This window comes from Thiothrix sp. (assembly GCF_028714775.1).
In the GTDB taxonomy this organism is placed as follows: Bacteria; Pseudomonadota; Gammaproteobacteria; order Thiotrichales; family Thiotrichaceae; genus Thiothrix.
On the sequence record NZ_JAQTLS010000013.1, the window covers coordinates 1 to 103,597 of the forward strand.

Genomic DNA, 103,597 nt, shown 5'->3' on the forward strand with positions numbered 1-103,597 from the left:
CCCTTGCCATCCGGGCTGTACGCCAGTGCATACACAGCATCCGTGTGACCGCTGAGCGCTTTCATTGCCGTCCCCGTCGCCGCATCCCACAGCCGCACGGTCTTATCTCCTGAGCCGGAGGCGATCACCTTGCCATCCGGGCTGTAAGCCAGTGCCGACACTTCATCTGTGTGACCGCTGAGCGCTTTCATTGCCTTCCCCGTCGCCGCATCCCACAGCCGCACGGTCTTATCCCCTGAGCCGGAGACGATCACCTTGCCATCCGGGCTGTACACCAGTGCCGACACATCAGCCGTGTGACCGCTGAGCGCTTTCATTGCCTTCCCCGTCGCCGCATCCCACAGCCGCACGGTCTTATCCCCTGAGCCGGAGGCGATCACCTTGTCATCCGGGCTGTACGCCAGTGCATACACTTCAGCCGTGTGACCGCTGAGCGTTTTCAGCGCCTGACCCGTCGCCGCATCCCACAGCCGCACGGTATTATCCCCTGAACCGCTGGCAATCACCTTGCCATCCGGGCTGTACGCCAGTGCTGACACATAAGCGCTGTGACCGCTGAGCGTTTTCAGCTCTATTCCCGTCGCCGCATCCCACAGCCGCACGGTCTTATCCCTTCCTCCGCTGGCGATCACCTTGCCATCCGGGCTGTACGCCAGTGCATACACTTCAGCCGTGTGACCGCTGAGCGTTTTCAGTTCCTGACCCGTCGCTGCATCCCACAGCCGCACGGTATTATCCCAAGAGCCGGAGGCGATCACCTTGCCATCGGGGCTGTACGCCAGTGCCCACACATAAGCCGTGTGACCGCTGAGCGTTTTCATTTCCTGACCCGTCGCTGCATCCCACAGCCGCACGGTATTATCCCAAGAGCCGGAGGCGATCACCTTGCCATCCGGGCTGTACGCCAGTGCCGACACATAAGCCGTGTGACCGCTGAGCGTTTTCAGCTCTGTTCCCGTCGCTGCATCCCACAGCCGCACGGTATTATCCCCTGAGCCGGAGGCGATCACCTTGCCATCCGGGCTGTACGCCAGTGCATACACAGAAGCCGTGTGACCGCTGAGCGTCTTCAACTCTGTTCCCGTCGCTGCATCCCACAACCGCACGGTCTTATCCTCTGAGCCGGAGGCGATCACCTTGCCATCCGGGCTGTACGCCAGTGCTGACACATCAGCCGTGTGACCGCTGAGCATTTTCAGTTCCTGACCCGTCGCCGCATCCCACAGCCGCACGGTATTATCCCCTGAACCGCTGGCAATCACCTTGCCATCCGGACTGTACGCCAGTGCTGACACATAAGCGCTGTGACCGCTGAGCGTCTTCAGCTCCTTGCCCGTCGCTGCCTCCCACAGCCGCACGGTCTTATCCCCTGAGCCGCTGGCGATCACCTTGCCATCCGGGCTGTACGCCAGTGCTGACACAGGAGCGCTGTGACCGCTGAGCGTCTTCAGCGCCTTGCCCGTCGCCGCCTCCCACAGCCGCACGGTCTCATCCCCTGAACCGCTGGCGATCACCTTGCCATCCGGGCTGTACGCCAGTGCTGACACATAAGCGCTGTGACCGCTGAGCGTTTTCAGTTCCTGACCCGTCGCCGCATCCCACAGCCGCACGGTATTATCCCCCCCTGAGCCGGAGGCGATGACCTTGCCATCCGGGCTGTACGCCAGTGCCGACACGAAAGACGTGTGACCGCTGAGCGTTTTCAGTGCCTGACCTGTCGCCGCATCCCACAGCCGCACGGTATCATCCCCTGAGCCGGAGGCGATCACCTTGCCATCCGGGCTGTACGCCAGTGCTGACACAGAATCCGTGTGACCGCTGAGCGTTTTCAGCGCCTGACCCGTCGCCGCATCCCACAGCCGCACGGTATTATCCCCTGAGCCGGAGGCGATCACCTTGCCATCCGGGCTGTACGCCAGTGCCGACACATCAGCCGTGTGACCGCTGAGCGTTTTCAGTTCCTGACCCGTCGCCGCATCCCACAGCCGCACGGTCTTATCCCCTGAGCCGGAGGCGATCACCTTGCCATCCGGGCTGTACGCCAGTGCGCTGATAGTGCCGATATTGAGTGAGGGGGTTTGCTTGCGTTCCGTTGATAAATCCTGTTCACGTATAGTGCTCAAACGCCCCAAGGTGGCGGGGAGCACAGCCTGTTTACCCTCTGGCACTGCCTGTACGGCAGCATCCAGACCATACAACCATGCAGCACGCACCTCTAGTGGATCAGCCAGCTTTTCACCCTTGACCACTTCGACTGGGATGCGTTGAGACACTTTTTCTTCAAACACCTTGGCGAGGTTATAGTTGGCCTGCAACTCACGCTGTCTGGATTCTTCCGCCGCCGCTTGTGCCTGCGACGTTGCAACTTGGGATTGGTTAGCGTAATGCCAAGCAAAGCCTGCCGCTATAAGCATGATAACCGCGATGATTGCCATCACTCCTGACAACCAGCGGGTTTTCTTCAACGACTTCCGCTGCTCTTCAGCTTTCTGCTCCGCCAGCACGCGCTTTTCTTCCTGCAAGGCCAGTTCACGTTGACGTTGTTGTTCTTTTTCCTCCTTCAGCCGATCCCGCTCCTGAATGCTGGCTTCGATGAATTCCGCCTCCAGTTCCGATGCCTGCGCTGCATTCCCCTTCAACCACTCCTGCGCCACCGCCAACCGCGAGCCTGTCAACAACCACGCAGCATCACGCCCACCATCCGCCCAATCTTTCGCGCCCTTGCTGATCTGGTGCTGGGTGCGCAGCGCATCGCGGTTGTCGGCGATCCACTCGCGCAGTTTGCCCCAGTGGCGGATCAGGGCTTCGTGCGAGACTTCGGCGAAGGCGGCTTCGTTGCCGTCGGTTTGCTGGGTGGTGATCAGGCGGGCGTCTGCCAGTGCCTGGATGATGTGGCGGGCGGCGGGGTCGTCGCCGAATTCGCGCAAATCGGCACGGCGGCGGGTGTCTTCGCTGCCGTCGCCGGGTTGGATCAGACGCAGGAAGATGTGCTTGGCCTGTTCCTGCTCGGTGGTGGAGAAGCCGTCAAGGATGCTGTTGGCACGGATTTCGAGTGCCTTTTCCAGCCCGCCGAACTGGTTGTAGGCATCCAGCCGCAGGCCGTCGCCGTCGCGTTGTTCCCACAGCAGGCTGAGGGCGTATTGCAGCAGTGGCAGGCTGCCGGGCTGGTTTTCGACATCATCCAGCAGCGCGGCGGTGAGGGCTGGCTCGACCGTGACGCGCTGTTTGCGGGCGGGCTGTTCGATGGCGGCACGCAGTTCGGCCTGCCCCATCGGTGGCAGCAGTTTGGCGGGGGATTTGTCCAGCAACTTGGCGAAGGCTTCATTTGCCAGCGCTGCGGCAAGGAAGTCAGCACGCATCACCAGCAGCAGGGTGCAACCCTTGAGGTCGGCTTCCACCAGCCGGATCAGTTGCGCCTCATACGCCCGTGCGGTGGCAGGGTCGGACTGGGTGAAGAGTTCCTCGAACTGGTCGATGCACAACAGCAGGTGCTGGCTACCGCTGGTTTGCAGCAGGTCAGCCACTTTGTCAGGCCAATGCAGGGTGGCATTTTTCAGTTGCCCAACCAGCCCTTCGGTTTCCTGATCGCGGTTGGCGCGGATGGTGGGGTGGAACACCAGCGCGATTTCAGCCGCCAGCAACCGGAACGGGTCATTGCCGGGGCGGGTCTTGAGGATCAGCCAGCCGCCCACTTCACGCAGCCGGGGGATTACGCCCGCACTGACCAGCGAGGATTTGCCGCTGCCACTTGCCCCCCACAGTGCATACAGGCGCGTGGCGGGGATTTTGTCGCACAGTTCGCCGCTCAGTGCCTCACGCCCGAAGAAATACGCGCGGTCTTCCTCGCGGAAGGCTTCCAGCCCCCGGTAGGGGTTGAGCAATTCGCCGTTGGCATCGAAACGTGGGCGTTCGTGGGTCAGCAGTCCGTGCAACGTCCACTCCAGCGCCTGCGGGTCACGCGGGAACAGGCTCCAGTCCCACGTTTGCGCGTCATCCTGCTTGAGGGTGTCGATGTCCAACGAACGTGCCTGCCGCGCCTCGGACAGCAGCACCTTGGAACCCGCCCGCGTGAATGCCGCTTGCAACGCCACCTGCCCACCATCCGCCAGCAGCGAGGCGTAGAATTCGCGGGCAAACCCTGCCGCTTGCGCATCGTTGATGGCGCGGTGGGTGGCGATCACCACGGGCACACCCGCCGCATGGAAAGCTTCCACCTGCGCGGCATTGTGGCAGCCGTTGAGGAAGATCAAGTCTGGCGGGCGCGACCACGTGCTGATGTGGGTGGCAATATGTTCGGCGTACACTGCCTTGTCATCGCTCAGCAGCACCCCAGCATCGCTATGCCCGGCGAAGTGCAGGATGGCGACCCGCCCAGCAAGTTGGTCGAGGGTGGTTTTGAGCTGGTCTTGGGTGAAGTAGGGTTCGTATTGGAGGTCGAAGGGGGTAATGTCTGCCCGCTGGGACTCGAACAGGGCTTTGAGAGTGCTGAGTTCGGCGGGGATGGAGGCAAGCGGGTTTGCGGTGCTTTTTGCACCCAGCAACAGCACGACTGGAAGATACCCTGACGGCATGGCAAGCCCTTCCTCACTTGGGGATATGCGTAAATTATAGTGGTAATAACTTTCGCTTGATGGGATTTAAATCAAAAAATACGGCATGAGTTATTCCTATTTTTACTGCGGAATAATCCTGATTTCACGCTATACTATTCCTGATCTTATGACGCAGGTATCCATCATGGAAAACGCCACTCGCCACCCCCGATTGCTGGTTCCGCGCTTGCAGGAGGCACTGCAAGCCCCCTGTGGTGCTAGTGATCGGCTCCAGACTTGCTTAAGAGGGAACTCTATATGATCTATAGGGACTTAACACAACACTACTAAAATTATCGTTTTTTATTTAAAATCACCCTGACAATAAAATATATAGCAATCAGAATTATAAATCCGCCAAAATAATAAACATAGTGAGATGACATAATTGAATCCCTCGGAGGTTCGTTATAAGCATCCATATAAGCACGCATCTCGCCTGAGCCAATCTGATAAACATCCCCAGACTCAGCACCATCCTCCTCACTATTACCCAGACTTGCTATAACATATTGATTATTGATCATATAAGCACACCTCTATTAACAGAATTTCACAAAATAATCTCAGCATTAATTATGACAAGCCGAAAACCGATAGCATCGCTTCTTTCAGTAGGTTGTTGACTAATACGAACAGCAGAACGCGTGTACTTGCCATCACTATACCATGAACCACCTCGTACAACTCTTAGAATACTTCCCACATGGAAATAACCTACATTACTTTCAGGATTTGTAACAACATTACACGACAATTTTTTTTGCCATACATCTTGACACCATTCCCAGACATTCCCATGCATCCCATACAATCCCCAAGAATTAGCTAGCATTGATTTAACTGGAACTGTTTTTTTTCGATACACTCCTTTATCACCATCAGCATAGGGGTTCTTGCCATTGTAATTTACTTGCTCAGTAGAAATATTGTTTCCAAATGAAAAAGGCCCTGTTGTTCCTGCTCTACAAGCATACTCCCATTCCGCTTCGGTAGGCAGACGAATATTCAAGTCAGAATTAATGCTTTTTAGCGTTTGAATAAACTCATAAACATCATTCCAGCTCACTCGCTCAACTGGATTGCTCTCATCATCCTTAAAAGAAGCAGGATTGTTCCCCAATACGGTCTTCCAAAATAACTGGGTAACAGTCGTATCTGCCAACCAGAAACCCTGTGACAATATCACTTGATGTCGTACTTCCTTACCCATTAAGAAAGCCTCACGATCAACCTCTGTTCCGGGCGAACCCATCCAAAATGTCCCCGCGTCAATCCAGCGGAAACGTTGGATAATACCTTTTATATCAAGATCAGCATAACGTCCATATTCATCGATACCAGATTCTCGCGCCCATCGAGGCGTACTCAAATCACCAATCTCAGTTTTTTCAGCTACAGTTAAATTTTTGGCATCAAATAATTTAACTGCCTTAGCAGTAACTATGGCATCAGATAACTTAGCCTTCTTATCTATAGCTGCCGCATCAGATAACTCCTCCTTATCTATAGCCGTAGCATCAGACAACTCTCCCTTATCTGTAGTCGTAGCATCAGATAACTTAGCCTCCTTATCTACAATAACAGCATCAAATGATTTATTTTCCTCTTGAGTTTCTGGTTTTTTTTGATCCCCCCTTATTTCTTTGGCTGTAGATTCAATATCTTTATTGGGGGGTTTCGTCTTTTCAAAAAAACCAGAAAACAAATTTTTTACATAATTATTCGACGTATTAATACCTGCTTCCAATACTGATAGAGGTGTACTCTCTTGGCTTAATTCCGCCGCCCCTCTGATGACCAATCTTTCACCAAATCCCCTCAGCATATCAACATAATCATTCTTTTTCTGCTGGCTCAATCTCTTTTGCGCTTGCTCTTTATAAAGCCGAATGTCCTCGGGGGTTGGCTTTTCCAAAAGAGTTCCACTCTCAAGACTAGTATAAAGAACAGGTGTTGCCCACTCAAGCTGATTAGCTTCGGCATAGATCATTTTACGGGCTTCAGCGACAGCCGCGTCAATCGGGTAGCCATCCGCCAATGCAGCATAAAACTCATGTGAAAAGGTGATAGCAGCTTCATCTGTAATCTCGAACTGCATGGCAATGACCGCCGGGATACCTTTTTGCAGTAGACTTTGCCCTACACCAGCGAATGGGTCGGTGACAGAAGTTCGCCCACCACTACAGGAATTAAGTAATACCAACTGGAGCGTGGTTTCATCATGCAGCAGTGCTCCTAAATATTGCCCACTGACCAAATGCCCCTTTTTTTCTTTATCTTCTAATACCAGTACACCATCATTATCTTGGTTACTAAACCCACCATGACCGATGTAATGAAAAACGTGATATTCGTTGCGCCTCAATGCCCGTTGTAGGGCTGACAAGGATGGCTCCACTCGCTCTAAAATGAGCCTACCATCAGCCTGCAAACTTTGTGTAGCCGTATTGATTCGATCCCACTCCTGTTCCACTTTCAGAGGATAATGATTTGCTGGACTGGAAATCATTACCAATACCCGCAACACACCCGTTGTTTGACGAATGGATGGCTGCTTCGCCAAATCTAACTTACGAATGACAGGAGTATTTACTGATAATCCAACATAATCCTTGTTTGTTGTATCATATAACAATTCCCATGGAATATTGATCAGAGATGGAGCTCCAGATAAGAACAAGCGAATACGTAATCCCTTACCTTCCCGTTCTGTAACTGCCAAACTGGTACGAAAACGCTCCGCAACATCACCAGAAAAGAGGCAATCGTACAATGCACCACCTAACTTTTTGACCGAGGAAATATCAATATTTTCAAGATTGAGACTGCGAATACTGCCACGATTCTGCCCAATTTTGAGGATGAACACCTCTAGCTCAGGGGTAGAAAATGGCAGAGAAAACGTGTGACTGGCCTGACCAGCAGGTGAATCAACGACACGCACTTCATAACCGCCATCCGTTTCAGTCAACAGCAAGTCAAAATTGGAATACGACTTGGAATACGATTTAGCAGGCATCAGGCTAACTCCCCTCAACTCGCGAGTAACATCCGACTCGGGATGACATCTTCATTCTATACACAAATACCTATTCAGAAAGCCAGATTTATCAAGTTTTATGAAAAGCGCTATTACTGCCAGCCCTGTTCATATTCTTTACCCCTGCAAGTGTTGCGCAATCCTTCGCACGGTTTCCTTATCCGCAAAATATGACAAATGGTCACAGCGCACCGCTTCCACCACGACAGTTTCCTGCCACGCCGGATTGAACTGCGCCATACTGCCGCAACCCACCGCCATGTCGTTGGCCTCCTTGAACAGCTTCTTGGTCAGTAGCTCATACGCTTCCACCTTGAGCCGTTTGCCGAGGTACTCCAACAGTTTGGAAAGCCGTTGGGTGTAATTGTCGGGGAGGATCATTAGGCCAGTGGTATCACCCGCAACCACCGCATAACGGACATTTTGCGGGGCAGAGGAATTCGCCAGTTCGTGGATGAAATCAGAATTCGGAGCCATTTGGTCAAGGCTATTATCAACCGCATCCAGCAGTTTCATCAGGGCAGCGACCGCCACACCACCGACATAAGCGGTGGTAAGTCCATTCAGGACTGCGACCAGATTACCGTAAGCCCACGTTTTGACCACGGCATAACCGTGTTCCTTGAGGCTGGCAATAGGTGAGCCGCCATTCGGTGTGCCAGCCATTACCAAAGTATTGACGACCTGATCCCCACCTTCGCGCTCAATGAACCAACGCGCCACCAGCCCGCCCATCGAATGCGCAAGGATGTCGATACGCTTGCCATTTGCAGCCGTCACCCCCACTTTTTCAAGCAAGGCTTTAAGGGCTTTGGCGTTATCTTGGATGCGGGTATTCAGGTTTTCATAATCAAACGTCAGGATCAAGTCGTATTGGCTGGCTAAAGGTGCTTGCCCGTCGGTGTGCAGCATATTGGCACAACCTGCAATCGTGCGGGTTTGCCCAATAATACCGTGCGTCACTAACAGGATGCGTTTAGCCTTTGCAACTTCTGCGGCAATAATCGTATGGTCAGTGATATACCCGGAAACTTCCAACGGATTGTCGGCAGAAAATTCTGGAATACCCAGCGTTTGGATTTCCTCATCAATGCGCAGCAAATCGCGGTAAACCAGTTTGCGGAAAAAGATTTTCAGCGCACTGCCCAGCGACTTGGTGCTGTCATCTGGCGTACTCGATGCCGCTTCGGGCAAATCTTCGATGTAAATGTGGGTACGTCCGTCTTTCCCTTGTCTGGCACGCCCCAAGGGCAGGAACAGGTTGTTTTCCCGGTCATATGCATACGGGATGATTTGCTCCCCGGTAAGCAACGGTTCGCTGAGCGACAGCTTCAATGGATTTTGCGGTGAAACAGCATTGGCATCATCGCCTAGGAAGACCTCCAAAGCATCTAACCCCAAGTCAACGCCACGCCCTTGTGTAAAGGTAAAAGCGTTGGCTGTATCGGCAAACAGGGCTGGCTCTGGGATAGCAATTTTTTCCACACTACGGGTAGCCGGATGGGAGCTAACCAGCCGCACCTGACCACGAAAACCTGAATGCGGTTCAATCCGCACATCGTCCTGCCCCAGTAATGTTGCAGGTTGTTGCGCAGATACCGAGCGGGTTTCCTGCGGGCGGATCACGGCAATATTGATCACGTTACTTGTCCAGTCGGGTGCTGCACTGGGTTCATCATCAATATCGAGTGAGCGGTTATGCGCATCACTGGCAAACTGTTCCAGACTGTTTTTCAAACCACGTTTGGCGTTTTTGGTATCCCCCAATTGCAGGGCTTGCTGGTTCAGCAAACTGGAATCAAATTCCTCTTCGCAGACAATTAGCTTGAGCGAATCTTGAATGCGGGTAATGCCTTGGGCGAGCAACTCATCCTTGATCTTGAGCGGAATGGCTTTCCCCTCAAACGCTTTCACAACAGGTTGTGCATCGCTTATCCAGCCGCCGCTGGCAAGCACATTGGAAATTTCTCCCGTGCTGCCATCGAAATAGAGCAAAGCGTAATACAAACGTGGCTGACCTAGTTTAAGGCGCAATTCTAAGTTGAAACGCGGCTTTTCCCACTTCGTACCGTCGAAACGGTAGCTTAACGTGACATCCTGATTGATGTACTTTTCCCCATCATAAGTCACGACGATTTCAACGGGGTTATCCAAATGGGTTGCCGCGTTGTTTAAGTGCAGCTTTTGATGCCAACGAGCCATAACGGCGGCTTGCTCCAATGCCTCACTTGCACTTTGCGTCACCTTAAATAAGGGGCGGCTATCAGCGGCCTGTGTCACCGCATAAGTGCCATTATCGGCATGGAGGGCATAGCGCGGGTCTTGCCCCGATTCCTGCAAGAAACGACCGGGATCAGCAGGTAATTCATCCCGTTGCAAGATAGCGCGTAAGGCTTGGATGCCATTCTCATCCCCCACCAAATTTACCGACATCTTAGGGAAGTGCTGGCGGGTAATGATGGCAGTGTATTCGTTCCCCGCCAATTTACTGGTATCAGCAATGCTCAGGGTGCTGTTAAAACTCTCGGCCTGTTGGATGAGGGCTTTGGTGAGGCTGGTTTGCCATTGGCTGGTATCGGCATCATTACCAAACAAGGCAACTTCATCCCCCGTATTCAGGCCATGCATGACACCCGCGTTGAGTTTCCACTGCCCATCCTTGTCCTTGAAAGCCAGCATCCGTAAGGGTTGTAGCTCAGTGCCGAAGACGGTTTTAGTGACATCTGCACCAGCAATGGCTTCAATTTGTGGGCTTTGGCTAGTTGCTTGGCTTTGCACCCGCTGATAGACGCGGTTACGCAACTCCTGATAACTGACGGGGTACTGCAAAGCAGACAGGGTTTCGCATAGCGCATAGGTGAACAAGCCGTGCCGCCGGAACGCCGGGCCTTGCGCCTTTTCTATGGAAAGCTGGAAGTCTTGGCAACCGGACAGCAAGATGTGTTTACCCGAATCCGGTATCAGGTTTTTAAGTTGGGCTTGGTCAACACTCTTACCGGCCTGTTGCCCAAAGACAAAACAGTCCAGCGGGTATTGGGTCATGTCAACGGAAGCAAGGCGTACATCTTCCGGTGTTTCCCCCACAAAGCGCGTGCCGTGCCCACCGTGGCAACAATCCAGAAAGATGGCGATATGCCCACATTTCGCGGCAAGTTGCGCAATCAGGTAGCGCAGTTCCTTGTCCAACAAATCAGGGACGCCGGGGGTACGACTGTCATGGCAGACCAACGATTCATTCAATTGGTCGGGTTCGATGTCCCAAAATATTTCGGGCGCAGCCGTTTGCGCACCGTGACCGGAGAAATAGAACACCGCTGTATCGTCTACTTCCCATGTGCGTTCAATCAGGTGCTGCTGAAAACCACTGACAATACCAGCGTGGGTTGCCTGCTTGTTGGTCAGGACTTCGAGATTCCCATGCGGGACATTGAAACGCTCATGCAGGGTTTGTGCAAACAACTCGACATCGTTTTCACAGCCCCGCAGCGGATTAATCGTGGAATTTTGGTAAGCATTAACACCGACCAGCAAGCCATAGACAGCCATATATCCCCCCCCTCATTTACACCCTAAGCATCAACTTTGCCGAACTCACGGAAGATTTCCCGCAACTCGAAATCAACTGGCTCATCCCCTGCATCGTCTGAACTGATGTCACGCGGTTGTTGGAATGAGCGCGGTACTTGGCGGGTAGCATCACAATCAGCGCTTAGCAGTGCAAACCAGAATGCGCGGGCATAATCTGCAATTTGGGTGGCTTTATCCATGCCATTGATAATGCGTCTGGCGTTATACCAGTCGCTATCGGTATGGAAATAATCTTGTAACGCTTTTCCTGTAAACGTCCCGCGTTGCATCCCTTCAAACATGACTTTAGTGGCAATTTCCATATCCAAGGCAAGATCAGGATTACTGACCAAATCAGCCCCCACGATGGTACTCATGGAACGGTAATTGTAGTCCCACGTTAATTGCACGAAACCGCGCCCATAATAGGTTGTCCCGTATTTCTTGCCTTGCCCCCGACCAATTTCACGCACAGGCTGCATTTCCCTACCCGTTTCGTGGAATGCGGTAGCGAGCATGTAAGCAAGCCAACGGGAGTCTTTCAGCCCACGTTTGCCCCACTCATCAAGGATTACGTCCATCCCTGCAACTTGCCGCTCGGTAAGGACACCATTAAACGGTGCGCTCCTGACATTATTAAAAAAGGTCGCCTTATCCATGATGCCATCTCCTAATCAGTTACTTTAAGTTCTGTAATCGCTTGTTGCCGTAGGGCTTCGTGCTTGGATTTGTACAGGAAATCATTAGTCACTTGCGGCCTGCTGGGGTCTTGCTTGAGCCATCCCATTAAGAGGGGAATATTTTTACCGGCATTCTTATCCAGCCATGTTTGCAACACTAATGATGTCCCTTTTACATTGCTTGGAATATGTCTTGCCGAGGTAGGCGGAGTAACAAAAGACCCCCCTCCCTCAGTAGTCCCCGCTGTCACTCCATCAGGAGTAACTGCAACAGCCTCTTCCCCCATACTATCAGGAGAACCCGCAAAGTAATCTGACGGTACATCCTCAGCGCTCATCGGAGGTGTTGGTGGAGTGGCAAGTACCGAGTTAAGCTCCAGCGACTCAGGCCCCCTTATGGCATCACCTATATGCTCTGCCCTTGCCCGCTTGCTGCTTGCTGCCGAATTCAACGCTGAAATAGCACCCGGCAACGTACCTGCGAGGTAATAGTCATTCAGGTCAGACCAAGCCGCATAAATATCGTAACTATTAACAGGCTGGTTCAGCTTTTTAAGTATATCCGCCCGCTGCCATGCCCTGCTGGCACGCATCTCGGAAACCAATGCTGGCATGGTGGCCTGCATCAGCACTTTATTATCATACGTGGTTTTGCTGGTAGTAAGGACAGTCGACAGGCCGGACAAGACATTTTTACTGTGCGTGCTACCTGTGGCAGGGATTGCCGCCGTGAGCGCGGTACTCGCCCAATCTGTATACACGGAACCACGCACGTTTTCAGCATGAAGGTTCTGCTCGAATTGCTGGTAAGAAAAATCAATCTCGACCATCCGCTGACGGGTCAGGCTATTACGGATTTCCTGCCGGATAAAAGGATCGGATTCCTGGGAATAGCGCTGAAGCGCCTCGTATAACAGTCCATCTATTTCTTTAAGGCTCTTAGCGCCACCGACTGGTGGATCAGGATAGCCCTCAAACGTGGAACACGCCCCTAGCGAAAGGGATAGGCCAAAAACAAAACACAACGACACTCTGCCCATAACAAAAGTCCTCTATGCCATAATTTTCCCTCTGTCTTAGCTTAGATCAGCCCGCAAAAAAAACAGTAATCTTTATCAAGAAAATTATGATGAGTGGACTACTTTTTACGAAATATGGACATCCATTAATTCCCGCCATTCACCGGGCTGTAAATCAGCATCCAACACCCAATCCCCCACCCGTTCCCGATGCAAACCTTCCACCCGATTTCCCACCGCTGCAAACATACGTTTCACCTGATGGTATTTACCCTCACGGATGGTAATGCGTGCTTGCTGCGCGGGCAGGATTTCCACTTCTGCTGGGCGGGTCAAGCCCTTTTCACCATGCAATTGCACACCCGCGCGTAGCTGTTGCGCCGCTGCTTGTGTCAATGGTTCCGCCAAGGTAGCGAGGTAAGTTTTCGGCACATGATGTTTGGGGGACATCAGCCGGTGTGACCATTCGCCATCGTTGGTGATGAGCAATAAGCCGGTGGTGTCTTTATCCAAGCGCCCAACCACATGCAGCGTATGTCGGTGCGGATGGTCGATCAGGTCAAGCACCGTGCGGTGCGCGGGGTCTTCGGTGGCACTCACTACCCCCGCCGGTTTGTGCAACATCAGGTAAATGTTACCCGGCAAGGTAATCGGCGCATCATCCAGCAACACCACGGCTGCGGGGTCAATGTGGGTCGATGTTTTGGTGATGATGTTTCCATCCACTAACACCTGCCCCCGACGGATCACTTTCTGGGCTTCGGAACGCGGCATTCCGGTGGCTTGGCTAACAAATTGATCAATACGCATGTTATGGCTTCACCAAGGCGTTGCCGTCAATCCACTTTTCGAGCACTTTGTGTCCCTTGTAACGCACCAAAAAACGCCCGTCACCGAAGGTATCATCGCCCAGTGGTTTCCAGTCCAGCAGCGTGACTTTATCGCCTTTAATAATGTACATCTTGGTTGGCGCAGGTGAGTCCGCCGCTTCATACAAGTGCGTCTTCTCCACTTCGATGGTGGCGGTCGCATCGGGTAAATCGGCATCCGCACGGGCATCTTCTTCACCGCTGACAACGATCTTATGCCCGGTGACTTTGCCTTGCGGGTTTTTGAATGTCAGGTATTCCCACGCGCCTTCATTGGCGGAAAGCATTTCCCACTCAACCGCAGGGTATAACGCCCCCTTTGCATTGATCTGGTACTTGGTGGTGTACCACTTGGGGCCGCTACGCTGCGAGGAAGTCAGCACCTTTTTACCACTATCCAAGGCCGGATTGCTGATAGGCTCGGGGTATTGTTGGAATTTCCCAGTTGCCTTGTCCCACAAATGCAAAGTGTAGAAAATATTCACACCGCCGTAACCAATGGCGTCTTGGATAGCTACATCCTGCGCCCCATCAAAATTAAAATCGCCGACTTGCGCCACTGGGAAGCGGGTCGCTTCTTCACCTTCCAACGGCTCAATTTCACCCAAATCTTGCACCTTGCCAGCCAACAAGGTAGCACTCAGTTTATTTTCGTTTACATTAATGGTCGTTTGTTGGACGTTTACAATGGTAAAGCTAAACGGAAAAGCCGTTTGCTCTTGCATATCGTCTGCCCAAGCCATATTCACTGCCAGCAACCCTGCACTAGCCAATAGTGTTAGGTGTTTCATCTTACGCTCCTCTCTTTGTTGGTTTTCACAAGCATAGCACCATCCCACTCACGGGATTTTATTGTTACAATGCCCGCAACTAATTCATAACAATAAAGGCAACGCATCATGCAACTAAAAGATTACCTGCGCATCCTCGCCGCCCGTGATGGCTCTGACTTATACCTGACGGCTGACGCTCCCCCTGCCGGTAAGTTCCAAGGCAGTTTGAAAGCCCTCGACAAGATCAAAATGACCCCAGAAATGCTCCACGAGATGGCTTACGCGCTCATGGATAAGGAACAGCAACAGCAATTCGCGCAAAAGCCGGAAATGAACCTTGCCATCAGCGAAGAAGGCATCGGCCGTTTCCGCGTCAATATTTTCAAACAACGCCACAAGATTGCGATGGTAATCCGCAACATCAAAACCGAAATCCCCGATGCCGACAAGCTCGGCCTGCCGGAAGTGCTGAAAAAGGTGATCATGGAAAAGCGCGGGCTGATTTTGTTCGTGGGTGGTACGGGTTCGGGCAAATCCACCTCGCTGGCGGCACTGATTGACCACCGCAACCGCAATGCCGATGGGCATATCATTACGATTGAGGATCCGATCGAATACGTGCATCCGCATAAGAAATCCATCGTCAACCAACGCGAAGTCGGTGTGGATACCGACAGCTACGAAGATGCGCTGAAAAACACCCTGCGCCAAGCCCCCGACGTAATCCTGATTGGTGAAATCCGTGCCCAAGAGACGATGGAACACGCGCTGGCCTTTGCTGAAACCGGGCATTTATGCCTTTCCACCCTGCACGCCAACAGCGCCAACCAAGCGCTTGACCGCATCATCAACTTTTTCCCCGAAGAACGCCGCCACCAATTGCTGATGGATTTATCGCTCAATATCAAAGCCTTCGTCTCGCAACGCCTGATCCCCACCGTCGACGGTAAGCGCGTTGCCGCCATCGAAATCCTGCTCGGCACGCCGATGATCCGCGACCTCATTTTAAAAGGTGACATCCACGCCATCAAAGAAATCATGGAAAAATCGGAAGAACAAGGGATGCAAACTTTCGACAGCCACCTTTACAAACTCTATACCGCAGGGCGCATATCGCTGGAAGAAGCCTTACGCAACGCCGATTCCGCCAGCAACCTCAAACTCAAGATTAACCTATCGGCAGGAATGCAAAAACCGCAAGCCAATACTACTTCCGGCAGTAACCCCGCCCACGATTTCATGGCATCACTATCGCTCGAACCCAAACCAGAAGAAAAAACGGAGGAAGCCCTGTGAGAATACTCACCTTGCTCATGTCTTTTGTGTTGATGGTAAGTTGCCAAGCGGATGAACCCAGCGCCCCGCCAACACCGCCCGCCCCTGCACAAGCAGCCACGCAGGGTATCTACAAATGTACCTTACCCAATGGGACGACCCTCTATTCAGACACACATTGCAACCCGCAGGAACAAGTCATTCCCCTGAACCAATTACGCCCAATGAGCGCAGCACCAACGACCGCCCCCCCGGAGAAAGCACCGCCCCCGGCCCGCCCCCAAAACCGATGAGCACCACCGTCCGCCAGACAGCCACGCAATCAATACCCGTTACGATAACCTCAGCAGGGAAATCAACAGCCTGTTTGAGTACAGCGAAAAAGCCCAACTTAGTCGCGAATTGTTGATCTTGGAAAAAGACCGCAGCAATGCCTTATCCATGACGGAGGAGGTCAAGCAATCCCACGACATCAATACCCGTTTTGACAACATGGCACGGGAAATCCGCGCCCATAACAAAAGCAAGGCACTTGCCCATCAATTACTCGAACTGGAAAGGATGCGAAACCAAGCACTTTACACTTATTGACCACGAACACACCATTCATCCAAATAATAGCCCGTTTGCGCCATGCCACTATCAGGCTCTCCTATACTCAAGACACGATTGATTATGCGAGGGAAAACGACATGCATTCACGTAAAGAAGTGGCTGAGCTATTCAAAGTCATCATCGAAAACAAGGACATGAATATCTTCCAGAAGAAAATCCTGTTGAATGAAGTGCGCAAGCTCAAGTCGCCAGACGAAGACCGCTGGGTTTACCGCACGGTAGTTTGGGTATTGGGCGCAGTGGCACTGGGGACAGTGGCTTACCCATTTTTCAGCGCAGGTGCTGAAATCCCATCCGGCTTACTGGCTATCGGTTCCGCCGCAATGGGCGCACTGGCAGGGTATTTGACCCCCAATAATACGAAAGCACGTGCAGAACCGGAAATGCCACCACCGCCGCCAAGCCATAACCAAGAGCCACCTGCGCCACCCGCAGAATAGGTTGTTACGGAAAAAGAGGGCATGGTTGCCCACACCCTCTTTTGGTTTTTAGGCGAAGGTATCTGACATCAGGTTGCTGAACCACTTGAGCATTTCTTCATGGTTCTTGGCGTTGATACCGCTGGATTCCGTCACGCCGTTGCCAGTTGGCAGCATTGTGCCGGATGCTGAGTCGTAACGGTAAACCACCGACAGCCAAGAAGCAGTCTTGTTGGTAATCGGCGTGTAACAAGCTGAGTTGGTCATTGGCGACGGGTTAACCGCCTCACCGCGCAACAAATGCACAATGGCATCCGCACACACTTTGGCTTCGGCATTGGCAACATGCCCAGCTTTTGGCTGGGTGGTCGCGGCAGCATCGCCGATGATGTGGATGTTAGGTACGGTGTTAGACTCGTAGCTCAGCACGTTCACCCCAGCCCAACGCCCACCAGCACTCGCCAGCAAGGGGTTATCCGTAATGATCTTGCCTGCCTTGTGGGGTGGGATGGCGTTGATGACCTTACCCTTGAAACTGCCCGCACTGGTATTCACCATCCCTGTATTGGCATCAATGCTGGTGATCGCAGCACTCGGGACGTAAGTGATGTTCTTGTGAATATTCTTAAAGGCATTGGTGAAGTTTTCCACTTCCGCTTGGATACCGGGGTTGGCATCCAATACCACCACTTTCGCACCCTTGGTTTTTGCCGTGCGCGTCAGATAATCCGCCACCACGCAAGCACGCTCATACGGCCCCGGCGGGCAACGATAAGGCTTTGCCGGAATCGTCAGGATGAAAGTATCCGTCTTGGTCATCGCCTTGATCTGGGTTTGCAGGGAAGTGGTTTGCGCCCCCGCTTGCCAAGCATGTACCACTTTCGCCTGTGCTGCTGCCGTACCGGACATCGGCAGGGCATCAAACGCAATCCCCGGCGCAATCACCAAACGGTCGTAAGGCAACTTGCTGCCATCATTCAGCAGCACTTGCTGCCCGGTCGGGTCAATCGCTACCACGGATTTGGTGATGAGTTTAACGCCGTACTTGCTGGTCAGTGTGCCGTACTTGTACGTCAACTGGGTTAAAGTACGCTCACCCGTCAGGACTTTGTTGCTGAAGATGTTGGAAATATAGCTTGGGTTGGGTTCAACCAAAGTGACTTGCACACCTGTCCCGCCCCACAAACGCAAGTATTTGGCGACAGTCGTACCCGCCATGCCACCACCAATTACCACAACCCGACCGTTCGCACCCGTATTACCCGGCATAGTCACGCTGCCTGCGGCAAGGACATTACCGAACGGAGCCATCATACCCACAGCAGCACCAGCGCTCAGGTAGTGTAAAAAATCTCTGCGTTGCATGTTGTGCCCCTTATTTTGGTTGTTTGGCGAAGTAGTCGGCGATCAAGTCGATCTCCGCAGGTGTGTAAGCTAGCGCGTGAACATTCATGATGTCGCCGCGTGGATTACTTTTGAGGCTCATTTCCAGCAATTCCCCGGAAATTTCACGGGCGCTCTGCCCCGCCAGATGCTCCAGACCGTAACCGTCCGTGCCGTGGCACTGGAAGCAGTTGGCAGCAAGTGTACGTCCGGGGTGGTTCAATGTTGCGGGGCCAGCCATTACCACAGCAGGCAGGGATATTGCCAACAGTAACAATCCCCCAGCCAATTTTGTTTCAGTTTTCATCACCATCATCTCCCTAGCTATCAAACGGCTCACCCATGCCGGGTAAGTTGTTGCTTTATCACTTAATGATAGTATGGGAATTTATTCCCAAATAATCACTTTGTCAAAGCAAGGATAGCGCTATAGGAGGAATGTCCTATTACTGCCTATTCATCGCTGGCATCCTCCAGCTTAACCCGCAGTGCCAACAATCTGCCGTTACTGCGTTTAGCTTTCAACTCAACTTTCACACCATAAAGCTGCGAGATGTCTAGCGCAAAGGAACCCGATGCTTCCCTTTCATCCAACCACAAGGTAGCACTGTTGATCGCCACTGTTTCGTTCTGGTCTCCCGCCAACACAAAAGTGTTTGCCCCCACGTCAACGCTGCTGACCGTACCTTCACGTTCGATAATTGGCTGACTGGCTGACTGCTTGATCGACACTTCATCCGCCACTAAAACACCTTGCGCATTGACCGTGCCATCCACTTCAACCAGCGCATCAACCGACAAATCGTTGACAGTGCCATCTTCAAACTGCGTTTGGACATTGGTGGTGATCGACTGTCCATTGACTGTGAAGTTGGTGGCTGAGTTGAAGTACGTGATCATGCCTTCAATCTCAACTTCCGTACCTTCGCTGAAGTGCTGGTATTGCTCTTGCAACGTTACTTCCGAAGCCATCAAAACACCCGCTTGCAGTGCTTGTGTGCTTTTCACTTCCAGATATTGTCCATTGCTAGGTACGCCAGCACTTAACAACGCACCTGTGTAATTCACTGTCAGGTTGCCGATCTTGAAAGTCTGGTTGGATATGTTCACATTGAGTGCCGTGCCGTAAATTTCCAAGTTGGGGTTGGTGGTGGACGTCAAGCTGGAAGCGGTAATATCACCGTTCGCGCCTCTAACACCGGATACTTCAACAATTTTACCTGCCGTCAAATCCGTCAGTATTGTGAAACCGTGGAATACAGTCAGCGCATTGGTACGGACAGTTTGTCCCATGATTTCAAGGCTTACCCCATCGGCGGAAACGGTTGTTACCGGGCCTTCCAACACATTGTTGAATACCAATTCGGTTGCCGTACCCGTAACGCCATCGGGGTTAACCTTACCTTTGACGGTGACGTATTCGCCAACGTGGTATTCCGTCCGATCACGGTAAACAGGCATACCATCACGGGTGAAAGTTGCCGTTCCCGTGTCGTATTCCACCCCATTCACAAACACGCTACCGAAGGCGGTGATGACGCCAGTCGATATGCCCGTTCCGCCAATGCCGCCTTCTGCCAACATTAAAGCCGCTTGGAAACAAGCGCTCAGCAACGGGGCAGCCAACAACATCAACAAGAAGTTTTTAAGCCTCATCGGGCAATTCCTCGGTATTCGGATTGTTCAGTACGGCAGGCACAGGCTCTTCAAAGTAGTAGATACCCACACCTGCCCGCATCCGCCCACTTCCGTCGATAGCGGTATTGCTGTCGCGGTCACGTTGGGAAAGCCATTCGTTAAATTTAATGAGCAAATCCAGCCCATCCTTGTTCACCATTGACTTGAATTCCGGCAGCACCTCAAGTGGCAGGTTGTCATAGCTGACCTTGCGTTGGAAACGCAGTTCCGGGCGGGGTGCGCTAAGGTTATGGTCAATGGTGGAAATCAGTAGGGAAACATCGGTTCCCAGAATAGCGAGCTTTTCAGCTTCATTTTCGTGCGGGATGTAAGCGGCAGTCAGTAACTGCACCGTGCCATCCTCATTGTGCAACACAGCATCCACCCGCTCCATTTCATGCAACATAGCGCGGTAAGGCATATCGCCGCTGTAACGGTTGACGAGTTGCTCGAAGCTGCCCTGTTCACCGCGTAAGGGCAAGCGGGCTGGTTGTCCATCGGCATCCAGAAATTCACGGTCATGCATCCATCCACCCAATACCCGCACTGAACGGTTATAACGCCCGGTCGGGGTATATTCCTCGGTTTTGGATAAACGCAGTTGGGCTACATCTTTGCGGGTCAAGCCCGTAGCAATGGCAATGCGTGAAGTGGTAGCACGTTCGCCCGCCGCTTCCAAAACCTCTTCCGACACTTCCACGTAGATTTGTTTCGCCACTTGGCTTAATTCGCCCACGGACACGCCTTTGCGGTGCAGGATGCGCACCAACGGCTTAAGAATTCGGCAAAGGGCAGTGTGAAGGCTGGTTTTCATACTGGGAATGTTTTCCCAAAAGCGGGAGCAAGTCAAATTAATTCTGAAAATCCCTTACCCTTTTGCAGGTAAGGGGTTATAAAATCACCGTTTATTTCGCCAAACCCTTTTGTGCTTCTGCCAATGCCTGCTTAATTTCCTGCTTACGGCCTGCATCCGCCACCTGACGCCCCGCACGCGCTGGTGCATTTAAGGCAGTATTCAAATACGTGACTGCCTCATCGTAACGTTTGGCTTGCAGCAGAAAATCACCGTAGAAATAGTTGGCATCAATCCCATTCGGGTTGATTTTCAACGCGGCTTTCAAGTGTTCTTCGGCTTTGGCATCATCACCAAATGCCACAGGCCAACCGGGCACTTGGTAATACAAGGAACCCAGCGATGCTTGGGCAGAACCCTCCAGCGCGGTCGGGTCAAGTTGCAGGGATTTTTCAAACAGGGCTTTGGCTTGCTTGACCGTACCCAAAGCAGACATGCCTTTCACAATCCCCGCATCCGTTGCCAGAATAATGCCTTGCCAAATCATTGGCTCGGCGCTGTTGGGGTTCGCGGCAACCGTTTGTGCTGCCGTTTCTTCCAGCGCATGGATGGCTTGCAGTTGGGCATCTTTGCCGGAAACTTGGTATTTGATCCGCGCCCATTCTTGTTGCAAACCCGTCACATCAGCACTAGCGGCTTGGGCAAAAGTCGGGATGGTTGCGGCTGCCATCAGGCACAGGCTCAGCAGGGTTTTGGTAAATGTCATAGTCATCGCTCCGTAATAATTACATTTTGTAAGATTCAATAATTTCATCAGCAATATCACGCTTTCCCACCAATGCACGGTCAATTAAGCCCGGCAACAAGGCATTTAGGCGCATGAAAAAGCTTTCTGGCTGACCAATCGCCACGTTCTTGCGCTTGTGCACGATGGCATCGACGATGATCTTGGCAACCGCTTCCGGTTCGTCATTCACGACCTTGGTACGGCGGTGCAATTCCTCAATCGCGGCGTTGTTCAGCGGGGTTTTGACAGCACGCGGGGAAACGTGGGTAACGCTAATGCCTTTGCCCGCATATTCGCGCCGCAGGGCTTCGGAAAAACCTTTCAAACCGGCTTTGGTGGCGGAATACGTGACGAAATGCGGGAATGCCAGCGAGCCGAACACCGAACCGATGTTTACAATCTGCCCTTCCCCGCGTTCTAACATGCCGGGGATGACCGCTTGCGCCAAACGTATCGGCACTTCAAGGTTGACGATCAGCATGGTGCTGAGGTGCGCGGCCTTTTGTTCGGGAAAATGCCCGAAGTACATCAACCCTGCCAAATTGATCAGGATGTCGACGCGGTGCAAACGCAAGGTTTCGCACAAGGCATCCAATTCATCGGTATCCGCCAGATTGGTGACGCGGGTATTTTCGCCCGCCGTGCGGTCGATGATGGTCACTTGCGCACCCTGCATCCGTAACATGGAGGCCAGTAACGTGCCGATACCGCCATTGCCGCCGGTAAGCACGACCTGTTTCCCTTTAAGCGGCATGGTGTACCTCCCCTTCCATCGGGATGCTGCGCAGCACATTGGCAAACAGGTGGAACGTATTGCGGGCAACCTCAATGATCGCCGCTTGGTCTACCGTATCATCCACTTGGTTAACCAGCTTGCGGAAAAATTCCATGTGGCTGATGTCCAGCGTGCCGTGCGACTGTAAATAGGTGAAAGCACTCGCGGGCAAACCTAAGGCAAGCTGGATGGTATTCGCCCCCTGGGTCGCCAACTGGATGGAAGTGCTTTCCAGCATGAACACCATGCCCAGAAACCCCACCGGATTGTGGCGGTTGAGGTAGTCGTAGTTGTAAGCCACCAGCACTTGCGTTTCGAGATGGGGGATGGAATGGCGGGCAGCTTCCTTGTCGCCACCTGCGGCCTCGATGTCATTCAGAATCCATTCCTCGTGGCCTTTTTCTTCGTCGATGTATTCGGCAATCACGTTGTGCAGCCATTTCTTTTCTTCTGGCACACGCAAGCCCATTGCCATCAGGAAACGGATAGTGTGCTTGACGTGGTGGTAGGCTTGCGTCAGATAAGCGATATAGGTTTCCACACTGATTTCGCCGCGCATGGCGCTGATCAATTGCGGCACGGTGTGCAGCGCCTGACGTTCATTTTCAGTGGCTTGGACGAGTTGCTCGTAAAAATTCATGCTTGTATTCCTTCACAAATTAAGTGGTGATATTGCTTGGCGATGGCCTCCCGACGCGGGCGACCAGTGCCAGTTAACATACCTGCCGCTACCGTAAAAGGGGCAATGGCGTGGAACACCCCCACGCGGGCATAGGCGGGTAAACCTTCATTGACACGCCGCACGGCAGCATCCAAATCAGCTTGCACAGTCAGCGGGACAAGTAAGGCAGTCAAATACGGTTGCGCATCCCCGAACACCACCGCTTGGGCGATTTCGGGTTGGCTGAGTAAGGCGCTTTCCACCCATTCCGGCGAGACATTGCGTCCGAACGAAGTGATCAGCAGGTTTTTCTTGCGGCCTGAAATGTGTAGAAATCCGTCGGTATCCACATAGCCAAGGTCGCCCGTGGCAAACGTGCCGTGCTGGGGTGCACCCAAATAGCCGAGGAAGGCGGGGTTGTGGATGAGGATTTCCCCATCCTCACAGGACAGTTCGATGTGCGGCAGCACTTTGCCCACCGCACCAATCAAAGCACTGGCGGGCGTATTCAAAGCAACCACGGACGCGCATTCGCTCAAGCCATAGCCCTCGTAGACCGGCAAGCCCAGCGCTTGCGCTTGCAACAGCAGTTCCGGCGCAACTTTGGAACCACCCACCGCAAAAAACTTCAGGTCTGGCAACCTGACCCCAACTTGCATCAGCGTGTAGGCCAAACCCCGCAGCAGTTCTGGCACGAGAATCGCCGAGCTGATCTTATGCAGCACCATCTTCAAGGCCAGTTGCTGGAAGTCCGGCTGGAAGGGGTTGCCCATCCCAATCTGCGCAAGGCCATACAGGTGGCAAGTCGCGCCTGCCAGTAAAGCCGAATACACACCCGCCACGTTTTCCAGCAAGATCGCCAATGGCAGGATCGAAAGGTGATCTGCCGCATGGTCAGCACCAATCACCGCGACCAGACTTTGTGCGACCTGTTCCAAACCTTGCTGTGACAGGCACACACCTTTGGGCGTACCTGTTGTCCCGGAAGTAAAGGTGATTTTGCTTGTGCCTTGCGGCAAATCCACCGTGTCTGCCAATCCGGTGGCAACCAAACCTTGCGCAGTCACGAGGTGGTCAATGCCAGCACTACGGATAACGTGTTCCGTTTGCTGTTGGGTAAAAAAAGCAGGCAACGGCACACAGACAATGCCTGCGGCTACCGTCGCCAAATCCCACAGAACCCAGTCCGCACTGTTATCTAATTGAATACCAATAACACGGCACTGGCTGCCTTTAAGCTCCGCTGTTTTTTGTGTAATACGGGGGAGTAAGTCAGCGTAGGTGATTTGCTGATCACCATCGAGCAAGGCAATACGTTCTGACAGGTTATGCGCATGTTGCCCCAGCATTTCCAGCAACATACTCATGAAAGTTTCCCCGTGTGGTAGCGCAAGGGCATTTGGTTTTCGTACACCGAACCCAAGGTACGTTGCAGGCTTTCCACACCGTGCTGTACCGAACCAGTCAGGACACAGGGGTGCGTGGCGTAATAGCTGCCCCAATCATCACTATCCGCTTGTAACTGTGTTTGGGCAGCGTCGCACACTTTCTGCGGCTGCAAACCCAGCACTTTCAGGTGACGGTACAAATCGTGCGTCCCTGTTACCACGGTGTACTGGATTTGCTTGAAAGCCAAATAGGAGGCTAATGCGGCATACAAAAACACCGACGCACCACTGCCCATTGATGCCAAGCTACCGATTTCCACAATGTCGCGGCGCGTCACTGGCTTGCCATACAGCGCGGAAAGTTCCTGCTCAATCGGTGTCGCGGTGTATTGCTCCAGAAACAACGGATTTTCAGCGGCATAACGGAAACCTGCTGCCGCCAAGATTTCCCCGGCTTCGTTGCTGACACTGATCAGGTAGGGGTAATGGATGCTGATGTCCGCGTGATAGGCATCGCAGAACACACCTTTAATGAAGGTTTCCACCTTCTGCCGGTCAGGGCCGATGCTGCCGGTTATATCAATGACCTTAGGGCTGATATGGCTGATTTTTGCAACCCGACGACTTTGGAAGCTCAGCTTGGCAGTCGCCCGGTCGTTCTCGCGTAGGTATAAAGACAACATCAGGTTTGTTCCTTTCAAACGGTGACGAATTTCATTTTTGGGAATTTATTCCCAAATTTTGCAAACAGCAAGTGAACAAACGTTAACGGAAGTCCCTATCAGGCAGATGTCATAGGAAATGGCAGACGAACAGGCGCGGCAAAGCCGGGAGGCAAAGCAATATCGGAGGAATCACTAACGGGGGGGCAAACGGTGGGGATAGCGGGCAAGAAAACGGGGGCATGACGCTCACACCCCCGTGTTAGTTGGTTAAGCGAAGGTGTCTGACATCAGGTTACTGAACCACTTGAGCATTTCCTCATGGTTCTTGGCATTGATGCCGCTGGATTCCGTCACGCCATTGCCGGTTGGCAGCATTGTGCCAGTCACAGGGTCGTAGCGGTAAACCACCGACAACCAAGAAGCGGTTTTATTGGTAATTGGCGTATAACAAGCTGAGTTGGTCATTGGCGACGGGTTAACCGCTTCACCACGCAACAAATGCACAATAGCATCTGCACACACTTTGGCTTCGGCATTGGCAACGTGCCCTGCTTTTGGCTGGGTGGTCGCGGCAGCGTCGCCGATAATGTGGATTTTAGGTACGGTGTTAGACTCGTAACTCAGCACATTCACCCCAGCCCAACGTCCACCTGCACTTGCCAGCAAAGGGTTGTCGGTAATAATCTTGCCTGCCTTGTGCGGTGGGATGGCATTAACCACCTTACCCTTGAACGCGCCCGCGCTGGTATTGACCGTGCCAGTATCGGCATCAATGTTGGTGATCGCAGCACTCGGGACGTAAGTGATGTTCTTGTGAATGTTATTGAAGGCATTGGTGAAGTTTTCCACTTCTGCTTGGATACCGGGATTAGCATCCAACACTACCACTTTCGCACCCTTGGTTTTTGCCGTGCGCGTCAGGTAATCCGCCACCACGCAAGCACGCTCATACGGCCCCGGCGGGCAGCGGTAAGGTTTCGCCGGAATCGTCAGGATGAAAGTATCAGCCTTGGTCATGGCCTTGATCTGGGATTGCAAGGACGTGGTTTGCGCCCCTGCTTGCCAAGCATGTACGACTTTCGCTTGATTAGCGGCAGTACCGGATAAGGGCAAAGCATCAAAGGCAATCCCCGGTGCAATCACCAAACGGTCGTAAGGCAGTTTGCTGCCATCGTTGAGCATCACTTGCTGCCCCGTTGGGTCAATCGCCACCACGGATTTAGTGACAAGCTTGACGCCGTACTTGCTGGTCAGTGTGCCGTACTTGTACGTCAACTGGGTTAAAGTACGCTCACCCGTCAGGACTTTGTTGCTGAAAATGTTGGAAATATAGCTTGGGTTTGGCTCAACCAGCGTGACTTGCACACCTGTCCCACCCCACAAGCGCAAGTATTTGGCGACAGTCGTACCCGCCATGCCACCACCAATTACCACAACCCTGCCGTTCGCACCCGTATTACCCGGCATAGTCACGCTGCCTGCGGCAAGGACATTACCGAACGGAGCCATCATACCCACAGCAGCACCAGCGCTCAGGTAGTGTAAAAAATCTCTGCGTTGCATGTTGTGCCCCTTATTTTGGTTGTTTGGCGAAGTAGTCGGCGATCAAGTCGATCTCCGCAGGCGTGTAGGCTAGCGCGTGAACATTCATGATGTCGCCGCGTGGATTACTTTTGAGGCTCATTTCCAGCAGTTCGCCGGAAATTTCACGGGCACTCTGTCCCGCCAGATGCTCCAGACCGTAACCGTCCGTGCCGTGGCACTGAAAGCAGTTGGCAGCAAGCGTGCGTCCGGGGTGGTTGAGGGTAGCTGGGCCTGCGTAGGCCGAGGCAGGCAACAGCAATGCAGCCGCTGCGATAACTAACAATCGTTTCATTGGTTTGATCTCCCTTGCGTAGATAGAAGCTGCAAGCTTATTGGGGACATTACTTGCTTGCATCGGGCATATCATACAATGAATTAATTTTGCGAATAGTCAAACCATATAAGACGTTTGCCCCATGTGGTTGTTTTTCAATCAAACCACCTCACATGCCACGTTCAAAGCTTGCCAGATGCTCATAAAGTGGCTTCAAGGAAATTTCTGTCCCAATTTGAATGCCATCCGAATAATCAAAGGGATTATCCAAGTCCTTGATCAACAAAATCATGTAGAACACTAAAAACGTAATAAGCAAGGTGAAAAAGAGCGACATATAGAATGGTGTGATTTTAATGCTTATCAGCCCACAAGCAATCATAAACCCCATTGTTTCCACAATCGCATAAGCGGAGCCAACAAAATTTGTATTCCTGATGGTATCAATCCTCAAGACCATCCGCCGCAGGTTGTTTTGCTCGTTCTTCAGCTTGATGATGTAGTTAGCTTGGATACCCTCTTGATCAAACAAAACGAAAAAATCATTCATGTTACTAATTTTCTTAAGGATTTCCTGCGTTTCTTCTTTTTTATGAAACCAGTCCAGCAACACTGACGAAAATGACTGTTGGTATTCCATAAATTGGCTTGCCGCAGCCAATGGCTTGATTTTACAGATGGTATAAGTATCATCAAGCAGTGTTTTCATGGATGCCGACAACTCGCTGGGTATCTTTTCACTTTCCTTATAGTCCGACAAAACCCCTGCGATAAGGAAACCTATCAGGAAAATCGTGCCCGCAACCAAACTGGTGAATAGCGCATTCAAGTCCATCACTTCCAGCTCAAACTGATGGGCAAGGAATTTTGCTATCGTGACCAAAATAATAATAGGCATTACTTTGAAAGTGATTAACCATTTTTTCAGAAACCTTTTTATGGGCTTTTTCGCCATCATCTGCTCTGCCACCATGCTCCAGCATACCTCGCATTTTCACCAAACAATTACGCCATCACCAATATCATTTTCGATTAACTCATCAACAACAACGTTCCGTAGCGACCTATTGTAGCCAAAAAACCATTAATTGCTGGAAATCAGCGCAATAGAAATGTAACCGTAACACCCAAGCCCTGCCCGTCGCTGCCCGCCCCGACCTGCACAGTAGCCTGATGAATCTCGGCAATGCGTTGCACGATGGAAAGCCCCAAACCGCTGCCACTGGCGGACGTACCCAAGGGGCGGTAAAAGCGTTGGGTAATTTTCGCCAATTCTTCAGCAGGCAAACCAGCACCGTTGTCACTGATACGGATGCAAGGTTTTCCCTGTATGCGGGTAATGTCGACCTGCACCAGCGTCCCCGCCGGGGTGTAACGCACCGCATTATCCAGCAGGTTACGCAGCATCACCTGCAACAAGGCGGGCAAACCTTGTACCGTAATTTCCTCACCATCCAGCAATTCCAAGCGGATACCAGCTTCCAGTGCCTGCGGGACAATCTCGGCGATAACACCAGCCGCCAACGTGCGTAAGGGGCACGGTTGTAAGTTGGCGGTATCGGCACTTTCCAGCCGTGCCAGCGTCAGCAATTGCCCGATCAGGTGGGTAGCGCGGTTGCAGCCTTGGATGGCATTGTCCAGCGCGTGATTGCGCCCCGCCGCATCGCTTGCACCTTGCGCCACTTGGACTTGCGCTTTGATCCCCGCAATCGGGGTGCGTAACTCATGGGCAGCATCGGCGGTGAAACGGCGTTCGTTTTCGATCAGCTTGCCAGTGCGGGCGAACAGGTGGTTGAGGCGTTCAATCAGAGGCATGACTTCACGCGGGGCAGTAACGTTCAGCGGGGCAAGGTTATCCGGTTGGCGGCTGGCGACCGCTTGTGTCAGGCTGACCAGTGGGCGCAGGCTGGCAGCAACTACCCACCACAACAATACCGCCAGTAACGGCAAGGCCAGCAGGAGCGGCAGCAATAGGTTACTGGTAATTTCACGCGCCAATTCCCCGCGCATATCGGTTAACTCTGCGACATGGATCAGTAATTCACCGGAACGATCCCACGTGCTGAATACCCGCCACTGCTGCCCCTCAATCACCGTATCGCTAAACCCCTGCTCTTTTCCACCCAGAGGCACAGAAGGGGCATTGGCAGAATGCAGCTTGAGCTCATCCCCACCTTCCCAGATTTGGAAGGCTACCCGCCGCGAATATTTATGTAACAACGGCGCGTGTTCGCCCTCGTCGTCATCCAGTTCGTGTGCCGACTGCGCCACCAGCAAAGTAGATGCCTGCGCCAAATGCGCATCCAGCACTTCGTTGAGTTCGTGTTGGGCATCGTAATAAGTGAAAGCCGCCGCGCCGCCCCATACCAAAACGACTACTCCCAAGACCAACAGCAGCAAGCGTTGTTTGAGTGACATCTCAGACCACCTTGTCGCGGGGGATCAGGTAACCCACGCCACGGATGGTTTCAATCAGGCTGGGGTAAAGTTTGCGCCGCAGGTGGTGGATGTGGACTTCCACGGTGTTGCTTTCGACTTCCTGCCCCCACGCATAGAGCTTGTCTTCCAATTGGGCGCGGGAAAGTACCCTGCCAACATTTAGCATCAATGCCTGCAACACGGTGAATTCACGGCTGGAAAGGTCAACGGGTGCGCCTTGGTAGTTGACGCAATGCCCAGCGGGGTCAAGTTCCACCGCGCCCACTTGCAATACCGGGGCAGCAAAACCACTGGCACGGCGGATCAATGCCCGCAAACGCGCAGACAATTCGCCCATATCAAACGGCTTGACCAGATAATCATCCGCCCCGGTATCCAAGCCCTGAATGCGGTCTTCCACAGTATCGCGGGCGGTGAGGATGAGTACGGGTAAGGTGGATTGACGTTGGCGCAAGCGCTGCAACACTTCCAAACCGGACAAACGCGGCAAGCCCAAATCCAGCACCACGGCGGCGTAAGGTTCCGCGAGCAGTGCATGATCGGCTTGCACACCGTCACGCACCCAATCCACCGCATGACCGGACTGTTTCAAACCCGCTTGGATCGCATCGCCCAGCAGGGCATCGTCTTCCACCACCAATATGCGCATAACGCCCCTAGCTTCCTAGCAATTGGATGCTCCAGAACACCAAAAACCCACCGAACAATACCAGTGTGGCAACCGGCTTTTCTTCCACTTCATGCGCTTCGATCAGCAACTCTTCCGTCACCAAATACAGTAAAGCCGCCGCACTGAATGCCAACGCTCCTGCAATCACGGTATTGGATGCACCCGACAACAAGAGGTTGCCCAACACCGCGCACACCAGCACGGTAACACCCAATGCACCGGAAATTGCCACGATGCGCCAGCCCTTGGTGCTTTCCGAAGTTAATGCTAGCCCCAAGAACAGCAGTTCCACCGACAAGCCCAACGCCAAAATCATGCCGGTTTCACCACCAGCGGCGAAGCCTGCACCGATGATAAAACCATCCACCGCGATGTCGATGAAGGTGGCAATCAGCAAGCCCCAATCCAAGCCGCCCACACTGACAGGCTGACTTTCTTCCAAATGCATTGTCCACAGCTTCATGCCGTACATGAACAGGCTACCCAAGGCAAACGCACCGATCAGGACTGGGCCGTAGGCATGTTCACGCCCGATTTCCGGCAACAATTCCACTGCCAGCGCCGCCAACACCACGCCCGCCGCAAAATGCTGGATCAGGCTGCGGGTCTGGTGACTGGGATGCCAGAACATTGCCAAAACGCCGCCGCCCAGCGCCACCAACGCCGGGATCAGCATGATCGAAAATTCCGTCAGGCTCATAGAATTCCTAAGTAAATGATCAAGAAGGCAACGCTCAGCAATGCCATCACGACACCCAACCAAGCGTAAGCACGCGGGATACTAACCGCATTTGCCGCCTGCTTATATCCGGTAAACATCGCACGCACCAGATTCTCCTTGTGCAACACGCTGCTGACCAGCACCCCGGCGACGTGCACGACCACCACCGCCAACATCAGGTTAGCTGAAATTTCGTGCAATTCCTCAAACAAGTCTTCGTCGCCGAGTTCCCAGTATAGCAATACCCCGCTCGTACCAAGCAGCAAACCCAGCGCCAGCAGCAGGAAAATTGCCACCCCACCCGCCGGGTTATGCCCGACATGATGTTCCGGTTGCGGGCTGAACAAGGAGCGCACGTAGCCCACCACCGCCGATGGTTTATACAGGAATGAACCGAAACGGGCGTAAGCCGTACCCGCAAAGCCCCACACCAAGCGGAAGCCAATCATCCCCAGCATCAGGTAGCCAAGCGCTACGTGGATGTCGCGGTAACGCTCAGATTCCGCCGTCAGGTACGCGCCCGCAAACGACAGCGCTAGCGTCCAGTGGAACACCCGCGTGGGAACATCCCACACCAATACACGTTGCAACATGGCTATACCTCCTTACTTTGGAATGCGAACGCTGTCTTCGTCAAAATTACCTTTGTCCGCACCTGTGTGGCACGCCATGCAATTGGAGGCACTTTTAACCGACTCCCGTTTCCAGGTAGCGGCGGATATTTCATCGTGTTCACCCTTGAACCAGCCCGTTTCAGTGATGCGTAACACAGGCTTTGCGCCGCTATCCGCTTTACGTGCCGGAGCAGCATTCTGCTCAAGGAATGGCAGGATTTCCGCAACCGTTTTTTCATCCAAACTGGCATCGGTATCGAAATGCTTGTCCAATGTACCCATCATTTCCTTCCACGAAGCCGCAGGTAACAAACCGGGCGGGTATGCCATGTGGCAAGCACTGCATTCGGCCTGAAACGTCGTATTGGTAGCCGTCATGAGCATACGGCCTTCGCCCTGTTCATTGCGCTCGCCGCGTTCACCACGTTCGTGTTCGTCATCATCACCGAATGCCTGCATAGCACCGAAACCGGACAGCAGCAACACCGCCAAACCAAACGCAACGGTGGATTTTTTTGCCTTAAACAACATGCTCATTTCCTCACTTAACTGCCATCAGGTAGGTCAATACATCGCCTTTTTCCAGCGAAGTGCAGGTGCGGTCAAGCACATCACCGCAGTTACGCTTGAACCACTTTTCCACCTTTTTCGGGTCGGTGAAACGCTCGGCATTGGCAGAAGTCGCCATCGGGTCAATCGGCTTGTCAGTTTTGGCGTGTTTGCCCGCATTCGCAGGGTTCTCTGTATGGCAAGAAGCACAACTCCAGTCATTACCATGCGTATTTTTGAAAAACAGCTCGCCGCGTGCTGCATCAAAGGTTTGGAAAGCGGGGTCTTCGGTCTTTGCTTGCGTGGCAAAACCGTCGAGGATTTCCTGCGGGGTTTCAGCAAAAGCGGAAACGCTGGCAAAGACGGCGCTGAGGGCTAATGCCAGCACTAAACGTTGGGTGGTTAACATGGATAATCTCCTTAGTATGTTGTGACAGGTGCAGCTTGCGCTACCAACCTTAAAAGCTGCTTAAGCAAGCACACTTTCTCACCTACCACATTGGGCATGGCTAAGCAGGCGGAAATTGCCTAGAATCGCAGGTCGGTTAATCACGTAAAGAATGCAGACTATGCCCCGCGCTAAAGAAACGTACCTCATCGTCATCCTGATCATTGTCGCCCTGTTGAACGTCTATGACTTCTACTACGACATGCAGGAAGAAGACCACAACAAGCTGCATCTGGCACTGGAAGCACTGATCATTGTGGTTTCAATGGCGGGGGTCAGCTTCCTGATCCGCGAAATCCGGCAGCGCATCCGTGAAATTGACCTGTTGGGCGTGCAACTGAAAATTACCCGTGCCGACCTTTCCACCACCCGCGATACCCTCGACCAAACCCTTGGCACGCTCGACAAAACCCGCGCCAACCTTTCTGAATTGGATGAAAAATTACGCCACGCCAGCCAGAAATACGGCGAAGTGATTCAAGAGCAATTGAGCGCGTGGGATTTCACCGCCAGCGAAAAAGACGTGGCCTTGCTGTTACTGAAAGGCTTGAGCTTTGAAGAAATCGCCGGAGTACGTGACACCAAAGAAAAGACCGTGCGCCAGCAAGCCACCGCCATCTACCGCAAGTCCGGCTTGAATGGGCGGCATGAGCTTGCCGCGTGGTTCTTTGAAGATTTTCTGACCTAACGCAAACGCGCTTACGCCAGCCCGCTAAATTCGCGCCGTACCGGGTAATGTTTGCGTAGCTGGTCAAAGTAAATGCGAGTTTCCAGCGCTTTATCCGCCAACAGCACTTTCAGCCGTGCATCATCGGCACAGATGTCGTAAGCATTGAGGACATCCCGGCGCTTATCCTGCGAGTTGGACAAGGGGGTTGGCGGGTCAAGCGGGGAATGCCACGTTGCTTGCGTGTGCAAGAATTGGCAACACGCCTGATACACCATCTCGGTTCCCCGGATTTTTCCATCCAAACTGTAACCGGCAATGTGCGGCGTCCCAAGTAAAGTATGCTGGAGCATTTCCCGATTGATGTCCGGTTCGTTTTCCCACGTATCCAACACCACATCCAAATCAGCATGGGCTTGCAAGCGTGCCAGCAACGCGCTTTCCTCCACAACCCCGCCACGGGCCGTGTTGAGCAACAGCGTTCCGGGGCGCAAGCGGGCAAGTTGCCGCGCATCCAGCAAGCGGTAGGTATGGTGCTCACCAGTGCGGGTAAACGGTACGTGCAAGGTGACAATATCACACGCGAGTGCGGCCTCCAGCGGGAATAAGCCCGTGCCGCCCTGCGCCTGCAACGGCGGGTCATTAACAACACACTGCATCCCCATGCTTTCACACAAACGCCTAACCCGAGAGCCGACATTGCCGTGTCCGATGATGCCGATGCTGCATTCCTGCAAGGGTTTGTTGCGCAACAATGACCAATAGCAAAGCGCGGTAAGCACATATTCGGCAGCCGACACCGCATTGCAACCCGGCGCACGCGCAAAGCCAATGCCCTGTTCGCGCAGGTAATCAAGGTCAACGTGGTCGAAACCGATAGTCGCGGAAGCGACGAAACGCACTGGCGTACCAGCCAACAATTGCGAGTTCACTTTGGTGACAGAACGCACCACCAGAATGTCGGTATCCTGCAAATCCGCATTGCTCATACCGCGCCCCGCCAGCAATTGGGTTTGCCCCAAGGTGCTGAACGCCTGTGCTGCGTAGGGGATGTTTTCATCAAGCGTAATCATCGGCATGGTTTGCGTTCCCAACAAGGTTTATGGGGGAAGTGTAGCCTGTTTCGGGTAGGAATGGACGGAACCATAAGCCGCTAGCGTGGCAGCGAAACCACCACTCTGACCCCGCCCAATGCTTCCGAACGCCCGAATTCCAACGTACCACCGTAGAGCTTGGCGATGTCCTTGCAGATCGAAAGCCCCAAACCGTGGCCTTCCACCGACTCATCCAAACGGATGCCGCGCCGCGCCATTTGCTGCAATTCGGTTTCTTTCCTGCCGCGTCCGTCGTCTTCCACGCGGATATGGATGTGGCTGGCATCGGCGTAAATGTGACAAAACACCTGTTCCGTTGCCCACTTGCAGGCATTGTCCAGCAGGTTGCCGAGCAGTTCCAGCATGTCTTCGCGGTCGCCGAAACGGGTAATCTCCGGGAGGATATTGAGGGTGATGCAACGCGGGGATTTGTGGTGGATGCGTGCCAACACGTCCACCAGCACCGGGAGTTCTTGGCGCGGGTCGAAACGCTGGGTGGTGTTGCCTTGCCCTGCCATGCGGGCGCGTTTCAGTTCGCGTTCGGTAAGCTGGCGGATGCGTTCGGCTTGTAATTGCGCTTGCCGATTGCCGTCACTGTCGGGCGTTTGATCAAGGTGTTGCACCAGCAAATTCAGCGGCCCTTTAAGCGCGTGGGCAAGGTTGCCAAGGGCATTGCGTGAACGTTCCAGCCGTTCCTGCATCAACCCCAACAGGTGGTTCAATTCCTTGATGATGGGGTAAATCTCGGTGGGGACAGTTTCATCCAGCTTGTGGATAGTACCCGCTTCAAGCTGCTGGAGTTCATTGCGGATGCGGTCAAGGCGGCGGAAAGTACGGCGGATTACCATGCCTTGTATGCCCAAAATCAGTACAATCCCACCCGTTGCCAAAATCGGGAACAGCCACTTGAAACGCTGCGGGCGTTCAGAAACATCAGGGAGCAAGAGGGAGGATGGGGAGCAGGCATGAGCTGGCACGGGTCGCGGCAATTGGCTACCAATCAACCAAATCAAAGCCATGACCGCAATCAAAGTAACCGCAAGGTTGACCTGCAACTGGCGTTCGAGGGATTTCATAGGGGGGGCTCCGGCTTGTCAGGGTCAACGAAGATGTAACCTTGCCCCCGGCGAGTGAGGATGCGCCCTTCCCCCAACTTACGCCGCAAATGGCGCACGTAGACTTCGATCACATTGCTGTCGCGGTCGGAATCTTGTTCATAAACGTGTTCGGTCAGGCGGGTTTTAGTCAGGATTCTGCCGGGGTGCAGCATGAAATAGCGTAGCAAGCGGAATTCCGTCCCGGTCAGGTCAAAGCTTGTGCCAGCAGCAGTGCGGACTTGCTGGTGCGCCTCATCCAACAGTAACCCGCAACATTGTAAGGTCGAATCCTGTCCACTCACTTGGTGGTTACGGCGGATCAGGGCAAGAATCCGTACCAGCAGTTCTTCAACGTGGAACGGTTTGCCCAAGTAATCGTCAGCCCCAGCCTTAAAACCGTCCACCCGCTCGTGCCACGCATCGCGGGCAGTCAGGATCAATACCGGGACAAGGTTGCCACGTTGCCGCCAATGGCGCAGGACTTCCAAACCATTGCGTTGCGGCAAACCAAGGTCGAGGATCACCGCATCGTAAGGTTCTTCATCCCCCATAAACTCAGCATCCACACCGTTGCTGGCAATGTCCACGGCAAAACCTTCGCGTTTCAGCCGTGCGTGCAGGCTGGTGCTGAGTTCGGTGTCATCTTCTGCCAGTAACAGGCGCATGGAAAATCCTAGGATGAACGGTTTGCCATTATAGCGGTGCTGACCCATGATGTTTCAGTTGGTGGGCAGCAAACTCTGCTGGGTCAATTTTTCCATCCTTGCTGGTATCAATGTCGGCAAAAGGTTCAGCATTCGCTGCATTTTTCAGAAGCCGCCCATCTGCCGCCTGTGCTGCCATGCGTTGGGCGCGGCCTGTATTCAATTCCACTTCGCTGAGATAGCCGTCTTTGTCCGTGTCGAAATCAGCGAATGCGGGCATATTGCCACCACCACCATTTCCGGCACGGCGGTTGCCCATGCCTGCGGTGAATTCTGCGGCGTTGATGCAACCGTCGCCATTGGTGTCAACGCTGGCAAAATCAGGGGGAGACATACCAGCGCCCATACCTGCACCTCTGCCAGCCCCCATACCGGGGCGGTTCTGCGCTTGGGATTGTTGTCCTGCCGCCAATTCAGCCGGAGTCAGTTTTCCGTCTTTGTCGGTGTCGAAATCGGCAAAAGCTGGCGCATTAGCTTGACCGCGCATTGGCCTACCAGCCGCAGCCTGTGTTTCTACCCGCTTGGCACGGGTGGCATTGAATTCGGTTTCGCTGATACTGCCATTGGCATCGGCATCATAGCTGGCGAAAGGGATCGGGCCTCGCGCCGGAATGTCTTCTGCCCACACAGATGTAACCGCCACCGAGAAAGTGACTGCCAGCATAGCAACCAACATTTGGGGATTGGATAAGGTATTCATATCTATACGCTCCTTGTTTAAAGAAAAGCAAATTAACGCCAGCCGCGCCCCATGCCTGCGCCTCCCCCCTGACCACGACCACCATTGGCATTGCCCCGTTCACGCGGGCTGTTGACAATGGCATCCACCTCAGCTTGCGGCAGGGCTTGCGCGGTATAAGCAATACCTTGGTTTTCGATCAGCCCGACGAAAGCCCGTAAATGGTTGCGTGAACCTTTCATCAAGTTTTCGTAAACCGCCGCAATGTCGGGACGGGTTGTGCCAGCAATGGCTTTTTGCAGGTCGGCAATGTCAGTTTCTTCAATCAGTGCCCCGGCTTGCAAGGCATCCAGCGCGGAAATTCGCCCTTTTGCCAACAACTGCGCATACAAAGAGGCCAGTTGCCCATTAGCGAATGCGCCTACTGCATCATTCACCACCGGGTCAACCAACCCATAAGTTTGTATCAACTGTCTGATGCGGTCGGTGTGTTGTTGCTCAGAAGCGGAAATGTTGTTGAAAGCGGGGAGCTTCCACTGTTGGTACAAGGTGATATAAACATCCCGCGCCAGCTTTTCTTCTTCACGCATGAATAGCAGCGCTTCGCCTTCCGCAATGCCCAAGCCTTGATAGTTGGCAACGCGGTTACTACCAGCATTGGAGTTACCCTTGGCGAAAGCTGTTGGCGCTGTTGCCAGTGTGGTGCAAGCGATGGCGATCATACCTGCGATAAGTGTTTTCTTCATTTCAATCTCCCGATAATCTGTGAACATGCATCCACAGTACCGGGGCAATCTGAAATGAAGCTGAAAATAGCGCAGGCGGCAAAGATGCCGCCCGGTCAGAGGAGGGGTATCAATAAAATGTGGTCTTAGGAACGGGCGGGCAACATCCGCAGCAGGGTGTTATCGCGCTGGATGTAATGGTGGAACAGCCCCATCACAGCGTGCAGACCAATCAGGAAATAACCCGCTGTCCCCAACGTGCCATGCACTTCTTCCAGCAATTCTGCCAATTCCTTATCGGGGGCGATCAGTGCAGGTAATTCCAAGCCAAACCAGATAACCGCTTTGCCTTCCCCACTCAAGGTTGCCCAGCCTAACAGCGGCATTGCCAGCAACAAAGCATATAAGGCAATGTGCATTAAACCTGCCATCAGTTGTTGTGAGGGTTTGATGGACGCTTCCATTGGTGGTGTCGGGTTCATAAAGCGTGCTAGCAAGCGCAGCCCAGTCATCCCGAATACCGTCAAACCCAACATGAAATGCCAGCTTTTCAAGGCATTGCGTGGGTCACTGCCTTTAGGGAAAAACTCCCGCAATTCAATGCAGGCATAAGCCGCCACCAACAACAGTAAGGTCAGCCAGTGAAAAGCGATGGGAAATGCGCCGTAGCGTGATGCCGTGTTAGACATAGTGATTCTCCGTATTTCAATCTGAGGTGTCATTTATGGGACATAGCTTGACGTGAAACTCCGCTGCCGCCAATGGACAAACCTCACAAACACCCCAGAGAAAACTAGCATAGGCTATTTGCCTGACTTACATCCTTCCCAGCAACCCCGCATCCGGGTAGCCATCCGCAGGCAATTTCAATTCCTGCTGAATCTGGCGCACGGCATTACGGGTTTCCTCGCCGATGATGCCATCAACCTTAGTGACGGGGAAACCGCGCCCTTTGAGCGTGGCTTGCAGTTGTTTGGTTTGCCCCATCGTCAGGCTGGCAACGGGTGCATTCCCGGCACGTAGTGGTTTCGCGCCTGCCAGACGGGTGGCGAAATAAGCGGCGGTGGCGGAATACACGGTTGATTCATTCCACGCCAAAAATACGTCAAAGTTGGGGAATGCCAGAAACGCCGGGCCATTACGCCCCATCGGTAACAGCAAGGCCGCCATGCCTGTACCGCCGATTTTCGCCCCTTCCACCGTGGTGACACCCCGACTGCCCCATTCGGAAACCGATAGTTTGTTGTCCAGCCGCGCTTGCGACCAATCCATTTCATGCGGCACTTTGACTTCTTTCAGCCACGGTTCGCCTGCCCTCCACCCGGCGTTTTTCAGCATGGAAGCCGCTGATGCCAACGCATCCGCCGAGGAATGGATCAAATCACGCCGCCCATCGCCATCAAAATCCACCGCGTATTGGTCGTAGCGCGAAGCCAACAATTGCAACTGCCCCAACTCGCCCGCCCACGCGCCGCGCATTTTCGCTGGGGTCAGATCGCCTTTTTGCACCAACTGCAAAGCCGCCAACAATTCAGTACGGAACATTTCCGGGCGACGGCAATCCCACGCCAGCGTTGCCAAAGAACGCAAGGTCGGCATATCCCCGGTGTTACCCCCGAAATCGGTTTCTAACCCCCAGAAAGACGCCAGCACTTCCCCCGGCACGCCAAATTCGCGTTCGATGCGTTTGAAAAGGGATGTATTTTTACCCAGCAATTCGCGCCCTTTATTCAAGCGGTAAGACACAACTTTCTTGGCGGAAAAACTCAGGAAATCCAGCGCAAAGGTCTGTTGCGAACGGTCACGTTGGATCACCGACTTGTCCGGTGTCATGCCATCCAAGGTGGCAGATAACACTTCCGGCCTCAAGCCAGCCGCGAGTGCTTCCGACTTAAAACCCTGCAACCAATCAGCAAACGGTTGGGAAGGGCTGCAATCTGCCCACACCGGGGCAGACACCAAACAAGCCAGAAGCGGCAGGGAATTTAAATAACGCATAACACTGTCCTTGATGCAAAATCCATAATGGCTAACGCTTGGAGTATAGCAAGCAGACAGATTTTAATTTCATTCGCTGCGCTGCACGCCCAAGGCCAACAGCAACCAACCGGCAATGAAAGCTGTCCCGCCAAACGGGGTGATAATGGCAATTTTGCTGATGCCGGTCAGCACGTACAGGTACAAACTCCCGGAAAACAGCAGCACACCGATGATGAACGCAAACCCGGCGTAATTCAGGAAACGGTGCGAAAACTGCATTTGCAACAGCCCCACCAACAGCAACGCTAGTGCATGGTAGAACTGGTATTCAACCCCAGTGTGGAAACGCTGCAACATCGGTGCATCCACCAGCCGTTCCAGCCCATGCGCACCGAATGCCCCCAACATCACCGCCAGCATTCCCAGCACCGCACCGATGGATAAAAAAACGCTTTTTTGCATACCGATTACCTTTCATTGCATCCGTTATTGCCACGGCTATGGCATAAAAAAGGGTAGCACGACCGCTACCCTTTTTCGCAGGAAAAGGAAGGCAGCGTTGCCCTCCTCCTACCGTCTATCAAGATTCCATGTTTTTCTTGCCAGTCACCATCGCGCGTGCCAGATTTTCATTGTGCAAGCGGCTGCTGACGATCACGCCCAAGATGTGAAGAATGACAAGGAACAAGGTCAGGTTCGCAGCAAGTTCATGCATTTCTTCCCAATACATTTCGCCCTCGCTTTCTGCACCTTCGTGTTCCTCATCTTCATCTGCTTCAGCCACCACGGGTTGCAGCGCTTGTGGAGCAACTGCGGGAGCAGCCATTTGTTGTGGCATTTGCTGCGGCGGTGCTGCGGCTGGAGCCATTTGCGGAGCGGTTGGCGCTGCCATCTGCGGCGGCATTGGCAGGTCTTGCGGCGTCTGCCCACCTTGCACTACAGGCACGCCCATTGCTTCGCGCCCAGCGCGCTCGCCACGCTCAGCACGTTCCCGCGCTTCTTCACGCTCGCTTTCGGCACGTGCAACACTGATCAGCGCCGGAGCCTGCATATTCGCCAGTATACCTTCGCCTTCTTTCTCTGCCAGCAGTTCAAGACCCGTGAAACCTGTCGCCAGTACGCCCACCATCAGCAGCAGGATCATCCAACCGCCTGCCGGGTTATGACCCAGATAATGCTTCGGATGGGTCGTCAGCAGCGATTTCAGGTATTCAATAACCGCTTTCGGGGAATAGATAAAATCGCTGAAACGCGCATATTTCGAGCCAACAAAGCCCCAAATGATACGGAAAGAGATCAAACCGAGTGCGGCGTAACCACCGATTTCGTGGACTTCTTCCCAGTTATCCCACTCTTCGCCCGTCAGGTAGGCAGCGGCAAACGCCAATACCAGCGACCAGTGAAGAATGCGTACCAGCGGGTCCCAGACGGTGACTTGTTTGGTTTCCATAGAGCGTGATCCTGTAGTGAATAATTCTCACAGGAAGTATAGGTATTTAAAGCGAAAAAAGGTATCAGGCAAACCGCTTATTTAGGGGATAGCAGCGGCAGGTGTTGTATACTCGGACATTGAATGACACAATATAACCATAATGACACAAAGGAGATATTTATGTCATCCATAGCCATACAAGTCTCACATGGTGGAAGAATTGTCATTCCTGCTGACATCCGCCAAAAAATGGGCATTGGGATCGGGGATGAAATCCTGCTGACGTGGCGCGAAGACAGCCACGAGTTAAACATCGCCACCCGTAAACAACGCCTGCAACGCGCTCGCCATCTCGTGCAACAGCATATCAAGGCCAAGCATTCCGTTGTCGATGAACTCATCCAAGAACGGAAAGAGGCAGCTACCCATGAGTAAAATAGTGCTCGATGCTTCCGCCATTTTGGCTTATTTACTGGATGAAACGGGCGCGGAAGCCGTCGCTCCTATCCTTGAAGCGGGGGAAGGTATCGTTTCCAGCGTCAATTATGCGGAAGTTGTCAGTAAACTGACCGATTACCAGATGCCATTGGCAGCGATTCAAATGGCCTTGGATGACTTGGATTTGGACATTATCACCTTTGACGTGCAGCAGGCCGTGGTGACGGGTGAATTGCGGGCAGTCAGCAAACCTTTCGGTTTGTCACTCGGTGACAGGGCGTGTTTGGCGCTCAGCTATGTATTGCAATTGCCTGTCTTGACGGCAGACCACAACTGGACGCTTGTGCCCGGTAGCGGGGATGTGCGGGTTATTCGGTAAGGAGCCGACACCGTGACAAAACTCACTCCATTTGATGCAACAGAGTATCTGGATAATAATGCCCCACTATCAATTCTTTGAAGCTATGGGGCATTGGATGAATCCACGAAACTATTGGGCTTTGTTGGTGTTGCTTGCTGTAAGTGCCTGTCAAAACCCATCCGAAGTCAGGCCAGATGATGAGGCAAATCCAAAAACATTCACGCTGGTCAGTCGTGGTTGCGAAGCAGCCGAAACGCAGCAATCCAGTAGTTCTGGCTTGGCATTGAAAGCTTCGGTTGACCGCAGCTCTTACCGGATAGGCGAAAGCCTAATCCTTTCCGTCAAGCCAGATCAGGATACCTATATTTCGGTGATTGATCAGGGTTCCATTGCCGGGCAGAAAGCAGGGGTAGTGTTATTTACTGACGAACGGGTTGACGCTGGTACAACGCTGGTATTTCCACCAACAGGCAAGACTATGAATATAGAAGGGCCAGCCGGTTCCAATGTTTTACAGATAGTCGCTTCAAGCAACAAAGGCGCTGTCAATCAGGGCGCGAATGGCAAAGGTGTGGTGGTGAAAACGGCGGAATCTGTACCCAATGACGATACCGTAAGCTGCAATATCCGGTTTGTGATTACCGATTAGACTGATACACGGCAACGGTCACTTCCTGCTTTTTTACCCCGTCCGCTTCCAGTTTTTTCAACGCAGCAGTGAAAGCAGCTTCATTGTCGAACTGGCTATACCCGAGATGGTCAGGTTTGCCTTCGGGTGTCCACAGCAGGATAAATTTATCAGTGCCGTTGCCGGATTTGGCTTGTAACCCAATAGTTTCTCCGTTGTATTGCGGAGTGAAATGCAGGGAGGCAGAACCTTTTTCCGGGAGTATTTTGGTGACAGCACCGCTGGCATCTTGATTCCAGAGAGTAGCGTAACCCTTGTGGGAGCCGCTGAAAGTCAGGTAGATAGTGTCGCCTGCGTGAATATTCTCTTTGGGTTCGTAGTCAAGCAGCAGGGTTGGGCTGGTAAATTCCTGCCAGACTTGTTTGAGGTCGTTGTAGCCTCCGGCAAGTGCGAAGATTGTCAGGGTGGCGGCACTTAACCATTTCCAATGGGGTGTAACTCGTCTCAACGTTGTGCGAAGAATCCCATCTCCAACCCTTTCCTTATCAGGGAAGGGAGCAATAACATCCGCTGTAGGTGTAGGAGCCAGCCTTGCTGGCGATTCTTCCGTTGCATCGTGTTCAGTTTCAACAGGTTTCGGGCAATACTGCGCAATCGCTTTCAGCAACTGCTGGAATCGTAGGTCATTAACTTCACCCTGCCAGCCTTGCAGGTCAGCGGTATGTATACGTCCGAACGGCATAGGCACAACGGCAGGCTGATACAGTATCGGGATGAGGACATGGCGTTGTAGGGCATAGCTGCTTTCTTCCCTGACCCACAGAGAACCAACGGAAGCAGTTGACCAGACGGTGACAACACAGCGGGCATTATCCAACACTTGCTTGATGGCGTTCTCGAAGTTTTGACCGGGCAGGAGTTCGGCATCCCACCAAACGGCATAGCCTTGTGCGGTGAGTACGGTGGCGAGAGTATCTACCCACGTTTTATCCTGACGGCTGTAACTGATGAAGATGTCGTGCATGGCGGCTGTGCATCTTGGTGATGTTAGCTCCAGTTCTGCAACGTCTTCCACCCGGTCGTTCATGAAAGCACGCAGGACGGCTACTGATATACCCAGCAGCAAACCCAGTAGAGAACCAAAGGCTAAATTGGTTAACAGGCCGGGCTTTGGTTTCCTGAGAGGAACCTGAGCCTTGTCGATGATGATAATGTTATTGGCTGCACCACTGATTGCCTTCAAGCGTTGCAGCAGGCTTTGGTAGAGTTCTTGATTGGTTTCAACTTCACGCTGGAGGGTATTGTAAGCGATGAGTTTGTCCTGTTCCTGCATGGCGACAACTTTGGCCTTAGCGATGTTCTCGTGTATCGGGGATTCTTCTTTCTTGATGGCTTCCAGTTCATTGTTGATGCTGGTGAGTTTGCTGGCAATTTCTGCTTCCATCTCGTTTTCTAGGCTGCGGACTTGCTGGCTCAATTCTGCGGTAGATGATTTTTTGGTCTTTAACTGGTCAAGGTGCTGAGCCAGCGTTTGCAGGTGAGCAGAATTATCCTTGAGGACACCAATGCGCTCAGAAGCCGGGCGGGTCTTATCAGACAATACATCGCGCTTGCTTTCTTTATCAAAACGTTTCTGCTGAATTTGCACAAGTTCTTTGGAGAGTTTTTGCAAGGCTAGGGAATATGAGGTGACAACCTTACCATCAAGTTGGAAGAAACCATGTTCTTGGGCGTATTGCGTCAGGTTTTTTTCCGCGTCTTCTAGTTTGCGTTTAACTTCTTGTGCACTCCCGGACAGGTAAGTTTGCACATCAGTAGTGGCGGAGGAATGGCGTTCCATGTTCATCGCATAGAAGGTTTCGGCAACCGTATTGACAATCTGGGTGGCTTGTTCCGGGTTGGAAGATTCGTAATGGATGTGCACCATCCGTGAGTTTCTGATTGGCTCGACACTCAGATTCTCAATCAGCCGTTCTTCAAGAGCGGTTTGTTTGGCACGGGGATCGTCCGTGCCAAACCATTGTCTGATTTCCCCCGGCAGGGAACTGGATTGCATGTTCTCATGCAGCTTCAGTTTTTGAATAACCTTGGCTACTAGGGCACGGCTGCGAATCAATTCAAATTGTGACGGGTAGAAATTACGGGCATCGCGGATGTCGCCACTATTATTGAAGTCAGATTCACCAAGTTCGACTGTGGTTCCCTCCCTCTCAATCTGTATTGTTGTGGTGGCTCGGTAAACATTGGTGCTGAACAGTGTGTAAAGCAATGCCAGCAGCACGGCTGTACCAGCAATCAGCACTATCAAGTGCTGTGACCTGACCAGTGTCTTCCAGAAATCACGCAAGTCAAGCGTATCCCGTGGTTTGGTATCGGGGTACTGCTGCTTGTTACGGTTGTCTTGTTGCATGGTCAGGTTACATTGCTAAAGTAAAATCAATCACGGCAATAATAAACCAATTTATGCTGTAATTTGTCGGTTTATCAGTACAATATGCGGTAGATTTTATCGGCGATGCAAAACAGGAGTTATCAGCATGACGGGGCTACGGCTGGTTTTCGGAATCATTCTGGTGTTGTTGACGGGTAGCCTATCCGCTGACGAGACGACGGCTGATGAAAAGAACGTGCGGGTTGGTGAAGCCCAGCAGTTTGCACAGGGCAACAAAGTCGCGGTGATTGTCGGCGTAAATACCTATGATCAGGAAAGTGGTTTGCGTCCGTTGAAATATGCGGCTGCCGATGCGGATGCGCTGACAGCGGTGTTGCAAAAGCATGGTTACGCAGCCAGAACACTGACCAATCAGAAAGCCACCAAATCCTACATCCTCAATGCGATCAAGCGGGCGGGCGAAACGCTGAACCCGCAACAGGGTACGCTGGTCTTCGCTTTCTCCGGGCATGGTTTCGCCCAAGGCGGCAACAACTATCTGGCTTCTTACGGCACGGTTGGCGACAACTTGTCAGAGTCGGCTTTGTCCATGCAGGAACTGGAGCAGGCAGTCCGCGCCACCAAAGCCCGCCGTGCGGTGCTGTTCATTGATGCCTGCCGCGACAATCCGGGGCTGGAAGGCAGCAAGAGTATCGGGCAACCCAGCTTCATCCAGCAGCAAAGCGAAGGCATACAGGTGTTGTACGCCACCAAGTTTGGGGAAATCAGTTGGGAACATGACAGCCTCAAACACGGCGTATTCAGCTACTTCCTGCAAAAAGCCCTGAATGGCGAAGCCGCCGACACTCAAGGGGCAATCAGCTTCGATAACCTGAAAAGCTATGTCCAGCAACAGGTTGCCAACTGGACATTTACCAATCTGGCACGAACCCAAAAGCCCTTCAGCATGGGCGAAAACTACGGCATCTTCATGCTGGCAAGTAGTGGCAATTTGCCAACTGTACCGACTTCTGTACCAAAACCTGAGCCTGTGGCTGCACCCCCACAGCCAGTCACACGTCCAGAATCTGTACCAGAACAAACGGCAGCAACTAACCTTATTGCAGGTCGTTACATTGACCACGGCGACGGCACAATCACCGATACCCAAACCAAACTAATATGGAAAAAATGTGCTGAGGGACAAAGCGGAAACAATTGTAGTGGTACGCCTACACGCTATGCATGGGATGATGCAATGGCAAAATTCGGCAAGGGTGAATGGCGGCTGCCAACTAAGGATGAATTGAAAAGTTTGGTGTATTGCAGCAATGGTACGCAGACTCCACTAGCAGATCATAAATTCTGTGGTGAGATAAGTCCCTATCAATCACCGACTATTAGCTTACAAGCTTTTCCAAATGTATCAGTAGGTGCTACATACTGGTCGTCATCCTACACTACCGACATGACGGAAAAAGGAGCTTCGTATGTAGGCTTCAATAGTGGCTATAGTGGCTGGGGTTCTAAACATTTCGATTTCGAGGTACGCTTAGTGCGTAATGGATCCTAGTTTTATTTCAACATTGATCAGCGGAATAAGCTGAAAATATACCAAAATTAGGTTGTTCAAATGAGGGGCTATGGTCAAACCAATTCGACCAGAAATGCTCCAGCATCCAGTTCCTGTTTGATCGCCGCCCAATGTTTGCTGAAAACATCCAGCAGCTTTTGTTTGGAGCAGTTGCCAACCCGTAAAGAAATTGAAGGCGTATCCCAATCAATTTATTCCAATTACTGATACCGTTATCGCTTGTGCTGCGGTCATGATTTGTATATCGCCAATCTGTTTCAGCACCAGCAAGTCAGCATCGCCTGTTATCAGGCAGTCTGCTTTGCCCGCTAACGCCACATCCAGAAATGGGTTGTCTTTTTTGTCACGGCACAGTTCCACGGTTTCCCCAATTTCATAGAACAATCCCACCCTGCGCATGTTGTTGAGGAAATTCTGACGTTTTTCGGCTGAAAAATAGCGGTCAAACTTTTCCCGCCAGATGACCTCTTCCAGTTCGGCAAAGGTGGTTGACGAAAACAGGAAAAAGCCGTTCAGGGTGATATGGTCAACAATTTTCGCAGGTGGGCTGGAGCGGGAAATCAGGCTGCTGATCAAGACATTGGTGTCGCAGACACAGCGTTCAAGGCTTGTCATTCAGGATGTCTTCCAACACTGATTCCGTCAGACCGCTTTGTTCCGCTTCGCTACGCAGCGCATCCAGTGAGGCCAACAACTGCTGGCGTTCCTGCTGCATGGCTTCTGCCCGCCTGCGCAGCAAAAATACTTCGCCGCCGAGCATTTCAAAATCCCGCATGGAAAGGATAACGGCAGTGTCGCGTTTATTGCGGGTGATTTTGAACGGTTCACCCTGCCAGACCTTATCAAGCACCGAACCAAACTGGTTGCTGGCCTGACGTGCGCCGATGGATTGCATGGCTATTCCTCACTGAGTTGCCTTGATAGTAGTGATTGTAGCTACAATAGCTCTTTTATAGCAACTTTAACAAACCAACTGCCCCTGCGTCTCCGCCACGCCAATCGACACCACCGCCCCCGAATTAAACCCCAGATAATCCGCCTCAATCCCATCCGAGAATATCACACCATTTTCCGGCATTTGCGATTCCAGCCGCAGCGGGGATTGTTGGGTAATCGCGCCGAATACCAGCTCTACCCCCGTGGTGCGGCTAGGAAAGGGTTCGCGCACGCTGAATTGCAGGCGTTTTTCATCCCAACCGAAACCGCCGCCCAGCGCGTGATGCTGCGCTTGTGTAACGCCCATCGCGCCCGCCAGCACTGATTGGAACCAGCCCGTGGAGCCGAACCCGGTGGAGACAATGATGCCGGAGGAGGACTGCATTTCGCGCTTACCCTGCCAATTCAAGGTGTAACGCGCCGAAGTGTGGCTTGACGGGCCGATGAACAAATCGTTGACCGCCCGCATCACCTGCCCGTCATTGGTGCGGGCTTCGGCAAAGGTGATGCTTTTGCTGTCGGCCTTGCCCGCCATTGTGCAAGTCACCACATCGCGTAAGTCGTTGACGACGAAGGGCAGCAGCTTGCCATCCCAGCGTTGCGGGTCGGGATTGATGGCAATCACTGGCTGGCCTTGCAAATATTTCAAGGTGTTGGCGACCAAGCCATCCTGCCCGATCACCACCACAATGTCGCTGGCGCTGAACTGGTAATTCGGCAGCAGGCGGCGTTCCAATTGCTGGAAACGCCCCAGTGGTCGCAACACCCGCTCCGCTTCCTGCAAACGCTGTTGGTACACATCATGTTCGCTCAGGTAATCCTGCACGTCGGCGTGATTGTGCTCCAGATAAAAACGCGCTTGAGGCCACGTGTTGAAACGTTCCACCAACTCCTGCAAACGGGTTTTGCGCGTGACCAGCACGAAACGGTATTGGGTGTTGCCTGTTTTCATCAGCGTGCTGCCTTTCTCAATGCCTGCCCGAACAGGTCAGGGGTGATGTTCAACTCGCCGATTTTGCCTGCGTTTTGCGCCAGCGATTCAAACGCCATCGCCATCAGTTGTTCCGGCTGCATGTTTGCCAATGCCATTGCTTTGAGGTTCTCGACCGGCAATTGCTTGAAAGCATTCATACGGGCAGCGATGGCGTAGGCTTCGGCATCCGATTGTTGGCGGCTGTTTGCCACTTCCAATTCCACCAAGGAGGTGCGCTGGGTTTCGGCGGCGATGCTGGCTTGCAAACGCTCGCGCTCGGTTTCGGTGGTGGCGCGGAGCAAAGTGCGTTCGTTGGCAATGCGCGATTCGGCGATTTCCTGCTCTTTTTGCTGCACGGAAAGCTCGGTCTGCAACTCGGCTTCGCGGATGGTGCGCTCCTGTTCGACGGCGGATTTGCGGCGCACGTACATGGCGTCATCCGCCTCCTGAAGGATGGCTTCGCGGGCTTCCGCCTCCAACGCCCTTGCGGTTTCCGGGGTCGGCTTGATGGCGCTGATAGTGATGTCGAGCAAGGCAATGCCAAGGGCGGCGAACGCACTGTCAGCGCGGAAACGTTCGCTCAGGTTGTCTGCCAGTGCTTCACTGAGGCGCAGCGCATCACGCAGTGCAGTATTTTCCACCCGGTTCTGGATCACCGCACCCACGGCACGGATCACGCGGTCGCCCAGCTTAAGCGGGTCTTCCGACACCCAACCGCTGTTGTCTTTTTTCAGGGTGAAATTGAGCATCTCCGCCGTTTTCACCGGGTCAGCCACCTGAAAGCTCAACTGCCCTTGCACGGTAATGCTCTGGAAATCAGCGGTTTGCAGGTTGAAAATGAAAGGTGCTTCCTGCACGTTCACTGGCACGGCGGCGATGGAGGTATTCATGCCGTTGTAGAAAAAGCTCAAGCCTTTACCCTGCTTGCGGGCTTTGCCGTTGACGGTCTTAATGACGTAGGTGGAAGCGTCTGCTTTGTAGTAATTGATGCCAAACATGGCGTTCTCCTTTTTATGTCTTTAAGTCACTTATTCATAATAATGTCTAAACGCCACTAAATCGTCAAGCATAAAAGTGTCTTTAGGACAAAAATAAGTTAGAATGCCAGAAACTCACCGACGGGGATGCACGATGACCAACGACGAACAGGATTATCTGGAACACTACGACAAGCAAGCTTACGACGCACCCATCGTCACGGTTGACCCGGTGCTGTTCACTTACCACGAAGAACAATTGAAAGTATTGCTGGTGCAACGTTCCCGCCCCCCTGACCAACAGATGTGGGGCTTGCCCGGCGGTTTCGTTGACCTGAAAAATGACGCGACGCTGGAAGACACTGCCCTGCGCAAGCTGCGCGAAAAGACTGGAGTCGTGCCGCCCTACCTCGAACAGTTACAGACTTTCGGCAATGCTTGGCGCGACAAACGCAGTTGGTCGGTGACTGTGTGTTACACCGCGCTGATTGCCCATCAGGAATGCGCCGCGCATATCGCCACGGTTGCGGATGTGCGTTGGGTAACGCTGCCGGAATTGGCAAGCCTGCCGTTAGCTTTCGACCACGGTACGATCATCCAGCAAGCACGGGAACGGCTGCGGCAAAAGGCACTGTATTCCATCGTGCCTGCTTACGCCCTGCCGGAAAAATTCACCCTGCCGGAATTGCAGCAACTGCACGAAGTCTTGCTGGAAATGCCCTTACAGAAAAAATCCTTCCGCCGTCGCATCGAGCAGGCCGAATTGCTGGAAGATACCGGGGAAAAGCGGGCGGAAAGCAGCGGTCGCCCCGCCACGCTTTACCGCATGAAAGCGGAATCTGGGGCGTATACGTTCCTGCGTAACCTGAGCGGCGCAGGTGATGCGGAAGCATAAAGAGATCACGACGGTAACTTCATCCGCGCCAACCGATTCGCATTCGTCACTACCGTCACCGACGACATTGCCATTGCCGCCCCCGCAATCATCGGGTTCAGCAGCAACCCGGTGAACGGGTACAGCACCCCTGCCGCAATCGGAATCCCCAGCGAGTTGTAGACGAATGCGCCGAACAGGTTCTGCCAGATATTGCGCGTGGTAGCTTTGGAAATGGCAATGGCGCGGGCAATTCCCCCCAGCGACGCACCGATCAGGGTGACATCGGCGGCGGCAATCGCCACATCCGTACCCGCACCAATGGCAAAACCAACGTCCGCCAGTGCCAGCGCGGGCGCATCATTGATGCCGTCACCGACCATCGCCACCTTACGCCCTTGCCGCTGCAAATCACGGATGACATTGAGCTTGTCAGCGGGCAACACTTCCGCATGTACCTGCGTAATGCCAATTTGGGCGGCAATGTGTTGTGCCACTTCGCGGCGGTCGCCGGTCAGCATCACCACTTCCAGCCCTTGCTGTTGCAAAGCGCGGATACTTTCAGCCGCATCCGGTTTAATGGCGTCGGCAATGCCGAACAGCGCAATGATTTGCTCACCATCGGCAAGGAAGACTGGGGTTTGGCCTTGCGCATCCAGTGCTTGCAAGCCGTCCTGCCAAGCGTCCAAGACGCGGTGTTGTTGCTGCATCAGACGGGTATTGCCGAGCAAATAGGTCGTGCCATTGATGACTGCTTGCACGCCATGCCCTGCGATGTTTTCAAAGGCAGTGGCTTTCAGGTCGGGCAAACTTTTATCTTTAGCAGCAGCACGGATGGCAGCAGCCAACGGGTGTTCCGAACCTTTTTCAAGGCTGGCAGCCAGTTGCAGCACACTTTCTGCGGAATGCATCGGTGCGGGGTGGATGGCATTCAGGGTTGGTTTGCCGAGGGTAATCGTGCCGGTTTTATCCAACACAATGGTATCGAGCTTGGCGGCCTGTTGCAGCGCTTCACCGTTACGGATCAGGATGCCGGATTGCGCCGCCTTGCCTACCCCGGCGATAACAGCAATCGGTGTCGCCAGCCCCAAAGCACAAGGGCAAGCAATCACCAGCACGGTCATGGAAGTCACCACCGCGTAACTCAGCGACGGTTGCGGCCCCAGCCAATACCACAGGCAGAAAGTCAGGATGGCGATAGAAACCACCACTGGCACAAAGATAGATGCCACCTTATCGGCAAGCCGCGCAATCGCAGGCTTAGCACTTTGCGCTTGACGAATCAGGTTAACAATATTCGCCAGCACGGTATCAGCACCAATGTGACTGACGCTCATCAGGAATGAACCAGAGCCATTCATTGTGCCGCCCGTTACGCTGTCGCCCGACTTTTTGGCGACTGGCACAGACTCTCCGGTAAGCATGGATTCATCCACGTGCGATTGGCCTTCCAGCAGCTTGCCATCCAGCGGCACGGTTTCCCCGGCACGCACCCGTAAGGTTTCCTGCAAACCGATTTCTTCCAAGGGCAAATCCAGTTCCTGCCCGTTACGGATGGCGTGGGCAATCGGTGGTTGCAAGTTCATTAGTTGCTTGATGGCAGCGGAAGTGCGCCCCCGCGCCCGCATTTCCAGCGCATTACCGAAACTGACCAGCGCGATAATCACCAGTGCTGCCTCGAAATAGGTATGGTGCAGGTCATGGCTGTGATGGGCGATGGAATGCACCATACTGGGAAACAGCACCACCAGCATGGAATACAGCCACGCTGCACCCGTGCCCAGCGCGATCAGCGTATCCATATTGCTGCTGCGGTGCTTGAGCTGCTGCCATGCGCCTTTGTAGAAATGCCCGCCGGAATAAGCCATCACTGCCAATGTCACCAAGCCAGTAGCCAGCCAGAACCAACGCCCCGCACCTTCCATCCCCGGCAGGATGCCCAACAGCATGTCACCGACCATCAGGAATGCGCCCGGAATCCCCGCCACCCACACCCGCCGCCACAGACGTTGGTATTGCACCTGTTCGTGCGCTTCCTTTTCCGCCTCCGCCGCTTTGCCTTGCATAATGGCAGCATCAAATCCGGCTTTTTTCACCGCTTGCAGCAGCACTGCCGGGTCAGGGTTGCCTTGAACCAGCGCGGTGCGTTCTGCCAAATTGACGTTCGCCTCCGTCACACCGGGGACGCTTTGCAAAGCAGTTTCCACGGCACTGACGCAGCCCGCGCACATCATGCCAGCGATAGAAAGGCGGATGGGGGTGGTCATGGCTTATTCCGCCAGTGTGGTGGGGTAGCCTGCGGCAGTCAGGGTGTCGATCACGGTTTGTGCATCCACGCCGTCCACTTCGGCACTGGCGGTTTCCAAATCAACATGGATGTTACTGCTGCCCTCAAGAGCTTCCAGTTTGGCAGTGACCGTTTTGACGCAGCCACCGCAGCGTATGTTTTCAACGTTGAATTTCATGGTGTGTTCCTGTGTAAGTTTAAATAGGGATCAGCAACAGGCTTTGCACCTGCCCTGCTTGGGTTTCACGGTGGATTGCGAGGCCGAAACGGGCAAAATCCGTTGCCGCCCCTGCTTCCTGCTCCAAATATACCATGCCTTCTGGCTTGAGCAATTGCTTGGCAAGCAGCGTTTCCAACACAGGTTCCAACATGCCCTTACGGAACGGCGGATCAAGGAAAATCAGGTCGAAGGCTTGCGTTTCGCGTTGCAAATAGCGGAAAGCGTCATCATTTACCAGCAGCGCATTCTGCGCCCCCAGCAAAGCAATGTTATCGCGCAAGGCTTTGGCAGCAGCCGGATGCTTTTCCACCATTACCACTTCCCGCGCCCCGCGTGACAGGGCTTCCAAACCCAATGCACCGCTGCCCGAAAACAGGTCGAGGCAACGCGCTCCCGGCACTTGCATTTGTAGCCAGTTGAACAGCGTTTCGCGTACCCGGTCGGGCGTAGGGCGCAAACCGGGGACATCGGCGAATTTCAGTTTGCGGCTACGCCATTCGCCACCGATGATGCGCAGCAGGTTATTTTTCATCCCCACCCACAATCACTGTCACCATTTTGTCCGGCTGTACCCGGCGGGTAAAAGCATCCGCAATTTGCTCGCGGCTCAGTGCATTGATCTTGCCTGTGAAGGTATCCAAGTAATCCAGCGGCAGTTTGTAGAAACCAATAATCCCGACGTATTCCACAATCTGGCTGTTGTTGGCAGTACGCAGCGGGAAGCCGCCGGTAATGTCTTTCTTCGCAGCCTCCAACTCTTCGCCCGTCGGGCCTGCTTTTTGGAACTTAGCCAGCACCTCGCGCACCACTTTCAACGCCTCATCCGTCTGCGCCAACTTGGTTTGCAGGTTGACTTCAAACACCCCAAGTTGTGCGAATGGGGCAAAATAGCTGCCCACGCTGTAACTCAAGCCGCGTGCATCGCGCACTTCTTTCATCAAGCGCGAGGTGAAACCACTGCCGCCCAACACCTGATTGCCCATATAAAGGGTGAAATAGTCGGCATCGCCGCGCTTGTCACCAATCTGCCCCACCAAGATATGCGCCTGTGTTGCGGGGTAAGGGATTTTCACCAGCTTCGCTTCCGTCAACGGTTTGACTTCGGGGATGGGCGCTGCTGCCTCACCCGTTGGCAGCACGCCTGCCACTTGTTCCCCCAACGCTTCCGCCTGCTTGCGGTCAACCGCGCCAACAATCGCCAGCAGGCCATTTTTCGCCACGTAATACTGCTGGTAGAAGGCTTTCAGGTCGGCAATTTTCAGCGCAGGGATGCTTTCTTCCGTGCCGTTTTCCGACTGCCCGTAAGGATGGTCGCCGTACAAGGCTTTGTAGAATGCCTTACTGCCCAAACTCGCGGGGTCTTGCTTCTCGGCTTGCAAACCGACCAACGTGAGCTTTTGCACACGCTCGAAATCTTTCTGCGGGAAATCGGGTTTGGAAAGCACTTTCAACCACGTATCCAGCGCCGCCTTTTGCTCCTTTTCCAGCGTCAGGGTGCGCAAACTGACGGAAGCCATGTCCATTGACGTACCCGACCCAAAACCCGCGCCGATGGATTCAAACTGTTCGGCAAGTTGGTCTTCGCTCAGACCCGCCGCACCCTTGTCCAACATGTTGTTGGTGAGCATCGCAAGACCGGGTTTCGCACCATCACGGGCGCTGCCTGCATCAAATGCCAAACGCATATCCAGCATCGGCAGCTCAGGAGCATGGACATAATAGACGCGCAAGCCGTTAGTGGTCGTCCAATTTTCGATTTTGGGGCCAGCATGGGCGAAAGGCGCGAATACCAGCAACAACAGCGCCAGTTGCGCCTGCAAAAGTTTTTTTAGCATGGTTCTTATCTCACAAATCTCGGCTCATTCTTCGGCTTGTTTGGGTCAATTGGCAGCGGGTCAAGCTCGGCAACGGTCAGGTGGTCTTCGATCAAGTATTTTTTCGCCACTGCCTGCACCTGCTCCGGGGTCACTGCCAAAATGTTATCCACGTACTCATCCGCCAGCTTGTAACCCAGCCCGACCGATTCCAAGGAACCGATAATCGTGGCCTGCTCCTGTTGGGAATCACGCTGATAAATTTCGCCGGAAATAACTTGCGCCCGCGCCCGTTCCAATTCGTCGGCACTGATCGGGGCAGCTTTGAGCTTTTCGACCTGTTCCAGTAACGCCGCTTTGACGGTTTCGAGTTTCACATCCTTGGCGGGCATCCCACTCAAGGTGAACAAGTCGGGCAAGCGCCCGTAGCCGTCATACCCGGCACTGGCTTGCGAGGCAATTTCCTTGCCCCGGATCAACTCCTTGGAAAAGCGTGAACTGTTGCCGCCGTCAAGGATGCTGGCGAGCATTTCCAACGCATACGGCTCCCACTTGTCTTTAGCGTCGAGCATACCCGGCACTTTGTAACCCATCATCACGTAAGGCAGTTCGGCAGGCGCTTTGACACGGATAGAACGTATCCCTTTTTGCTCCACTTCGGTCTGCGGCTTAGGCGGGAGAATATCGGCAGTCGGTTTGAGCGGGCCGTAGTATTTCTTCGCCAGCTCGTGCACCTTATCGGGATCAACATCGCCCACCACCACCAGCGTGGCATTATTGGGCGCGTACCAGCGCTCATACCATGCCCGCAAATCTTCCACCTTCATGGCATCCAAGTCGGTCATCCAACCAATGGTGGGGTTGTGGTAGGGGCTGTTGAGGAATGCGGTGGCAGCAAACTGTTCGTAAGTCAGCGCGGTAGGTTTGTCTTCGGTGCGCCAACGGCGTTCTTCCTTGACCACTTCCACTTCTTTCTTGAATTCGGCAGGTGGCAAGGTCAGCCCGCGCACCCGGTCGGATTCCAATTCAAACGCCACTTCCAGCCGGTCAGCCGCAATGATCTGGTAATACGCCGTGTAATCTTGCGATGTAAAAGCGTTATCTTCCGCACCGTTTTCCGCGATAATACGGTTAAATTCGCCGGTCGGGTGTTTTTGCGTACCCTTAAACATCATGTGTTCGACCACGTGGGAAAGCCCGGTTAGGCCATTGTGTTCATAGCTGGAACCGACCTTGTACCACAATTGCACCACGGCAATCGGCGCACGTTTGTCTTGCTTCACCAAGACCTTCAAACCGTTGTCCAGCTTGTATTCGTGGACGGGAACCGTGACCTTGACCCGCTCAATTGCGTGGACAGGCGAGATAAAAAAACCTGCAAACAGGCAGGAAACCGCTAAAATTGTTCTAGTGTTACGGATTTTGCCGCTAAATGTTAGTATTCTTCGCATCTTTCACCTGTATAGCAACTAAATAAGCCTGGGCGGTTCATTGTACGATGTTTGGATTCGGAAATAAAAAAGAAGGGCTGTTTGCCCGCTTAAAACAAGGCTTGTCAAAAACGGGGAATACCCTCACCGAAGGCATGAGTGCCTTGGTGCTCGGCAAGAAAAAGGTTGATGATGAGGTTTTGGAGGAACTCGAAACCCGCCTGTTAACCGCCGATGTCGGGGTAGATGCCACACGCGCCATCATGAGTGACCTTTCCCAGCGCGTCAGCCGCAACGAATTAGCGGACATGGATGCGCTGATGCAAGCACTCTACAACAAGATGCACCGCATCCTGCGTCCTGCCGCGCAGCCACTGGAAATTGATACCTCGCACCAACCGTTTGTGATCCTCATGGTGGGTATCAACGGCGCGGGCAAAACCACCACCATTGGCAAGTTGGCGAAAAAATTCCAGCAAGACGGCAAATCGGTGATGCTCGCAGCGGGCGATACGTTCCGTGCCGCAGCGGTGGAACAGCTTACGATCTGGGGCGAACGCAATAATATCCCGGTTATCGCCCAAGGTAGCGGCGCAGACTCCGCTTCGGTAATCTTCGATGCCGTACAAGCTGCGAAAGCGCGTAAGATTGACATCCTGCTGGCGGATACCGCCGGTCGTTTACATACCCAAACCAATCTGATGGATGAGCTAAAAAAGGTCAAACGTGTGATACAAAAGTTTGATCTCAAAGCCCCACATGAAATTATGCTGATTGTGGACGCCAGCATCGGGCAAAACGCGCTGGTACAAGCCAGACAATTTAACGAGGCATTAGGGCTGACCGGCATTACCGTCACCAAACTGGACGGCACTGCCAAAGGCGGCATCCTGTTTGCCATCGCCGAACAACTGAAAATTCCGGTACGCTTCATCGGCGTAGGTGAAAGCATCGACGACTTACAAGAATTTGATGCTTACGAGTTCACCAGCGCCTTGCTTGCCGGAGGTGATTAAGATCAAAGCACCATGATTGAATTCAAGCAGGTCAGCAAGAAATACCCCACCGGGCAACTTGCGCTCTACAACGTCAACTTGACGCTGGAAGCAGGCGAAATGGTGTTCATCACCGGGCATTCCGGCGCGGGCAAAAGCACCTTGCTCAAGCTGGTAGCGATGTTGGAACGCCCCAGCAAAGGTGAAGTGCTGATCGGCGGACGCTCCTTGAGCAAATTGGGCAAGAGCCAAATCCCCAATTACCGCCGCCGCATCGGTTTCATTTTCCAAGACCCGCACTTGCTGTATGACCGTAGCGTGTTCGATAACATCGCCCTGCCCTTGCTGATTTCCGGGATGGGGCAAGCGGACATCCGCCGCCGCGTCCACGCCGCCTTGGATAAAGTGGGTATGGTCGACAAAGAAAAGACCTTTCCACTGATGCTCTCGGCTGGGGAAAAACAGCGCGTCGGTATTGCCCGTGCGATGGTCAACAAACCCACCATCATTCTGGCGGACGAACCCACCGGCAACCTTGACCCCGAGCTTTCACAGGACATCATGTTCACCTTCGCCCAATTCAACGAGTTGGGAGCGACTGTCATGATTGCCAGCCACGACCACGCGCTGGTAGACCGGATGAAAAAACGCACTATCGTGTTACAGAAGGTGGAATCATGAGCACTCCTACCCCCACTAAAGTTTCCCCCAAACGTAACCGCTCATCCGGCGCAAACCCACTGGGCGCATGGTTTAACCAGCAAACCAATGCCGTCAAATTCAGCATGGAACGGTTATGGTTTAACCCGCTATCCACGTGGATCACACTGGCAGCGATTGCGATTGCGCTTTCCTTGCCCACCAGCCTGCATTTGTTGCTGAAAAACTTGCAAACGCTGACTGCCGATAAGCGCGAAGTTCCCACCATCAGCTTGTTCCTGAAACAAAATGTCGCGGAACAACATGCCAAAGATTTGGCAGAGCTGGTCTCTGGCTTGCCGGAAGTGGAGAACGTGAATGTTGTCACCAAGGATGAAGCCTTAGCCAAATTCAGCAAGATCACGGGCTTTGCCAAAACACTGGAAACCCTGACGGATAATCCCTTACCGAATGTCTTGGTCATCACCCCGCGCCTGAACTTGCTGGGTGACATGAATCTAGATGCGGAGGGTTTTTCCGCCAAACTCAAGAAATACCCCGAAGTCGATGACGTGCAGATTGATGTGGAATGGATACAGCGCCTCCGCGCCATCCTCAGCATTGCCGAACGCATCGTGGTGGTAGTGGGGGTCTTGCTGGGCCTCACGGTATTGCTAGTTGTTGGCAACACCATCCGCCTCGACATTGAAAACCGTAAGGATGAAATCCGCGTCACGCGCCTGATCGGGGCAACCAATTCCTACATCCGCCGCCCGTTTATCTACGGTGGCATCTGGTTTGGGTTGTTTGGCGGCATCCTCAGCCTAGTAATTGTCCACTTGGCCTTGCTGTTTCTGGTCAAGCCTGTAGGCGAACTCGCTGACCTTTACGGCAGCACATTCACCCTCAGCGGTGTAGATGTGCTGATGACGCTGGAAATCTTAGCCGCCAGCAGCCTGCTAGGGATTATTGGCGCGTGGCTAGCGGTAGGACGCTATCTGTGGCAGGACGAACAGGCTGCGTAGCCATTCGCAGCCGTGGCACGGCTGACAGCAGTTTTTGCGTGTAAGCATCTTGCGGGTCGCCGCACACTTGCGCGGTTGCCCCACGTTCCACGATTTTGCCCTTGTACATCACCACCGTCTGGTCGCTCAGGTATTCCACTACCCCAATATTGTGGGTAATGAACAGCAACGTCAGGTTACGGTCAGCGCGGATTTGCAGCAGCAGTTGCAGGATTTCAGCCTGCACCGACACATCCAAAGCACTGGTAATTTCATCGCAAACGATAAATTCAGGGTTCAACACCAATGCCCGCGCCAAACCGATGCGCTGGCGTTGCCCACCGGAAAATTCATGCGGGTAACGCCACAAAAACTCGCGTTTGAGCTGCACGCTTTCCAGAATCTGCGCGGCACGTTCAATGCGGTCTTCACGGTCAACGCCGATGCCATGCACTTTCATCGGCTCAGTCAAGGTGGTTTCAACCAACAAACGCGGGTTCAAGGAAGATTGCGGGTCTTGGAAAGCAATCTGCATTTTCGGGCGCAACGGGCGTAATTCCCCCGCCGACAGCCCCGTCAGTTCCTGCCCGTGCAACTGGATGCTGCCAGACGTTGGCTTTTCCAACTGCAATACTGCCCGCCCCAAGGTAGTTTTGCCGCAGCCGGATTCCCCCACCAATGCCATAATCTGACCTTGCGGAATATCCAACGACACGCCATCGACTGCCCGCACATAATCAACCGTGTGGCGGAATACCCCTTTCTTGATCGGAAACCAAACATTGAGGTCACGGATTTGGAGTAAAGCCCCCCTCACCCCCTGCCCCTCTCCCTCAAGGGGAGAGGGGAGCAAGATAGCTTCTGCACCATTCTTAGCCCCTCTCCCCTTGAGGGAGAGGGGTTGGGGTGAGGGGTTTCTCTTCAGATTCTCCGGCACTGCCGCCAACAACTGCTGCGTATACGGATGCTGCGGACTGCGCAACACCTGTGCGGTACTGCCCACTTCCACCAGCTTGCCCTGCTGCATCACCCCGACCTGTTGCGCCATTTGCGCCACCACCCCGAAATCGTGGGTAATGAACAGCGTGCTCATGCCAGTATCATCTTGCAGTTTGCGTAACAAGCGCAGGATTTCCGCCTGCACCGTCACATCCAGCGCGGTGGTCGGTTCGTCGGCAATCAGCAATTCCGGCTCGCACGCCAGTGCCATTGCAATCATCACCCGCTGGCGTTGCCCGCCGGAAAGCTGGTGTGGGTAATCGCGGAAACGTTCCCGCGCTTTGGGGATTTGCACTTGTTCCAGCGCCAGCATCACCCGTTCTTCGGCTTCCGCATCACCCATGTCGGGATGGTGCAGTTGCAGCGCCTCCATGATCTGTTCCCCGACCGTAAACACCGGGTTCAGCGAAGTCATGGGTTCTTGGAAAATCATCGCAATTTGCGCACCGCGAATACTGCGCAAGGCGTCTTCCTTCACCTGCAATAAATCCTGCCCACGAAACAAAATTTCGCCAGCCGGATGCGTGGCTATGCCCTGCGGCAATAAGCGGATCACCGACAGCGCCGTGATCGACTTGCCACTGCCCGATTCGCCGACCAAGCAAAAGGTTTCGCCTTTGGGAATGCTGAAACTCACGTCATCGACGGCTTTTACCACCCGCCCGCCGCTGTTCAGGTAGGTATGCAGGTTCCTGACTTCCAGTAAGGTTTGGCTCATGCTTTCACCCCCGCATTGCGTGACAGTTGCGGGTCAATCGCATCGCGGAACGCCTCCCCGATGAGGTTGTAGGCAAACACCGTAAAGAAAATCGCCCCACCGGGAAACGCCGCCATCCACCAGTTGAACATCGACGATTTCACCGCCTGATCCAACATTTGCCCCCACGACGGCTCACCAACCAGACCTAGCCCAAGGAAACTGAGTGTGGCTTCTGCCAAAATTGCTGACGCCACCCCGAAACTGACCCCCACCAACAGCGGCGCAACCCCATTCGGCAACATGTGGCGGAACAGGATCGACGATAGCGGCAAACCGCTGGCAATCGCCGCCTGCACGTATTCTTGCCTGCGCAACTTAAGGAATTCCGCACGGATGTAGCGTGCATAGCCCGACCAACTGGTCACACCGATAATCACCATCATCATGTACAGACTGCGCCCGAAAAACGCCACGAACGTCAGCAGCAGGAACAAGGTCGGGATCGACTCGAAAATTTCCACCAGCCGCATCCCCAACATATCCACCACGCCGGACAAATAGCCCATCAGCCCGCCCAAAATCACCCCAATGACCAGCGCAATCCCGGTGGCAATCAGGCCAATGCTCAAGGCAATCCGCGATGCATGGATCATGCGGCTGAACACATCTGCGCCATTTTCCTCTGTACCCATCAGGTGGAAACGCCCATCCGTTGCCGCCAAAGGCTGTTCCAAACCGTGTTCCTGATAATCACGCAGGTAATCCTGCGGCGCATACGGGACTGGCGGCATAATGCGCCAATCCACATCCGCGTAAGCCGGGGTGCGGAATTCATCGTAAATCATCACCGCTGGCGCTTTCACCCACAGGTTTGCCAGCAGCGCCGCAATGAGCGTTCCCAGCACAAACAGCAACACCCGCTTACCCGCACTCAAGGAAACTAAGGCCAACACGACTGCCAGCGCAAACATTGCCAGCACCACCACATCTTCTATGTTCAGGTAGTGCAAAACAGGTGCGGAAATTTCGCCACCTTTGCTCATTAGCAGCGGCATGGAATTCGCCAGAAACGGCGCGAACACCCCCATCAATACCAGCAAGGCAACCCACGCAAAGCCGAGTTTTACCCCCACGCCCTGCCATGTCTTGCGCCAGATGCGGCGGGAAAAGGTTTCGTGGCTGATAACAGCTTCAGTCATACGTCACCCTCGGATCAGCCAGCGTGTAACAAAAATCCGCGATCAAATAGCCCACCAAAGTCAGGAAGCCGCTGATCCACGTCACCGACAGCACCAGTTCGCGGTCACGGCCCTTCACCGCTTCCACCATCAATTGTCCCATGCCATTGATACTGAAAATGTTCTCGACGATCACCGAGCCTGCCAACAAACTGGGCAGCAACCCGGCGGAGGTGGTAATCAGCGGTAATAAGCCATTGCGGAACACATGCCGCCACAACACATCAGTTTCTGCCAAACCCTTGGCGCGGGCAGTGCGGGCGTAATCAGCATTAAGGTTTTCCAACACCGAAGCGCGGGTCAGTTTCGCCAACATCGCCGACCCACCGTAAGACAGGCAAAGCACCGGCAACACCAAATGCCAAAAACGGTCGAGCAAGAAACCCGGCACAAACACGCCCGCGATGGTATGCGGCAAAAACGGCATGTCCTGCGCTTCACGGCTGGAAATACCGGCAGTCGGGAACCACTGAAAATGCTGCACATTGGCGAAAAAGCCCAGCAGCAAGACCCCCGCCAACATGGTCGGCACTGACCACAACGCCAGCATCGACACATTGGAAGCCACGTCGAAACGCCCGCCCCGGTTCGTGCCCGCTTTCATCCCCGTCCAAATGGCAATCACGTAAATGAATGGCAAAGTCACAAGGTTCAGCAATAAGGTGATTGGGATGCGCTCGGCAAGGATGTCAGACACAGGCCGCCCGTACATAAAGCTCGTGCCTAAATCCATGCCTTTGGTGAAAGAAAACTGCGTGTACTTACCTGCCTCGTCCTGCTCAAAACCCACGGGCGATACATTATTTAACCAACGCAAATACTGGAGCGGCGCAGGTTGGTCGAGGCCGTAACGCTTATTGTAATACGCCATCAACGCCTGCTTTTCCTGCGGCTTCATGTTCAGCCCTCCCACCAGCGTTTGGGAACTGATGCCACCGGGCGACATGACCATGACGGAAAACACCACGATGGTAATCCCCAACAAGGTGGGGATCATCAGCAATAAACGGCGCAGCAGGTAAGTCAGCATGAACGTCCCTCCCGCTTATTGCGTGTATTTTTGCATCGCGGCAGGCACATACGTTTCCACAGGCGTTGAACCGAAGTTCAGGCCCAACTTGGTCATTTGCAGGTTATGGACGCGCTTGTCGATGAACGCCAAGGTCTTGCGGCGCATCAGGAAGGTGTACGGCTGGTCGTCCACCATCGTGCGTTCGGCCTGCTGCCAGATCGGCATCCGCGTAGCATCATCCACCGTGGCACGCGCCTTGTCGATCAGCTTATCCAATTCCGGGTTCTTGTAGCTGATGAAGTTATCGCCATTGGCTTTAGCCTGCGAACTGTGGAACATCTGGTAAATGTCAGTTTCAATCCCGCTCGTCCAACCCATTGTGATGGCGTCGAAATCCTTTTTATCCAGATTTTCCAGCATCACCGGCCACTCTTGCGGGAACGGCTCCATCTTCACCCCGGCCTTGGCATACAAGTCTTTCAGCAACAGCACCATGCGCTTGGTATCTTCATTACTTTCGAGGTAAGTCAGCTTGAATTCAAACGGCTTGCCATCCTTGTCTTCCATCACCCCGTCGCCATTACGGTCTTCGTAACCGGCTTCTTTCAGCAGCGTCTGCGCTTTTTCCAGATTGGCGGCATAAGGCTGCAAAGCGGTATCGTGTTGCTTGCTGGTATTGCTGAAAGGGCTGATTGCCGGTTCCGCGTAATTCAGGAACACATCCTTGATAATCCGTTGCACATCCGTCAAATAGCTCATCGCTTGGCGCACACGTTTGTCGGCGAAACGGGTCGGCTTGCCGTTGCGCTGCTGGTTCCAACCAATGTAGCTGTAACCCGCCACGGGTGGCATGTACTCGAAATTCTGGCTCTTGCCCATGATCTGCTGGTCTTTTTTCAGGTCAGCGTATTCATTCGGGCGCGAGTCGTAGGAATCAATTTCGCCATTGCGGTAAGTCGTCAAGCGGGCGCTGTCGTTCTGGATAATTTTCCACAAGATGCGGTTATAAGAGGGTTGCACGTCGCCCCAGTAACGCTCGTTACGCACCAGTTCCACGTTACCCTTATCCGGCGTCCAAGTTTTCGGGTCAGACAGACGGTAAGGCCCGCTGCCCAATAGCAACCCCTTCGACTCATTGAATTTTTGCGGCGTTTTTAAGTAAGGCTCATAAAAATGCTTGGGGAAAATCGACATCCCTCCCGCCAAAGACAGCGCCTCGAAATACGGCTCTTTGAACACGAACACCACTTCGTATTTGCCTTTGGCTGTCACCGATTTGAGCTTTTCGTAATATGCCCGTTCCCTCGGCGCTTGGATCGCATCGGTCATGATGAAATTGAAGGTAAACACCACATCATCAGCCGTCAGCGGCGCACCGTCCGAGAACGTCACGTCATCCCGCATCTGGAAACTGATGGTCAAGCCATCGGGGCTAATCTGCCAGTTTTTGGCAATCAAACCTTCCCATTCCAAGGTATCGGGGTTGCGCGAAATCAGGCTTTCCAGCACATAGCTTTGCACGCTGGAAGCGTAGGCATCGGAGGAAACCAACGGGGTAATGGTCTTCAGGTTCATCCCAAAAGAATCCACGTTCCAGTCGCCTTGCGCATAACCTTCTTGTTGGGTCATGGCTTGGGCGCGGCGGAATGCAACAGAAACCCCCGCATCACCTGCCGTAGCCGTAGCACTTGCCCCCGCCGTTTGGGGACGCACCGCCCCGGAAGTCACGGCAGCTTTCAACTCGCGCATGGCCTTACCCTGCTCCGACATCGCGGTTTGCATCTCGGACAGGCGCAACCATTGCCGGTCAATCTGGTACATAACCAGCAACAGCAGCAGGATCAATACTGTGATGAGGGAATAGAGAACCCAGTCTCTAGCGGTCAGTCGTTTTTGCATATTGTTCGTGTATACTGATGAATTTGGTAAAAGCATAACACCAACATCAAGGAGTTCACATGGGTTTTCTCGCTGGCAAACGCGCTCTGATCACAGGTATCGCAAGTGACCGTTCCATCGCTTATGGCATTGCCCAAGCCATGCACCGCGAAGGCGCGGAATTGGCGTTCACCTACCAAAATGACAAACTCAAAGGCCGGGTGGAAAAGTTCGCGGCTGAATTCGGCTCCAGCATCGTCATCCACTGCGAAGTGGCGGAAGATACCAGCATTGAAGCCGCTTTCAAGCAACTCGGCGAACACTGGGATGGCTTGGACATCGTGGTGCATTCCATCGCCTTTGCCCCCAAAGAACAGCTTTCTGGCAGCATCGTGGACAACACCACCCGCGAAGGCTCAATGATTGCGCACGACATCAGCGCCTACAGCTTCCTCGCGCTGGCACGTTACGCCAAACCGCTGATGGCAGGGCGCAAGGGTTCATTGCTGGCACTGAGCTATTTGGGCGCGGTCGCGGCAATCCCTAACTACAACGTGATGGGCATGGCAAAAGCCAGTTTGGAAGCCGCCGTGCGTTTCATGGCAGCCGATCTTGGCCCGCAAGGCATCCGCGTGAATGCGGTTTCCGCAGGCCCGATCCGCACCTTGGCAGCAGCAGGCATCGCCGGTTTCCGCAAAATGCTCGACCATTTCGAGAAATACGCACCGATGCGCCGCAACGTGACCATTGAAGAAGTGGGCAACGCTGCTGCATTCCTGTGCTCTGACCTCGCCTCCGGCATCACCGGGGAAATCACTTATGTGGATGGCGGCTGGAATATTCTTGGCATGTCAGGTTTGACGGAAGAATAAAAGCATTTATCTTAGGAGGGAACTGGGGCATAATGCCCGGTTTCCTCCATATCTTGTGCGCCCAATGTCCCCAGAAATAAATACACCCTCTGCATTCGCTGAATTCGGCCTTGCCGCCCCTGTCCTGCAAGCCGTTCAGGATTTAGGTTACGAAACACCTTCCGCCATTCAGGCCGAAACCATTCCCTATCTCTTGGAAGGGCGCGATGTCTTAGGCCAAGCGCAAACCGGCACAGGTAAAACTGCCGCGTTCGCCCTGCCCTTGCTGTCACGCATTGACTTAAGCAAAAGTGGGCCACAAATTTTGGTGCTTGCACCAACCCGTGAACTGGCGATCCAAGTCGCGGAAGCCTTCCAAAAATACGCTGGAAAATTACCCGGTTTCCACGTCATGCCGATTTACGGCGGGCAAGATTACGGCACGCAGTTCCGCCAATTGCAACGCGGCGTCCACGTCGTGGTCGGTACACCGGGGCGCATCATGGATCACCTGCGCCGTGGCACGCTCAAGCTGGACGGATTGCAAGCACTGGTATTGGACGAAGCTGATGAAATGCTGCGCATGGGTTTCATCGAAGACATCGAATGGATCATGGAGCAAACCCCGCCAACGCGCCAAATCGCGCTGTTCTCGGCAACCATGCCACCGGCTATCCACCGCATTGCCCAGAGCTACCTGAACAATCCAGCGGAAGTCTTCATCAAGGTCAAGACCACCACTGCTGACACCATCCGCCAGCGTTACTGGTTGGTCAGCGGCTTGCACAAGTTGGACGCGCTCACCCGTATCCTCGAAGCCGAGCCGTTTGATGCCATCATTATTTTCGTGCGCACCAAAACCGAAACGGTGGAACTGGCTGAAAAGCTGCAAGCACGCGGCTACAGCGCCGTCGCCCTCAACGGTGACATTGCCCAGAACTTGCGTGAACGCACCATCCAACAGTTGAAAAACGGCAAGATCGACATCCTGATCGCCACCGACGTAGCGGCTCGCGGCTTGGACGTAGAGCGCATCAGCCACGTCATCAACTACGACATTCCGACCGACACCGAATCCTATGTCCACCGTATCGGGCGTACCGGACGTGCTGGACGCAGTGGTGAAGCCATCCTGTTCGTTTCCCCGCGTGAACGCCACTTGCTGCGTGCTATCGAACGCGCCACCCGCAAGCCGATTGATTTGATGGAACTGCCTTCCACCGAAGTCATCAACGACCTGCGCATTTCACAATTCAAACAGCGCATCACCGACACGCTGGCGGAAGAAGGCTTAGACCTGTTCTCGCAATTGCTGGAAGCCTACGAGCGCGAGCACAACGTCCCGGCGATTGAAATTGCCGCCGCCCTCGCCAAACTGGTGCAAGGAAACGAACCGCTGTTGTTGGAAGAAAAGAAAAACCACCCAGCGTACAACCCTGCCCCGCGTGAACGTGAGCAGGAACAACGCAAACCGGGTAAGCGCAAAGCCAACGCCGCCAATTCAGCGTTCAGCAGCGACGATGACACCATCGAAATGCTGCGTTTCCGCATTGACGTTGGTCGCAGCCACGGGGTCAAACCGGGCAATATTGTCGGCGCAATTGCCAATGAAGCCGGGCTGGATAGCCGTTTCATCGGACACATCGACATTCAGGACACTTTCAGCCTCGTCGACCTGCCAGCAGGGATGCCGCAAGACATCCTGCACGATTTGAAACGGGCGCGTGTTGCTGGGCAAATGCTCAATATCGAACCTGCGGGTGAGGCCGCTGCCGATTACTCCCCGAACCGGGGTGGTGGCGGTGGTGGTCAGCGCCGTGACCGTGATGACCGTCGCCCACGCAGTGGTGATGGTGCGCCACGCCGCCGCGAAGGCCCCAGACCAGAAGGTGCGGCACGTCCCGACCGTCGCCCACGGAGTGAAAAGGACTCAGCCCCACGCACTGACCGCCCGCTAGGTGGCAGCAAACCACCATCACGGAAAGCACCGGACAAGGACAAAGGCAAGCCGAAACGCTTCCAGTAAGCTCATAGCAGAAAGCCGGGAATTTCCCGGCTTTTTCGTCAGCGGGCGTAGGCTTAACGCCCAGTCAGCAAGGCATACAACTGCGGTAACTTCTGCGGTAATTCTTCCGCCTTTTTCACCAGCACCCAGCCATTTTGCCCAAACAAGCGCGGCAAATAATCTTCCGCCTTGTCATCAATGGTGACGCAAAACGGTTTCAGCCCCTTACGCCGCGCTTCCTGCAACGCCATGCGGGTATCTTCCAACCCGTAACGCCCCTCGTAAATGTCGAGGTCGTTAGGCTTGCCGTCGGTCAGCAGCAACAGCAGTTTTTGTTGCGAAGGCTCTTTTTCCAGCAATTGTGTGGCGTAACGGATCGCTGCGCCCATGCGGGTGTAATAACCCGGCTGGGTTGCCATAATGCGCCCGCGAGCCAACCCATCGTAGCGTTCTGCAAAACTTTTCAAGCGGTAAAAGCGCACTTGCTGGCGGTTAAGCGAGGAAAACCCGTACAGGGCGAAACGGTCACTGGTAGCACCCAAACTTTCGGCAAACAGCAGCAGCGCATCACGCACCACATCCACCACCCGTGCATGGTTGCTCACCCAACTGTCGGTGGACATGGAAAAATCCGCCAGCAACAGGCAGGACAAATCGCGCCCTTGCTCACGGCAATCACGGTACACCGCCGGAATATCTGCCTTGCCACGCTTACGCTCCGCTAGGTGCAGGATGTAACTGTCGGTATCGAGTTCCACCCCTTCTTGTTGGTGGTTGAGCCATTCGCGGCGCGGTTGCAAGGCTTCAAAGCGGCGGCGCAACTTGCGGGCAGCGGTTTGCAAACGCGCGGGAAGTACCATTTCCTGCGCATCCCGTGGCAGCATGACTTGCAAGCGGCAGTGGTCGGGCTTGAGGGTTTGCTGGCGGTAATCCCATTCAGGTAGCGGGATGCCTTCGCCTTGCGGGATGTCGTCGTATGCGGCGCTGGGCAAATCCAAGTTGAGTTTGATCTTGTGGGAACTGGCTTTACGGTCACGGGCAACGGTGATTACGTCCATGTCTTCCGCAGCACGGGCGGCATCGTCATTGGGGTCATCTTCCGTCGTGCGGTCAACGGGGATGTATTCTGTCCACGAAAACAGGCTTTCGAGGCGAAACATCAGCAGACCACTTTTGCCGTCGGGCATCTCGGTGCGTTCGGCGCGTTGGCGTTTCGTGCTTTCAGCAGATGCTTGGCTGTTGGGGGAGGTTTCCGGCGGGGCGGGTTCTGCCAAACTGGGCGCAGCGGGCAACGGATTAGTGGTGGGTGGGTGAATCAGGCTCAGGGGTAATTCGGTCGCGTCAGGGTGCAGGGTTTGCCAAGCAGTTAGCAGGCGTTGGTAGCGGGATTGTAAAAACGGCGTATGCAACACGCCCCCACTGCCCACTACCGCCAGCCACAAATACAGTTCGCGGTTCAATTCGCGCTGCGGAAAAATGGCAATGCTGTCGGGTAGGTTCAAGCTGTCAGCATCACGCCACGCCGCGCTGGTTTTCAGCCCTGTTCCAGCAAGGCGTTGCATCAGGCTGCGCCGCGCACCGTTAGCAATTTCACTGCTCTGGCGAACTTGCAAACCAGCATCACCGCTCAAAGCGCGTAACACGATGCCGAGGGTTTTACGCATTTCCTCCAGATTTACCCGTGCTTGTGGGTATTCGCGATTGGCGCTGCGCGTAATCAGCTTATGCCAGGCTTTACCGACCCATTCTTCCATCGTTACACTTCACCGCATGAAATTTGATAATTACACCCTGACCTTATTGCACCGCTCACCGCTGTTCCGGGCGCTCGAACCTGACCAGTTCAATGCCTTGGTGGATACCGCGCACTTGTACACCCTGAATGAAGGCGAACTGTTGTTCCGGCAGGGCGACCCGCTGACCGAAGTGTTCGTCAACATCAAAGGCTTTGTGAAACTGTTCCGCCTGACCCCCAATGGTGATGAAAAAGTGGTGGACATCATTGCCCCCGGCAGCAGCTTTGCCGAAGCGGTGCTGTTCATGGGCGGACGGCAATTTCCGGTACATGCGGTAGCGCTCAAACCCGCAACCGTGGTCGGTATCAACGCGGCGCAATACGAACAGATGCTGCGTTCCTCGGTAGACCTGTGTTTCAGCATGATGGGGCTAATCAGCCGCCGGATGCACTGGCTGCTCAACGAAGTCGACCGTCTAACCCTGCACAATGCCACCTTCCGGCTGGTCATCTGGTTGCTGGAAATGCGCTGCAATGACCCCGCGTGCGCCCGTGTCGTGCTGGATGTGCCCAAACATGTGGTGGCGTCGCGCCTGTCGATCAAGCCGGAAACCTTTTCCCGCATCCTCAAACGCCTCAGCGATAAGCACCTGATTGCCGTCAATGACCAGCACATTGACCTGCTGGATGTGGTCGCGCTGGAGGAAATGGTGCGGGTGGAGATTTAGGCGAAAAACGCTTTTACCACTTCCATCAACGCTTCCACGGTTTCCGGGTCATCGGTTAGCGGTTCGACCAGTGCCGCACGGCAGGCGGCGAGTGGCTCGAAGCCATCCTGCATCAACGTGGCGGTGTACACCAGCAAGCGGGTGGAGGCGGACTCTTCCAAATCGTGTTCTTTCAGCACCCGCAAGGCATTTGCCAGTTTCACCAATTGCGCTGCCAACTTGTCATCCACGCCGGTTTCAAGTACCACGATACGGGTTTCTACCTCTGGTTTGGGGTAGTCGAAACGCAGGGCGACGAAACGCTGGCGGGTGGACGGTTTCATGCCCTTGAGTAAATTCTGGTAGCCGGGGTTGTAGGACACCACCAGCATGAATTCCGGTGGGGCGTGCAAGGTTTCGCCCGTGCGCTCAATCGGCAGGATGCGGCGGTTGTCGGAGAGCGGGTGCAAAATTACGGTGGTATCTTTGCGGGCTTCCACCACTTCGTCCAGATAACAGATTGCACCTTCGCGCACGGCACGGGTTAAGGGGCCGTCGTTCCAGTAAGTTTCACCGTCGCCGATCAAATGCCGCCCGACCAAATCTGCCGCACTCAAATCGTCGTGGCAGGCTACCGTGTACAGCGGCCTACCGAGCTTGGCTGCCATGTGTTCAACGAAACGGGTTTTGCCGCAGCCAGTCGGGCCTTTCAGCAGGACTGGCAGTTGGCGGCGGAAGGCGTGTTCAAACAACGCCATCTCCTGCCCTTGCGTTTGGTAATGGGGAATGCCCACCACCACTACAGTTCCACCTGAATATTGAACTGGCTGAGGAAATGCGCCGTCACAAAATCCATCGTGGAAATGTGTTGTTGCAGCCATTCCCGCCATTGCTGGATGTAAGCCAACAGGGCGGCTTGGTCATGCAGCGCCAACCATTGCTGTTGCACCGCCCGTAATTGTTCAAGCGCTTGCACATGCTCCATTTGATGGACGGGGGTAGCGAAAAATCCGTATTGCTCCATCAGGCGGTTTTCGCGGGCAAAGTGCGCTTCGGTGTGCGCTACCCATTCTGCCAGCTTGGTCGTCACCGCATCCGGGGCGGCTTGGTTGCCCATTTCGCGCAATAATTCCCCGACCAATGCCAACTCTTCACAGTGGACGGTATTCATAAACGGCATAGCTACCTGCGGCAACTCAGCGCATTCTGCAAATTTTTCGATGGAACCCATGTTACATTCCTATCCAGTAAGCCAGAAAAATTAAACCTAAAACCAATATCAGCCAGCCATGCACCAGCGCCTGCCACAACAGTGCCACGCCGCGCAAGGCCATGAAATCCGCAATGATGAAATGTCCCTTGATGAACACCGACACCAGCAAGGCCATAACCAGCCATTGCCCGCTGTAGCCCGCCTGCCCCACCCACCACGTCAGCAGGGTCAACATCACCAACAGCAACCACACTGCGACTGCTTTCATGCCATCACCGTATCACGTAAACCAGCGGAAACAACACAACCCACACCAGATCGACCATGTGCCAATAGGATGCGCCGGTTTCCACGCCCGTGTGTTCGGCGGCGGAATAGTCCCCGGCTTGCGCCTTCCACGCCACTGCCGCAAGGATAATCATGCCGAGGATAACGTGCATGAAATGGAAAAACGTCAGCGACAGGTAAAACATATAAAACGTATTGGTGCTGAGGCTGATGCCTTGCGCGAATTTGTCGGCAAATTCCACGCTTTTGAGGATGACGAATAACGCCCCAGAACCCACGCCCGCCAGTAACCAGTTACGGCACTGTGTCAGCTTTCCCACCTTAACCGCTTGCACTGCCAACACCACAAACAGGCTTCCGGTCAGTAAAATGACGGTATTCGCCGCACCAATGTTACGGTTGAGCGTTTGCTGGTAATGGTTGAACAGCTCCACATTGCCGCTGCGGGCAAAGGCATAGGAGCTGAAAAAAATCGCGAACACCAACAGTTCGGCAAGGATGAAAATCCACATCGCCAAGTCCCCCGGCAGGGGAACAGGACGACGGGATACGGAGGTGAGAGCGGTTGATGTCATGGGAGGGAGGTTAGGGCAAGGTCGGGCGGTGTACCTTGACTTGGGTCAAGCGCTTAAAAATGGAACGGCTACCGCTGCTGCTCGACAAACCACACTGCCGCCTCCACCCGTGAACGCAGGTTAAGTTTGCGTAACAGGTGTTTGACATGCACTTTGACCGTACCTTCGGTAATGTTCAGTTCCCGCGCTACCAGTTTATTGCTTTTACCCGCCGCGACCAGTTTGTAATGGTTTAATGATTTAGGACAGTCTTGAGAGTCCCTTATACTCCAGACAACACCACCTAGAATCATCATGACCATTACAGGCGGTAGCGATACCGCCCGTTTTATGTTTGCCGAAATCCCCGGTACAAGAAATGCATTAACCCCGCCATTACCACGCACCACGTTGCAAACGCCACCCACAACATGATCTGCGAAATCCACTGCAAGGGCGGAAAATCAGCCGCCAACCCTAAGCGGAAACTGGCAACCGCATACATGCCCAATGGAAATACCATGCTCCACAGCGCCGGTTCATAGCGTAAGGGGTAGCGCCGGATGCCGTGTTTCCAAATGCCAAAAATAACCAGCAACGGAATCCACCAAGTTGCCCATGCCCACATGACCATTACTACACCATCAATGAACGGGTGCAGGGATAGCAGGAATGGCAAGTGTACGTCCGCTTTCAGCAAGCCCGTTCCGGCATTCACCCCCACTGCCGCCGCGCCCATGATGACCCACAACAAGGGCGAGGTATCTTCCGGTTTAAAGCTCAGGAAAAAAATCCGGTAACAGAACAAGGTGACGAAAATGCCATACAACACCAGCCCCAACATCCACAACAAATGCACTTCCACCATCATGTAGTCAGCGTATTCACCCAAATGCGGGGCAATCGCGGTTCCCAACAACACCAAGGATTGCGTGCCAATGATGGAAGTCAGCCAGTCGCCATGCACCACATTAACGGTATGCGGATGGGTCAGGAACGTCAGCACACTGAAACTCAAGTACAACAACAATGACCACACCACAAACGCCACCGCCCAACAAGCGATTGCCAACTGCGCATAGCCGTGCTGATTGAGCAAAATCCCCACCAGATCGGTGGCGACCACCAGCGTGAAAAACGCGAAAACCCGACGGATATTCAGCAAATCAATCTGTACTGCTTTGGGGAAGCGCAACAAACGCCACGCACTCAAGAACAGCAGCACCACCCACGCCAATAGCGTTACCCCAAACAGCGATTCAGACAGGAAATGTTGCCCCACCAGATTGAAAGCAAAGCTCAAGATGCCGCTTGCCATGACCAAGGCAAAATAGCCCGGAAACAAGCCCTCAAGCCAGCGTAGTGTTGTGGTGGATGGATTAGCGTCGATAATGTGGCTACCTCACGTGCTAAAAAATAAGCTGAATTAGCATTCTCTAATGCATTCTAGCGTTATGGCGGCAGTAGGGACATTGGAATTCATCAAGGGAATGACAAAGGGCAACCCAAAGGCTGCCCCGTACTAAAAAACCAGCATCCAGCGTTTAAGCAGCGGCTTTACGATCCGGCAGAAAACTCAGCAGGAACAGGATTGCCCCAACAAAGAATACCACTCCCGATGCTTCGCGCATCCAATAGAACAGGCTGATTTTTTCCTGTACCACCATGAAAGACAGCGGCGTATCGGTGTAACGTTGCAAATAGGTTTGCAGAATGCCCGCACCGGTCAGGAACAAAGTGATGAACACGATGGAAACCGTCATCAACCAGAACGACCACATTTCCAACACTTGCTTGCCATTGCTTTTGGCCTCTTGCCCGCGCATCAGCGGCACGGCATAGGAAATGATGGTCATCACCACCATTGCATACGCGCCGTAAAAGGCCATGTGCCCGTGGGCAGCGGTGATCTGCGTACCGTGGGTGTAGTAATTCACCGGAGCCAAGGTATGCATGAAACCCCACACGCCTGCACCAAGGAAAGCCATAACTGCCGTCCCCATTGCCCACAAGACCGTGGCCTTGTTAGGGTGCTCACGCTTGCGCTTGTTGATGGTGTTAAAGGCAAACAGGGTCAGCATGAAAAACGGAATCGGTTCGAGTGCTGAGAAGATAGACCCCCACCACTGCCAGTACCCCGGCGTACCGATCCAGTAATAATGGTGTCCCGTACCGATAATCCCAGTGATTAGGGTCATGGCGATGATGATGTACAACCACTTTTCGATCACTTCACGGTCAACCCCAGTGGTCTTGATCAGCACAAACGCGAGGATGGAAGCCAAAATCAGTTCCCATACGCCTTCCACCCACAGGTGCACGACCCACCACCAGAAGTACTTGTCCTTAACCAAATTGTCCGGGTTATAGAACGAGAACAGGAAGAACACCGCCAAGCCCAACAAACCCGTCAGCAATACAATGGTGACGACAGTTTTACGCCCGGTCAGGACGGTCATGCCAATGTTGTACAGGAAGGCTAAAGCCACCACCACGATGCCCATTTTGGTAATGGTCGGCTGCTCAAGGAACTCACGTCCCATCGTCGGCAGCAAATCATTGCCGGTAATTTTCGCCAGCGTCGCGTAAGGCACTGCCAAGTAGCCAACGACTGTCAGCCCCGCCGCGACCAAAAATATCCAGAACATCAGTTTGGCGAGGAACGGCGAATACAATTCCCGCCCGGATTCTTCCGGCACGAGGTAATAAGCCGCACCCATGAAGCCCATCAACAACCACACAATCAAGGTGTTGGTGTGCACCATACGCGCCACATTGAACGGAATTTCCGGGAACAGGAAATCGCCCATCACATACTGAAGACCCATGATCAGGCCAAACACTATCTGCGCAAGGAACAGCGCCATCGCCGCCGTAAAATACAGTTTCGCAACTGCTTGGGATTGGTATTGCATAGCGTCTCTCCTTACCCCTGAATGTTTGGTGGCCAGTTATTGGTATTGATTTCACTGGTGTATTTCAGGAACTCGGCAATGTTATCCAGTTGTTCCTCGGTGAAATTGAATTGCGGCATACTGCGGCGACCCGGCACACCATCCACAGGTCGGGTTTTGATCCAGACTTTGATGGCCTCCTTGTTTTCTCCCATGCGCTTGTAGACGTTGCCCAGTTCAGGCGCGAAATATGCGCCCTCACCCAGCAAGGTGTGGCAACCGACACAGTTGTTCGTTTCCCACAGGCGTTTGCCTGCGGCGACTTGGGGGGTCAGGTTCTCGTGGTTGTCACGGGTCGCGATAGCCGTTTGGCTGTCAAAGGTCAGGGCAAGGAACAGCAGGATAAAAAATAACGATCCGCCGTAATAAATGTTCCTCGCCATGCTTTTGGTAAAAACTTCATGCATGGTGTGAGTCCCTCCGTATTCAAAAATGTTAATTACGGAGCGAGACTAGAGGAATAGCGTGGATGTCAGCCTTGACCTCGGTCAAGAACGAAATAGCGCCAATTGCCGGTTTCTGCCTACCATTGTCGTGGCGTCTGCCGGTTCGTTGATATGGGTCAAGGCAGCCAGTGGGCGGGTAGGCTATGAAGTACCATCTCCGCTGCAACAGGTACAACCATGCCCAAACCACTGCTCGAACTCATCTGCCCCGCAGGCAGCTTGCCCGCGCTCAAGGCAGCAGTAGACCACGGCGCAGACAGCGTTTATCTGGGGCTGAAAGACAACACCAACGCCCGCAACTTCAGCGGCCTGAATTTCGATGCCAAAGCACTCGCCGAAGGTGTCCGCTACGCCCATGCCAAAAACCGCAAGGTGCTGATGGCGCTCAACACTTACCCACAGCCCACCACCCTCAAACGCTGGCAACAAGCCGTGGATACCGCCGCCACTGCCGGATTAGACGCAATCATCCTCGCCGACCCCGGCCTGATGGCTTACGCGATGAAAACCCACCCGCACTTGCGCCTGCACCTTTCCGTGCAAGGTTCGGCGACCAATTACGAGGCGATCAATTTCTACCACGAACATTTCGGTATCCAACGCGCCGTCGTGCCGCGTGTGCTGTCGTTACCGCAGGTGGAAAATGTAGTGCAGCACACCCCGGTGGAAATCGAACTGTTCGGCTTCGGCGGTTTGTGCGTGATGGTGGAAGGCCGCTGTTTGCTGTCTTCGTATGCCTGCGGCGACTCGCCCAACACTTTCGGCGCGTGTTCGCCCGGTCATGCGGTGCGCTGGCAACAAACCCCCACTGGCATGGAAACGCGCCTCAACGGGGTGCTGATTGACCGTTACGCCGACCACGAAAAAGCTGGCTACCCGACCCTGTGCAAAGGCCGTTTTGAAGTACAAGGCGAAACCTATTACGCACTGGAAGAGCCGACCAGCCTCAATACGCTGGAAATGTTGCCGGAAATGCACCGCATCGGCATTGCCGCGATCAAGATTGAAGGCCGCCAGCGCAGCCCTGCCTACGTCGCACAAGTGACGCAAGTCTGGCGTGCCGCGATTGATGCGGTGAAACGCAACCCCGCCACCTTCAAGCCGCAACCCGCGTGGTTGACCCAACTCGACAAAGTATCCGAGGGCAGTATGCACACCCTTGGCGCTTATTACCGCCCGTGGAAATGAGGCACTGATGACATCACCCATCAAACTGGCTCTTGGGCCATTGCTGTATTACTGGCCCCGCGACACGGTGCTGTCCTTCTATGAACAAGCGGCAAGCTGGGCGGTGGATACCGTTTACTTGGGCGAAACCGTGTGTTCGCGCCGCCACGAATTGCGCCATGAAGACTGGCTGGCACTGGCGGAAACATTGGCAGCGGCAGGCAAGGAAGTGGTGCTTTCCACCCAAACCCTGATTGAGTCCGAATCTGACCTCAAGGCGCTGCGCAAGATCGTCGATAACGGGCGTTTCCGCGTGGAAGCTAACGAATTCGGCGCTGCCAACCTGTTATCCAAAGCCGGTTTGGCGTTTGTGGCAGGCCCGGCACTGAATGTTTACAACCCCGATACGTTGGCCTTGCTGGCAAACTTAGGGGCAATGCGCTGGGTTCCGCCGGTGGAAATGCCGCGTGCCATGCTCACTGCCATGCCGATCCCGGCGGGGATGGAAACCGAAGTGTTTGCGTTCGGGCGTTTACCGCTGGCGTTTTCTGCCCGCTGTTTCACCGCACGGCATTACAATTTGCAGAAAGATGCTTGCGAATTCCGCTGCATTGACCACCCGGATGGGCTGACCCTGAATACCCGCGAGGGCGAAGGTTTCCTCACCATCAATGGCATCCAGACCCAATCGGGCAAGGTACATTCGTTGGCGCACCGGCTAGGCGAACTGGTGGGGACGCAGGTGACGGCGTTGCGTTTGTCGCCGCAGTCGCAACACATGGGTGACGTAGTGGCAACCTACCGTGAGGCGCTGGATGGCACGCTGCCTGCAAACAAAGTGGCGACACAGTTACAGCCGTTCTTGCCAGCACCCGCGTGTGATGGGTATTGGTTGGGAAAAGCGGGGCTAGACCTCGAATTACCCCTCACCCCAACCCCTCTCCCCCAAGGGGCGAGGGGCTAAGATAAGGAGATGATGATGAAATTAACACCTCCAGCGGCACTGGCAAAACTGCTTGCCCGCCTGCCCGCTTACCCCGCCTCACTGGCGTTTGCCACGGCGTTCAACCTCACGGTGTGGAAGAGCCTGCAAGACTTGGACTGGGAAGCCCTGCAAGAGCGCCGTTTCTGCGTGCATGTACGCGATACCGGCATCAAGCTGTGGTTCTCGGTGGCAACATCCGGCCTAAAGGCAGAAAAAGCGGGGCAAGCGGATGTCACTTTCACCGCTACGCTGATGGATTTCACCCGCCTTGCGCTGCGGCTGGAAGACCCAGACACGCTGTTTTTCAACCGCCGCTTGCTGATCGAAGGCGATACCGACCTTGGCTTACGGGTGAAAAACATGCTCGACGGGGTGGAATTTGAAACCCTGCTGGCAAGCTTTCCCGGCGTATTGGGGCGCTTGGTGAACCGCGTGCGGGAACGGGCGTTGCGGGAAGGGATGGCCTGACGGCTGACCAAGATCGTGGAGGCGAGCGTGCGAACTATGCTTTCGCCAGCGCTGCTGCCACCCTGCCGATGAGTTCGTAGGGGATCGGCTGGTTGAGCGGGAATTTCAGATTGCCTTTCTCGTTACTAAACGGCAGCAGCTCATTGATCAGGGCTTCATCATTTTTTACCGGCGGATAGATACCGATATGCTGCTTGAACGCGGCGAAATAAATGAACGTTCGCCGCAGCTTGAAGGCTGGCATCTGATAGCTGATGGTTTCCTGCGCATTTGGGACACTGGCCTGAATGAGTTTCCGTATGGCTTCGAGGATGGGTTTGACATCGGGTGAGGCCGCCGCGATGTAATCATCAATGTTGGTGAATTTGGAGCGTTCTGTCATGGGTTACACCGTGGTGATTCTGACAACTTTGACAAAAGCTCATTTGCGCACTCCTGCTCAGTTTTACCTGACGTATCAACAATAATCCTGTGAACTGTCCAGTCATGGTATTCGCGCCGCTCAACGTCGCGCCATGTGGGGAGCCTTAATCCTTGCACGCCTGAAATTCGGGTTTCCACCCTATGGCGATGCTCGGTAGGGTCAGAACAAATGACCTCAATATTCCTATAGTCGGCCTGTGATTCGCGGGCAACCTGCTCCCATTCTCGTCTTGTTAGTTCGATGGGATTACAAGAATCTGCAACAACGCTTAATCCCAAGCGCAGATTATCAGATGCAATTCTGTAAGCGAGCCGATAACCCTCACCTTCTACGTCAAAAGAACAGAGGTCACACAGCCCTTGTTCGATAGTGTCAATACGCAAATAGACAGCACGGAGTTCGCACGCAAGCAATTTGGCAAGAGACGACTTACCGCTTCCCGGAAGTCCAGAAAAAATGTACAGCATCGGCGACGGAAAGTGTAGCTCTCGCATCACCTTACCTAACGCTTTTAGTGGACAGACCAACTGTCAGATAGGATTTTCCAATCATACTTTGACCATTCCAGCATTCATCAACCACCCAACGACACCCACATTCACCACCACCGTCAGCCAAAACACGCGCTGAAATGTGGCTTTGCTGGACTTGTGGCGTAAGACTTTTTGCGCGAGTAACGCCCCCGGTCACCCGCCCGTTACGGTAACAGACATAGCCTATCTCGTTGTGATTTAAAACCCTACACCGTAACCGATTTCTGTAGCGTCAGCTAAAAGACCACTCAGGTCTCGTGAACTAGGAAACATTTTTAGTAGTTGGCTAGACAGTGGTTCATGACGAAACACCGCGTCAACTGCTGCACTGGGAACTACAACCTCGAAGTATTCCAGTGCATAAGCAACATAAGCTTCGGCACTCCCATCGAACCTCGATAGCATCCACTCAGAGCCATCGGGGTCTGCACCGTCGGCAAACTGAATTGTACCTCGCGACCATTGCGGTTCGTTCGCTCTTCTCCAAATACAGTACGTAGTGTCTTCCATATGGAGTGCAGGCTCGACCAATAATTTGCTGAACTCTGTCGGTATATTTTCCAATATACCCAGCCAGATTTTTGGTGGTTTCTGATACCAAGGCGACATAGCAGACTCATGATCGAATCCCCTCAAGAAGCAGCCTGTCTCACAAAAAACAGCAAAGAGGTCATCCCCAGATCCGTTACGCATAGAACCCATTTCTTCCGTTTTTGACCAGCTAGCGTTGAAAGAAAAAGATCGGCTCTCCCATTCTTCCTCAATGATGGCATCCAACATTGCCAAAGACTGCATGATCCGACGCAGTTCGGATATGCTTGGAAGTGCTTCAAGATTGCGCGTGGAAATCATAACAAAGTCCTAATATTTCGACTTGGACAAGCGGGCGGATGAGCGTTGATTGGATGAAATCACTGGCTACCACCGTGCTGATTATTATCTCTGATGAATTCATGGAATGCGGCTCCAGTTTAACCCCGACGTGGTGGCAACGAATACGTCCCCACCACATGCGCGACGGGTTCCGGCTTGCCTTGCGAATACAGCGAGACTTCGCCGACGACCAGCGTTTTGCCGACTTTGATCAGTTTACATTCCGCTACAATGGGTTTGTCACCATCCGGTTTGCGCAGGAAATTGACGGTCAGGCTGGTGGTCGCTGCCATCGGCGTGATGCCAAGCTCGCCGTGAATGGCGACATACAGCGCGACATCGGCGACACCCATCAGCACCGGGCCGGAAACCGTACCGCCGGGGCGCAATTCATCCACGCCGACATCGTGCGTCAGGGTTGCGCCGCCATTGCCGACGGACAGCACCACGCATTTGGTTTGCGGGAACTCTGTTGCGATGAATGCCGCCACTTCGTCCAATGTCGCCATCTTGCCCGCTCCCCTTAGCCTGCCACCGGATAATCCGTATACCCCTGCGCCGGATCAGCCAGCCCTACCCCGTAGAATGTCTGGAAATCGGGCGGATTCAACGGCAAGTTTTCCTGCAAACGGCGCGGCAAATCCGGCGTGGTGATGAATGCCTTGCCGAAAGAAACCGCGTCGGCATTACCCGCATCCAGCACTTGTTGGGCACTGGCTGCGTCAAAACCTTCGTTGACGATGAAGAAACCGCCGAACGCCTGTTTCAGTGCCGGACTGATGCTGTCTTCCGCAAGGTGTTCGCGGGTAAAGATGAACGCGATTTTGCGCTTACCCAGCTCTTGCGCCACATAACTGAAGGTCGCCAGCGGGTTGGAATCGCCCATCGTGTGCGAATCGCAACGCGGTGCAAGGTGTACGCCGACCCGCCCTGCGCCCCACACGCCAATCACCGCATCGGTCACTTCCAGCAACAAACGTGCGCGGTTTTCCAGCGAGCCGCCGTAAGCATCGGTACGTTTATTGGTGCTGTCTTGCAGGAATTGGTCGAGCAAATAGCCATTCGCGCCGTGGACTTCCACCCCGTCAAAACCTGCCAGTTTGGCGTTTTCCGCGCCCAAACGGTAAGCCGCGACAATGCCGGGAATCTCATCGGTTGCCAGCGCACGCGGCACTTCGTAATTTTTCTCTGGGCGCACCAGACTGACATGCCCTTCGGCAGCAATCGCACTGGGGGCAACTGGCAATTCGCCATTCAAATAGCTGGAGTCGGAAATGCGCCCGACGTGCCAAAGCTGCAAGAAGATCAGCCCGCCTGCTTGGTGTACTGCGTCGATGATCAGTTTCCAGCCTTCGACTTGTTCCGCCGACCAGATGCCCGGTGTATCGGGATAGCCGACGCCCATCGGGGTGACGGACGTGGCTTCGGTCAAAATTAAGCCCGCGCTGGCACGTTGCTGGTAATACGCTGCCATCAGCGCGTTCGGCACACGCCCTGCACTGGCGCGGCAACGGGTGAGTGGAGCCATGATGACGCGGTTACGTAAGGTGAGGTCGCCCAGTTGGGCGCTGTCGAATAAGGTAGTCATTGCGGGTCTCCCTGCTTGTTTGAATAGCAGGGAGCTTAGCACGCTTTGGCGTGTTGATGGACGTGCCGCCACCACTTACATGACACGCCCCAGATGCACACGATTCCACGCACGCTCGTGTACATAATACAGCAGCATTTTAGTGGCGACTTCCGTGAGGCCAATGGATAGCGCCGTGCCAATACTGCCCGTAAAAAACCATGAGAGGATAATGGTATCAATCGTGCCCGTTACCCGCCATGAAATGGCTTTTACCAAACTGCGGATCGGGCGGTCTTTACCCGTGAAGATAACCGCCTCTGAAACCTCAGCAGGTTTAAACAGTTGGTCTAAAAACATACGCTTTCTCTCCCAATCATTCCCGCGCCGACGGTATTGTTACTGCTTTCGTCAATTACAATAAATGCACCCGTACCCCGGTTATCCACATACGGGTCAGTGAATAATGGCTGCGCCAGCTTAAAGGTGACGTTGGCAATATCGTTCATTGCCAACTGGCTCACCGCTTGTTTTTCCAAACTGTTCACGTCCACGCGATAAGCAATCTCCGCCAGCTTCGCTTTGGTATCGCGGGTGGTGTGGCGAATCAGGTAAGTCCGCGCCTGATCCAGCGGGCTTTCCGCCAACCAACATACCGTTGCTTGCAATTGCTTGGTTTGCGTGGGTAACTCGCCGGTTTTCACGATCATATCGCCCCGTGAAATGTCGATTTCATCCGCCAGCAATAGCGTGACCGATTGCTCGGTGGCGGCATCTGCTAACGGTTCGCCGCCGAGTTCAATCGCTTTCACCGTGCTGCTTAAACCCGAAGGCAATACCGTTACGCTGTCGCCGACGGCAATGCTGCCGGATTCGACGCGCCCCATGAAACCCCTGTAATCGTGCAGTGCGGGGTTGCTGGCATCCTGCGGGCGGCACACGTATTGCACCGGGAAACGGAACGCGGCGGCATGGCGGCGTTGCGCACTCGGCGTGGTTTCCAGAATCTCCATCAGGGTTTGGCCTTGATACCAGCTCAGGTTCTCGCCACGATCCACCACCATGTCGCCGTTGAGGGCGGAGAGTGGGATGAATTGCACCTCGCGAATCCCCAATTGTTCGGCAAAGTCCAGATACGCCTGCTTAATTTCCTCGAAACGCGCCTGACTAAACTCGACCAAATCCATTTTGTTCACGGCAACCAATAAGTGCGGAATTCCCACCAGATGCGCTAGATACGAATGACGACGCGTCTGGGTCAATACACCTTTGCGGGCATCCACCAGAATAATCGCAAGGTTGGCGGTGGAAGCGGCTGTCACCATGTTGCGGGTGTATTGCTCATGCCCCGGCGCATCGGCAATGATGAATTTGCGTGTGCCGGTGGTGAAATAGCGGTACGCCACGTCAATGGTAATGCCTTGTTCACGTTCGGCTTGCAAACCATCGGTGAGCAACGACAGATCCACATCCTGCATTCCGCGCCGTTGCGAGGTTTTGGTAATAGCGCTCAGGGTATCCGCCAGAATCGCTTTAGAATCAAATAGCAAGCGCCCAATCAGGGTGCTTTTACCATCGTCGACACTGCCGCAGGTCAGCAAACGCAGCAAGCCGTGGTCTTCAATCGGATGTGTCATTAGAAATACCCCTCTTTCTTGCGTTGTTCCATGGCCGCTTCGGAGGCTTGGTCATCCAAGCGGGTTGCGCCGCGTTCGGTAATGGTGGTGGTCGCGGTTTCAGCAATGATTTTTTCAATCGAATCGGCATCCGAAATCACCGGTGCTGTGCAGGTAATGTCGCCGACGGTGCGGAAGCGTACTTGCAGGTCGATGATTTCCTCACCCGGTTTTGCGGGGGTAATGTCGGTTACTGGCACGATGGAACCTTGGCGGTACACAATCGGGCGGTTGTGCGCAAAATAAATGCTGGGTAATTCCAGATTTTCACGCTCGATGTATTGCCACACATCCAGTTCCGTCCAGTTGGAAATCGGGAAGGCGCGGATGTTTTCACCTTTGTGACTGCGGGCGTTATATAGATTCCACAGTTCGGGGCGTTGGTTTTTCGGGTCCCATTGCCCGAATTCGTCGCGGAAGCTCATGATGCGTTCTTTGGCGCGGGCTTTTTCTTCGTCGCGGCGTGCGCCACCGATGCAGGCGTCGAAACCGTGTTCTTCAATCGCTTCCAGCAAGGTCACGGATTGGTGTTTATTGCGTGATTCGTTCTCATGCTTGAGCACGACTGTGCCGCGTTGCATGGAATCTTCCACCGAGCGCACTATCAAGCGTTCGCCGATTTCAGCCGCTTTGCGGTCACGGAAGGCGATGACTTCGGGGTAGTTATGCCCGGTGTCGATGTGCAGCAGTGGGAAGGGAAAACGTCCGGGGCGAAAGGCTTTTTCTGCCAAGCGCAGTAAGCAGATGGAATCTTTGCCACCAGAAAACAGCAGGGCAGGGTTGCTGCATTGCCCAGCCACTTCGCGCAGGATGTGAATGGCTTCCGCCTCCAACCAATCAAGGTGGGACAGAGTGTGGCGGGCAGTTTGTTGTCGGCTGAATAACATGTTATTTCCCTTTAGTTGCTGGATGACGCACGTACCGGCAACGGGTCACAAACTCCCCGAGTGGTTCGCCCTCAATCCGTTTGGCGGTAAAGGCGGCGAACAATTCGTCCAGCACCTTCAAAAGGCCCGCTTCATCCAAGTTTTCACGGCACAGCGCATTCAAACGGTCGCCGTTGAAACTTGCGCCCAGATACAGGTTGTAACGCCCCGGCGACTTACCGATTAAACCGATTTCACCCAGCACTGAACGCCCGCAGCCATTCGGACAGCCAGTCATACGGATTTTGATTTCCTCATTCCGCAGGCCGTGTTTATCCAGCGACACTTCCAGTTTGGTGATCAAATCCGGTAGGTAGCGTTCGGCTTCTGCCATCGCTTGCGGGCAGGTATTCAACGCCACACAGGCGATGGAATTGCGCCGCAAGCCGGACAAATGGCTGGCATCTGCCGCATAGCCGTGCGCTTGCAAAATGCTTTCCACCGCGTCGATATGCTCTTCGCGCACCCCGGTCAGGATCAGGTTCTGGTTGCCAGTCATGCGGAAACCGCACAGGTTTTGCTCGGCAATGCTGCGCAATGCCGATTTCAGGCGGTGCGTTTCATTGTCCAGCACGCGCCCGTATTCCAGCCGCAAACCCAGATGCCACAAGCCATCGGTGGTGGAACGCCAGCCAAAACGGTCGCCGGTGGTATCGAATACAAACGGACGTACCTCGCCCAGATCAAACCCCAGCCGTGCGTTCAGTTCCTGCTTGAACCAGTCCAGCCCCTGACGGTCGATGGTGTATTTGAAACGTGACAGCTTGCGGTCGGCGCGGTTGCCGTAATCACGCTGGATAGCCACAGTGTGGAAACACACATCCAGCACCTGTTCCGGCGTGCAAAAACCAATCTCGGATGCCAACCGTGCGTAAGTGTCCTCACGCCCAAACGTAAACCCCAAGCCACCACCGACTGCGACATTGAAACCGAGCAGCTTGCTGTTTTCCTCAACCGCAATCAGGCCGATGTCGTTGGCATAAATGTCCATGTCATTGAAGGGCGAAATCGCAATGGCAATCTTGAACTTACGCGGCAGGTAATGCTTACCGTACAGCGGCTCGATTTCTTCGGCTTCACCGCCTGCCACCAGCGTTTTGCCCTCTGCTTCGTCCAACCAAATTTCATGATAGGCACGCGAACGCGGCAGCAAATGCTCGCTGATCTTTTGCGCCCACGGGAACACTTGCGCATGAAGGTTCGACAACGTGGGGTCGGGCGTACACATCACGTTACGGTTAACATCACCGCACCCAGCAATGCTGTCGAGCAAAGCGGCATCCATCGCCTTGATGGTGTTTTTCAGGTCGAACTTGATGATGCCGTGGAACTGCAAGGCTTGGCGGGTGGTAATGCGCGACGTGCCATTGCCGTAACGGTTGCTGATGTCGTCAAGTTTAACCCACTGGTCAGCACTCAAATCGCCACCCGCTACCCGTAAGCGGATCATGAAGGAATACGCCGGTTCGAGCTTTTTGTCTTGCCGGTGCAGGCGCACATCGCGGTCATCCTGCATGTACGAGCCGTGGAATTTCACCAGTTGCACATTGTCTTCGCTGATCGCGGCGGTAATCGGGTTGTGGAAATCTTCCACCAGATTACCGCGCAAGTAGTTACTGCGGTCTTTGATGTGTTCGACCGCCGAACCGTTGGCGGCGAGCGCGTTCAACGGTTTAGGTGTTGCAATCAGTTCCATTAGGCGGCCTTTTTCAACGGGTTGCGGGTGCCATCGTGCAGGCCGCATTCTTGGTTATGGGATTCCCACCACCAGCGTCCGGCACGTTCATCTTCACCTTGGGCAATCGCACGGGTGCAAGGGGCGCAACCGATGCTGGGGAAACCTTGCCCATGCAGTTGGTTGTAAGGGATGTCGTACTTGCGCACATAGCCCCACAATTGCTCGGAAGTGGCATTCAGCAGCGGGTTGAATTTCACCAGATCGCGTTGCTCGTCACGCTCAAACAAGCCCATGTCAGCACGGAAACTGGATTGTGCGGCGCGTAGACCGGTGATCCACACTTGTGCGCCTTGGAGAGCGCGATTGAGCGGCTCGATCTTGCGGATGGTGCAGCATTCCTTGCGGTTCTCAACCGATTCGTAAATCGCGTTGATGCCTTTGATGGTGACGTAATGCTCAATCGCCAGCGTTTGTGGGTAATAGGTTTTGATCGCCTGCCCGTACTTTTTGCGGGTAGCGTCGAGCGTGTCGTAGGTTTCCTTGAAATTGCGCCCGGTATCCAGCGTGAACACGTCAATGTCCAAGCCATTGCGGAAAATCGCATCGGTAATCACTTGGTCTTCCAGCCCCAGACTGGTGGAAAAAGCGATGCGCCCGTCGAAACGTTGGCGTAAGGCAACCAGCGCTTCATCCAGCGTCAGGTCGTGGAAATCGGCGCGCAAGGTTTGCAGCGGTGCTGTGTTCAGTGTCATGTTCCGTTACCTCATTGAATCTAATGAGGCGCAGTATTGACGAAAACTGAAATCTAAAAAAACGATATAATTCGATATAAATATCTTGAAAAAGGATTAGCTGTTGGTTGCCAGTTTGCGGTTGAGCGCCGCCACTGCGTCTTCCCAGTTGCGCCCGTCGAATGGCACGACTTCGTAGGCCGCTGTGCCCAAGTCAAAATCATCCAAACAGCGCACGTTGATGCTGTAGTGGTCGGGCGCGGCGCGAGGGTTGCTGAACGGGTGAATCCCGCACTCCTTGCAGAAATAATGCCGCGCTTCCTTGGTGTCGAACTGGTACAACGCCAGCGATTCCGCGCCAGACAGCAGCGTAAATTGCGCCGGGGCAACGCGGTGATGCAGCACGCCTTTCTTGGTGCAGATGGAACAGTTGCACGCCACCACTTTGTCGAGAATGGTTTCAACGCGGAATGTGACGCGCCCGCAGTGGCAACTGCCGTAGTAGGTTTTCATCGTTACACCGTCCCCGCTGTTGCTAGCTGCAAAGCGTGCTCACGCACGTCATGCGCCCATGCTGCGGTATGTTCGCGGAAAGCGGCAAGATCGCCCGCGAACAAGGCACGGCTGGCTTCTTCATAACCCGCTTCATTACCTGCCATCGCTTGCATGAAACGGTACGTCGCTTCTTGCGCTTGGCGAACGCGGTCAGTTTCGCCACTGCCCCGCATCGCCTGTTCAACCAACTTACGTAAAGCCACCGACGCACCACCCGATTGGCTGGCTAACCATTCCCAATGGCGGGGCAACAATGTCACCTCTTTCGCCACAACGCCCAGTTTAGGGCGACCGACAGAACGGGTTTCCGGGGTTGAGGCAAGCGTTTCGGCGGGCTGCGGCAAACGTGCCAACACCTCCGCCATTGAACCCCGCAGGTCGATTTCCACCGGGCGGCTAGTGACGGCATCAAATACCAAGACACTGGATTCCGGCTCTTCATCAGTAAACGTTTTAACGGCGGTGGCAACCTCAGCGGGTGTGCCGATGGCAAGGCAACGGGTTTGCGCGAAGGCAATCCAGCGGGTGGGAGCGTGGTGCGACATGATGATGGTTTTCCTGTGAAACAATGCACAGGCATTCTATCCGGGTAAAATGCACAAAGCAATATTACCCGGATAAAACATAAATAGCAGGGAGCTTACCGCACTTTAAACAAGCCTACGGTTTACGGATGCGCAACGCTCAATACACATCCCGTTGATAACGGCGCTCGGCAATAAGCTGCTCCAGCCATTCAACCGCCGCTTGCGGGGTTTTACCGCCCTGTTCCGCCACGATCTGAACCAATGCCTGATGTACGTCTTTCGCCATGCGCCTCATGTCACCGCACACGTAGATATGCGCCCCATCCCGTAACCACTGGTAAACCTCGCTTGCCGCACCCAACAGGCGGTGTTGCACGTAGATTTTTTCCGCTTGGTCACGCGAAAACGCCACATCCATGCGTTCCAGCACCCCGGTTTTAAGGAATTGCTGCCATTCGGCCTGATACAGGAAATCGCTGCGGAAATGCTGCTCACCAAAGAACAGCCAACTATTCCCCCGGATACCCAGTACTTCGCGCTCGAACAGGAAACTGCGGAACGGCGCGACACCCGTGCCTGCGCCAATCATGATGATTTTGGCCTGCGGGTCTGACGGCAGTTTGAAATGCGGATTGGATTTGAGGTGCACCGCTGCTGTTTCGCCTGTCTGTAAACGTGCCAGCCAGTTGGAAGCCGCGCCCAAATGTAAGCGCCCGTGGAAACCATATTCCACCCGTTTGACCAACAAATGTACCTCATCCGGGTGCGCGGCAGGGCTGGAGGCAATCGAATATTGGCGCGGCTGTAAGGGACGCAACAGCCCAACCAGAGTTTGCGCATCAAGTTTACCGGGAAACTCACCCAACAAGTCCGCCCAATCGGCAGCATACAGCCAATCCTGCAAGGCAGATTTATCATCAGCCGCCGCCAACAATTCGGGATGCCCAATCTGTTGCGCATACGCCTTGAGTTGGCGGCGAGTCAGGCCGGAAATCTCCAGCTTGTGGCGCAAGGCTGTGTACAAATCGCAGGTTTCCCCTTTCAGGCTGACCGGCGTGCCTCCTGACACCCCCGACAGCGCCAATAGCTCTGCCACCAATTCGGGAGGATTCGCCACCGTGACCGCCAGAATGTCACCCGGTTGGTACTGGATGCCGGAACCTTCCAAGGACAATTCCAAGTGCAGCACGTCCTTGTCCGACCCGTTATCGGTCAGCGCGATACTGCTGAGCAGTTCGAACTGAAACGGATCGGCAGCGCTGTATTCCGTGGCTTGTGCCAACTCGCTTATCAATGGATTCAGGTGGAGCTGGATGGTGTGGTCGGCATTCGCCGCAGGTGTTTTGGCGGCGACGTGTTGCTGCCATTCCGCCGCTGTGGAAGCAAAATCAACATCGCAATCGACCCGCGCCAACAGGCGTTTTGCCCCCAATTCCGCCAAGCGTTGATCCAGCACTGCCCCGGTCTGGCAGAATGCTTCGTAGCTGGAATCACCCAGCGCCAGCACGGCGTATTCGAGCTTTTCCAAACGCGGCACACGAACGCCTTGCAGGAACGTGAAAAACACACGGGCATCATCCGGTGGTTCCCCATTGCCGTGGGTGCTGATGACGGTGATGAGGCGCTCTTCCTGTTTCAACTGCTGCGGGCGGTAATCCTTCAGGTTGAACAACACCGCCTCGGAACCTTGCGCCTGCAAGCGGGCAAACAGTTGCTCTGCCACTTTTTTACCGTTGCCGGTCTGGCTGGCGTAGAGGACAGTGGTTTTCGGCGGGGTTGAAACCTGCGGCAATGCTTGTGGACTCAGTAGCATGTCGCCACTCCTTCAATGTTGCTAAATTGCGAAGGAGTATCAAGGAAAGATGAAATCTGAAAAAACGATATTATTCGATATAATTATCTTAATAAGAGATTAGTACTCGCCTGTCATCTTCTGGAAAAGCCGAGTCACATGCAGTAACCATGTCGGCAGATCAAACATTGATGAATATCAATGACCGGAGGGCAATATTATAAATTCTTGATATACATCAAGTAAATTACCGATGGTAGATTGATCACCACCCAATAGCAGGAGTACTTTATCCGCCAATTATAAGTGCCTAATAAATTTCAATACAATAAGGGCTGAACAACAGGCATGGGATATATTCCACGCTATGTTTCCGCTTGGGGGGAAAGTGGTTCCCCTGCTTTCCCCTTTCTTATCATAGCAATAGCGGGATTCCCTTTGTGAGAAACCTAGCCGGGACGGCAGGTGTCCCTCGCCCATCAAGCAAGCGATCAAGTAAAACTGTACATGGAAAAAGGACACCCGAAAGGAAGCCTGAAACACGCAGAAATGAAAAAGGGTTGCACCTGATAGGTTGCAACCCTTTGAATTCATTGGCTCCCCGAGACGGACTCGAACCGCCGACCCAATGATTAACAGTCATTTGCTCTACCGACTGAGCTATCGGGGAACTGTAGAGGCGCGTATTCTCTGCGATTACCGAAAAAACGTCAAGCAATTTTTTCCATCGCACGACGTAATAATTGCACCCCCGCATCCGGCTTGTGTGCGTTCTCGCTGATCACCCGCCGCCAATGGCGAGCGCCCGGCATTCCTTGGAACAGGCCAAGAATGTGGCGGCTGATATGCCCCAATGGCACACCCGCCTCCAATTGCGCTTGCACGTAGCCGAGCAACGCTTCCAACACCGCCTTGTGTTCGTGGAAAGGCGCGGGCGTGCCGTATAACACCGGGTCTACTTGCGCCAACAGCCACGGATTATGGTAAGCCTCGCGCCCGACCATGACCCCATCGACATGCTGCAAATGCTGCTGGCACTGTTCCAGCGTGGTAATACCGCCGTTGATGAGGATTTCAAGCTGGGGAAATTCCTGCTTGATCTGGTACACCAACTCGTAACGCAGCGGTGGGATTTCACGGTTTTCTTTTGGGCTTAAGCCTTTCAGCCACGCCTTACGCGCATGGATGATGAAAGTCTGGCAACCGGCCTGTGACACTGTGCTAACGAAATTGTGCAAACTGGGGTAATCGTCTTGGTCGTCAATGCCGATGCGGTTTTTGACGGTGATGGGAATGGCGACAGCAGCTTGCATGGCGGAGACGCATTCCGCGATCAGTTGCGGTTCTGCCATCAGGCACGCGCCGAATGCGCCTTTTTGCACCCGTTCGCTGGGGCAGCCGACGTTGATATTGATTTCGTCGTAACCATAACCTTCCGCAATGCGGGCGCATTCCGCCAGTTCCTGCGGTTCGCTGCCGCCCAATTGCAAAGCCAGCGGGTGTTCTTCTGCATTGAAACGCAAATGGCGCTCGCGGTCGCCGTGCAAAATTGCGCCTGTCGTGACCATTTCCGTGTACAGAACTGCTTGTTTTGTCAGCAATCTATGAAAATAACGGCAATGTCGGTCAGTCCAATCGAGCATAGGCGCTACGGTAAATTTTCTGTTCAGGTTCTTCATATACTATTTCAATTCACGGGCTTACCAGACAATTCAAGCATTAAACAAGAGGGGCTCTCTTATGTTGGACATGGATACTATCGTAAATTTTATGCTCGGCGTGGCTATTATTGGCCTTCCTGCCTTCGTTTTTTACCGCATCGGCATAGATATTGGTGTCAGCAAAGGCGTCCGTAAGCAATTGGTACGCGAGCTGATGGCAAACGGCATTTTGGAAGAAGCTGACATGCGCATTCGGAGTACACGTCACACTTGACTCAGCCGTAAGCCGCAAGGCGATGCTTCGGCTACGCTCAGCAACCCAGAGTGTGGCAATGATCAAGAAAATGACGGCCTAACGTTGGCAGACCGGGCAGAACCAACTGGAACGCTGCCCTTGTGCGACTTGGCGGATACTGCCCTGACAGACCGTGCAGGGTTTATCGGTGCGTCCGTAAACCTTCAGCTCAAGCTGAAAATACCCCGGAGTCCCGTCTTCACGTACAAAATCGCGCAGGGTTGTTCCCCCGCGTTCAATGGCGTAGGCCAGAACCTCGCGGATACGATCCGCCAGCTTCAGGTAACGTTCGCGGGATACGCGCCCCGCAGCCCGACGTGGGTCTATCCCGGCGAGGAACAGCGCTTCATTGGCATAGATATTACCCACGCCAACAACGATGTGCGCATTCATGATGAAATCTTTCACGCACACAGTCCGCGAGCGTGATTGCTGGAAGAGGTATTCGCCATCGAAGCCGTCTTCCAGCGGCTCCGGCCCCAGATTGCGCAATAGCTCATGTTGCAGCGGGTCGTCTTGCGTCCACAACAATGCCCCGAAACGGCGCGGGTCGTGGTAACGCACTGCCTTGCCGCTTTCCAACACCAGATCGAAATGGTCGTGTTTGCGTGGCTCCATGTCCGGTTCGACAATACGTAAACTGCCGGACATGCCCAAATGCAGCAATGCCACCCCGGCGTCGGTATGCAAGAGGATGTATTTGCCGCGCCGGGTCAGTTGGTTTACCCGTTGGCCTTCCAGTGCGCTGATTTCAGGGGGGATAGGCCAGCGTAATTTCGGCTGACGGATGCAGACTGAGGTAATGCATTGCCCCTGCACGTAAGGCTCAATGCCCCGGCGGGTAGTTTCAACTTCGGGCAATTCAGGCATAAATCCCTTCCATTTCCACCATCAGTTCGGCGCGGCAAACATCACCTTGCAGGTAAAGCACATGCACGGGGCTGGCAGCCAAGTACCCATCCAACGCCGCTTGGATCACTGGCAGGCTTGCCGGGTCATGCACGTACACTTTCAACTGGGTCAAACCGCGCACACTGCGGATCGGCAAGCCGAGCGTGTCGTCCCCGTGTTCCAACAAGGCTTCGAGGTTGCGTAAGGTTTCATCCAATTGCGCGACAGGGTTGCCGATGTGCAGGGTTTCATGCCCCACGATGCTGGTCGTGCCGGAAATGTAGAGGTGCTTGCCCTGCCCCCAGTCTTTCACTGTGGCACGCGAGAACGCGGGGCTAACCGGGCCGTATTGGCGCGGATACAGGAACGCACTGGTCTGGCGCGGGTTTTCCAATTGCATCCCAGCACTTTTGGCGGCGAGGAAATACACTTGCAACCCGGCCTGTTGTGTACCGATAGCGGTCGCGGCGGGGGGGGAATAATCAAAATTGCCGTAAGCATCCAGCGCATCTTGCCTGCCGAGGCAAAACGTCTGGTAACGGTTGAGTTCACCTTGCTGCACGGTAATCGCGGGGAAATAGTTCCACATGCGCAGCAAATAGGGGTAGCCCGCGCGTTTCAGCAGTTCAAACACATGCTGGTAAGCTACTTGGCTAGCAACCCGAAAATCGGGGAAATCGGCCTCTTCCAGCAACAAATGCCCAAACAGCACCGTACCGTTTTCGCTGTAGTTAATGCTGGCGTATTTGCCATAATTGACCGGCACTGGACTCAGCCACAACTCCGTGCAAGCCGCCCCCGTCAACAAGGGCAAGCCAACGGTGAAAACCGGGCGTGCCGTATCCAACACTGCCGATTTGCCCGCAAAACCCAGCGCCGCCAGCACATGCAGCCCTTTTCCGGCATGAATTGGGTTATTTTCCGCCGACATTGTGACGGAAAAAGGTAGTGTGTTGGGATCGGTCAGAGCTTCGTTCACAAACGTTACAGATCAAGCTGAAAGCGCCGGATTATGCCATGTTTTGGTGCGGAATGCCTTAGCCGAAATCAGGCAGCATCCCAGCTTGTCCGGTTTTGCATGACATTGGTATAAAAACAACCGAATATCCACATAAACCACAATATTATCATGCTGCACCGCAATATATGTTCCGCTGGCTTTAATTTTACGCTACTATTGCGGCGGGCTAGGCAACTAGCCCATTTTCCTCCTAGCGGTTTGGGGCGGCTTTTTCCGCCCCACTTTTTTGCAAAAAATTCAATAACATCACTACCTTTGCTAGCCTTACACTGCCACTCCAGCACCCCTTGCCCCAGCGTACTTTCGCTGTATGCAGAGGCCACGCGCCTAGCGGATGGAAGCCTGCACTTGCGCTACATCCTTACCGCCAAGCTTGCCGATTTGCGCATTCCTTCCCCACTTCCAGCCAGCGTTGCCGATGGCTTATGGGAACATACGTGCTTTGAGGCATTTATTGGTGCGCAAAATGAAGACAGTTACCATGAGTTTAATTTTTCACCATCCAGTCAGTGGGCTGCGTATGCTTTCAGCACTTACCGCGAACGGGTAACGTGGGCAAGCGCACATGATCCGCGCATCAGTATCACCCAGACGGATAGCGAACTGCGGTTGGAAGCCTTTATCGCGGCAGCAGACTTACCCCCCAATCCGGCGGGCAAACCCTTACAATTGGGCTTAACGGCAGTGCTTGAAATGCAGGATGGCAGCAAGTCATACTGGGCGCTGGAGCATCCGGCGAAACGCCCGGATTTTCATCACCGAAATGGATTTGCGCATGAAATTTGGCCTTGACCGCTTACTCGAAGATTCCACTTTACGCGCCCCGCTGGCAGGCAAGCGCGTGGCATTGCTGGCACATCCGGCTTCCGTCACACCTGACCTGACACACGCGCTGGATGCACTTGCCGCACTGCCCGACATTACCCTAACGGCAGCTTTTGGCCCGCAACATGGCATCAAGGGCGACAAGCAGGACAATATGATGGAATCGCCCGATTTCATTGACCCGCAGCATGGCATCCCGATTTTCAGCTTGTACGGGGAAGTGCGCCGCCCTACCGACGCGATGATGGCAACGTTCGACGTGCTGTTGGTGGATTTGCAGGATTTGGGTTGCCGCATTTACACCTTCATCACCACCTTGCGCTATGTGCTGGAAGCGGCGGCGCAACACGGTAAAAGCGTGTGGATACTCGACCGCCCCAATCCGGCAGGCCGTCCGGTAGAAGGGCTAACCTTACGGGCAGGCTGGGAAAGTTTCGTCGGTGCGGGGGCAATGCCGATGCGCCACGGGATGACAATGGGGGAATTGGGTTTGTGGTTCATCCACGAACTCAAGCTCGACCTTGATTACCGCGTCATCACCATGCAAGGCTGGGAACCAAATGCCGCACCGGGTTACGGCTGGCCTTTGGGTGAACGCGAATGGATCAACCCCAGCCCCAACGCCCCCAACCTGTCGATGGCGCGTTGCTATGCGGGAACGGTGATGTTGGAAGGCGCAACCCTCTCCGAAGGGCGCGGAACCACCCGCCCATTGGAACTGTTCGGCGCACCCGATATTGATGCCCGCGCCGTCATCCGCACCATGCAAGCCTTTGCCCCGCAGTGGTTGCACGGTTGCCGTTTGCGCGAATGTTGGTTTGAGCCGACCTTCCACAAACACGTTGGCAAACTGTGTGCTGGGGTGCAAATCCATGTGGAAGCGCCGCATTATGACCATGCTGCGTTCCGCCCGTGGCGCGTACAGGCGCTGGCGTTCAAGGCCATCCGCTTATTGCAGCCCGATTACCCCTTGTGGCGCGATTTCCCTTACGAATACGAATTCGGCAAGCTGGCGATTGATGTGATCAACGGTTCGCCGCTGCTGCGCGAATGGGTGGATAACCCGAACGCTACGGCGGACGATTTGGACGCCCTCACCTGCCCCGACGAACAGGCGTGGGAAGAAACCCGCAAGCCGTTCCTGCTGTATTAAGCCGCTTACGATTTCAGCAGCGACATCGGCAATACGTCCAGTAAGCCGCGCAGGTTGAAATAGCCTGCCGTGCCAACCAACAAGCTGCCTGCGATTCCGCCGACCAATACGGGCAGCAGGTTCAAGTGCATGTCGAGGTCGAACAGGAAATAGCCCAGCAAATTGCCTGCGGTCACTGCCAATATACCCGCTAATACCCCGGCAACGCCGCCCAACAGCAGGAATTCGCCCCAAATGCGCCGCCGCAGAATTGCCCGCCCTGCGCCCAAAGATTTGAGGATGGCGATTTCGCGCCGTCGTTCGGCCTTTTGCGATTGCAAAGCAGCGATCAATACCACCACGCCCGCAATCAGGGTGAACACAAAAATCCCCTGCACTGCCATGCTGGCCTGTTCGACCAAGGAGCGGATTTGCCCCACGATTGCACCAATATCAATCGCGGTAACGCTAGGGAACTGGTGGATCAATTCCGTCACCAAGGTTTTATGCTCGCCTAAATGGATGCTGGTGATGAAAGTACGCGGCAGGTTTTCCACACTGCCCGGCGCGGCAATGACGAAAAAGTTGGGCTGCATACTGTCCCACCGCACTTCGCGCACGCTGGTTATCGGCTGGGTCATGCGCTGCCCGGCAATATCGAAGGTCAGTTTGTCGCCCATGCCGAAGCGCAAGGTTTCGCCGATGCCTTTTTCAATCGACAAGCCTTCGTGTTCACCCGCAAACCACTTGCCTTGCAGCAGCGCGTTACTGGCGGGAAACTCGGCGAATGACGAGATGTTGAATTCGCGCTCCAGCAAATGCTTGGCTTTCTGGCTGCCGTAATCATCCACCACCACAGGTTTGCCGTTGATTTCCACCAAGCGCCCCCGGATCATCGGGTACAGTTCCGCCTTGATGCCTTTGCTGCTGAAAAACTGTTGGAGCGGCGCGGTTTCCGCAGGCTGGATATTGATGAGGAAATGGTCGGGCGCATCCGACGGTAAGGCTTCCTGCCAACGGTTCAGCAAATCGGTACGCACTGTGGTCAGCAACAGCAGCGAAAATAGCCCGGTGGTGAACACCGCCACCAGCAACACCGCACGCCGCGAACGCCGTAAGCGCGGCAACCAACCCCAACTTGCCCACTTGCCCGCCACCCGTACCGATGGGCGCGGTTGTTCTGAAAATCCCTGCAAAATCCGCATCGGCGCGGCATTCACCAAGCGCAACAACTGCGGCAAAGCAAAGCCCAACAGCAAGCCGACCGCCGTGAACAATCCGCTCAACACCGGCAACCAACCCGGTGTAGGCAAAGCTTTACCGACAAAACGGCTCAGCCAATCCGCCAGCACAAACTGCAAACCAAAGCCCAGCGCGATCCCCACAATTGCCGCAATCAGCGCGGTCAGCAACAGCGAAAACACATGGTCGAACAGCACTTGCCGCCGCGCCATGCCCATTGCTTTCAACACCGCCACCGCAGGAAGTTCGCGCCGCATCAAGCTGGTGGAAGTCAAAGCCACCGCCGCACCCGCCAGCACCACGCTCAACAGCGCCGCCAAGGTCAGAAAGCGGCTGGCACGCTGCAAAGTCTGCTGCACCGAAGTCAAATCATCTTCCAGTGTGCGCAGACGTTCGGTCGGTTTGAGCGTCGGTTTCAACGCGGTTTGGAACTGCTTAACTGCCGCCGCTTTCCCAGCAAAAAGCTGGCTGAAACTGGCGCGGCTGGCGGGCGACAACAATCCCGTTGCCGACAGGTCATCCAAATTCATCAGCACTTCTGGCGCAAACTGGAACAGGTTAACGCTGCGGTCGGGTTCTTGCGTGAGTACCCGTGCGAGCTTGAAGGTACTATGCCCCAATTGCACGGAAGCCCCCGGCTGTATGCCGAGTTCCGCAAACAAACGGGCTTCTGCCCAAATTTCGCCGCGAGCAGGCAATTGTCCAGTGGAAAGGATTTCGGCAGCTTCCGGTGCGTCGGCAGTTTTCAAGTCGCCACGCAAGGGGTAAGTGCTGGATACCGCTTTAATCTGCGCCAATTGCGACTGGTCAGTGCTGGAAGCCATGCTGGAAAAGCTGATGCTTTGGGCAGTTTCCAACCCCAGTGCTTGGGCGCGTTGCAGGTTATCCGCCGCCAGAGGGCGCGAGGAAACCAGCACCACATCGCCGCCGAGCAGTTGCCGAGCCTGTTGCTGCATGGCATTTTCCACCCGGCTGGTGAAAAACCCGACCGACGTAACCACCGTGACGGAAATGATCAACGCCAGCAACAACAGGCGCAGTTCCGCCATGCGCCAACGTTGCTGCCAGTGACGCAGGAAACCTTTCATACCAACACCCCGTCTTCCAAACGGTAATGGGTTTGGCATCGCGCCGCGAGCGTATCATCGTGCGTGACCAGCACCAGCGTGGTGTGCGATTGTTCCTGCAAGGCGAACAGCAAATCGCTGATTTCATGCCCGGTAGCGCGGTCGAGGTTGCCGGTTGGTTCGTCGGCAAACAGGATTTGCGGTTGGGTGACGAAGGCGCGGGCAAGTGCTACCCGCTGCTGTTCACCGCCGGAAAGTTGGGTGGGGAAATGGCTCAAACGTTCTGCCAGCCCCACTTTTGCCAAGGCTTCGGTAGCGCGGGCAGCGGGGTCAGCCACCTGCGGCAACAGTTCCAGCGGCAGCATGACGTTTTCCAGCGCGGTCAGGTTTTCCAACAAGTGGAAGGATTGGAACACGAAACCGACACGACCGAGGCGCAATTTGGCACGTTGGTCTTCGTCCAAACCGTCGAGTTTCTGCCCGAACAATTGCACCGTACCGCTGGTGGGCAAATCCAGCCCCGCCAACAAGCCAAGTAAGGTACTCTTGCCAGAACCGGATGTGCCGGTGATCGCTACCGATTCGCCCGCGCCGATGGTGAGGCTCACGCCACGGAGAATTTGCAATTCACGCCCCGCTTGTGGGATCGTTTTCACCAGATTGTCGGTCTGAATGGCTGTGTTATTCATATAAGGAATCCATTGATGTTGCGCACACTGTACCTGATCTTCGCCCTGCTGGGGCTTTTACCGCTGGCGACTACGGTTGTTATGGCGGATGAGACAACGCCCACCGCGCCGAATTCCCCCAAAATCTTGGTGTGGGGCGACAGCTTGAGCGCGGCCTATGGCCTCCCGGTGGAAAAAGGCTGGGTGAACCTGCTACAACAGAAGGTGGGGGACAAATTCACGGTTATCAATGGCAGCATCAGCGGTGAAACTTCCGCCGGAGGGCTGACACGCTTGCCGGATGTGCTGAAAGAACACCAACCCGCCTATCTGCTGCTGGAATTGGGTGCAAACGATGGCTTACGCGGCATCGACTTAGCCACGATGCGCAGCAATCTGGAACAAATGGTGAAACTGGCGCAAGCCGCAAACGCCAAAGTCGTGCTGCTCGGCATCAAACTCCCGCCCAATTACGGCATGGACTTTACCGAAAAGTTTGCCGCGACGTATACAGAACTGGCGAAGCAATACGAACTGCCGCTTGTGCCGTTTTTGCTGGAAGGTGTGGCAGATAATTGGGATTTGATGCAGGCGGATGGGATGCACCCAACGGCGGAGGCCGAGCCGAAGGTGTTGGACAATGTGTGGAAAGTATTGGAAAAGGTGTTAATGCCATGACCCCATCCCTCTGGCGCTGCCCCCTGTGCCGCGAACCGCTCAGTCTGACCGGACGCACGTTCGCCTGCACCAACCGCCACAGTTTCGACCAAGCCAAAGAAGGCTACGTCAACCTGCTGCTGGTGAACCGCAAGCATTCCGCTGACCCCGGTGATAACAAGGAAATGCTGGAAAGCCGCCGCCATTTTCTGCAACAAGGCTTCTATGCACCACTGGCAGAAGGTTTGGCGCAAACGATACGCGAGTATTTCCCCGACCCCACCCTGCCGTTGACGGTGTTGGATGCGGGGTGTGGCGAAGGCTATTACCTCAACAAACTGGCTCAGCAGTTGGGCGAAAATGCGCAGTGTTTCGGCACGGATATTTCGCGGGCGGCGATGCGCTTGGCGGCGAAAGCGTATCCGGCGATGCAATTTGCGGTGGCTTCCAGTTTTGAACTGCCATTACCGGATGCGTCGGTGGATGTGTTGGTGCGGGTGTTTGCGCCTGCTTCCGAGGCTGAAATTGCGCGGGTATTGAAACCGGGCGGGCTGTATTTGTGGGCGTATCCGGCGGCGCAGCATTTGTTTGAGTTGCGCCAATTGATTTACGACGATCCGAAACCGCATAGCGTGGAAGAATTGCCCCCGATTGCCGGGATGGTGGAATGTCCGCCATTGCAGGTGAATTACCGCGTGATCTTGCCGGATCAGGCAACGGTGGCGGCTTTGCTGGCTATGACACCGTATTACTGGTCGGCGAGTGCGGAAAAACAGGCGCATTGCCAAGGCTTGCAGTCGCTGGATTTGACGGTGGATTTTTGTGTTACAGTGATGCGTAAAGGCGATTAACCACCCGCATTCAGGGAGACACGGTGAGCAAGCAACAACTCTCCGAAACCGACATCATCAGCAAATACATCCTGCCTGCGGTAAAAAACGCGGGCTGGGATGACATGACCCAAATCCGTCAGGAAGTGAAATTGCGCGATGGCAAAGTCATTGTGCGCGGGCAAGTCGGGGCGCGGCGTAACGTCAAATCAGCGGATGTGGTGCTGTACCACCAGCCGAATCTGCCACTGGCGGTAATCGAAGCCAAAGCCAATCGCCACGAAATCGGCAAGGGGATGCAGCAAGGGCTGGATTACGCCCGCCTGCTGGATGTGCCGTTCGCGTTTGCCAGCAATGGTGATGGTTTCATCTTCCACGACAAAACCAACCCCGCACAGTTGGAGCGTGAAATAGCCCTTGCCGAATTCCCCTCACCGCAGCAGTTATGGGACAAGTTCTGTACATGGAAAGGCTACACCGCCGCGCAATTGCCGGTGATTACGCAGGCTTACCACGACGATGGTTCGGGCAAGTCGCCACGTTATTACCAGTTGCAAGCCATCAACAAAACCCTCGAAGCCATTTCTGCCGGGCAACAGCGCGTATTGCTGGTGATGGCAACGGGCACGGGCAAGACCTACACCGCATTCCAAATCATCTGGCGGCTGTGGAAGGCGAAACGCAAAAAACGCATCCTGTTTCTGGCGGACCGCAATGTGTTGGTGGATCAGACCCGCATCAATGATTTCCAGCCGTTTGGTCAGGCGATGACCAAAATCACCGGGCGCACGGTTGACCCTGCGTTTGAAATTCATTTGGCACTGTATCAGGCACTCACCGGCCCCGAAGAATCGCAAAAAGCCTACAAGCAGGTGAAGCCGGACTTTTTCGACCTGATTGTAATTGACGAATGCCACCGGGGCAGCGCGGCGGAAGACAGTGCGTGGCGCGAGATTCTGGAATATTTCAGCAGCGCTACCCAGCTTGGCATGACCGCTACCCCCAAGGAAACCGATACCGTTTCCAACACCGACTATTTCGGCGAGCCGATCTACACCTATTCGCTGAAAGAGGGGATTGAGGACGGCTTTCTTGCGCCCTACAAAGTAGTGCGGGTGGATATTGATGTGGATTTGCAGGGCTGGCGACCGGAAAAACACCAGCACGACAAGCACGGTGCGTTGATCGACGACCGCATTTACAACCAGAAAGATTTTGACCGTTCACTGGTGATTGACGAGCGTACCCAACTGGTGGCGCAAACCATTACAGATTATTTGCGGCGGATTGGCGCGTTATCCAAGACCATTGTGTTTTGCAATGACATCGACCACGCGGAACGGATGCGCCGTGCCTTGGTCAACCTGAACCCGGAACAGGTAGCGAAAAACGACAAGTACGTGATGAAAATTACCGGCGATGACGAGCTGGGCAAGGCGCAACTGGATAATTTCATCAACCCGAAAAAGACTTACCCGGTGATTGCCACCACCTCGGAATTGATGACTACCGGGGTGGATGCCAAAACCTGCAAGCTGGTGGTGTTGGATCAGCACATCCAGTCGATGACCAAGTTCAAGCAAATCATCGGGCGTGGCACACGCATTGACGACCGTTACGGCAAGCTGTGGTTTACCATCCTCGATTTCAAAAAGGCCACCGAACTGTTTGCGGATGAGCGTTTCGATGGCATCCCCGAAAAAGTGTTGGTAACAACCCCTGACACCTTGGCGGAAGCAATTGAAGCCGAGGATGATGTTGAAAACACGGCTTATCCATTGCCCGAAGATCGCTCCAGCGCAGGTAGTGCCGCCGCTATCAGCGAAGATTGGAGTGAAGTTGAACACCGGATCAGCAAATACTATGTCGCAGGTGTCACGGTGAAAAAGCTGGCGGAACGGGTACAGTATTACGACAGCGACGGCAAGCTGGTGACGGAATCGTTCAAGGATTACACCCGCAATACCCTGAAAAAACAGTTCGCGTCACTGGATGATTTCGTCAAACGCTGGCAGGATGCGGACGGTGCTGACCGAATTGGCGGATGCGGGCGTGATTTGGGATGCGCTGGCGGAGGATGTCGGGCGTGACCTCGACCCCTTCGACCTGATTTGCCATGTGGTGTTTGACCAGCCAGCCCTGACGCGGCGCGAACGTGCCGAACAGGTCAAAAAGCGCAACTATTTCGTGAAATATTCGGCGGCGGCGCAAGTGGTGCTGAATGCTTTGCTGGATAAATACGCCGATGTCGGGGTGGTGGAATTGGAGAATATTCAGGTGTTTAAAGCCCCGCCATTCCTCCAGATGGGTGCGCCGATGGAGATTGTGAAAACGGCGTTTGGCAGCAAGCGCGATTATGAGCAGGCACTGACGGAGTTGGAGGCGGTGCTGTATGGTGGGGGCGCAGCTTGAGGTGATCCAATCCTTTCGCCTGCGTCAACTCGCTGCGCTCGGACAAAACTACGGCTACAGGATCGGATCACCCCAAACTGCTTAATGCCAGTGACGGTGATGCTATCTGCTTGAAAAAATGAATAAAGGAAAACCATGTCGATTTCAACCGTGATCAAATCCATTCAAGACATTATGCGCAAGGATGCGGGGGTGGATGGCGATGCCCAGCGTTTGGGGCAGTTGTCGTGGCTGTTGTTCCTGAAAATTTTTGATGCGCAGGAAGAGGCGTTGGAATTTGAGCAGGGCGATGCTTACCGCGAGCCGATTCCTGAGGCGTATTTGTGGCAGTTTTGGGCGGCGGATGCGCAAGGCATGACCGGCGATGAATTGCTGGGGTTTGTGAATGATGAGTTGTTTCCTGATCTGAAGAATCTGGTTGCGCCGATCGCGACTAATCCGCGTGGGTTTGTGGTGAAAGAGGCGTTTAGCGATGCTTTCAACTACATGAAAAACGGTACGTTGTTACGGCAGGTGATCAATAGGCTCAACGAGGTGGATTTCACCCGTTCCGAAGAGCGGCATTTGTTTGGCGATATTTACGAACAGATTTTGCGCGACTTGCAAAGCGCGGGCAATGCGGGCGAGTTCTATACGCCGCGTGCGGTGACGCAATTCATGGTGAATCGGGTGAATCCGCGTTTGGGCGAAAAGGTGCTTGATCCGGCGTGTGGCACGGGCGGGTTTTTGGCGAATGCGGTCGATCATTTGCGGGCGCAAGTCAAAACGGCTGCCGATCACGTTACCTTGCAGGCGCAGATTTTCGGGGTGGAAAAGAAGCAGTTACCGCATTTGCTGTGTACCACCAATATGCTGCTGCACGGGATTGAAGTGCCGGTGCAAATCCGCCATGACAATACCCTCAGCCGCCCGCTGTCGAGTTGGGATGAAGACGATCAGGTCGATGTGGTCATCACCAATCCGCCGTTTGGTGGCACGGAAGAGGATGGTATTGAGAAGAATTTTCCGGCGGAATTCCAGACCCGCGAAACCGCTGACCTGTTCCTGCAACTGATTATCGAAGTGCTGAAAGACGGCGGGCGGGCGGCGGTAGTGCTGCCGGATGGCACGTTGTTTGGCGAAGGCGTGAAAACCAAGATCAAAAAGCTGCTGCTCGACACCTGCAACCTGCACACGATTGTGCGTCTGCCGAATGGCGTGTTTAACCCTTACACCGGGATAAAAACCAACCTGCTGTTTTTCACCAAAGGGCAGCCGACGCGGGAAGTGTGGTTTTATGAACATCCGTATCCGGCGGGGGTGAAGAATTACAGCAAAACCAAGCCGATGAAATTTGACGAGTTTCAGACCGAAATCGACTGGTGGGGCGATGCAGCCGACGGCTTCGCGGCGCGGGTGGAAACGCCGCAAGCGTGGAAAGTCAGTATCGACACCCTGATGGCGCGGAACTACAACCTCGACATCAAAAATCCGCATGTGGTTGAGCAGGAAAGCCATGACCCAGAGGTGTTGCTGGCGAATTACGCGCAACAACAGGCGCGGATTCAGGCGTTGCGGGATCAGTTGAAGGGAATATTGTCCAAAGCATTTGCAACGAATGCGTTGATGGATTTGAGTCAGAAGGTCAGCGATAGAAACCAAGATTTGACGGATGAACAGTTAGAGGATTTGTTGCGTGATTAATATCCTCCAGCACCTCGACGTATGGACATCCGCCGTTGAAACTCGCTCCACCGCTGGGCGCGGCAGCAGCAACAAACTCAACCTGTATGGCATCAAAAAACTGCGCGAACTCATCCTCGAACTCGCCGTGCGCGGGCAGCTTGTGCCGCAAAACCCCGACGACGAACCCGCCAGCGTATTGCTCGAAAAAATCGCCGCCGAAAAAGCCCGCTTAATCAAAGACGGCAAACTTAAAAAGCAAGAGCCATTGCCGCCGATTACCGACGAGGAAAAGCCGTTTGAATTGCCCGAAGGTTGGGAGTGGGTCAGTTTGTCTCATTTGGGAGTTTTTTCGGGCGGGAAAACACCCAGTAAGATGAAGGCTGAATATTGGAATGGTGATATACCGTGGGTTACACCAAAAGATAGAGACTGTAAACTGAACTGTGTAACTGCTATATAACAGCGGACCCCCCGCAAGGAGCAGTCACATGGAAACCCTTGATCCCGTCCTGATGGATGAGCTTTTAACCGATTGCAAAACGCCCGCTGA

Annotated in this window: 102 protein-coding genes, 1 tRNA gene and 1 pseudogene; 27 read left to right on the plus strand and 77 right to left on the minus strand. The window is 54.1% G+C overall.

From position 1 onward, the window contains the following. The 8 genes from PHE17_RS13030 to PHE17_RS13065 form a co-directional block, all read right to left on the minus strand. The coding region (locus PHE17_RS13030) for a CHAT domain-containing protein (RefSeq protein WP_301016306.1) at window positions 1-4,571 on the minus strand (4,571 nt) is incomplete at its 3' end. 314 nt (window positions 4,572-4,885) lie between these two features. Continuing rightward, window positions 4,886-5,119: a hypothetical protein gene (locus PHE17_RS13035; RefSeq protein WP_301016307.1), complete on the minus strand. Its 234-nt coding sequence runs from the start codon at window positions 5,117-5,119 to the stop codon at window positions 4,886-4,888. 26 nt (window positions 5,120-5,145) lie between these two features. Continuing rightward, entirely contained in the window at window positions 5,146-7,614 is a 2,469-nt protein-coding gene (locus PHE17_RS13040; RefSeq protein ID WP_301016308.1) for an SUMF1/EgtB/PvdO family nonheme iron enzyme, read from the minus strand. Window positions 7,615-7,752: 138 nt separating this feature from the next. Continuing rightward, window positions 7,753-11,181, minus strand: coding sequence for a caspase family protein (locus tag PHE17_RS13045; protein WP_301016309.1), 3,429 nt, complete (start codon window positions 11,179-11,181; stop codon window positions 7,753-7,755). Between the two features lie 23 nt (window positions 11,182-11,204). Beyond that, the gene (locus tag PHE17_RS13050) at window positions 11,205-11,861 is read right to left on the minus strand and encodes a glycoside hydrolase family 19 protein (protein ID WP_301016310.1); all 657 of its coding nucleotides are present in this window, start codon (window positions 11,859-11,861) and stop codon (window positions 11,205-11,207) included. An 11-nt stretch (window positions 11,862-11,872) separates the two neighbouring features. Then, the gene (locus PHE17_RS13055) at window positions 11,873-12,922 is read right to left on the minus strand and encodes a hypothetical protein (protein ID WP_301016311.1); all 1,050 of its coding nucleotides are present in this window, start codon (window positions 12,920-12,922) and stop codon (window positions 11,873-11,875) included. 105 nt (window positions 12,923-13,027) lie between these two features. Then, window positions 13,028-13,711 carry a 16S rRNA pseudouridine(516) synthase RsuA gene (gene rsuA / locus PHE17_RS13060; RefSeq protein ID WP_301016312.1) on the minus strand — a complete coding sequence of 228 codons (684 nt, stop codon included), beginning with the start codon at window positions 13,709-13,711 and terminating at the stop codon, window positions 13,028-13,030. A 1-nt stretch (window position 13,712) separates the two neighbouring features. Further along, on the minus strand, window positions 13,713-14,561 hold the full coding sequence (locus tag PHE17_RS13065; protein WP_301016313.1) for a hypothetical protein: 849 nt from the start codon (window positions 14,559-14,561) through the stop codon (window positions 13,713-13,715). A 108-nt stretch (window positions 14,562-14,669) separates the two neighbouring features. Between PHE17_RS13065 and PHE17_RS13070 the strand changes: the two genes are divergently transcribed. From PHE17_RS13070 to PHE17_RS13080, 4 genes are all read left to right on the plus strand, one after another. Next, window positions 14,670-15,839, plus strand: a complete 1,170-nt coding sequence (locus tag PHE17_RS13070) for a PilT/PilU family type 4a pilus ATPase (protein ID WP_301016314.1) — start codon at window positions 14,670-14,672, stop codon at window positions 15,837-15,839. Between the two features lie 32 nt (window positions 15,840-15,871). Further along, on the plus strand, window positions 15,872-16,111 hold the full coding sequence (locus tag PHE17_RS21705) for a DUF4124 domain-containing protein (protein ID WP_363320116.1): 240 nt from the start codon (window positions 15,872-15,874) through the stop codon (window positions 16,109-16,111). Between the two features lie 118 nt (window positions 16,112-16,229). Beyond that, window positions 16,230-16,409: a hypothetical protein gene (locus PHE17_RS13075; protein ID WP_301016315.1), complete on the plus strand. Its 180-nt coding sequence runs from the start codon at window positions 16,230-16,232 to the stop codon at window positions 16,407-16,409. A gap of 101 nt (window positions 16,410-16,510) precedes the next feature. After that, complete coding sequence (locus tag PHE17_RS13080) at window positions 16,511-16,873, plus strand: hypothetical protein (protein WP_301016316.1); 363 nt, start codon at window positions 16,511-16,513, stop codon at window positions 16,871-16,873. Window positions 16,874-16,921: 48 nt separating this feature from the next. Here PHE17_RS13080 and PHE17_RS13085 read toward each other — a convergent pair whose 3' ends face one another. The 18 genes from PHE17_RS13085 to PHE17_RS13170 all read right to left on the minus strand — a co-directional run bounded on the left by PHE17_RS13085 (window position 16,922) and on the right by PHE17_RS13170 (window position 32,241). After that, window positions 16,922-18,217 carry an FAD/NAD(P)-binding oxidoreductase gene (locus PHE17_RS13085; protein ID WP_301016317.1) on the minus strand — a complete coding sequence of 432 codons (1,296 nt, stop codon included), beginning with the start codon at window positions 18,215-18,217 and terminating at the stop codon, window positions 16,922-16,924. Between the two features lie 10 nt (window positions 18,218-18,227). After that, on the minus strand, window positions 18,228-18,542 hold the full coding sequence (locus PHE17_RS13090) for a cytochrome c class I (RefSeq protein WP_301016318.1): 315 nt from the start codon (window positions 18,540-18,542) through the stop codon (window positions 18,228-18,230). 146 nt (window positions 18,543-18,688) lie between these two features. Continuing rightward, on the minus strand, window positions 18,689-19,891 hold the full coding sequence (locus PHE17_RS13095; RefSeq protein WP_301016320.1) for a DUF5666 domain-containing protein: 1,203 nt from the start codon (window positions 19,889-19,891) through the stop codon (window positions 18,689-18,691). Beyond that, window positions 19,881-20,726 (minus strand): DUF6502 family protein, encoded by an 846-nt coding sequence (locus tag PHE17_RS13100; protein ID WP_301016321.1) that lies wholly within the window; start codon window positions 20,724-20,726, stop codon window positions 19,881-19,883. The genes PHE17_RS13095 and PHE17_RS13100 overlap by 11 nt, the downstream gene beginning before the upstream one ends. Before the next feature lie 91 nt (window positions 20,727-20,817). Further along, window positions 20,818-21,471, minus strand: coding sequence for a tetratricopeptide repeat protein (locus tag PHE17_RS13105; protein WP_301016322.1), 654 nt, complete (start codon window positions 21,469-21,471; stop codon window positions 20,818-20,820). A 19-nt stretch (window positions 21,472-21,490) separates the two neighbouring features. Further along, the gene (locus PHE17_RS13110) at window positions 21,491-22,246 is read right to left on the minus strand and encodes an SDR family NAD(P)-dependent oxidoreductase (protein WP_301016323.1); all 756 of its coding nucleotides are present in this window, start codon (window positions 22,244-22,246) and stop codon (window positions 21,491-21,493) included. Further along, on the minus strand, window positions 22,236-22,907 hold the full coding sequence (locus PHE17_RS13115; RefSeq protein WP_301016324.1) for an iron-containing redox enzyme family protein: 672 nt from the start codon (window positions 22,905-22,907) through the stop codon (window positions 22,236-22,238). Before PHE17_RS13115 ends, PHE17_RS13110 begins: the two co-directional genes overlap by 11 nt. Then, window positions 22,904-24,295: an AMP-binding protein gene (locus tag PHE17_RS13120; RefSeq protein ID WP_301016325.1), complete on the minus strand. Its 1,392-nt coding sequence runs from the start codon at window positions 24,293-24,295 to the stop codon at window positions 22,904-22,906. The genes PHE17_RS13115 and PHE17_RS13120 overlap by 4 nt, the downstream gene beginning before the upstream one ends. Further along, complete coding sequence (locus PHE17_RS13125) at window positions 24,292-24,999, minus strand: thermostable hemolysin (protein WP_301016326.1); 708 nt, start codon at window positions 24,997-24,999, stop codon at window positions 24,292-24,294. Before PHE17_RS13125 ends, PHE17_RS13120 begins: the two co-directional genes overlap by 4 nt. 249 nt (window positions 25,000-25,248) lie before the next feature. Further along, a complete protein-coding gene (locus PHE17_RS13130; RefSeq protein WP_301016327.1) occupies window positions 25,249-26,544 on the minus strand; it encodes an FAD/NAD(P)-binding oxidoreductase in 1,296 nt (431 codons plus the stop codon). A gap of 10 nt (window positions 26,545-26,554) precedes the next feature. Next, window positions 26,555-26,857 carry a cytochrome c class I gene (locus PHE17_RS13135; protein WP_301016328.1) on the minus strand — a complete coding sequence of 101 codons (303 nt, stop codon included), beginning with the start codon at window positions 26,855-26,857 and terminating at the stop codon, window positions 26,555-26,557. 151 nt (window positions 26,858-27,008) lie between these two features. After that, window positions 27,009-27,812, minus strand: coding sequence for a hypothetical protein (locus PHE17_RS13140; RefSeq protein WP_301016329.1), 804 nt, complete (start codon window positions 27,810-27,812; stop codon window positions 27,009-27,011). Window positions 27,813-27,937: 125 nt separating this feature from the next. Further along, a complete protein-coding gene (locus PHE17_RS13145) occupies window positions 27,938-29,257 on the minus strand; it encodes an ATP-binding protein (RefSeq protein WP_301016330.1) in 1,320 nt (439 codons plus the stop codon). 1 nt (window position 29,258) lies between these two features. Beyond that, entirely contained in the window at window positions 29,259-29,927 is a 669-nt protein-coding gene (locus PHE17_RS13150) for a response regulator transcription factor (RefSeq protein ID WP_301016331.1), read from the minus strand. 7 nt (window positions 29,928-29,934) lie between these two features. Further along, window positions 29,935-30,648: a zinc permease gene (locus PHE17_RS13155; RefSeq protein ID WP_301016332.1), complete on the minus strand. Its 714-nt coding sequence runs from the start codon at window positions 30,646-30,648 to the stop codon at window positions 29,935-29,937. Beyond that, window positions 30,645-31,262 (minus strand): cytochrome b/b6 domain-containing protein, encoded by a 618-nt coding sequence (locus tag PHE17_RS13160; RefSeq protein WP_301016333.1) that lies wholly within the window; start codon window positions 31,260-31,262, stop codon window positions 30,645-30,647. The genes PHE17_RS13155 and PHE17_RS13160 overlap by 4 nt, the downstream gene beginning before the upstream one ends. 12 nt (window positions 31,263-31,274) lie before the next feature. Next, entirely contained in the window at window positions 31,275-31,814 is a 540-nt protein-coding gene (locus PHE17_RS13165; RefSeq protein ID WP_301016334.1) for a diheme cytochrome c, read from the minus strand. A gap of 10 nt (window positions 31,815-31,824) precedes the next feature. Continuing rightward, on the minus strand, window positions 31,825-32,241 hold the full coding sequence (locus PHE17_RS13170; RefSeq protein WP_301016335.1) for a DUF1924 domain-containing protein: 417 nt from the start codon (window positions 32,239-32,241) through the stop codon (window positions 31,825-31,827). A 160-nt stretch (window positions 32,242-32,401) separates the two neighbouring features. Here PHE17_RS13170 and PHE17_RS13175 point away from each other — a divergent pair, with 160 nt between their 5' ends. After that, on the plus strand, window positions 32,402-32,968 hold the full coding sequence (locus tag PHE17_RS13175) for a LuxR C-terminal-related transcriptional regulator (protein ID WP_301016336.1): 567 nt from the start codon (window positions 32,402-32,404) through the stop codon (window positions 32,966-32,968). An 11-nt stretch (window positions 32,969-32,979) separates the two neighbouring features. On the opposite strand, the gene PHE17_RS13180 is transcribed toward PHE17_RS13175, so the two are convergent. The 9 genes from PHE17_RS13180 to PHE17_RS13220 all read right to left on the minus strand — a co-directional run bounded on the left by PHE17_RS13180 (window position 32,980) and on the right by PHE17_RS13220 (window position 40,676). After that, window positions 32,980-34,026 carry a 4-phosphoerythronate dehydrogenase gene (locus tag PHE17_RS13180; protein ID WP_301016337.1) on the minus strand — a complete coding sequence of 349 codons (1,047 nt, stop codon included), beginning with the start codon at window positions 34,024-34,026 and terminating at the stop codon, window positions 32,980-32,982. A 74-nt stretch (window positions 34,027-34,100) separates the two neighbouring features. Next, on the minus strand, window positions 34,101-35,117 hold the full coding sequence (locus tag PHE17_RS13185) for a sensor histidine kinase (RefSeq protein ID WP_301016338.1): 1,017 nt from the start codon (window positions 35,115-35,117) through the stop codon (window positions 34,101-34,103). Next, window positions 35,114-35,803 (minus strand): response regulator transcription factor, encoded by a 690-nt coding sequence (locus tag PHE17_RS13190; protein ID WP_301016413.1) that lies wholly within the window; start codon window positions 35,801-35,803, stop codon window positions 35,114-35,116. Before PHE17_RS13190 ends, PHE17_RS13185 begins: the two co-directional genes overlap by 4 nt. A 28-nt stretch (window positions 35,804-35,831) precedes the next feature. After that, window positions 35,832-36,542, minus strand: a complete 711-nt coding sequence (locus PHE17_RS13195; protein ID WP_301016339.1) for an EF-hand domain-containing protein — start codon at window positions 36,540-36,542, stop codon at window positions 35,832-35,834. A 32-nt stretch (window positions 36,543-36,574) separates the two neighbouring features. Beyond that, the gene (locus PHE17_RS13200; RefSeq protein WP_301016340.1) at window positions 36,575-37,267 is read right to left on the minus strand and encodes a DUF2202 domain-containing protein; all 693 of its coding nucleotides are present in this window, start codon (window positions 37,265-37,267) and stop codon (window positions 36,575-36,577) included. Between the two features lie 125 nt (window positions 37,268-37,392). Next, complete coding sequence (locus PHE17_RS13205; RefSeq protein WP_301016342.1) at window positions 37,393-37,935, minus strand: cytochrome b; 543 nt, start codon at window positions 37,933-37,935, stop codon at window positions 37,393-37,395. 127 nt (window positions 37,936-38,062) lie between these two features. Then, complete coding sequence (locus tag PHE17_RS13210) at window positions 38,063-39,244, minus strand: lytic murein transglycosylase (RefSeq protein ID WP_301016343.1); 1,182 nt, start codon at window positions 39,242-39,244, stop codon at window positions 38,063-38,065. 69 nt (window positions 39,245-39,313) lie between these two features. Further along, a complete protein-coding gene (locus PHE17_RS13215; RefSeq protein ID WP_301016344.1) occupies window positions 39,314-39,688 on the minus strand; it encodes a DUF423 domain-containing protein in 375 nt (124 codons plus the stop codon). A 118-nt stretch (window positions 39,689-39,806) separates the two neighbouring features. Then, window positions 39,807-40,676, minus strand: a complete 870-nt coding sequence (locus PHE17_RS13220) for a cytochrome b/b6 domain-containing protein (RefSeq protein ID WP_301016345.1) — start codon at window positions 40,674-40,676, stop codon at window positions 39,807-39,809. A 162-nt stretch (window positions 40,677-40,838) separates the two neighbouring features. On the opposite strand from PHE17_RS13220, the gene PHE17_RS13225 reads away from it, so the two are divergent. The 3 genes from PHE17_RS13225 (at window position 40,839) to PHE17_RS13235 (ending at window position 42,106) form a co-directional block, all read left to right on the plus strand. After that, window positions 40,839-41,093 carry an AbrB/MazE/SpoVT family DNA-binding domain-containing protein gene (locus PHE17_RS13225; protein ID WP_301016346.1) on the plus strand — a complete coding sequence of 85 codons (255 nt, stop codon included), beginning with the start codon at window positions 40,839-40,841 and terminating at the stop codon, window positions 41,091-41,093. Then, the gene (locus tag PHE17_RS13230; protein ID WP_301016347.1) at window positions 41,086-41,475 is read left to right on the plus strand and encodes a type II toxin-antitoxin system VapC family toxin; all 390 of its coding nucleotides are present in this window, start codon (window positions 41,086-41,088) and stop codon (window positions 41,473-41,475) included. The genes PHE17_RS13225 and PHE17_RS13230 overlap by 8 nt, the downstream gene beginning before the upstream one ends. Window positions 41,476-41,572: 97 nt before the next feature. Next, a complete protein-coding gene (locus tag PHE17_RS13235; RefSeq protein ID WP_301016348.1) occupies window positions 41,573-42,106 on the plus strand; it encodes a DUF4384 domain-containing protein in 534 nt (177 codons plus the stop codon). Here the strand turns inward: PHE17_RS13235 and PHE17_RS13240 are convergent. After that, window positions 42,096-44,495, minus strand: a complete 2,400-nt coding sequence (locus PHE17_RS13240) for a TIR domain-containing protein (protein ID WP_301016349.1) — start codon at window positions 44,493-44,495, stop codon at window positions 42,096-42,098. The genes PHE17_RS13235 and PHE17_RS13240 overlap by 11 nt on opposite strands. A gap of 127 nt (window positions 44,496-44,622) precedes the next feature. Between PHE17_RS13240 and PHE17_RS13245 the strand changes: the two genes are divergently transcribed. Further along, window positions 44,623-46,029 (plus strand): DUF1566 domain-containing protein, encoded by a 1,407-nt coding sequence (locus PHE17_RS13245; RefSeq protein WP_301016350.1) that lies wholly within the window; start codon window positions 44,623-44,625, stop codon window positions 46,027-46,029. 207 nt (window positions 46,030-46,236) lie between these two features. Here the strand turns inward: PHE17_RS13245 and PHE17_RS13250 are convergent, their stop codons facing one another. The 4 genes from PHE17_RS13250 to PHE17_RS13265 all read right to left on the minus strand — a co-directional run bounded on the left by PHE17_RS13250 (window position 46,237) and on the right by PHE17_RS13265 (window position 48,957). Beyond that, a complete protein-coding gene (locus PHE17_RS13250) occupies window positions 46,237-46,665 on the minus strand; it encodes a putative toxin-antitoxin system toxin component, PIN family (RefSeq protein WP_301016351.1) in 429 nt (142 codons plus the stop codon). Continuing rightward, window positions 46,652-46,945 (minus strand): type II toxin-antitoxin system prevent-host-death family antitoxin, encoded by a 294-nt coding sequence (locus PHE17_RS13255; RefSeq protein WP_301016352.1) that lies wholly within the window; start codon window positions 46,943-46,945, stop codon window positions 46,652-46,654. Before PHE17_RS13255 ends, PHE17_RS13250 begins: the two co-directional genes overlap by 14 nt. A gap of 66 nt (window positions 46,946-47,011) precedes the next feature. Beyond that, complete coding sequence (locus tag PHE17_RS13260; RefSeq protein WP_301016353.1) at window positions 47,012-47,938, minus strand: sugar kinase; 927 nt, start codon at window positions 47,936-47,938, stop codon at window positions 47,012-47,014. Beyond that, window positions 47,938-48,957: an SPFH domain-containing protein gene (locus PHE17_RS13265; protein WP_301016354.1), complete on the minus strand. Its 1,020-nt coding sequence runs from the start codon at window positions 48,955-48,957 to the stop codon at window positions 47,938-47,940. Before PHE17_RS13265 ends, PHE17_RS13260 begins: the two co-directional genes overlap by 1 nt. Before the next feature lie 133 nt (window positions 48,958-49,090). Between PHE17_RS13265 and PHE17_RS13270 the strand changes: the two genes are divergently transcribed. Beyond that, window positions 49,091-49,831 carry an NUDIX domain-containing protein gene (locus PHE17_RS13270; RefSeq protein WP_301016355.1) on the plus strand — a complete coding sequence of 247 codons (741 nt, stop codon included), beginning with the start codon at window positions 49,091-49,093 and terminating at the stop codon, window positions 49,829-49,831. 5 nt (window positions 49,832-49,836) lie between these two features. On the opposite strand, the gene PHE17_RS13275 is transcribed toward PHE17_RS13270, so the two are convergent. From PHE17_RS13275 to PHE17_RS13295, 5 genes are read right to left on the minus strand one after another with little or no spacing between them, the layout of a single operon-like run. Beyond that, complete coding sequence (locus tag PHE17_RS13275; RefSeq protein WP_301016356.1) at window positions 49,837-52,077, minus strand: heavy metal translocating P-type ATPase; 2,241 nt, start codon at window positions 52,075-52,077, stop codon at window positions 49,837-49,839. Between the two features lie 3 nt (window positions 52,078-52,080). Then, on the minus strand, window positions 52,081-52,275 hold the full coding sequence (locus PHE17_RS13280; RefSeq protein WP_301016357.1) for a heavy-metal-associated domain-containing protein: 195 nt from the start codon (window positions 52,273-52,275) through the stop codon (window positions 52,081-52,083). 19 nt (window positions 52,276-52,294) lie between these two features. Beyond that, window positions 52,295-52,849: a 16S rRNA (guanine(966)-N(2))-methyltransferase RsmD gene (gene rsmD / locus PHE17_RS13285; RefSeq protein WP_301016360.1), complete on the minus strand. Its 555-nt coding sequence runs from the start codon at window positions 52,847-52,849 to the stop codon at window positions 52,295-52,297. After that, window positions 52,839-54,152, minus strand: a complete 1,314-nt coding sequence (locus PHE17_RS13290) for a pitrilysin family protein (RefSeq protein ID WP_301016362.1) — start codon at window positions 54,150-54,152, stop codon at window positions 52,839-52,841. Before PHE17_RS13290 ends, rsmD begins: the two co-directional genes overlap by 11 nt. A 5-nt stretch (window positions 54,153-54,157) precedes the next feature. Continuing rightward, window positions 54,158-55,582 carry a pitrilysin family protein gene (locus PHE17_RS13295; RefSeq protein ID WP_301016363.1) on the minus strand — a complete coding sequence of 475 codons (1,425 nt, stop codon included), beginning with the start codon at window positions 55,580-55,582 and terminating at the stop codon, window positions 54,158-54,160. A 47-nt stretch (window positions 55,583-55,629) separates the two neighbouring features. Between PHE17_RS13295 and ftsY the strand changes: the two genes are divergently transcribed. From ftsY to ftsX, 3 genes are read left to right on the plus strand one after another with little or no spacing between them, the layout of a single operon-like run. Continuing rightward, the gene (gene ftsY, locus PHE17_RS13300; RefSeq protein ID WP_301016364.1) at window positions 55,630-56,577 is read left to right on the plus strand and encodes a signal recognition particle-docking protein FtsY; all 948 of its coding nucleotides are present in this window, start codon (window positions 55,630-55,632) and stop codon (window positions 56,575-56,577) included. Window positions 56,578-56,589: 12 nt separating this feature from the next. Further along, a complete protein-coding gene (gene ftsE / locus PHE17_RS13305; protein ID WP_301016365.1) occupies window positions 56,590-57,237 on the plus strand; it encodes a cell division ATP-binding protein FtsE in 648 nt (215 codons plus the stop codon). Continuing rightward, entirely contained in the window at window positions 57,234-58,220 is a 987-nt protein-coding gene (gene ftsX, locus PHE17_RS13310) for a permease-like cell division protein FtsX (RefSeq protein WP_301016366.1), read from the plus strand. The genes ftsE and ftsX overlap by 4 nt, the downstream gene beginning before the upstream one ends. Here the strand turns inward: ftsX and PHE17_RS13315 are convergent. Genes PHE17_RS13315 through PHE17_RS13330 form a run of 4 tightly spaced genes read right to left on the minus strand, consistent with a single transcriptional unit; the run spans window position 58,162 to window position 64,047 of the window. Further along, window positions 58,162-59,916 (minus strand): dipeptide ABC transporter ATP-binding protein, encoded by a 1,755-nt coding sequence (locus PHE17_RS13315; protein ID WP_301016367.1) that lies wholly within the window; start codon window positions 59,914-59,916, stop codon window positions 58,162-58,164. The genes ftsX and PHE17_RS13315 overlap by 59 nt on opposite strands. Continuing rightward, window positions 59,913-61,097 carry an ABC transporter permease gene (locus PHE17_RS13320; RefSeq protein ID WP_301016368.1) on the minus strand — a complete coding sequence of 395 codons (1,185 nt, stop codon included), beginning with the start codon at window positions 61,095-61,097 and terminating at the stop codon, window positions 59,913-59,915. Before PHE17_RS13320 ends, PHE17_RS13315 begins: the two co-directional genes overlap by 4 nt. Further along, on the minus strand, window positions 61,090-62,166 hold the full coding sequence (locus PHE17_RS13325; protein WP_301016369.1) for an ABC transporter permease: 1,077 nt from the start codon (window positions 62,164-62,166) through the stop codon (window positions 61,090-61,092). Before PHE17_RS13325 ends, PHE17_RS13320 begins: the two co-directional genes overlap by 8 nt. 15 nt (window positions 62,167-62,181) lie before the next feature. Next, entirely contained in the window at window positions 62,182-64,047 is a 1,866-nt protein-coding gene (locus PHE17_RS13330) for a peptide-binding protein (protein ID WP_301016370.1), read from the minus strand. Window positions 64,048-64,106: 59 nt separating this feature from the next. Here PHE17_RS13330 and PHE17_RS13335 point away from each other — a divergent pair, with 59 nt between their 5' ends. Then, window positions 64,107-64,898, plus strand: a complete 792-nt coding sequence (locus PHE17_RS13335) for an enoyl-ACP reductase (protein WP_301016371.1) — start codon at window positions 64,107-64,109, stop codon at window positions 64,896-64,898. A gap of 64 nt (window positions 64,899-64,962) precedes the next feature. Next, complete coding sequence (locus PHE17_RS13340) at window positions 64,963-66,903, plus strand: DEAD/DEAH box helicase (RefSeq protein WP_301016372.1); 1,941 nt, start codon at window positions 64,963-64,965, stop codon at window positions 66,901-66,903. Between the two features lie 53 nt (window positions 66,904-66,956). On the opposite strand, the gene PHE17_RS13345 is transcribed toward PHE17_RS13340, so the two are convergent. Then, on the minus strand, window positions 66,957-68,636 hold the full coding sequence (locus PHE17_RS13345; RefSeq protein ID WP_301016373.1) for a VWA domain-containing protein: 1,680 nt from the start codon (window positions 68,634-68,636) through the stop codon (window positions 66,957-66,959). Between the two features lie 16 nt (window positions 68,637-68,652). On the opposite strand from PHE17_RS13345, the gene PHE17_RS13350 reads away from it, so the two are divergent. Further along, window positions 68,653-69,345: a Crp/Fnr family transcriptional regulator gene (locus tag PHE17_RS13350; protein WP_301016374.1), complete on the plus strand. Its 693-nt coding sequence runs from the start codon at window positions 68,653-68,655 to the stop codon at window positions 69,343-69,345. Here PHE17_RS13350 and PHE17_RS13355 read toward each other — a convergent pair. From PHE17_RS13355 to PHE17_RS13390, 8 genes are all read right to left on the minus strand, one after another. Continuing rightward, the gene (locus tag PHE17_RS13355; RefSeq protein ID WP_301016375.1) at window positions 69,342-70,205 is read right to left on the minus strand and encodes a CbbQ/NirQ/NorQ/GpvN family protein; all 864 of its coding nucleotides are present in this window, start codon (window positions 70,203-70,205) and stop codon (window positions 69,342-69,344) included. The genes PHE17_RS13350 and PHE17_RS13355 overlap by 4 nt on opposite strands. Next, window positions 70,124-70,555, minus strand: a complete 432-nt coding sequence (locus PHE17_RS13360) for a hemerythrin family protein (RefSeq protein ID WP_301016377.1) — start codon at window positions 70,553-70,555, stop codon at window positions 70,124-70,126. The genes PHE17_RS13355 and PHE17_RS13360 overlap by 82 nt, the downstream gene beginning before the upstream one ends. A 1-nt stretch (window position 70,556) precedes the next feature. Beyond that, a complete protein-coding gene (locus PHE17_RS13365; protein WP_301016378.1) occupies window positions 70,557-70,805 on the minus strand; it encodes a cytochrome C oxidase subunit IV family protein in 249 nt (82 codons plus the stop codon). A gap of 4 nt (window positions 70,806-70,809) precedes the next feature. Then, window positions 70,810-71,337, minus strand: a complete 528-nt coding sequence (locus tag PHE17_RS13370; protein ID WP_301016379.1) for a cytochrome c oxidase subunit 3 family protein — start codon at window positions 71,335-71,337, stop codon at window positions 70,810-70,812. Between the two features lie 131 nt (window positions 71,338-71,468). Continuing rightward, entirely contained in the window at window positions 71,469-71,696 is a 228-nt protein-coding gene (locus PHE17_RS13375; protein WP_301016380.1) for a LuxR C-terminal-related transcriptional regulator, read from the minus strand. A gap of 32 nt (window positions 71,697-71,728) precedes the next feature. Further along, window positions 71,729-72,724 carry a tellurite resistance/C4-dicarboxylate transporter family protein gene (locus tag PHE17_RS13380; RefSeq protein WP_301016381.1) on the minus strand — a complete coding sequence of 332 codons (996 nt, stop codon included), beginning with the start codon at window positions 72,722-72,724 and terminating at the stop codon, window positions 71,729-71,731. A gap of 199 nt (window positions 72,725-72,923) precedes the next feature. After that, window positions 72,924-74,294, minus strand: a complete 1,371-nt coding sequence (locus PHE17_RS13385) for a cbb3-type cytochrome c oxidase subunit I (protein ID WP_301016382.1) — start codon at window positions 74,292-74,294, stop codon at window positions 72,924-72,926. An 11-nt stretch (window positions 74,295-74,305) separates the two neighbouring features. Then, window positions 74,306-74,740: a cytochrome c gene (locus tag PHE17_RS13390; protein ID WP_301016383.1), complete on the minus strand. Its 435-nt coding sequence runs from the start codon at window positions 74,738-74,740 to the stop codon at window positions 74,306-74,308. Window positions 74,741-74,956: 216 nt separating this feature from the next. Between PHE17_RS13390 and PHE17_RS13395 the strand changes: the two genes are divergently transcribed. The 3 genes from PHE17_RS13395 to PHE17_RS13405 are packed head-to-tail and all read left to right on the plus strand — an operon-like array spanning window position 74,957 to window position 77,399. After that, entirely contained in the window at window positions 74,957-75,967 is a 1,011-nt protein-coding gene (locus PHE17_RS13395; protein ID WP_301016384.1) for a peptidase U32 family protein, read from the plus strand. Window positions 75,968-75,974: 7 nt separating this feature from the next. Beyond that, window positions 75,975-76,910: a U32 family peptidase gene (locus PHE17_RS13400; protein ID WP_301016385.1), complete on the plus strand. Its 936-nt coding sequence runs from the start codon at window positions 75,975-75,977 to the stop codon at window positions 76,908-76,910. A 15-nt stretch (window positions 76,911-76,925) separates the two neighbouring features. Then, the gene (locus tag PHE17_RS13405) at window positions 76,926-77,399 is read left to right on the plus strand and encodes an SCP2 sterol-binding domain-containing protein (protein WP_301016386.1); all 474 of its coding nucleotides are present in this window, start codon (window positions 76,926-76,928) and stop codon (window positions 77,397-77,399) included. A gap of 34 nt (window positions 77,400-77,433) precedes the next feature. On the opposite strand, the gene PHE17_RS13410 is transcribed toward PHE17_RS13405, so the two are convergent. The 15 genes from PHE17_RS13410 to dusA all read right to left on the minus strand — a co-directional run bounded on the left by PHE17_RS13410 (window position 77,434) and on the right by dusA (window position 90,360). Beyond that, entirely contained in the window at window positions 77,434-77,781 is a 348-nt protein-coding gene (locus PHE17_RS13410; RefSeq protein ID WP_301016387.1) for a DUF1801 domain-containing protein, read from the minus strand. Further along, window positions 77,778-78,317 carry an AAA family ATPase gene (locus PHE17_RS21710; RefSeq protein WP_363320115.1) on the minus strand — a complete coding sequence of 180 codons (540 nt, stop codon included), beginning with the start codon at window positions 78,315-78,317 and terminating at the stop codon, window positions 77,778-77,780. Before PHE17_RS21710 ends, PHE17_RS13410 begins: the two co-directional genes overlap by 4 nt. Before the next feature lie 237 nt (window positions 78,318-78,554). Beyond that, window positions 78,555-79,208 (minus strand): hypothetical protein, encoded by a 654-nt coding sequence (locus PHE17_RS13415; protein WP_301016388.1) that lies wholly within the window; start codon window positions 79,206-79,208, stop codon window positions 78,555-78,557. Window positions 79,209-79,327: 119 nt separating this feature from the next. Beyond that, window positions 79,328-79,738, minus strand: coding sequence for a PaaI family thioesterase (locus PHE17_RS13420; protein ID WP_301016389.1), 411 nt, complete (start codon window positions 79,736-79,738; stop codon window positions 79,328-79,330). A 14-nt stretch (window positions 79,739-79,752) separates the two neighbouring features. Then, window positions 79,753-80,817: an alkene reductase gene (locus PHE17_RS13425; RefSeq protein WP_301016390.1), complete on the minus strand. Its 1,065-nt coding sequence runs from the start codon at window positions 80,815-80,817 to the stop codon at window positions 79,753-79,755. 75 nt (window positions 80,818-80,892) lie between these two features. Beyond that, window positions 80,893-81,156, minus strand: coding sequence for a DUF2061 domain-containing protein (locus PHE17_RS13430; RefSeq protein WP_301016391.1), 264 nt, complete (start codon window positions 81,154-81,156; stop codon window positions 80,893-80,895). Next, window positions 81,147-82,433 (minus strand): sulfate adenylyltransferase subunit CysN, encoded by a 1,287-nt coding sequence (gene cysN / locus PHE17_RS13435; protein WP_301016392.1) that lies wholly within the window; start codon window positions 82,431-82,433, stop codon window positions 81,147-81,149. The genes PHE17_RS13430 and cysN overlap by 10 nt, the downstream gene beginning before the upstream one ends. Continuing rightward, the gene (cysD, locus tag PHE17_RS13440) at window positions 82,433-83,359 is read right to left on the minus strand and encodes a sulfate adenylyltransferase subunit CysD (RefSeq protein ID WP_301016393.1); all 927 of its coding nucleotides are present in this window, start codon (window positions 83,357-83,359) and stop codon (window positions 82,433-82,435) included. The genes cysN and cysD overlap by 1 nt, the downstream gene beginning before the upstream one ends. Window position 83,360: 1 nt before the next feature. Further along, window positions 83,361-85,094: an NADPH-dependent assimilatory sulfite reductase hemoprotein subunit gene (locus PHE17_RS13445; RefSeq protein WP_301016394.1), complete on the minus strand. Its 1,734-nt coding sequence runs from the start codon at window positions 85,092-85,094 to the stop codon at window positions 83,361-83,363. Further along, window positions 85,094-85,828 (minus strand): phosphoadenylyl-sulfate reductase, encoded by a 735-nt coding sequence (locus tag PHE17_RS13450; protein ID WP_301016395.1) that lies wholly within the window; start codon window positions 85,826-85,828, stop codon window positions 85,094-85,096. Before PHE17_RS13450 ends, PHE17_RS13445 begins: the two co-directional genes overlap by 1 nt. 96 nt (window positions 85,829-85,924) lie before the next feature. Continuing rightward, a complete protein-coding gene (locus PHE17_RS13455) occupies window positions 85,925-86,320 on the minus strand; it encodes a GFA family protein (protein ID WP_301016396.1) in 396 nt (131 codons plus the stop codon). Window positions 86,321-86,322: 2 nt separating this feature from the next. Next, complete coding sequence (locus tag PHE17_RS13460) at window positions 86,323-86,907, minus strand: DUF2239 family protein (protein WP_301016397.1); 585 nt, start codon at window positions 86,905-86,907, stop codon at window positions 86,323-86,325. A gap of 139 nt (window positions 86,908-87,046) precedes the next feature. Next, window positions 87,047-88,702 carry a flavodoxin domain-containing protein gene (locus tag PHE17_RS13465; RefSeq protein WP_301016398.1) on the minus strand — a complete coding sequence of 552 codons (1,656 nt, stop codon included), beginning with the start codon at window positions 88,700-88,702 and terminating at the stop codon, window positions 87,047-87,049. 573 nt (window positions 88,703-89,275) lie between these two features. Then, window positions 89,276-89,351: transfer RNA gene (locus tag PHE17_RS13470), tRNA-Asn, on the minus strand. Window positions 89,352-89,391: 40 nt separating this feature from the next. Beyond that, window positions 89,392-90,360 carry a tRNA dihydrouridine(20/20a) synthase DusA gene (gene dusA, locus PHE17_RS13475; protein WP_301016399.1) on the minus strand — a complete coding sequence of 323 codons (969 nt, stop codon included), beginning with the start codon at window positions 90,358-90,360 and terminating at the stop codon, window positions 89,392-89,394. A 61-nt stretch (window positions 90,361-90,421) separates the two neighbouring features. On the opposite strand from dusA, the gene PHE17_RS13480 reads away from it, so the two are divergent. Continuing rightward, the gene (locus PHE17_RS13480; RefSeq protein WP_301016400.1) at window positions 90,422-90,616 is read left to right on the plus strand and encodes a hypothetical protein; all 195 of its coding nucleotides are present in this window, start codon (window positions 90,422-90,424) and stop codon (window positions 90,614-90,616) included. A gap of 78 nt (window positions 90,617-90,694) precedes the next feature. Here the strand turns inward: PHE17_RS13480 and mutM are convergent, their stop codons facing one another. Continuing rightward, window positions 90,695-91,507 (minus strand): bifunctional DNA-formamidopyrimidine glycosylase/DNA-(apurinic or apyrimidinic site) lyase, encoded by an 813-nt coding sequence (gene mutM / locus PHE17_RS13485; RefSeq protein ID WP_301016401.1) that lies wholly within the window; start codon window positions 91,505-91,507, stop codon window positions 90,695-90,697. Beyond that, complete coding sequence (locus PHE17_RS13490) at window positions 91,500-92,507, minus strand: hypothetical protein (RefSeq protein ID WP_301016402.1); 1,008 nt, start codon at window positions 92,505-92,507, stop codon at window positions 91,500-91,502. Before PHE17_RS13490 ends, mutM begins: the two co-directional genes overlap by 8 nt. A gap of 390 nt (window positions 92,508-92,897) precedes the next feature. On the opposite strand from PHE17_RS13490, the gene PHE17_RS13495 reads away from it, so the two are divergent. Continuing rightward, entirely contained in the window at window positions 92,898-93,341 is a 444-nt protein-coding gene (locus PHE17_RS13495) for a DOMON-like domain-containing protein (protein WP_301016403.1), read from the plus strand. Continuing rightward, entirely contained in the window at window positions 93,325-94,527 is a 1,203-nt protein-coding gene (locus tag PHE17_RS13500; protein WP_301016404.1) for a DUF1343 domain-containing protein, read from the plus strand. The genes PHE17_RS13495 and PHE17_RS13500 overlap by 17 nt, the downstream gene beginning before the upstream one ends. Window positions 94,528-94,532: 5 nt before the next feature. Here PHE17_RS13500 and PHE17_RS13505 read toward each other — a convergent pair whose 3' ends face one another. After that, entirely contained in the window at window positions 94,533-96,836 is a 2,304-nt protein-coding gene (locus PHE17_RS13505; RefSeq protein ID WP_301016405.1) for an FtsX-like permease family protein, read from the minus strand. Then, complete coding sequence (locus tag PHE17_RS13510; RefSeq protein WP_301016406.1) at window positions 96,833-97,504, minus strand: ATP-binding cassette domain-containing protein; 672 nt, start codon at window positions 97,502-97,504, stop codon at window positions 96,833-96,835. The genes PHE17_RS13505 and PHE17_RS13510 overlap by 4 nt, the downstream gene beginning before the upstream one ends. 15 nt (window positions 97,505-97,519) lie before the next feature. On the opposite strand from PHE17_RS13510, the gene PHE17_RS13515 reads away from it, so the two are divergent. The 5 genes and pseudogenes from PHE17_RS13515 to PHE17_RS13540 all read left to right on the plus strand — a co-directional run bounded on the left by PHE17_RS13515 (window position 97,520) and on the right by PHE17_RS13540 (window position 103,507). Continuing rightward, complete coding sequence (locus PHE17_RS13515; protein ID WP_301016407.1) at window positions 97,520-98,161, plus strand: arylesterase; 642 nt, start codon at window positions 97,520-97,522, stop codon at window positions 98,159-98,161. Continuing rightward, the gene (locus tag PHE17_RS13520; protein ID WP_301016408.1) at window positions 98,158-98,991 is read left to right on the plus strand and encodes a putative RNA methyltransferase; all 834 of its coding nucleotides are present in this window, start codon (window positions 98,158-98,160) and stop codon (window positions 98,989-98,991) included. The genes PHE17_RS13515 and PHE17_RS13520 overlap by 4 nt, the downstream gene beginning before the upstream one ends. 23 nt (window positions 98,992-99,014) lie before the next feature. After that, window positions 99,015-101,382, plus strand: a pseudogene (gene hsdR / locus PHE17_RS13525) (EcoAI/FtnUII family type I restriction enzme subunit R). Window positions 101,383-101,517: 135 nt separating this feature from the next. Beyond that, window positions 101,518-103,065: a class I SAM-dependent DNA methyltransferase gene (locus tag PHE17_RS13535; protein WP_301016411.1), complete on the plus strand. Its 1,548-nt coding sequence runs from the start codon at window positions 101,518-101,520 to the stop codon at window positions 103,063-103,065. After that, window positions 103,058-103,507, plus strand: a complete 450-nt coding sequence (locus tag PHE17_RS13540) for a hypothetical protein (protein ID WP_301016412.1) — start codon at window positions 103,058-103,060, stop codon at window positions 103,505-103,507. The genes PHE17_RS13535 and PHE17_RS13540 overlap by 8 nt, the downstream gene beginning before the upstream one ends. Window positions 103,508-103,597: the final 90 nt, after the last annotated feature.

Excerpts from the sequence above, each read along its gene's own strand:
- PHE17_RS13035 (WP_301016307.1), bottom strand. The coding sequence starts at position 5,119 with ATGATCAATAATCAATATGTTATAGCAAGTCTGGGTAATAGTGAGGAG.
- PHE17_RS13040 (WP_301016308.1), bottom strand. The coding sequence starts at position 7,614 with ATGCCTGCTAAATCGTATTCCAAGTCGTATTCCAATTTTGACTTGCTG.
- PHE17_RS13045 (WP_301016309.1), bottom strand. The coding sequence starts at position 11,181 with ATGGCTGTCTATGGCTTGCTGGTCGGTGTTAATGCTTACCAAAATTCC.
- PHE17_RS13050 (WP_301016310.1), bottom strand. The coding sequence starts at position 11,861 with ATGGATAAGGCGACCTTTTTTAATAATGTCAGGAGCGCACCGTTTAAT.
- PHE17_RS13055 (WP_301016311.1), bottom strand. The coding sequence starts at position 12,922 with ATGGGCAGAGTGTCGTTGTGTTTTGTTTTTGGCCTATCCCTTTCGCTA.
- rsuA (WP_301016312.1), bottom strand. The coding sequence starts at position 13,711 with ATGCGTATTGATCAATTTGTTAGCCAAGCCACCGGAATGCCGCGTTCC.
- PHE17_RS13065 (WP_301016313.1), bottom strand. The coding sequence starts at position 14,561 with ATGAAACACCTAACACTATTGGCTAGTGCAGGGTTGCTGGCAGTGAAT.
- PHE17_RS13070 (WP_301016314.1), top strand. The coding sequence starts at position 14,670 with ATGCAACTAAAAGATTACCTGCGCATCCTCGCCGCCCGTGATGGCTCT.
- PHE17_RS21705 (WP_363320116.1), top strand. The coding sequence starts at position 15,872 with ATGGTAAGTTGCCAAGCGGATGAACCCAGCGCCCCGCCAACACCGCCC.
- PHE17_RS13080 (WP_301016316.1), top strand. The coding sequence starts at position 16,511 with ATGCATTCACGTAAAGAAGTGGCTGAGCTATTCAAAGTCATCATCGAA.
- PHE17_RS13085 (WP_301016317.1), bottom strand. The coding sequence starts at position 18,217 with ATGCAACGCAGAGATTTTTTACACTACCTGAGCGCTGGTGCTGCTGTG.
- PHE17_RS13090 (WP_301016318.1), bottom strand. The coding sequence starts at position 18,542 with ATGAAAACTGAAACAAAATTGGCTGGGGGATTGTTACTGTTGGCAATA.
- PHE17_RS13095 (WP_301016320.1), bottom strand. The coding sequence starts at position 19,891 with ATGAGGCTTAAAAACTTCTTGTTGATGTTGTTGGCTGCCCCGTTGCTG.
- PHE17_RS13100 (WP_301016321.1), bottom strand. The coding sequence starts at position 20,726 with ATGAAAACCAGCCTTCACACTGCCCTTTGCCGAATTCTTAAGCCGTTG.
- PHE17_RS13105 (WP_301016322.1), bottom strand. The coding sequence starts at position 21,471 with ATGACATTTACCAAAACCCTGCTGAGCCTGTGCCTGATGGCAGCCGCA.
- PHE17_RS13110 (WP_301016323.1), bottom strand. The coding sequence starts at position 22,246 with ATGCCGCTTAAAGGGAAACAGGTCGTGCTTACCGGCGGCAATGGCGGT.
- PHE17_RS13115 (WP_301016324.1), bottom strand. The coding sequence starts at position 22,907 with ATGAATTTTTACGAGCAACTCGTCCAAGCCACTGAAAATGAACGTCAG.
- PHE17_RS13120 (WP_301016325.1), bottom strand. The coding sequence starts at position 24,295 with ATGAGTATGTTGCTGGAAATGCTGGGGCAACATGCGCATAACCTGTCA.
- PHE17_RS13125 (WP_301016326.1), bottom strand. The coding sequence starts at position 24,999 with ATGTTGTCTTTATACCTACGCGAGAACGACCGGGCGACTGCCAAGCTG.
- PHE17_RS13130 (WP_301016327.1), bottom strand. The coding sequence starts at position 26,544 with ATGCAACGCAGAGATTTTTTACACTACCTGAGCGCTGGTGCTGCTGTG.
- PHE17_RS13135 (WP_301016328.1), bottom strand. The coding sequence starts at position 26,857 with ATGAAACGATTGTTAGTTATCGCAGCGGCTGCATTGCTGTTGCCTGCC.
- PHE17_RS13140 (WP_301016329.1), bottom strand. The coding sequence starts at position 27,812 with ATGGTGGCAGAGCAGATGATGGCGAAAAAGCCCATAAAAAGGTTTCTG.
- PHE17_RS13145 (WP_301016330.1), bottom strand. The coding sequence starts at position 29,257 with ATGTCACTCAAACAACGCTTGCTGCTGTTGGTCTTGGGAGTAGTCGTT.
- PHE17_RS13150 (WP_301016331.1), bottom strand. The coding sequence starts at position 29,927 with ATGCGCATATTGGTGGTGGAAGACGATGCCCTGCTGGGCGATGCGATC.
- PHE17_RS13155 (WP_301016332.1), bottom strand. The coding sequence starts at position 30,648 with ATGAGCCTGACGGAATTTTCGATCATGCTGATCCCGGCGTTGGTGGCG.
- PHE17_RS13160 (WP_301016333.1), bottom strand. The coding sequence starts at position 31,262 with ATGTTGCAACGTGTATTGGTGTGGGATGTTCCCACGCGGGTGTTCCAC.
- PHE17_RS13165 (WP_301016334.1), bottom strand. The coding sequence starts at position 31,814 with ATGTTGTTTAAGGCAAAAAAATCCACCGTTGCGTTTGGTTTGGCGGTG.
- PHE17_RS13170 (WP_301016335.1), bottom strand. The coding sequence starts at position 32,241 with ATGTTAACCACCCAACGTTTAGTGCTGGCATTAGCCCTCAGCGCCGTC.
- PHE17_RS13175 (WP_301016336.1), top strand. The coding sequence starts at position 32,402 with ATGCCCCGCGCTAAAGAAACGTACCTCATCGTCATCCTGATCATTGTC.
- PHE17_RS13180 (WP_301016337.1), bottom strand. The coding sequence starts at position 34,026 with ATGCCGATGATTACGCTTGATGAAAACATCCCCTACGCAGCACAGGCG.
- PHE17_RS13185 (WP_301016338.1), bottom strand. The coding sequence starts at position 35,117 with ATGAAATCCCTCGAACGCCAGTTGCAGGTCAACCTTGCGGTTACTTTG.
- PHE17_RS13190 (WP_301016413.1), bottom strand. The coding sequence starts at position 35,803 with ATGCGCCTGTTACTGGCAGAAGATGACACCGAACTCAGCACCAGCCTG.
- PHE17_RS13195 (WP_301016339.1), bottom strand. The coding sequence starts at position 36,542 with ATGAATACCTTATCCAATCCCCAAATGTTGGTTGCTATGCTGGCAGTC.
- PHE17_RS13200 (WP_301016340.1), bottom strand. The coding sequence starts at position 37,267 with ATGAAGAAAACACTTATCGCAGGTATGATCGCCATCGCTTGCACCACA.
- PHE17_RS13205 (WP_301016342.1), bottom strand. The coding sequence starts at position 37,935 with ATGTCTAACACGGCATCACGCTACGGCGCATTTCCCATCGCTTTTCAC.
- PHE17_RS13210 (WP_301016343.1), bottom strand. The coding sequence starts at position 39,244 with ATGCGTTATTTAAATTCCCTGCCGCTTCTGGCTTGTTTGGTGTCTGCC.
- PHE17_RS13215 (WP_301016344.1), bottom strand. The coding sequence starts at position 39,688 with ATGCAAAAAAGCGTTTTTTTATCCATCGGTGCGGTGCTGGGAATGCTG.
- PHE17_RS13220 (WP_301016345.1), bottom strand. The coding sequence starts at position 40,676 with ATGGAAACCAAACAAGTCACCGTCTGGGACCCGCTGGTACGCATTCTT.
- PHE17_RS13225 (WP_301016346.1), top strand. The coding sequence starts at position 40,839 with ATGTCATCCATAGCCATACAAGTCTCACATGGTGGAAGAATTGTCATT.
- PHE17_RS13230 (WP_301016347.1), top strand. The coding sequence starts at position 41,086 with ATGAGTAAAATAGTGCTCGATGCTTCCGCCATTTTGGCTTATTTACTG.
- PHE17_RS13235 (WP_301016348.1), top strand. The coding sequence starts at position 41,573 with ATGAATCCACGAAACTATTGGGCTTTGTTGGTGTTGCTTGCTGTAAGT.
- PHE17_RS13240 (WP_301016349.1), bottom strand. The coding sequence starts at position 44,495 with ATGCAACAAGACAACCGTAACAAGCAGCAGTACCCCGATACCAAACCA.
- PHE17_RS13245 (WP_301016350.1), top strand. The coding sequence starts at position 44,623 with ATGACGGGGCTACGGCTGGTTTTCGGAATCATTCTGGTGTTGTTGACG.
- PHE17_RS13250 (WP_301016351.1), bottom strand. The coding sequence starts at position 46,665 with ATGACAAGCCTTGAACGCTGTGTCTGCGACACCAATGTCTTGATCAGC.
- PHE17_RS13255 (WP_301016352.1), bottom strand. The coding sequence starts at position 46,945 with ATGCAATCCATCGGCGCACGTCAGGCCAGCAACCAGTTTGGTTCGGTG.
- PHE17_RS13260 (WP_301016353.1), bottom strand. The coding sequence starts at position 47,938 with ATGAAAACAGGCAACACCCAATACCGTTTCGTGCTGGTCACGCGCAAA.
- PHE17_RS13265 (WP_301016354.1), bottom strand. The coding sequence starts at position 48,957 with ATGTTTGGCATCAATTACTACAAAGCAGACGCTTCCACCTACGTCATT.
- PHE17_RS13270 (WP_301016355.1), top strand. The coding sequence starts at position 49,091 with ATGACCAACGACGAACAGGATTATCTGGAACACTACGACAAGCAAGCT.
- PHE17_RS13275 (WP_301016356.1), bottom strand. The coding sequence starts at position 52,077 with ATGACCACCCCCATCCGCCTTTCTATCGCTGGCATGATGTGCGCGGGC.
- PHE17_RS13280 (WP_301016357.1), bottom strand. The coding sequence starts at position 52,275 with ATGAAATTCAACGTTGAAAACATACGCTGCGGTGGCTGCGTCAAAACG.
- rsmD (WP_301016360.1), bottom strand. The coding sequence starts at position 52,849 with ATGAAAAATAACCTGCTGCGCATCATCGGTGGCGAATGGCGTAGCCGC.
- PHE17_RS13290 (WP_301016362.1), bottom strand. The coding sequence starts at position 54,152 with ATGCTAAAAAAACTTTTGCAGGCGCAACTGGCGCTGTTGTTGCTGGTA.
- PHE17_RS13295 (WP_301016363.1), bottom strand. The coding sequence starts at position 55,582 with ATGCGAAGAATACTAACATTTAGCGGCAAAATCCGTAACACTAGAACA.
- ftsY (WP_301016364.1), top strand. The coding sequence starts at position 55,630 with ATGTTTGGATTCGGAAATAAAAAAGAAGGGCTGTTTGCCCGCTTAAAA.
- ftsE (WP_301016365.1), top strand. The coding sequence starts at position 56,590 with ATGATTGAATTCAAGCAGGTCAGCAAGAAATACCCCACCGGGCAACTT.
- ftsX (WP_301016366.1), top strand. The coding sequence starts at position 57,234 with ATGAGCACTCCTACCCCCACTAAAGTTTCCCCCAAACGTAACCGCTCA.
- PHE17_RS13315 (WP_301016367.1), bottom strand. The coding sequence starts at position 59,916 with ATGAGCCAAACCTTACTGGAAGTCAGGAACCTGCATACCTACCTGAAC.
- PHE17_RS13320 (WP_301016368.1), bottom strand. The coding sequence starts at position 61,097 with ATGACTGAAGCTGTTATCAGCCACGAAACCTTTTCCCGCCGCATCTGG.
- PHE17_RS13325 (WP_301016369.1), bottom strand. The coding sequence starts at position 62,166 with ATGCTGACTTACCTGCTGCGCCGTTTATTGCTGATGATCCCCACCTTG.
- PHE17_RS13330 (WP_301016370.1), bottom strand. The coding sequence starts at position 64,047 with ATGCAAAAACGACTGACCGCTAGAGACTGGGTTCTCTATTCCCTCATC.
- PHE17_RS13335 (WP_301016371.1), top strand. The coding sequence starts at position 64,107 with ATGGGTTTTCTCGCTGGCAAACGCGCTCTGATCACAGGTATCGCAAGT.
- PHE17_RS13340 (WP_301016372.1), top strand. The coding sequence starts at position 64,963 with ATGTCCCCAGAAATAAATACACCCTCTGCATTCGCTGAATTCGGCCTT.
- PHE17_RS13345 (WP_301016373.1), bottom strand. The coding sequence starts at position 68,636 with ATGGAAGAATGGGTCGGTAAAGCCTGGCATAAGCTGATTACGCGCAGC.
- PHE17_RS13350 (WP_301016374.1), top strand. The coding sequence starts at position 68,653 with ATGAAATTTGATAATTACACCCTGACCTTATTGCACCGCTCACCGCTG.
- PHE17_RS13355 (WP_301016375.1), bottom strand. The coding sequence starts at position 70,205 with ATGGCTGCAACAACACATTTCCACGATGGATTTTGTGACGGCGCATTT.
- PHE17_RS13360 (WP_301016377.1), bottom strand. The coding sequence starts at position 70,555 with ATGGGTTCCATCGAAAAATTTGCAGAATGCGCTGAGTTGCCGCAGGTA.
- PHE17_RS13365 (WP_301016378.1), bottom strand. The coding sequence starts at position 70,805 with ATGAAAGCAGTCGCAGTGTGGTTGCTGTTGGTGATGTTGACCCTGCTG.
- PHE17_RS13370 (WP_301016379.1), bottom strand. The coding sequence starts at position 71,337 with ATGTGGATTTTCATCCTTGCCGAACTGTTGGTGTTCGCGATTTTTTTC.
- PHE17_RS13375 (WP_301016380.1), bottom strand. The coding sequence starts at position 71,696 with ATGATGATTCTAGGTGGTGTTGTCTGGAGTATAAGGGACTCTCAAGAC.
- PHE17_RS13385 (WP_301016382.1), bottom strand. The coding sequence starts at position 74,294 with ATGCAATACCAATCCCAAGCAGTTGCGAAACTGTATTTTACGGCGGCG.
- PHE17_RS13390 (WP_301016383.1), bottom strand. The coding sequence starts at position 74,740 with ATGCATGAAGTTTTTACCAAAAGCATGGCGAGGAACATTTATTACGGC.
- PHE17_RS13395 (WP_301016384.1), top strand. The coding sequence starts at position 74,957 with ATGCCCAAACCACTGCTCGAACTCATCTGCCCCGCAGGCAGCTTGCCC.
- PHE17_RS13400 (WP_301016385.1), top strand. The coding sequence starts at position 75,975 with ATGACATCACCCATCAAACTGGCTCTTGGGCCATTGCTGTATTACTGG.
- PHE17_RS13405 (WP_301016386.1), top strand. The coding sequence starts at position 76,926 with ATGAAATTAACACCTCCAGCGGCACTGGCAAAACTGCTTGCCCGCCTG.
- PHE17_RS13410 (WP_301016387.1), bottom strand. The coding sequence starts at position 77,781 with ATGACAGAACGCTCCAAATTCACCAACATTGATGATTACATCGCGGCG.
- PHE17_RS21710 (WP_363320115.1), bottom strand. The coding sequence starts at position 78,317 with ATGCGAGAGCTACACTTTCCGTCGCCGATGCTGTACATTTTTTCTGGA.
- PHE17_RS13415 (WP_301016388.1), bottom strand. The coding sequence starts at position 79,208 with ATGATTTCCACGCGCAATCTTGAAGCACTTCCAAGCATATCCGAACTG.
- PHE17_RS13420 (WP_301016389.1), bottom strand. The coding sequence starts at position 79,738 with ATGGCGACATTGGACGAAGTGGCGGCATTCATCGCAACAGAGTTCCCG.
- PHE17_RS13425 (WP_301016390.1), bottom strand. The coding sequence starts at position 80,817 with ATGACTACCTTATTCGACAGCGCCCAACTGGGCGACCTCACCTTACGT.
- PHE17_RS13430 (WP_301016391.1), bottom strand. The coding sequence starts at position 81,156 with ATGTTTTTAGACCAACTGTTTAAACCTGCTGAGGTTTCAGAGGCGGTT.
- cysN (WP_301016392.1), bottom strand. The coding sequence starts at position 82,433 with ATGACACATCCGATTGAAGACCACGGCTTGCTGCGTTTGCTGACCTGC.
- cysD (WP_301016393.1), bottom strand. The coding sequence starts at position 83,359 with ATGTTATTCAGCCGACAACAAACTGCCCGCCACACTCTGTCCCACCTT.
- PHE17_RS13445 (WP_301016394.1), bottom strand. The coding sequence starts at position 85,094 with ATGGAACTGATTGCAACACCTAAACCGTTGAACGCGCTCGCCGCCAAC.
- PHE17_RS13450 (WP_301016395.1), bottom strand. The coding sequence starts at position 85,828 with ATGACACTGAACACAGCACCGCTGCAAACCTTGCGCGCCGATTTCCAC.
- PHE17_RS13455 (WP_301016396.1), bottom strand. The coding sequence starts at position 86,320 with ATGAAAACCTACTACGGCAGTTGCCACTGCGGGCGCGTCACATTCCGC.
- PHE17_RS13460 (WP_301016397.1), bottom strand. The coding sequence starts at position 86,907 with ATGTCGCACCACGCTCCCACCCGCTGGATTGCCTTCGCGCAAACCCGT.
- PHE17_RS13465 (WP_301016398.1), bottom strand. The coding sequence starts at position 88,702 with ATGCTACTGAGTCCACAAGCATTGCCGCAGGTTTCAACCCCGCCGAAA.
- dusA (WP_301016399.1), bottom strand. The coding sequence starts at position 90,360 with ATGAAGAACCTGAACAGAAAATTTACCGTAGCGCCTATGCTCGATTGG.
- PHE17_RS13480 (WP_301016400.1), top strand. The coding sequence starts at position 90,422 with ATGTTGGACATGGATACTATCGTAAATTTTATGCTCGGCGTGGCTATT.
- mutM (WP_301016401.1), bottom strand. The coding sequence starts at position 91,507 with ATGCCTGAATTGCCCGAAGTTGAAACTACCCGCCGGGGCATTGAGCCT.
- PHE17_RS13500 (WP_301016404.1), top strand. The coding sequence starts at position 93,325 with ATGAAATTTGGCCTTGACCGCTTACTCGAAGATTCCACTTTACGCGCC.
- PHE17_RS13505 (WP_301016405.1), bottom strand. The coding sequence starts at position 96,836 with ATGAAAGGTTTCCTGCGTCACTGGCAGCAACGTTGGCGCATGGCGGAA.
- PHE17_RS13510 (WP_301016406.1), bottom strand. The coding sequence starts at position 97,504 with ATGAATAACACAGCCATTCAGACCGACAATCTGGTGAAAACGATCCCA.
- PHE17_RS13515 (WP_301016407.1), top strand. The coding sequence starts at position 97,520 with ATGTTGCGCACACTGTACCTGATCTTCGCCCTGCTGGGGCTTTTACCG.
- PHE17_RS13520 (WP_301016408.1), top strand. The coding sequence starts at position 98,158 with ATGACCCCATCCCTCTGGCGCTGCCCCCTGTGCCGCGAACCGCTCAGT.
- PHE17_RS13535 (WP_301016411.1), top strand. The coding sequence starts at position 101,518 with ATGTCGATTTCAACCGTGATCAAATCCATTCAAGACATTATGCGCAAG.